Raw genomic sequence first — 112,199 nt, 5'->3', positions numbered from 1 at the left:
CCGTTCGGGCCGATCAGCCCGGTGAGCGAGCCTTCGGCGACGGCGAGCGACACTTCGTCGACGGCGACGAGGCCGGAGAATTTCTTGGTGAGGCCTTCGGCGACCAGCATGTCAGGCCTCCACCGCGGGCCGGCGGCCGCGCGCGATGGTGCGCAGGCGGCCGGCGAGCCGCGCGAGGCCGCCCATCAGGCCGCCGGGCAGGAAGGCGATGACGAGGATCAGCACCACGCCGAAGACGACGAGATCGATGCCCGGCACGCTGCCGGCGATGCCCTTGGTCGCCTCGCCGAGCCCGTGCAGCGCCAGCGCCCCGATCAGCGGCCCGAACACCGTGCCGGCGCCGCCGACCAGCGGCGCCAGCAGCGCCTCGACCGAGATCCAGGGGCCGTAGGCGATGGTCGCGTCGATGAACAGGAAGTACTGCGCGTAGAGGCAGCCGGCGAGCGCCGTGAGGGCGGCCGACAGCGCGATGGCGCCGAGCTTCACCCGCATGGGATCGACGCCGAGCGCCTCGGCGGCCTGCTCGTTCTCGCGCACCGCGATCAGATGCGCGCCGAAGCGCGAGCGGGTCAGCCAGGTGGAGATGACGAGACCGAGGCCGACGAAGCCGAGCACCAGCATGCAGGTGATGCGGCGATCGGCGAACTGCAGGGTCGCGACGCCGGGCTCGAGCCTGATCAGCAGGCCGGCCGCGCCGCCCGTGAACCCGGCTGCGTTGGCGACGACGCGAAACACCTCGGCGAAAGCGAGCGTCACCAGCGCGAAGTACGAGCCGCGCAGCCCGGACCGGAACGACAGGAACCCGACGAACAGCCCGACCGCGACGCCGGCGGCGACGCCGCAGACGAGGCCGACCCAGGCGTTGACCCCGAGCTGCACCTGCAGGATCGCGGTCGCGTAGGCGCCGGTGCCGAAGAACGCGGCGTGGCCGAACGAGTACTGGCCGCCGAAGCCGCCGAGAATGTTCCAGCCCTGCGCGGCGAGCGCGACGATCAGCATGTAGACGAGGAAGTTCAGCGTCGCGTTGGAGACGCCGAGCCACGGCACCACGGCGAACACCGCGACGACGAGGAGCGGGCGCAGAAGGTCGGTCGCGGTCATACGCGCGCTCCGAACAGGCCGGTGGGCCGCACGAGCAGGACCACGATGAAGATGAGGAAGATGCCGAGTTGGCCGAGGCTGTCGCCGAGATAGAGGCTCGACAGGCTCTCGACCGCGCCGATGAGCAGCCCGCCGAGCAGGGCGCCGACCACCGAGCCCATCCCGCCCAGCACCACGATGGTGAAGGCGACCAGCACGAAGGCGCCGCCGATGCGCGGATTGACGTAGAAGGTCGGCATCAGCAGGCTCGCGGCGACCGCGAGGCAGACGCAGCCGATGCCGAACGTCACCGCGTAGACGTGGTCGACGTCGATGCCGACGAGGCGCGCACCGGTCTTCTCGCGGGCGACCGCGCGGATCGCCTTGCCGATGTCGGTGCGGTTGAGGACCAGCCACAGGAGCGCCGTCATCACGATCGTCACGGCGAATCCGACCAGGCGCGGCTGCGACAGCAGCAGCGGTCCGATCGACACCACCTCGAGGGCGTAGTCGGTGGCGACCGTGCGGGTGTCGGACTTGAAGCCGGCGAGCAACGCGTTCTCCAGCACGATGGCGAGGCCGAGCGTCACCAGGAGGATGTTGCCGTCGTCGTGCCGGCTCGCCGGGCCGATCACGAGCCGCTGCATGCCGTAGCCGAGGCCGAACATCAGCGGGCCGACGACCAGCACGGCCGCGTAGGGGTCGATGCCGAGCCACGCCCACGCCGCCCACACCATGAACATGGCGCAGGTGAGCAGCGCGCCGTGCGCGAAGTTGATGATGTGCAGCACGCCGTAGACGAGCGTGAGGCCGAGCGCGACGAGCGCGTAGACGCCGCCGGTCAGCAGGCCGTTCAGCACGGCCTCGAGCACGATCTCGGTCGAGTACATCGGCCTCCGCCGTCGCGCGGGGTGGGGCGGCGGAGCGAGGCTCCGCCGCGGGGCATGTCGGGGCGGCGAGGTCGCCGCGCGCGGGATCAGGCCTTCAGCGGGAAGACCGGCTTCACCTGGGCGAAGGCGTCCGGATAGATCACCTTCACGTCGTTGTCCTGGATCTGGGTGTTTAGCGGCAGCGCGCTGACGTTCTGGCCCTCGACGAACTTCGAGCGGCCGTAGGGCATCACGCCGCTGCCGAAATCGCGGCTCGACAGGACCTCGAGGATCTTGGCCGACTCGACGCTGCCCGCCGCCTCGATCGCCTCCGCCATCAACGTCACGGCCGAGTAGTTGAGCGGCACATTGTAGACGTAGGACTTGCCGGCCGCCTCGGTGCGCCTGCGGATCTCCGCGGAGCGCGGGTTCTTCGGATCGTGCCAGTGGTTGCAGTCGATGATGCCGTCGGCGGCCTGCGGAAACTCCTTGACGAAGCGCAGGCTCGAGGCGGCGCCGCCGAAGATCGCGTAGATCGCCTTCGGCCGGATGCGCTGCTGCTGCATGGTGCGCGCGAGCAGCACGAACTCGCCGTAGTAGTTCGACGGGATGACGAGGTCGGGCTTGAGCGAGCGGATGCGCAGCGCGATGTTCGACATGTCGCGCGCCGGTGTCGGGTGCGAGATCGTCTCCAGCACCTCGAAGCCGAGCTTGGGCAGCTCGGTGCCGAGCAGCTTGGCGAGGCCGGAGCCGAACAGGCCGTCCTCGTGCACGATCACCACGGTCTTGGCGGGCTTGCCGGCCGCGTCGTTGAGGGTGACGAGGTTCTTCAGCGCGACCGAGGTCGCCATGCTGAAGCTCGGCGCCATGCGGAAGGTGTTCTTGAGGCCGCGCGTGGTGATCGAGTCGGCGACGCCGACATCGACCAGATACGGCAGGTCGTAGCGGGCCGCCGCCTGGGTCGCGGTCATGCACAGGCCGCTGCCGAAGCCGCCGACGATCGCCGCGACCTTCTCGCCCTGCAGCCGCTCGACCTCCTGGGCCGCGGCCTCGGGGTTCGACCGGTTGTCGGCGAACACCATCTCGATCCTGGCGCCGCCGAGCGCCTTCAGGCCGCCGGCCGCGTTGATGTCGGCGATCGCCAGCTCGGCGCCGAGGCGGCCGAGCTCGCCGGCCTCGGCGAGCGCGCCGGTCACCGGCTGTATGATGCCGAGCTTCACGGCCGGGGCCTGGGCCCGCAGCACCGCCGGTGCCGCGATCAGGGCCGCGCCGGCGGCGCCGGCCTGCAGGAGTGCGCGACGCGAGAGCGAGGCATCGCGCCGGTGGTCGGACGATGTCATGGGCGGGTCCCTTTCTGGCTGGCGGTCCGCTTCGGACGGGAAGGACGAGGCGAGGAGGCAGTCCGGCTCGCCTGCACCACGGTCGGCGTCCACCGGCGGGCGCCGGCGACGTCGGTGCGGACGAAGTCCATCTGGAAGGCGTAGCGGTCGGGCCGGTAGAGCGCGTGCAGGTGCTCGACGCCGCGGCCCGACGGCTCGTAGACGACACGGGTCAGCGAGATCACGGGCGAGCCCGGCGCGAGGTCGAGCGCCGCCGCCGTCTCGGGGCCGACCAGCGTGGCGCTGATCGACTGGGTGGCCCGCTCGGCGACGATGCCGGAGCGCTCCATCAGCTCGAGCAGCGGAATGGTGGCGAGATCGCGCTCCGAATAGGTGAGCCCGATGCGCTCGGGGACGTGGGTGGTCAGATAGGAGAACGGCTGCCCGTCGATCAGCCGCACCCGCACCGAGCGCTGCACCCGCTCGCCCGGCTCCAGGCCGAGCGGCTCGGCGATCGAGGCCGGCGGCGCCACATAGGCGAAGGACAGCAGCTTGACGGCGGTGGCGCGCCCCATCTCGATCAGATTGGAGAGCACGTTGGAGAAGTCGGCGACGATCGGCCGCGACGCCGGCGGATCCTCGACGAAGGTGCCGGAGCCGACCCGGCGCCGCACCAGCCCTTCCTCGGCGAGGAGATCGAGGGCACGGCGCACCGTGACGCGGGAGACGCCGTGCTCCTGCGCCAGCGCCGGCTCGCTCGGCAGCCGGCTGCCCGGCCCCACCGCGCCGGTGACGATGCGGTCGCGCAGCAGCAGATAGAGCCGGCGTGTCTTGAGAAGCTCGACCGCGGCCGTCAAGGCGATGCTCCGGGTTCGGCCGCGCGACCAGCGGCGTTCGGCGGCCGCCGTAGGGGCGCCACCACGGCCTAATTGTATCAAAAAGCAGACAGCTTCTGTCAACGCGGCGACTGCCGATATGACGGGCACGGTCGCCCGGTGCCTGGCCATTTCCTGCGATTATGTGCGCCATCGTGCTCAAAGCTGCGGCGCCTCGCCGCGCCTCGCCAAACAGGATCTGTCCTATCTGTCCGCTCGGATCGGCGCCGGCGCGATGCCCGGGGCCACGCCCCGGGACGCGGCCCGACGTCCCGGGGCCGCCGTGCCAGGACGGTAGGCAGGTCCGGCGGCCTTCGGAATCATCCGAAGGCCCGGCTGCGGACGAACGATGCTAGCCTGTCGAACGAGGGTGTTTCGGGGGGAAGCCGATGCCGCGCGGACCGGGTGGACGTCGCTATTCGTTTCGTCTGCTGGTCAACGATCGGCGGCTCGAGAACGAGCTCGACGGGCGGTTCGCGTCCGACGCCGACGCGGTGCAGGAAGCGCAGTCGATCGCCTTCGAGCTGGTCCGGGCCGACGCCTGGTGGCTGACCGTGAAGGCGACCATCATCGTCTCGGACGATGCCGACAACGAGCTCGCCGTCCCGGTGCGGGAAGGCGCGGAGCATCACCGGCTGAGCGTGTCGACCCGGTCGGACGGCCCGCTGCGACTGTCCTGATCACGCCGTCGGACAGGAACCGGCTCGCGCGCGGGCGAGCGCGCGGAGATGAAGCCTCAAATTCTGTCCCGTCGAGAAGCCTCCGAGGACGCGCGGATCGGCCGGTCGCGCGGGCATTCGCCCCGGCAGCCGGTCAGACGGCCGCAGGTCCGGCAGAAGGCCGGCAGGCGCTCCGACGTGGCGGAACCGAACACGACCTGGGCCGGCGATGCACGATGCCGCGACGCGCTCGAGGGTCGCGGCGTCGATCACGCCGCGACCCAGTCCGCCGCGCTCCGTCCCGTCGGGACGGCCTCCTTCGTGAGGTGAAAGCAAGTAGAAGCGATGCGTGCAGTCGAAACCGCAGTGCGCGCCTGCGGTTTCGCCAACGCATGGACGTCGGGCTCGCCCTGCGCGGCGAGCTTCCATGGCGCGTCGTACGTGTCGGTCACGAGGCGCATGCCGCGACGACCCCCGGCCGGGTCGGCCTTCGCCGCCCGAACGCACATCTCCGTTCGAACGCTAACGCCCCGGATCGCCGCGCAATATGCAGGACCGGACAAACCTGTGGCGCAGGCTGCTCGATGCCGGGCTTGTGATCGGAGCGCGCACCGGAAACGGCTATGCCGATCACCGAGGAATTGTGGTGGAGCGGGCGGCCGTGACGCCGGTTCGGACGATGCCCGGCGGCTCTGCGGCCCACCGCATGATGCATTAGTCAGCTCGGCCTAAACGGATCGCGTCGCCGTGTCCTCGTCGTCGGCCTTCATCGATTTCGCCCGCGCGGTCCGCGAGGCGGAGGTTCGCTTCCTGCTGACCGGGCGCGGCCAGCCCGAATGGTCGGTGCGCAACGGTCTGTGCGGCGACCTCGTGATCCAGCACGGGCGCTGCGGTGCCGGCATGGTGGCCGACGGGCTCGTCGCGCAGCCCGGTGTCGTGATCTTCGTGATGCAGAGCTCGCTCGACCGCCACGCCGTCTCGCTGAACGGCATGCCGGTCGCGCGCCACGGCATCGCGGTGCTGCCGCCGGGCAGTGCGTTCATCTTCAGCAACGCCGTGCCGCACAGCTGGATCTCGGTCACGCTGCCGCTCACCACCGTGACGCCGTCAGAGGCCGACCGGCTCGGTGGCCACACCGAGCAGGCGCGGGCGTCGCTGGTCGCGGCGGACGCCGCCGCGTTCGGGCGGATCCTGAACGCCGTCGCGGCGGCCCCGCTCGGGCCCGGCGCGCAGACGCGACCGGAGCACGCTCACCTCGCCGCCGCGGCGGTGCGTGAGGCGCTGGTCGAAGCGATCGTGACGAGCCTCGGCGGCCCGCGCGAGGCCGCGCCGCACCACCATGGAATCGTCCAGCGGGCCCTGGCGGGCGGCGGCCAGGACGACGCCGCGCCGATGCCGGCGCTCGTCGATCTCTGCGCCGCGGCCGGGGTGTGCGAGCGCACCCTGCGGCGCGCCTTCCGGGCCGTGTACGGCATGCCGCCGGCCCGCTATCTCAAGGTCCGCCAGCTCAACCGCGTGCATGCCGCGCTGCTCGATCCGTTGGCGCGCGGCCGCCTGGTGACCGACGTGCTCACCAGCCACGGCGTCACCGAGTTCGGCCGCTTCGCCATGACCTACCGGACGCTGTTCGGCGAGCTGCCGTCGCAGACGATGCGGCGCCTCGACGGCGCCCTGCGCTGAGGCGGCCGTCGCAGCGCCCGCCGGCGCCACCCCCGCGACTGTTGTCGGTCGGCCACAACCCTGCCGAAACGCCCGCTGCGCGGCGCCCTGGCCGGATCTGCATAGTCGTCGGCGGCGGCCCCGCTACGGTCGACGTTCACGGGGTATGGCCGATCGGGGAGGACGACATGTCCGGAACAGCGCGCCGTCGAGGCATCGCACACCTCGCAGCAGCCGTCGCGGCCGCACTTCTCGCGCTGCCGTCGGGACCGGCCCGGGCCGACGAGGGCGGCATCAGCTTCTGGCTGCCCGGCATCTTCGGCAGCCTCGCGGCGGCACCGCTGCAGCCCGGCTTCTCGCTCACCTCGATCTACTATCACACGACCGTCACGGCCGGCGGCGGCGTCGCCCGCGCCCGCGAGATCGGCGCCGGCCGACTGCCCGTCACGGTCGCGGCCAATGTCGAGGCGAGCCTGACCGGCAAGGCCGACCTCGCCATCGTCATCCCGTCCTACACGTTCGCCTCACCGGTGCTCGGCGGTCAGGCCACCATCGGCCTGATGACGGTGACGGGACGCAACGCCACCTCGATCGACGCATTCCTGAACGCGACCGCGCTCGTCGGCCCGTTCGCGATCTCGGGCTCGCGCTTCTACGGCATCGGCGAGGCCGACACCGGGGTCGGCGACCTCTATCCGCAGTTCACGCTGCGCTGGAACGCCGGCGTCCACAACACCATGGCCTATGTCACGGGCGACATCCCAGTCGGCAGCTACGACCCGAGGAGCATCGCCAATCTCGGCATCGGCCACGGCGCGATCGACGGCGGCTTCGGCTACACCTATTTCAATCCGGCCACCGGGCACGAGTTCTCGGCCGTCGCCGGCCTGACCTACAACTTCGAGAATCCCGACACGCAATACCGGAACGGCGTCGACTTCCATCTCGACTGGGGTGCCTCGCAGTTCGTCACCAGGCAGCTCCAGCTCGGACTCGTCGGCTATCTGTATCAGCAGCTCTCCTGCGACAGCGGCGCCGGCGACCGGGTCGGCTGCTTCGAGTCGCGGGTCATGAGCGTCGGCGCCCAGATCGGCTATGTCGTCCCGATGGGCGAGATCCAGGGCTATCTGAACCTGAAGGCCTACAGGGAGTTCGAGGCCGAGCACCGACCCGAGGGCTGGAACGTGTGGCTCACCCTGGCCCTCACCCCGGCCGCCGCGCCGCCGCCGGCCACCGCGCCGGGCCGACGCCTCGCCCTCAAGTGAGGCCGGGGCGCTACGAGGCGCGGCGCCGAGGGCGGGCCGGCGCCGCCGCCGCGCGGGGCCTCGGATGCGGCGCGGCGCCGGCCGCCGGCATGGCGGTGGCGGCGCGCAGGCGCTCCAGCGCCCAGTCGGTGAACAGCTTCACCTTGGCGAGCTTGGCGCGCTCGGCGCCGGTAACGACGTAGTAGCCGAGCGACGACGGCAGGCGGATGGCGAACGGCTCGACCAGGCGGCCGCGCTCGATGTCGCCCTTGACGACCGAGCTGCGCCCCATCGCGACCCCCAGCCCCTCGATGGCGGTCTGGTAGGACGGATAGAGAAGGTCGCAGGTGATCTCGGCGGCGAAGCTCATGCCGGAGACGCCGGCCTTTTCCAGCCACAGCGGCCAGTCGTCGCGCAGGATCAGCGGCGAGGCGGTGCGGATGACGGTGCAGCGCGCCAGATCCTTGGGCGACGACAGGCCGCGGCCGGCGGCGAGCAGCGACGGCGCACACACCGGGAACAGCTCCTCGGCGCCGATCTTGTGCGCCACCATGCCGGGCCAGTCGGCGCCGGTGCCGTACTGGATCGAGACGTCGTAGTCCTGCGGGTCCATCTCGATCAGCGGCACCAGCGTGCGGACGCGCAGCCCGATGCTCGGATGCCGGTCGATGAAGTCGGCGAGGTTCGGGATCAGGCTCTTGATCGCGAAAGTGCCGAGGCAGGCGACGGTGAGCACGTCGCCGCGCTGGCGGTCGATGGCGCGGTCGGTCGCCACCATCAGCTCGGTGATGACGGCGCGCGCCGAGGTGAGATACTCCTGCCCCGCCTCGGTCAGCCGGATGGCGTTGCCGTCGCGCACGAACAGCTTCAGCCCCAGCATGTCCTCCAGGTTCTTGATCTGGTGGCTCACCGCGCCCTGGGTGAGGTTCAGCTCGGTGGCCGCCTGGGTGAAGCTCAGGTGCCGGGCCGTCGCCTCGAAGGCGCGCAGCCCGGACATCGACGGAAGACGCCGCAACATCGTGACACTCCGCGACGAAGATGGCGGGCCCCTCGGCCGCGCGCGAGCCTTGCATGCATACCGGGGTGTGCACGCGCGGCCCTTCGGACCGGCCGACCCTCCGGTCCGTCGGACCTTCAGATTAGAAAAATTAATGGCCCGCTGAAAAGCTTTCGTTTGTCGGGTCCGGGTCGCGGCGGTCTACTCCCCTCGACACCGCCGTCGCGCATCGCCGCGCCGGCGGCCCGTTCCGCGGCCCGCGCCTCGCCGCTCGGGCCGCGAACCGCGCCGACAAGAGCGCGGATCACAGGGGAGAGAAAACGTGCAGGCCTGCACCGCAGGTCGCGCCGCCGTGCGCGACGGAACCGAGCTGTTCTACCGGATCGACGGAACCGGCCCCGGCCGGGTCGCGCTCGTTCATTCGCTGGCGGCCGATCATGCCTTCTGGGAGCCGGTGGTCGCCCGGCTCGGCGACGCCGCCACCCTCCTCACCTTCGACTGCCGCGGCCACGGCGCCTCCGGCAAGCCGGCCGGCCCCTACACGGTCGAGCAGTTCGGCGACGACCTCGCCGACCTGATGGACCGCGCCGGCTGGCCTTCGGCCGTGGTGGCGGGCGCCTCGATGGGCGGCTGCGTCGCGCTCGCCTTCGCGGCGCGGCACCCGCAGCGGACGAAGGGGCTCGGCCTGATCGACACCACCGCCTGGTACGGCGCCGAGGCGCCGCAGCAATGGGCCGAGCGGGCCGGCAAGGCGAAATCCGACGGTCTCGCCGCGCTGGTCGGCTTCCAGACCACGCGCTGGTTCGGCGACGCCTTCCGGGCCGGTCACCCCGACGTGGTGCAGCACACCGTCGACACCTTCCTGAAGAACGACATCGCCGCCTATGCCGAGACCTGCCGCATGCTCGGCGCCGCCGACCTGCGCGCCGCCCTGCCCGGCATCGCGGTGCCGACCCGCATCGTCGTCGGCGAGGAGGACTACGCGACGCCGCCCGCCATGGCGGAGGCGCTGCACGCCGGCATCGCCGGCTCGACCCTGACGGTCATCGCCGGCGGCCGCCATCTCACCCCGCTCGACAACCCGGACCGCATCGCGGCGGAGCTGCGCATGCTGATCGAGGCCGCCCGATGAAATTCTCCGGTGCGTTCACGGTGCCGGCGCCGCGCGCGGTCGTCTACGACCGGCTCAACGACGCGCAGTTCTTCGCCTCCTGCGTCGACGGCGTGCGCGACCTGGTCGCCGTCGACGACGGGCGCTACACGGCGACGCTGGAGACCCGGATCGCCTACATCAAGTTCAAGTTCGCGGTCGAGGTGAGCTTCGTCGAAAAGGTGGCGCCCGAGCGCATCGTCGCCAGGGCGGAGGGCACGCCGATCGGCGTCGTCGGCCGCCTCACCTCGACGGCCGCGGCGACCCTCTCCGACGCCGCCGACGGCACCGCCGTCGCCTACGAGATCGACGTGGCGCTCGCCGGCAAGCTCGGCAGCATCGGCCAGCCGGTCCTCAAGGCCAAGGCGAAGGACATGGAGAAGTCCTTCGTGAAGAACCTCAACGACAAGTTCGCGGCCGGCGACGCCGGCCAGGGAGGCGACGGCGGCCCGGGCGGCGGTGCCGGCGCCGCGGGATCTGCGACGGAGGCGCGCGCGTGAGAGGATTCGAGCTCGTCCATCCGGGGTCGCTCGCCGAGGCGATCGCGCTCCTCGACACCGACGACGACAGGGTGCGGCCGTTCTCCGGCGGCACCGCCCTGATGCTGATGATGAAGACCGGTGTGTTCCGGCCGAGCCGACTCGTCCATCTCGGCCGCATCGGCGCCGCCCACGCGGCGATCGCGGCGGGCCCGAACGGCGGCCTGCGCATCGGCGCCATGGCGACCCTCACCGCGGTCGAGCACTCGGCGGATGTGATCCGGGTCGCCCCGGTGATCGCCGGCGCGATGAAGCGCCTCGCCAACGTGCGGGTGCGCAACGTCGCCTGCGTCGGCGGCAACCTCGCCCATGGCGACCCCCACATGGACCTGCCGCCCGTGCTGGCGGCGCTCGGCGGCCGCGTCGCGATCGCCGGCCCGCAGGGCACGCGCGAGGTCGCGGTGGAGCACCTGTTCTCCGGCTATTACGAGACCGTGCTCGGGCGCGGCGAGCTGATCACCGAGGTCGAGCTGCCGAGCCAGCGCGGCTGGACCTCGGCCTATCTCAAATGCACGACCCGCTCGGCCGACGACTGGCCGGCGCTCGGCGTCGCGGTGTCGCTGCGCCGCGCCGGCGGCGTGATCGCCGAGGCGCGCCTCGTCGTCTCCGCCGCGACCGAAAAGCTCACTCGCCTCGCCGGCGCCGAGGCCGCCCTCGTCGGCGCCGCCGCCGACGGAACGGCCTTCGCCCGCGCCGCCGACGCCGCCGTGGCGGAGGTCGAGCTGGTCGAGGACGCGCGCGGCTCGGCCGACTACAAGGCCCAGCTCCTGCGCGTCCACCTGAAGCGCGCCCTCGCCCAGGCGGTCAACGACGGAGCCGTGTCATGACCATCCATCGCCCCCTGCCGGCCGGTCAGGTCGGCCGCTCGGTGCCGCGGCTCGAGGCGCGCCGCAAGGTCACGGGCCGCGCCGAGTATGTCCACAATCTGGTCGTCCCCGGCATGCTGCACACCAAGGTCGTGCGCTCGACCGTGCCGCACGGCCGCATTCTGTCGATCGACACCGCGGCCGCCGAGGCGCTGGAGGGCGTCTATCGGGTGGTGACGGCAGACGACATCCGCACCGTCGTGCCGGATCCCTGGTACGGCCCGGCCTTTCACGACCAGCCGGTGCTGGCGATCGACAAGGTCCGCCACGTCGGCGAGCCGGTCGTCGCGGTGCTGGCCGAGGATCCGTATGTCGCGGCCGAGGCGGCCCAACTCGTCGTCGTCGAGTACGAGCCGATGGAGCCGGTGTTCGACGAGATCGAGGCGATGACCTCGACGGCTGTCGTCCACGAGGTGCTGAAGCCGGCCGGCACGTTCCCGGACCTCAAGCACCTGGTCGGCCGGCGCGACACCAACGTCGCGCTCGACTACCGGCTGCGCCGCGGCGACGTCGACGCCGCCTTCGCGGCCGCCGACCGGGTGTTCGAGCACGAGTTCAAGACCCAGCAGGTGATGCACACGCCGCTCGAGCCGATGGTGTCGCTCGCCGAGCCGGGCGACGACGCGCTGACCATTCACACGGCGTCGCAGAGCCCGAGCTTCGTGCGCATCGAGATCGCCCGCCTGCTCGGCTGGCCGGAGAACCGGGTGCGCGTCAAGGTGCCGTATCTGGGCGGCGGCTTCGGCGCCAAGCTCTACATCAAGCTCGAGGCGCTGGTGGCGTGCCTCGCCCTGCTCACGAGGCGGCCGGTGAAGTGGTCGCTCACCATGGAGGAGCAGTTCTACACCATCACCAAGCACGCCAGCACGTTCCGCATCGCAAGCGCGGTCAAGGACGGCCACGTCACCGGGCGGCGCTGCGAGGTGTTCTGGAACGGCGGCGCCTATGCCGACATCGGCCCGCGCGTCACCCAGAAGTCGGGCTTCACGGCGCCGGGCCCCTACGACATCGACAACGTCGCGATCGATTCCTACGCGCTCTACACCAACCGGCCGCCGGCCGGCGCGCTGCGCGGCTTCGGCATCCCGCAGCTCGTCTGGGCCTACGAGAGCCACACCGACCTGATCGCCCGCGGGCTGGGCGTCGATCCGGTCGCGTTCCGCCGCCGCAACATCCTGCGCGAGGGCCGGCCGCAGGCGACCGGCACGGTGCTGCGCGACGCCGCCATCGAAGGCGTGCTGGACGACATCGCCAGACGCATGGACTGGGACAAGCCGTTCGACCGCGGCAGCGGCACGACGCAGCGCGGACGCGGCATCGCGGTCGGTTTCAAGGCGTCGATCGCGCCGACCACCTCGGTCGCCATCGTCAACGTCGCCGCCGACGGCAGCGCCAACCTCTATCTCTCGACCGTCGACATGGGCCAGGGCTCCGACACGGCGATGGCCCAGATCGTCGCCGAGACGCTGGCGCTGCGCACCGAGGACGTGAAGGTCGTCCATCCCGACACCGACGTGACGCCCTACGACATGGCGACGCTCGGCTCGCGCTCGACCTTCCACGCCGGCAACGCCGTCAAGCTCGCCGCCGAGCACGCCCGCGACCAGATCGAGGCGCTGGCCAAGAGCCTCGGCCTGCCGCCCGGCAGCAACTACGGCCCGGCCGACCTGTTCAAGAAGAAGTACGGCATGCAGGCCGGCAACATCATCGGGGTCGGCACCTACATCCCGGACTACAAGTCCCCGGCCCCCGAGACCGGCCTCTCCGACAACGTGACGCCGTTCTGGATGGTCGGAGGCACCGGGGTCGAGATCGAGGTCGACACCGAGACCGGGCACGTGCGGATCCTGCGCATGGTCAACGCCTGCGACGTCGGCCGGCCGCTCAACCCGAAGATCGTCGAGACCCAGATCTCCGGCGCGGCGCTGATGCAGCTCGGCTTCACCATGTTCGAAAACATGGATCTCGACGGCGGCCAGGTCACCAACGCCTCGCTCGCCGACTACAAGATCCCCGGCATGCACGACGTGCCGGACGAGATCGAGAGCCTGATCACCGAGGCCGAGCAGCACAGCGGCCCCTATGGCGCCAAGGGAGTCGGCGAGAGCGCCACGTTCGGCGTGTCGCCGGCGATCGCCAACGCCATCCACGATGCCGTCGGCATCCGCCTCACCGCCCTGCCCCTGTCGCCCGAGGCGGTGTTCCGGGCGCTGCGCGAGGCGGAGGGCAACACGGGCACGGACGCCAAATGAGAGCATCCGTCATTCCGGGTTCGCGCCTTCGGCGCGCCCCGGAATGACGGCCCAGGATGTAACGCCCTTTCAGGAGTCCCGATCACCATGGACGCGTCCGAGACCGCCAGGACAATCAGGTTCACGCTCAACGGCCGGCCCGTGACGACGACGGTGGAGAGCCATCTCGATCTCGTCGACCTGCTGCGCCGGCTCGATCATTTCGGGGCGCGCGAAAGCTGCGGCCAGGGCCTGTGCGGCTGCTGCACCGTGCTGGTCGACGGCGTCGCGATGTCGGGCTGCCTGACGCTGGCCCAGCTCGTCGACGGCAGGCGCGTCGACGCCGTCGAGGGTCTCGACCGAGGCGGCGCGCTCAGCCCGGTGCAGCAGGCCTTCATCGACGAGGGCGCCTTCCAGTGCGGCTTCTGCACGCCGGGCTTCGTGCTGATGACGCACCAGCTGCTGGAGCGCAACCCGAACCCGAGCGAGGGCGAGATCCGCGACTTCCTGGCCGGCAATCTGTGCCGCTGCGCCGCCTATCCCGAGATCATACGCGCCGTGAAGAGCGCGGCCTCCCGCATGCGCGCCTCCGCGGCGGCATGATGCGATCCCCACAATCAAAAAAGGCGAGGAGACGACCGTGACGGTGCAACCGACGACGCTCGGCACTTCCGGCGAAGGCCCCTGGTACAGGAGCCTCGATCGCCGCCAGTGGAACACGCTGCTGGCCGCCAATCTGGGCTGGCTGTTCGACGGCTTCGAGAACTACGCGCTGATTCTCACGGCCGGGCCGGCGATGCGCCAGCTCCTCGATCCGTCGCTGCACGCGCAAATTCCGTTCTACATCGGCACCGTCATCGCCATCAATCTGCTCGGCTGGGGCATCGGCGGCATGCTGGGCGGCATCGCGGCCGACTACATCGGCCGCAAGCGGATGATGGTCCTCGCCATCCTGGCCTATTCGGTGATGACCGGCCTGTCGGCGGTCGCCTGGGACTGGTGGTCCTTCGCGATCCTGCGCTTCCTGGTCGGCATCGCGGTCGGCTCGGAGTGGGCGACCGGCTCCTCCATGATGGCCGAGATGTGGCCCGATCGCGCCCGCGGCAAGGGCGCCGGGCTGATGCAGTGCGGGCTCGGCATCGGCTTCTTCATCGCCTCGCTGGTGTGGCTGTTCGTCGCCCCGCTCGGCCCCGACTCGTGGCGCTGGATGTACCTGATCGGCGTCCTGCCGGCACTGGTGACGCTGTGGATCCGCCGCTCGATTCCGGAATCGGAGCGGTGGGAGGCGGCGAACAGCCGCCGCGCCGCCGCCAAGGCGAGCCGCCGCGCCGGCGCCCGCCTGTCGGCCGGCGAGGAGCAGCTCACCAAGTTCACGCTGCACGACCTGTTCACCGACCGCGAGACGCGCGGTCGCACCGTGATCGTGTTCCTGATGTCGCTCACCACCACGGTCGGCTTCTGGAGCATCTCGACCTGGGTGCCGCCCTTCGTCGGGTCGACGGCCCAGCAGGCCGGCCTGCAGGCGGCCCAGTGGGCGAGCTACGCCGGCATGGCCTACACGGCCGGCTCGATCACCGGATACGTGGCGTTCGGCTTCCTGGCCGACGCGCTCGGCCGCAAGGTCGTCACCATGGCGTTCTTCGCCATCGCGCTGGCGCTGACGCCGCTACTGTTCTTCGGCACCACCGACCTGAAGCTGCTGCTCCTGTTCGCCTACCTGAACGCGATCTTCTCCAACGGCCAGTACACCTGGATGCCGGTGTGGCTGCCCGAGCTCTACCCGACCCGCATGCGGGCGACGGCGCTCGCCTTCGCGTTCAACGCGCCCCGCTTCATCGCCTTCCTGGGGCCGCTGCTCGCCGGCAGCATGATCGTCGCGTTCGGCGGCTTCGGAAAGGCCGCCATGGTGCTGGCCTCGATCTACCTGCTCGGCCTCGCGGTGGCGCCGTTCCTGCCAGAGACCAGGGGCAAGCCGCTGCCGGAGTGAGAACGAGTGCGTTAACATCGGCCTCGGTCATTCCGGGGCGCTGCGAAGCGGCGAGCCCGGAATCCATGCACACGGACAGGGGCTATGGATTCCGGACAGCCGACCTGCGGTCGGCTTCCGGAACGACGGCGGGAGGAGATTCCTCCGGCCGAGATGCGAGGTGAAGGAATGACAGTCGAGCGTACGCCGGTCGCCTATGGCGACATGAGGGGATGGATCGCGGCACTGGAGGCGGCCGGCGAGCTGCATCGCGTGACGACCGAGGTCGACTGGAACATCGAGCTCGGCACCGTGCTGCGGCTCGCGCAGGGACCCGGCACCGGCCCGGCGCTGCTGTTCGAGCGCATCAAGGACTACGACGGCGCCGGCGCCCGCTGCGGGACGATCTTCGGCGGCGGCCTCGCCAGCTACCGGCGCGTCGCCATGATGCTCGGGCTGTCGCCCGACACCCATCCGCGCGAGCTCGTCAAGATCGGCCGCAGCATCCTGACCGGCAGCATCCCGCCCCGCATCGTCGACACCGGCCCGGTGAAGCGGAACATCGTGACGGGCGACGCGATCGACCTGTGGGACTTCCCGTCGCCGTTCTGGAACAAGGTCGACGGCGGCCGCTATCTGCTCACCTACGGCGGCGTCGTCACCAAGGACCCGAACACGAACGTGATGAATGTCGGCATCTATCGCGGCATGGTGGCGAGCCGCGACCAGATCCCGGTCCTGCTGTGGCGGGCCCAGAACATCGGCCAGCACATGACCGCCTGGGAGCAGGCCGGCCACACCCGCATGCCGGTCGCCGTGGCGATCGGCTGGGAGCCGACGCTCGGCTTCTGCGGCGGCGCGCCGATCGCCAAGGGCACCTGCGAGTACGACGTGATGGGCGCCATCCGGGGCGCGCCGGTCGATCTCGTCAAGTGCGAGAGCGTCGATCTCTACGTGCCGGCGACGGCCGAGATCGTCATCGAGGGTTACATCGACTTCGATCCGGCGACCTACGTGATGGAGGGGCCGTTCGCCGAGTTCACCGGCTACGTCGCCGGCGACCGCTCGCCCAAGCCGACCATCAAAGTGACGGCGATCACCCATCGCGACGATCCGATCCTGCGCGGCACCATCGAGGGCTCGCTGCCCGGCAGCTTCTCCGAGAACGCCGTCTGCAGCTCGATCATGCGGGCCGCCACCGCCTGGAACGTGCTCGACCGCGCCGGCGTGCCCGGCATCACCGACGTGTGGTGCCCGCCCGTGCACGCCGGCATCAATCTGCTGATCCAGATGAAGCAGAGCTATCGCGGCCAGGCCAAGCAGGCCGCCAATGCCATCTGGGGCTCGTCGGCCGCGCATGTGCGCTACAAGCACATCACGGTGGTCGACGACGACATCGACATCCACGACTACGCGGCCGTCGACTGGGCGATCGCCTACCGGGTCAACGCCGGCGAGGACGACGTGGTGATCATGCCGTCGACCTTCGGGGCCGGCCTCGACCCGTCGACCCGGCGGCGCGACCGCAACGCCGCGCTGTTCGGCACCGGCAAGTGGAACCGGCTGCTGATCGACGCCACCATCAACCTCGACTACGACCCCGATCCCGATCTCGGCGGCGCCCGGTTCCCGCCGACCGTGTGGCCGGCCAGGGACGAGCTCGAGGCCGTCGGCCGGCGCTGGGCGGACTACGGCCTGCCGGGGACGGTGAAGAAGCCGTGATCGCGAGGAGCATCGGCCGGCGCACGGCGATTCGTCATGGCGGTCGTCGCACGCTCAGACTCGTCATGCGCGGGCTCGACCCGCGCATCCATCCCTTCGGACAAAGAGCATCTTTCACAGCGTGATGGATTGCCGGGTCGAGCCCGGCAATGACGGAGAAGCAGGGACCTTTGTTGGATCTCACACGCCGGACGGGGCCCAAGACTCCGCCGGCTCGGTTTCAGGGAGAAGCGACCATGACGAGGACACTTGTTGCCGCGGTTGCGGCCTTCACGATCACGGCTACGACGGCATTTGCCGCCGATCCCTACCCGACCCGGCCGATCACCGTGATCGTACCGTTCGCCGGCGGCAGCGCCAGCGACGTGCTGGCCCGCGTCGTGCTCGAGCGGATGAGCAACACGATCGGCCAGCGCTTCGTCGTCGACAACCGCCCGGGCGCCGGCGGCAACATCGGCAGCCAGGTGGTCGCCAACGCGGCGCCCGACGGCTACACGCTGCTCTACGCCGGCTCCGGCCCGCTCGCCGTCAACAAGACGCTGATGCCCAATCTCGGCTACGACCCGGAGAAGGACTTCGCCCCGGTCACGCTCAGCGTGGTGCTGCCCAACGTCATCGTGGTCAACCCGAAGGTGCCGGCGAACTCGCTGAAGGAGCTCGTCGCCTACGCCAAGGCGAACCCCAAGTCGCTCTACTACGGCTCGGTCGGCATCGGCAGCTCGCAGCATCTCGCCGGGGTGAGCTTCGAGCAGATCACCGGCGCCCAGATCGTCCACGTGCCGTACCGGGCGGGACCGCAGATGTCGGCCGACCTGATCTCGGGCGAGACCCAGCTCGGCTTCCAGCTCCTGCCCAACGTGCTCGCCGGCGTCCGCGCCGGCCAGATCAAGCCCCTCGCCGTGACCGGCGACAAGCGGATGCCCGCCCTGCCCGACGTTCCGACGGTCGCCGAGTCCGGCCTGCCGGACTACAAGGCCGGCAGCTGGTTCGCCCTGATGGCGCCGCGCGGCACGCCGCCCGAGATCGTCGCCAGGCTCCAGAAGGAGCACGACGCCGCCATGAAGGACCCGGAGCTACGCGCCCGCTACGTCGAGCTCGGCGCCGAGCCGGTGATGCTAGGCCCGGACGAGGCGGCCAGGTTCATCTCGTCGGAGGTCGCCACCTGGCGCGACATCATCCGCAAGGGCGGCATCACGATCGGCCAGTGAGGAGCGCCGGGATCAGGCCGGGAGCGGAGCGGTCGCGCCCGCCTCGGCCGTCTGGCGGATGCGGACCAGCAGCTGGCGCAGCAGCGTGAGGTCGACGGGCTTCGGCAGCGCCTCGCGCACGTCGAGCCTCATCAGCGCTGCCATCGACGCAGTCTCGCTGCGCATCGCCGCGTTGGACCCGCTGACGATGACGATCGGGGTGCGGCACCCCATCTCCACGAGGGCGTGCATCACGTCGAGCCCGTTGCGGGTCCCGAGCGAGAGATCGAGCGTGATCGCCGAATACGAGCCACGGCGCAGGCACGCCACGGCCGCCCCGAACGAGGCGGCCGGCGTCGGCACGAAGCCGGCCCGCTCGGCGGTCTTGCACAGCACCATGCGGTGGACCGGATCGTCGTCGATCACCAGCACGCCGAGGGCGGCGGCGGGAGCCGCGGCTGCGGGGGCAGCGAGGGCCGGACCGAAGGGCGGGCGGGGGCTGGGGCCGCGGGCCAGATCGAGCATGTCCGATCTCCCGGTTCTGGGTTGGACGAGGCCCGGTCTACCGCCGCCCGTGCAAACATCCGCTTAATTCGATCGGAGAAAGTCGGCCTCATTCGCGCATTTCCTGCAACGCCTTCGAAAGGAAGACCGGCGCCCCCTCCCGCCGGCTCAGCCGCCGGTTCGCGGCGCCGCGCCGCGCGGCCGCCGCGCCGGCGCCGACACCCCGTCGGACGCCAGCCCCGACAGCGCGTCGACCACGGCGCGCAGCCCGCGGTCGAGCCGCTTGTCCCGCCGCAGCACCACGGCGAGCGTCCGGCTCAGCCGCGGCGACAGCGGGCGCACCACGACGCGGCCCCGCCCTTCGGCTGCCGAGACGGCGAGCCGCGGCAGCACGGCCCAGCCGAGGCCGGCGCCGACCAGCTCCTTGATCGCCTCGACGCTGCCGAGCTCCATCACCGGCTTCGGCGTGCGGCCGGCACGGGCGAACCAGCGGTCGATCACCCGGCGGGTGCTGCCGCCGGCCTCGTAGAGCACCAGCGGCTTGTCGGCGAGCAGCGCGGCGCCGACGCGCGGCGGCAGCGCCGTGCCGGGCGGCGCCACCGCGACCAGCTCGTCCTCGTAGACGGGCCCCAAGTGGAAGCTGCGGCCGCTGATCGGCAGCGTGGCGAGGGCGACGTCGAGCGCGTTGGCGGCGAGCCGGTCGAGGATGACGTCGGTGTTGCCGGTCTCGACCGTGATCTCGAGGCCCGGCAGGCGCCGCCGCAGCGCCCGCAGGAGCGACGGCAGGAGATAGATGCAGGCGGTCGCGCCGGTGCCGATCCGCACGCGGCCCACCGTTCCGGCCCGGTGCGGCGCCAGCGCCGCGAGAGCCTCGGCGAACTCGTCGCCGATGCGGCCGGCATGGAGGAGCAGGTCGCGCCCCGCCGGCGTCGGCTGGGCGCGGCGGCCGAGCCGCTCGATCAGCCGCACCCCGAGCCGCCGCTCCAGCATGCGGATCTGCAAGCTCACCGCCGGCTGGGTCAGGCCGGCGCGCTCCGCCGCGGCCGAGAAGCTGCCGAGCGCGGCGACGTCGCAGAAGGTGCGGAGCTGGTCGAGCGTGACACCCTTCATCCCGAGCATTCCTTATCGGATGCATAAGCTGCATAAGCTTCCATTGGAGACGCCGCGGATGCAAGATCGCCTTCGCCCCGCCGCGGGGCCTGCGAGGAATCCGTGTCCGCTCCGCTTCCGTCCGTGTCGTCGTCCGCGTCGCTGCGGCTGCGCGACTGCGCCGCCGCCGACCTTCCCGCCGTCACCGCCATCTACGCCGCCGCGGTCCGCCACGGCCGTGCCAGCTTCGAGCTCGAGCCGCCCGACCTCGCCGAGATGACGCGGCGGCGCGACGTGCTGGTCGGCGGCGGCTTTCCCTACCTGGTCGCCGAGAGCGCCGGCGCGATCGTCGGCTACGCCTATGCGGGCCCGTACCGGTCTCGTCCCGCCTATGCCGGCACGGTGGAGAACTCGGTCTATGTCACGCCAGACCAGCAGGGCCGCGGCGTCGGCCGCGCCCTGCTGGCGCGGCTGATCGACGAGGCGGCGGCCCGCGGCTTCCGCCAGATGGTCGCGGTGATCGGCGATTCGGAGAACCGCGCCTCGATCCGGCTGCACGAGCACGCCGGCTTCCGTCTCGTCGGCGTGCTGCGGGCGGTGGGCTTCAAGCACGGCGTCTGGCTCGACACCGTGCTGATGCAGCGCCCGCTCGGCGACGGCGACCGAACGCCCCCGGCGGCGCACGCGCCGTGATCACGCGAAACCTCGTCGCGGCGCTCGGCGCCGCGCAGCTCGTGCTGTGGGGCGTCACCTACTACCTGGTCGGCGTGCTCGGCGACGCGATGGCGGCCGATCTCGGCTGGTCGCGGACCGCCGTGCACGGCGGCTTCGCCCTCGCCCTGGTGGTGATGGGCCTCGCCTCCGCCCCGGTCGGCCGCGCCGTCGACCGGCTGGGCGGCGCCCGCATCATGACGGCCGGCTCGCTCCTCGCGGCGCTCGGCTGCGCCGGGCTCGCCGCCACGGCCGGTCCGATCTCCTATCTCGCCGCCTGGGCCTGCCTCGGCCTCGCCATGCGGATGACGCTCTACGAGGCGGCCTTCGCGGCCCTGGTGCGGATCGGCGGCGGCGCGGCGCGACCGGCGATCTCGCAGATCACCCTGCTCGGCGGCCTCGCCTCGACGGTGTTCTGGCCGATCGGCGCCACGCTCGCCGACGTCTTCGGCTGGCGTGGCGCCGCGCTCGGCTACGCGCTGTTCGCGCTCGCCACCGTGCCGATCCACCGCGCGATCCCGGACACGCGGGCGATCGACCGGCCGGCCGAAGGCGCGGCCGCCCCTGCCCCGCGCGCCGCCACGCCGCGCGACTTCCGGATCGCGGCCCTGCTGTACGGCACCGGCGTCACGGTGACGTCCTTCCTGGCCGCCGGCCTGTCGGCCCATATGATCGGCATGATAGCGGGGCTCGGCCTCGCCGCCGGCCTCGCCGTGTGGCTGTCGACGCTGCGCGGCATCGGCCAGTCGGCGGCGCGGCTCGCCGAGGTGCTGCTCGGCGCCCGCACCGATCCGCTTCGGCTCGGCACGCTGGCCGCCGCGCTGCTGCCGCTCGGGTTCATGGTGGGTCTTCTCGGCGGCGTGGCGCCGCTCGCGGCGGCCGTGTTCGCGCTGGCCTACGGGGCCGGCAACGGCCTGCTCACCATCGTGCGCGGGACGCAGCCGCTGGTGCTGTTCGATCCCCGCACCTACGGGGCCCTGGTCGGCCGCCTGATGACCGCCAGCTTCTTCGTCTCGGCGGTGGCGCCGGTCGCCTATGCGGCCGTGATCGACGCCTATGGCGCCGCTGCCGCGCTGATCGCATCGGCGGTGCTGGGCTGCATCGGGCTCGCCTGCTCGGCCGCGATGCTGGTGCGGTTCGGCCGGACCGACTGACCGATCGGCGAGGTGCACCGCGTCGCGCGCGCGGCGCCGCTGTGCTAGGGTCGCGACCGCGTCGCGCGCGGCCGTCTCGGCCCGGCGGCGCGAGACCATCGCCCGGATCCCGACCCCGCCATGCGCATCCTGATCATCGACGACGAGGAGCTGGCGCGCGCCGAGCTCGGCATGCTGCTCGCGCGCGAGGCCGACGTGGAGATCGTCGGCGAGTGCTCCAACGCCGTCGAGGGCATCGCCGCCATCCACCGGCTGCAGCCGGACGCCGTGTTCCTCGACATCCAGATGCCGCGCATCTCCGGGCTCGAGATGCTCGGCATGATCGACCCCGAGCGCATGCCCCGCATCGTCTTCCTCACCGCCTACGAGGAATACGCGCTGCGCGCCTTCGACGCGAACGCCTTCGACTACCTGCTCAAGCCGGTGCAGGAGGGCCGCATCGCCAAGACGCTAGACCGGCTGCGCCGGCCGGCCGCCGGCGCACCGCCGCTGCCGGCCGAGGCCGCGCAGGCGCTGCGTCACATCCCCTGCACCGGGCTCAACCGCATCCGCCTGATGAAGATCGACGAGGTGGAGGCGATCGTGTCGCGGACCAGCGGCGTCTACGTCCTCGGCACCGACGGCGAGGAGCACTTCACCGAGCTGACGCTGCGGACCCTGGAGGAACGCACCCCGTTGATGCGCTGCCATCGCCAGTACATGGTCAATGCCGACCGCATCCGCGACATCGCGTTCGGCGAAGGCGGGCTCGCCAGCATCGTCACGGTGGGCGGCCGCACCATCCCGGTGAGCCGCCGCTTCCTCGGCGTCCTGAAGGAGCGGCTGGGAATCGGGTAGGACGAGCTTCTCCATCTGCACCGTCGCCCCCGTTCTCCGACTCCCTCGTCCCGGGGCGTCGCGTCAGCGACGAGCCCGGGACCCGTAACCCCTGTCTTTCGTGAGCCACCGCGACCGGGCGTATGGATTCCGGGCTCGCGAACCTGCGGTCCGCGCCCCGGAATGACGGCAGGAACAAAGCCGGCTCTCCCGCCCTGTCCCCCACAAGAAAACGGCCGGCCCGCGGAGCGGACCGGCCGGAGACTCACGACGTCGCCCGGCTCATTCGGCCGGCACCTTGTATTCGGCGGGCACGTCGCCGAGGTCGTAGCCGTCGGTCCGGTGCTGGGTCCGATACATGGCGATCCAGCGCTTCACCGAGGCGACCAGGATGACGACGCCGAGCGCCATCATGATGGCCGAGATGCCGGCATTGACCGGGTTGTAGCCCTTCGCGGCCGGGTTCAGGTAGACGTTGGCGATCATCCACCAGCCGGCGTAGTTGACGGTGACGAACAGGTAGGCGAGCGGCAGCAGGCAGGTGAGCGCGTAGATCCGCTTCGCCGAGAGCCGCAGGATGATGGTCGCGCCGATCATCAGGCCGAGCGAGGCCATCATCTGGTTCGACACGCCGAACAGCGCCCACACCGAGTTGATGTCGCCGGAGTTGAGCAGGTAACCCCACAGGACGCAGGCCAGCACCGAGGCGCCGATCGAGCCCGGCACCCAGTCGAGCCGCTTCATCGGGGCCCACAGGTCGCCGACGATGTCCTGGATCAGGTAGCGCGACACGCGGGTGCCGCTGTCGATGGCCGTGAGGATGAACACCGCCTCGAACATGATGACGAACTGGAAGAAGTAGGACGCCAGCGTCGAGAACCACGGCACCTTGGTGAAGATCTCGGTCATGCCGACCGCGAGCGTCACGGCGCCGCCGGTGCGGCCGGCCAGATCCATGCCGATCTCCTGTTGCAGCCGCGGGAGCTCGACGACCTGCATGCCGAGCTTGGCGAACACCTCGGGCGCGGCGTTGATGGCGAAGTAGTCGGCCATCGGCAGCGCCGTGGCGGCGATCAGGGCCAGCACCGCGACCATGCACTCGACCAGCATCATGCCGAAGGCGACCGGCAGGATGTCGCTCCACTTGTCGACCAGCTTCGGCGTGGTGCCGGAGCCGATGAAGGCGTGGAACCCCGAGATGGCGCCGCACGCGATGGTGATCGAGATGAAGGGCCACACCGGGCCGGACAGCACCGGGCCGCCGCCGTGGATGAAGTCCGTGAAGGCCGGGAAGCGGATCTCCGGGTTGATGAAGACGACGCCGACGACCAGCGCGCCGAACACGCCGATCTTCATGAAGCTCGACAGGTAGCCGCGCGGCGTGAGCAGCAGCCACACCGGCAGGGCCGAGGCGAGGAAGGCGTAGGCCGGCAGCGCGATCGCGACGGTGTCGTGGTTGTAGCTGAACCAGGCGCCGAGCGCGCTCTCCTGCACGTAGGGTCCGGCCAGCACCGAGGCCAGGATGGCGGCGAGTCCGAACCAGGTGGCGATCTTGTGGTTGCCGCCCAGCCGCTCGAACAGGCCGACGGCGATCGCGATTGGTATGGTCATGAACACCGCGAAGGTGCCCCACGGGTTCCGCTCGAGCGCGTGCACGACCACCATCGAGAGGCCCGCCATCGTGATGGTGATGATGAACAGCATGGCGAGCGCCGTGCACCACCCGGCGACGGTGCCGAGCTCGGCCTTGGCGACCTCGGACAGCGACGTGCCCTTGTGCTTCATCGAGGCGAAGAGCACGACGGTGTCGTGCACGGCGCCGCCGAGCACGCAGCCGGCGAGCAGCCAGACGAAGCCCGGCATGTAGCCGAACTGCGCGGCGAGCACCGGGCCGACCAGCGGGCCGGCCGCCGCGATGGCCGCGAAGTGCTGGCCGGCATTGACCCACGTCTTGGTGGGCACGTAGTTGCGCCCGTCCTCGAGCGCATGGGACGGGGTCACCTCGCTGTCGTCGGCGCCGAGCACCTTGCGGACGAAGAAGACCCCGTAGAATCGATAGCAGATCACCAGCACGCAGAGTGTGGCGAAGACGAAGGAGAGTGCGTTGTCCACGGTCGAGATCCTTGCATCTGGATGCTCGACCCTAGGGCCGCGCGCCCGCCCGCGGGGGCGCCTTCCGGCGAACGGCGGAATCCGGCGGGTGAGAGGCGGCGGCGCGGCCCCGAGCGGCGGCGCGCCGCCGCGGGCACCGCGGTCAGGCGGCCGTCGCGGCGTCTACGGGAGACTCCGGAACCGTCGCGGTCGCGCAGGGAAGCCGCAGCGAGACCCGCGTCGCCACGTCCGGCTGGCAGGCGACGGAGACGCCATAGGCCTCGCCGTAGCGGGCCCGCAGGCGGCGATCGACCAGCGTCATGCCGAGGCCGCCGCTGCGCGGCGCCTTCGCCTCGTAGAGGCCGGCATTGTCCTCCACCTCGACGACGAGGTCCTCGCCGTCGCGGCGGGCGCCGAGGCGGATACGGCCGGTGCCGAGCACCTGCGAGGTGCCGTGCTTGATGGCGTTCTCGACCAGCGGCTGCAGCGAGAAGGCCGGCAGATGGACGGCGGCGAGGTCCGGCGGAATCGCCAGCGTCACGTCGAGCCTGTCCCGGAACCGGGCCTTCTCGATCTCCAGATAGGCGCGGACGTGCTCGATCTCGTCCTCGAGCGTCACCTCCTCGCTGGCCCGCTTGAGGTTCTTGCGGAAGAAGGTCGAGAGGTTCTGCACCAGCCGCCGCGCCTCGGCCGGATCGATGCGGATGATGGCGGACAGCGTGTTGAGCGCGTTGAACAGGAAGTGCGGGTTAACCTGGGCGTGCAGGAGCTTGATCTCCGACTGGGCGAGGAGCTGCTTCTGCCGCTCGTAGCGTCCGGCCAGGATCTGGGCCGACAGGAGGCGCGCGACGCCCTCGCCCAGCGCCCGGTTGAAGGTGGAGAACAGCTTCGACTTCGGCTCGTAGAGCTTGATGGCGCCGAGCACCTCGCCGTCCTCGCCCTGCAGCGGGATGACCAGCGCGGCGCCGAGCGGACAGTTCGGGTCGATCGAGCAGGTGTAGGCGACCTCGTTGCCGTCGGCGTACATGACCTTGTTGTCGCGGATCGCCTCCTTGGTCTGGGCCGAGGTGATGGGCCGCCCCGGCACGTGGTGGTCGGCCCCGATGCCGATGAAGGCGAGAATCTTCTCGCGGTCGGTGATCGCCACCGCGCCGACGCCGGCCTCCTCGTAGAGGATGCGGGCCACCGTGGTGCTGTTCTCGGCGTCGAAGCCGCTGCGCAGCACGCCCTCGGCGCGCGCCGCGATCTTCAGCGCCTTGGCCGAGAACACCGCCGAGTGGGTCTCGAACAGCTTGCGCCGGTCGAGCAGGATGCTCATGAACATCGCCGCCCCGATGGTGTTCGCCACCGTCATCGGCAGGACGATCTCGGCGACGAGCTGGACGGCGTCGCCGAACGGGCGCGCCACCGCGACGATGATCGCCATCTGGGTGAGCTGGGCGAACAGCGTGACGGCGGCGACCAGCGGCGGCGACAGCAGCAGCCCGATCTTGTGCCGGCGCAGCAGATAGGAGTGGACGAGGCCGCCGATCAGCCCGTCCGACATGGTGGAGATGGCGCAGGCGAGCGCCGTGAAGCCGCCCATCGAGTAGCGGTGCAAGCCGCCCGTGATGCCGACCGCGAGCCCGACCAGCGGCCCGCCCAGGATGCCGCCCAGCACCGCGCCGATCGCACGGGTGTTGGCGATCGATTCGCCGATGTGGAGGCCGAAATAGGTCCCCATGATGCAGAACATCGAGAAGACGGCCCAGCAGGCGACCTTGCGCCACGGCTGCACGGTCACCTGGATCAGCGGCAGGAACAGCGGCGTCTTCGAGAACAGATAGGCGATGACCAGATACACGCAGGTCTGCTGCAGCAGCATGAGGACGAGGTCGGCCCAGGCGAACATCGGCGCAGCGCTCCGCGGGTGAACACGTGACTCTACGTCCCGCCGGCGATCGTCACCATCAGGAGGAGTGCGGTGACGCGACCACCAGGCAGCGCCTCGTCGCGCAGGATTCGCCTGAACCGTCGTGCCGGACCGCGAACCGCAGGCGCGCGGCCTGCGGCCGCGCCCCGGGACGACCGAAAACCGACCGCCTCACCGCACCTTCAGGCCGCGCGTGCGGAAGATCGCGATCGCCGCGTCGAGCGCCTCGCGCGAGGGCGGCTCGGTGCCGTCGAGCGGATAGGCGCGGCCGAGCTCGGCCCACTTGTGCACGCCGAGCCGGTGATAGGGCAGCACGTCGACCTGCTGGACCAGCGGGCCGAGACCGGCGAGGAGATCGGCGAGCCGCGCGATCTCGGCCTCCCCGTCGGTCAGGCCGGGCACCAGCACGTAACGGATCCACATCGGCTTGCCGAGCCGCACCATGCGGCGGGCGAAGTCGAGGGTCGGCGCGAGATCGCGGCCGGTGATCCGCTTGTAGACGGCCGGATCGGAATGCTTGACGTCGAGCAGCACGAGGTCGACCGGGTCGAACCAGTCGTCGTCGACGCTGCGGCCGAGGAACCCGGTGGTGTCGAGCGCGGTGTGCAGGCGCAGGTCGTCGTGGAGGCGGGTCAGCAGCGCGCCGACGAAGCGGGCCTGCGTCATCGGCTCGCCGCCCGACACGGTGACGCCGCCGGCCAGCCGCAGGAAGCCGCGATACGGCGCGATCTCGGCCAGCGCCTCGTCCAGGTCGATGCGGCGCCCGGCCTTCAGCTTCCAGGTGTCCGGGTTGTGGCAGTACAGGCAACGCAGCGGACAGCCGGCCATGAAGAACACGAACCGCATGCCCGGGCCGTCGCCGGCCGCGCCCGATTCGACCGAATGCAGGAAGCCGACCGGCGCCTCGCCGGCGACCCCTGCGGCCGGCGGCACGACGATGCACGCGGGTGCGTCGCCGTGTCCGCGGGCCAGGGAGGATGTGAAGGTCATCGGGGGTCTCTCCTCCGGTTCGTCGTCGGCGCCCGGCCCGTGATCAGGAGTGTCGGACCGGGCGCCCTCGCGACGAACTCTTCGCGGCGCTGCCGCCGCCGCGGCGCCGCCGCCGGAGCGGCGGCGCCGGCCGTGTCACATGCAGCCGTGGAACGTCCGGCTGATCACGTCGAGCTGCTGCTCGCGGCTCAGCTTGACGAAGTTCACGGCGTAGCCGGAGACCCGGATGGTGAGCTGCGGGTAGATCTCCGGGTGCTCCATCGCGTCGAGCAGCGTCTCGCGGTTCAGCACGTTGACGTTGACGTGGTGGCCCATGGCGCCCGCGAAGGCGTCGAGGCAGGCCGCGAGGTTCTTCTGCCGCTCCTCCGGCACCCGGCCGAGCGCCGTCGGCGTGGCCGAAGCGGTCCAGGAGATGCCGTCGAGCGCGCAGGCGTACGGGATCTTCGACACCGACGCACCGGCCGCGATGAAGCCCTTCTTGTCGCGGCCGTTCATCGGGTTCGCCCCGGGCGCGAACGGCTCGCCGGCGCGGCGGCCGTCCGGCGTATTGCCGGTCTTCTTGCCGTACACCACGTTGGACGTGATGGTCAGCACCGACTGGGTCGGCATCGCGTTCCGGTAGAAGTGCGGCTGCGCCTTGATCTTCTCGATGAAGGTCTCGGCCAGCCACACGGCGATCGAGTCGGCGCGGTCGTCGTTGTTGCCGTAGGCCGGGTAGTCGCCTTCGATCACGTAGTCGACCGCGAGGCCGGCCTTGTTGCGCACCACCTTCACCTTGGCGTGCTTGATGGCCGACAGGCTGTCGGCGGCGACCGACAGGCCGGCGATGCCGCACGCCATGGTGCGCAGCACGTCGCGATCGTGCAGCGCCATCTCGATGCGCTCGTAGGCGTACTTGTCGTGCATGTAGTGGATGACGTTCAGCGCCTTGATGTAGGTCTTGGCGAGCCACGACATCATCGGGTCGAGCTTGGCGACCACGGTGTCGTAGTCGAGCACGTCGCCCTCGATCGGCGTGAAGCCCTCGGCCACCACCATGCCGGACTTCTCGTCGACGCCGCCGTTGATCGCGTAGAGCAGCGCCTTGGCGAGGTTGGCGCGGGCGCCGAAGAACTGCATCTGCTTGCCGATCCGCATCGGCGAGACGCAGCAGGCGATGCCGTAGTCGTCGCCCCAGTGCGGCCGCATCACGTCGTCGTTCTCGTACTGGATCGACGAGGTCTCGATCGACACCTTGGCGCAGTAGTCCTTGAAGCCCTCGGGCAACTGCGTCGACCACAGCACCGTCAGGTTCGGCTCCGGCGCCGGGCCGAGGTTGAACAGCGTCTGCAGGAAGCGGAAGCTCGTCCTGGTGACGAGCGGACGGCCGTCCTCGCCGATGCCGCCGATCGACTCGGTGACCCAGGTCGGATCGCCGGAGAACAGCGTGTCGTATTCGGGCGTGCGCAGGAAGCGGACGATGCGCAGCTTGATGACGAGGTCGTCGATCAGCTCCTGGGCGCTCTCTTCCGTCAGGAGTCCGCGCTCGATGTCGCGGTCGAGATAGATGTCCAGGAAGGTCGAGACGCGGCCGAGCGACATCGCCGCGCCGTTCTGCTCCTTCACGGCGGCCAGGTAGCCGAAATAGGTCCACTGCACCGCCTCGCGGCCGGTGCGCGCCGGCTGCGTCACGTCGCAGCCGTAGCTCGCCGCCATCTCGGCGAGCTCGTCGAGGGCGCGGATCTGCTCGTTGAGCTCCTCGCGCTGCCGCATCGTCGCCTCGTCGAACACGGCGTCGTCGATCTCGTGCAGCTCGCGGCGCTTGTCGGCCTTCAGCCGGTCGGTGCCGTAGAGCGCGACGCGCCGGTAGTCGCCGATGATGCGGCCGCGGCCGTAGGCGTCCGGCAGGCCGGTGACGATACCCGACTTGCGGGCCGCCAGAATCTCCGGCGAGTAGGCGTCGAAGACGCCCTGATTGTGGCTCTTGCGGTGCCTGGTCCAGGTCTCCTTCACGGCCGGATCGATCTCGTAGCCGTAGGCCTCGAGCCCCATCTCGACCATGCGCAGGCCGCCGTTCGGCATGATGGCGCGCTTGAGCGGCGCGTCGGTCTGCAGGCCGACGATCAGCTCGGCGTCACGATCGATGAAGCCGGGCGCGTGCGCCGTGATGGCGGCGGGACGATCGACCGAGACGTCGAGCACGCCCTTCTTGCGCTCCTCGGCGAGGAGCTCGGTGAGCTTCGCCCAGACGCCGAGGGTGCGCGAGGTCGGACCGGAGAGGAAACGCGAGTCGCCGAGATACGGGCGGTAGTTCGCCTGGATGAAACCGCGTACGTCGATCTGGCTCTGCCACGGCCCGGCGGCGAAGCCGGCCCACGGCTCCTGTGCGGTGGCGTTCTCGGTGATTGCGTTCATGACGACCTCGTAGGAACATGTCCGACAGAGGCACGAGCACGGGAGCGCTTCGGTCGTCTGATACCGGGGGCGTGTCAGGCGAGATGGGTCGTCACGGAGACGTCGGAATCTTGCGGTTCCGGCGAGACCGCCCGGCCCGGTCAGGTCGCGCAGCGGTTCGAACCTCGATGGCCAGTGATATATCACTACGTATTTCGGTGCCGTAGGGGGCGCGGACGAATGCCCGCCATCCGCCGAAACGACGGCTCGGGGCGAATACGACATCTTGTGATATTTCACCGGCCCGGACGCGCAGTTTCGTTCCGGATCGGGCCGCGTTTTTGTTTACGGGATCCCGCGGTCCGGGAAAACGCGTAGCCCGCCGGCGGCGCGTGGCCACTCCGGTCGGGGACGACGCGGCGGCCGGCTCCCGGAGGACCGCCCGTGCCGGACTACAGATGCCGCATGCCGAGCGTCTCGAGCAGCGGCAGCAGCTCGTCGCGGGCGTGCTCGCGATGGGCCCGGGCGAGCGCGCCGGCGCGCGGCGCGTCGCCCTTGCGGATCGCCGCCGTGACGGCGAGATGTTCCTTGAGCGAGCGGATCGGCTTGACGCGCAGCCGCAGCGTCACCATGCGGGCGCGGTGCGACTGGTCCATCACGGTGCCGACCGCGCGGGCGAGACGGCGGTTGCCGCAGCGCTCGACGAGGGCGCGGTGGAAGCGGTCGTCGGCCTGCGCCCAGGCGTCGAGGTCGTCACGGTCGAGGGCGGCGCGCATGTCGGCATTGATCGCGTCGAGCGCATCGAGCGCCCGCGTCCGCAGCGCCGCGTCGCCGGCCGCGATCGCCTCGGCGGCGCGCCCCTCCAGGGTGGCGACGAGATCGTAGATCTCGCGCATGTCGTCGGGCGAGAGCGCACAGACCTGGATGCCGCGCTTCGGCAGCACCCGCACCAGGCCCTCCTCCTGCAGGCGGATCAGCGCCTCGTGCACGGGGGTGCGGCTCATCCCGAGGCGCAGCGCGATCTCCTGCTCGGAGCCCTGGTAGCCGGGCGGGAACACGTTGTCGCGCACCGCCGTCTTCAGGGCCCGGTAGGCGTTCTCGACCAGGGACGCGCCGCTCTCGGCCGGCGCGGCCGGTGCGACGCCGCCTGCCCCGCTCCTGCCCGGAGTCGTCACGGCCGTCCCCTCCGGCTCGCGATCCCGCTCTCCTGTTGCATGGAAGCTCCTATGGAAGATTGACAGCCCGACGCCGCGGCAGTATAGCGGATTCGCCAACTTGCATGGAAGTCGGCATGCATCCGGCCCCATGGCGACGCACGGCGCGGCGCCCGGCCGGCGACGGACGAGAGGGCGGACGGACGATGCGGGACTATCGGATCGCGGCGATCCCGGGCGACGGAATCGGGACGGAAGTGATCGCGGCCGGCCTGCAGGCGCTCGCCGTCTGCGCCGAGCGCGACGGCGGCTTCCGGCTCGCCGTCGACCATTTCGACTGGGGCTCCGCCTACTACAAGAAGCATGGCGTGATGATGCCGGCGGACGGCCGCGACCGCATCCGCGGGCACGACGCGATCTTCTTCGGCGCGGTCGGCGCGCCCGACGTGCCGGACCACGTCACCCTGTGGGGGCTGCGGCTCGCCATCTGCCAGCCGTTCGACCAGTACGCCAATGTGCGGCCGACCCGGATTCTGCCCGGCATCACGAGCCCGCTGCGCGCCGTCTCGGGGCCCGAGCTCGACTGGGTGATCGTGCGCGAGAACTCCGAGGGCGAGTATGCCGGGGTGGGCGGGCGCGTCCACCAGGGCTTCCCCTACGAGACGGCGACCGACGTCGCCATGTTCACGCGGGTCGGCGTCACCCGCATCATGCGCTACGCCTTCCGGCTGGCGCAGTCGCGTCCGCGAAAGCTGCTCACCGTCGTCACCAAGTCGAACGCGCAGCGCCACGCCATGGTGATGTGGGACGAGATCGCCGCCGAGGTGGCGGCCGAGTTCCCCGACGTGACCTGGGACAAGATGCTGGTCGACGCCATGACCATGCGCATGGTCACGAAGCCGGAGAGCATCGACACCATCGTGGCGACCAACCTGCACGCCGACATCCTCTCGGATCTGGCGGCGGCGCTCGCCGGCTCGCTCGGCATCGCGCCGACCGGCAACATCAATCCGGAGCGCGCGTTTCCGTCGATGTTCGAGCCGATCCACGGCTCGGCCTTCGACATCACCGGCAAGGGCATCGCCAACCCGATCGCCACCTTCTGGTCGGGCTCGATGATGCTGGAGCACCTCGGCGAGACCGCCGCCGCCGCGCGCCTGATGCGCGCCGTCGAGCGCGTCACCGCCGATCCGCGGCTGCACACGCCGGATCTCGGTGGCAGCGCGACCACGGCAATGGTCACCGACGCGGTTTGCGAGGCGCTCGTCGGCGACAATTCGTAACGGCCGGCAAGGCCACCGCCCTCGCGCACGAGGGAGCCCATGCTTTGTTCGTCGATGCGTCACGGCCCGCGACGGGCCGTGCGAACGATCCTTCACGCCGCCTTGGCCGGCCTCGCCCTGTTGGGGCTCGGTGCAGGGGCGCAGGCGGAGAGCGGCTGGCCGACGAAGCCGATCACCATCCTGGTCCCGGCCGCCGCCGGCGGGCCGACCGACACGGTCGCCCGGCTGATCGCCGAATCGATGACCAGGACGCTCGGCCAGACCGTCCTCGTCGAGAACCAGGGCGGGGCCGGAGGCACCCTCGGCATGGGCCGCATCGCCCGCACGCCGGCCGACGGCTACACGCTCGCCATCTGGCACATCGCCCACGCGACCGCGCCGGCCCTCTACGACACGCTGAAATACGATCCGGTCGCCGACTTCGACCATGTCGGCCGCATCACCGACGTGCCGATGACGATCGTCTCCAAGGCCGCCCTGCCCCCGACGTCGATCGGCGCGCTGATCGAGTGGATGAAGGCGAACAAGGCGACCGCGAGCTTCGGCCATGCCGGCGTCGGCTCGGCCGCGCATCTCTGCTCGCTGCTGTTCATGAGCGAAGTGGGCGTCCAGCTCGCGCCCGTCGCCTATCGCGGCACCGGCCCCGCCATGAACGACCTGCTCGGCGGCCAGATCGACCTGCTGTGCGACCAGACGACCAACACGACGAACCACATCAGGGAAGGCCGCATCAAGGGCTACGCGGTGACGACGAAGGCCCGCGTCTCCTCGCTGCCCGACCTGCCGACCCTCGACGAGACGGCCCTGAGGGGCTTCGAGGTGTCGGCCTGGCACGCCATGTGGGCGCCCCGCGGCCTGCCCAAGGAGGCGATCGACAAGCTGGTGCCGGCCCTGCAGACGGCGCTGCGGGACCCCAAGGTGATCGAGCGCTTCGCCAGCCTCGGCACCGAGCCGGTGCCGCTCGACCAGGCGACACCCGCGGCGCTGAAGGCCCAGCTCGTCGCCGAGGTCGAGAAGTGGGGCAAGGTGATCCGGGCCGCCGGCGTGAAGGGCAACTGAGGTCGAGGCTCCGCAGGACTTGCCCCGACCTCCGCTCATCCCCGCGCAAGCGGGGATCCAGGGCCCTGGGTCCGAAGCCTCTCGCCGTGTCGCCCTGGGTCCCCGCCTTCGCGGGGACGAGCGGAGGGTCGGGCCCGCTTTCACGGGACGAGCGGACGTCGGGGATGCCCCCGCTACGCCACGCTGCGCAGCGGCACGGCGATGCGGTGGCGCTGGATCATCGCCTCGTCGACCTCGATCCCGAGGCCGGGGCGATCCATCACCTCGGCATGGCCGCGCGCGATCGCGACGGGATGCGCCGTCACGTCGCTGCCGAGCGCCTGGCAGGTGAGCGTCAGGCCCCAGGCGAGGCCGGGCAGCACGGCCGCGGCATGCAGGGCCGCGGCGCAGGCGATGCTCGACTCGCCCGTCTTGCACGAGAGATTGACGCCCATGCCGAGCCGGTCGGCGAGCCGGCCGGCCTCGACGACGGCACGCAGGCCGCCGAGCTTGATCGCCTTCAGGCTGACGCCGTGTGCCGCCCGGCGCTCGTGGTGGCGGCGGATGTCGTCGATGCCGTGGATGCCCTCGTCGGCGCCGAGCGCGATCGGCGTCGCCGCGGCGATCTCGGCCATGCCGGCGAGATCGTGCGCCACGACCGGCTGCTCGACGAAGTCCAGCCCGGCGTCCGCGACGGCACGCACGAAGGTCAGCGCCTGCTCGACCGAGAATCCCTGGTTGGCGTCGGCCGAGACCAGCGCCTCCCCGTCGAGCAGCGCGCAGATGGCGCGGGTGCGCTCGGCGTCGCGCTCCGGCGTGTCCACGCCGACCTTGATCTTGAACGCCGTGTAGCCGTCGGTCGCCTTGCGGGCCGCGTCGGCGAGGTCGCCGGCGCGGTCGCCGCCGCCGACGACGCCGAGTAGCGCCGCGCGGTCGCGCCTCCGCTCGCCCAGCAGCGCGTGAACCGGCCGCCCGGTGGCGCGCCCGACGAGGTCGTGCAGGGCGATCTCGAGCGCCGCCTTGGCGCCGTGATTGCCGTACATGCGCGCGTCCATGGCGGCCAGCGCGCCGTCGATGTCGGCGGGATCGCGCCCGTCCAGCACCGGCGCGAGATGGCGGATCGCCGCCGTCATGCTCTCGATGGTCTCGCCCGTCATGGTCGGGGCGGAGGCCGCCTCGCCCCAGCCGACCGTGCCGTCGGCGGCGACGACGCGCACCAGCACGTTGTCGGCGCGCCGCACCTCCTCGCCCGCCATGATCACCGGTTTCTTCATCGGCAGGCCGACGGCGATCGGCTCGACGCTCGCGATGTTCACGTTGGATGCTCCGAGACACACAGGCGACGAACGCCTTCGTTTCCCCTCGTGGTGCGGGCACTCCGCAGAGCGCGTCTCGAACCACGCGGCCAACGGGCAAGCCGAATTCGACCGGCCTGCCCACCATCGATGTCCAGATCGGCCGTAGCCGGTCCGGATGCGCCGGGGCCGCATCCTTCGAGGCCCGGCTGCGCCGGACCTCAGGACGAGGCGGCGAGGCTCGAGTCGCCGCGCCCTCAGCTCTTCGCCTTGATGCCGGCCTTGGTGATGACGTCGCGGAACATCGCGACTTCGCGTGCGACGCGCTCCATGTGCTGCCTGCCGGTCTTGGCCTGCACCTCGAAGCCCGAGCGGGTGAGCTTCTCCCGCATCTCCGGCTTGGCCAGCAGCGCGAGCGTCTCCTGCTCCATCCGCCGCACGAAGTCCGGCGCGGTGCCGGCCGGCGCCAGCAGGGCCGTGTAGGTCTCGAACACGAATCCCGGCCAGCCGGCCTCCACCATGGTCGGCACCTCCGGCAGGTCGTGCCAGCGCCGCTCGCCGGTGACGGCGAGCGCCCGGATGGTGCCGCTCTTGATGTAGGGATGCGCCGGCGCGAGCACGCCGGAGGAGAGCTGCACGGTGCCGCCGAGCAGCGCCTTGAGGGCCTCGCCGCCGCCCGAGAACGGCACCGTCGCCATGCCCTGCAGCCCCTCGATCGACTTCAGCACCTCGGCCTCGAGCTGCGGCGTGGTGCCGACCGGCGGGACCGAGACGTTGAACTTCTCCGGGCTCTTCTTCGCCAGCGCGACGAACTCCTTCATGGTGGAGACGCCGAGGCTGGGCATCACGGCGAACACGTTCGGCGAGGTCGCGAGCTCGCAGATCGCCGAGAAGTCCTTGAAGGGATCGTAGGGCAGCGTGTCGTAGAGGCTCGGATTGACCACGAAGGCGCTGGTCGCGAGCAGGATCGTGGTGCCGTCCGGCTCGGCGCGGGCGACGTGGCCCATGCCGATATTGCTGCCGCCGCCGCCCTTGTTCTCGACATAGACGGTGCCGCCCATCTGGTCCTGCAGCGCCGCCGCGACGATGCGGGCGATGATGTCGGACGGCCCGCCGGGCGAGTTGGCGACGACGATGCGGAGCGGCCGGTCCGGATAGGCCGCGAAGGCGGGACCGCTGCGCAGGATGGCGGGGGCGGCGAGGCCGAGCGCGGCCCCGCCGAGCACGAAGCGACGTGAAACGATCGCACGGGGCCGCGATGCGGCGCCCGCGCCGTTCGAGCTGGTCATGACTCCTCCCTGACGACTTTTTTGTCTCGCCGTTCTTCGAACGACGCTTGTTCGCCGCACGGCGTTCGCCGTGTCGACGCGGGTCAGGTTACGGAGCGATGCCGTGGCGCGCAACCGCGCGCTTCGCCGCGCGAAGCCGCGTTCCGGCATGCGATACGCCGGCCCGCCGCCGGAGCGGCGCGCCGGCGGCCGTCGGAACTACTTGGTCCTGGCGCAGACGAGTCGTGCCTCGGCCGGCACCGTCTCGCCCGCCCAGGTCGCGGCGACGAGGGTGCGCTCGCCGGGATTCGGCACCGCGGTCAGCAGCACCTCGTCGGCCTCGCAGCTCGCCTGGCACGGCGCCTGGCCCTGGCAGGACTTGGTGACGACGCGGATCGGCGCCGCGGCAGGCGCGGCCTCGCCGCGGTCTCCCTTGGGCCCGACCGGGCCCTGCTGGCCGGTGGGACCGGCCGGTCCCTGCGGCCCGGCGGCGCCGGCCACGCCCGGCGCACCGGCAGCTCCCGGCGCTCCCGCCTCGCCACGGTCGCCCTTGTCGCCCTTCGGGCCGGCCTGACCGCAATTGGCGACGACGATGTCGCGGGTGTCGGGCTCGGACTTCACCGTCACGGTGCAGTCGCCCGGATGATAGGCGGCCCGCCAGGTGAAGCGGCGGTCCTTGCCGGAAACGACCTCGAAGCGGTCGTCGAAGGTGACCTTTTCGTTCGGGCGCGTCACCCGCCCGATGACGACGATCTCGCCGGCCTCGATGCGGGCGGCCGAGATCTCGATCGCCGCCTCGGCCGTCCCGACGGCGAGCAGGCTCGCCATCACCCCCATGGTGATCGTTCGCATGTGCTTGTCGTGACCTTCTGCTGACGGACGGGCCGGAACCGGCCCCCGCGCATACAAGCACATGTCGCCGGGGGTCGCGACAGGCGCGTGCCCGACCCGGCGGGCAGGCTTTCCGTCGCAGCGTCAAGCCCGGCGGCAGACCCGCCGGGCGCCGGAGACGCCGGCTCACGCCGCACCGGCGGTCCGGCGGTCCGGCGGTCCGGCGTCGGTGTCGAACGGGTGGCGTCGCGGCCGCCGGCAGCCCGGCGGCCGGACCGGGCGTCAGGACGGCGAACCGCCCGGCTTGCCCATCTTCGTCGTCGTGTCGGCGACCGCCTTGATGGCGGTCTCGCTGAGGTCCTTCACCTGCTCGGTCATGACCTGCATCTGGGTCTGCAGGAACTCCGTCTGCATCTTCAGGACTTCCTGGACGTCCTTGGCGGCCATCAGGCTCTGGGCGAAGTCGAACGCGCTCGCGACGTTGCGTTCGGCATAGCTCAGAACCTTGTTGCTCAGCTCGGTTCCGCCCAGCATCGGCATGCCCGGCACGCCGCGCTGGAAGAACTGGAGATAGCTGTTAATCGCAGAGCGAACCTGCTCCATGCTCTGCTCGGTCATCTTGCGGAGGTCAGCGGGCATTTCAAAGGGCGTCCCGGTCTTCATGACGATCTCCTGGGAACACACCGGCCGGCGGAGCCGGCGGGCGCGATGCCGATGAACAATTGTGAGCGAACGCCCGCATGATAGGCACGGCGGACGCGCCCGGTCAAAAGATATTGCAGTGCGTCAAAACGGCCGTATGACGATGCCGCCGCACGACGGCGGGCCGGTTCAGCCCCAGTGCTCGGCCGGCTGCTCCAGGAGCGCCACCACGAGGGCCAGGGCCGCGTCGAAATCCCCCATGTCCATCGCCTCGTCCGGATTGTGGCTGCCGTTCCGGTTCCGGATGAACAGCATGCCGGTCGGCACGCCGGCGTTGGCGAAGGTCGCGGCGTCGTGGCCCGCGCCGCTCGCCATCTCAATCGGCGCGATCCCGGCGGTCGCCGCGGCCGCCCGCATCTGCGCCAGCAGCCGCGGCGCCATCACGGCGGGCGTGCTGCCGCCGAGCGGGCCCAGCTCCAGCCGGACGTCCCGGCGGGCGGCGACGTCGAGGCCGGTCTCGACCAGCCGCCGGCGCACCTCCTCCAGGGTCGCCTCGCTCTGGCTGCGCACGTCGATGCACAGCCGGGCCTCGCCGGCGACCTTCGAGAAGGAGTGCTGGGCCGGGTCGGTGCCGATCATGCCGAACGTCACGGCGAGGTCGTGCCCGTCGCGCTCCATGCGCTCCCACAGAGCCTGCATGGCCATGACGAACTCGGACGCCGCGACCACGGCGTCGCGCCGCAGCGTCCGCGGCGTCGCGCCGGAATGCGCGTAGGCGCCGTGGAAGGCCGCTTCGCGGAACCGGAAGCTGCCGCGGATGCCGGTGACGAGCCCGAGCGGCCGGCCCTCGGCGACCAGCACGGGTCCCTGCTCGATATGCGGCTCGAGATAGGCGACCGTCCGGGCGCGATCGATCCGGCTCGCGCCTCGGCGCACCGCCTCGGGATCGAAGCCGAGGTCGCGCATGTGCCCGGCGAGCGAACGGCCAGTGTCGCTGCGCACCACCGCGTCGAGCACGTCCGGCGGCAGGCAGCCCAGCGCCGTCTTGCTGCCGATGTAGCTGTGCGGAAACCAGCAGCTCTCCTCGGCCCGCAGGCAGAGCACGCAGAGATCGAACGCCGGGACGGTGCCGAGCCGGGTCAGCGCCGCGGCCGCGGCGAGCCCGAGGATCACGCCGGCGGCGCCGTCGAAATTGCCGCCGTGCGGAACCGAGTCGAGGTGCGATCCGACATAGACGGTGCGGCCGCGGTCGGCGCCCCGGAAGGTCAGGAACTGATTGCCGGCGGGGTCGAAGACCGGATCGCCGCCGAGATCCCCGGCCGCCTCCGCCATCAGGGCGAAGGCGGCGCATTCGCCCGCGCCATACGCCGCGCGGGTGACGCCCGGGGGATCCGCGGTGCCGCCGGCGAGCGCATCGAACAGGCGGGCCGCTAGGCGCGAGCCGTCGGCGAGCGCCTCGGCGCGGCGATCGTCGGCGGCTCCGTGCATCGCCGTCCTCCCGGCCGCGCTCACGCGCGGCCGCCGGCCTTCATCAGCTTCGGCACCACGGCGCGGGCGGCGTTGAGCACCATGGCGGCGTCGTTCTGGTACGGGATCCAGGTGCAGCCCTTGGCGACCCAGCTCTCCGCCATCTCGGGCGACTGCGCCGACAGGCCGTAGGGCACGCCGTTCGCCTTGCAGATCGCGAAGACCTTCTCGTACGCCTCGTGCAGGATCGGGTTCTGCATCTCGGCCGGGATGCCGAGATCCTGCGACAGGTCGTCGGGGCCGATCATCACGCAGTCGACCGCGCCGGTCTTCAGGATCGCGTCGAGATTGGCGATCGCCTTCTGCGTCTCGACCATCACGATCAGCATGGTCTCGCTGTTGAGATGGGCGAGCATCTGCTTCGGGTCGCCGGCGAAGTAATCGGTGTGCGGTCCGCGCAGGTTCATCGGCCGGCTGCCGATCGGATAGTAGCGCGTGCCCCTGACGATCTCCATGAACTGCTCGGCCGTCTCGACCGACGGCAGCAGCAGCCCCTGCGCACCGGCGTCGAGCGGCCGGGTGAGGTCGTGCGGCTTCAGCGTGCCGGGCGGCCGCACGATCGGGGTGAGGCCGCACTCGCGGGCGTACATCGACAGCATGCCCACCGTCTCCATGTTGAAGTCGGTGTGCTCCATCTCGATGATGACGAAATCGAAGCCCGAGGTCGCGAGGATCTTCACGACGCGCGGATGCGGGCACAGCGTGATCCAGGTGCCGAAGGCGGGCTTGCCCTCGCGCTGCAGGGCCTTGACCTTGTTGCTCTTGATCATGACGTGACTTTCCAAGGAGTCCGGGAACGATGGGGTCGGTCAGGCCGGTGCGGCGACGCGGCGGCGCGCCCACACGTCGGGATCGACCAGGTATTCGGGCCGGCGGCCGGCCAGGACGTCGACGACCTGCCGGGCCGTCTCGACGGCGGTGCGCTCCAGCGCCTCCTCGGTCGCGCCGCCGGTGTGCGGCGACAGGAGGATGCCGTCACAGGCCGTGTAGGGATGGCCGGCGGGCAGCGGCTCCGTCTCGAAGACGTCCATGGCGGCACCGCGCAGGTGGCCGCCGTCGACCGCCTCGATCAGCGCCTCCGGCACCACCAGGGCGCCGCGCGCGGTGTTGACCAGCACGGCGCCCTTCTTCATCGCGCGCAGCCGCTCGCGGTCGAACATGCCGCGGGTCTGCGGCGTGAGCCGCTGGTGCAGCGAGACGATGTCGGCCTCGGCGAGGGCCCGCCCGAGATCGCCGACCGGGACGCAGCCGGCCGCGCGGATATCGCCGTCGTCGGCGCTCGGGCTGTAGACCTCCACCCGCATGCCGAAGGCGAGACGGGCGATCTCCGCCGTGCGCCGGCCGATCTTGCCGAAGCCGAAGATCAGCAGCCGCTTGCCGGCGAGTTCGTGGAAATCGCGGGCATAGCGGTAGTCGAAGTCGCCGGCCCGAACCGCACGGTCGCACTCGCGCACGCGCTTGATGATCGCGATCATCTGCGCGATCGCGTGCTCGGCGACCGACTGCACGTTGGCGGTCGGCGTATAGACGATCGGCAGGCCGATCTCGCGGGCGTAGCCGACGTCGACCGGATCGTAGCCGGTGCCGTGATTGCCGAGCACGGCGAGCCGCGGCGCCGCCTCCATGGCGGCCCGGTTGAACCCGGCGTTGCGGGTGATCGCGGCGACCGCGTCCTTCGCCTCGCGCGCCACCACGTCCATGGTCGCGGCGCTCGCCTGCCGGACCTCGAGCCCGGCCTCCTCCAGGATCCTGATCCCGCCCGGATGAATCGGCTGGACCAGCAGGCACAGACCGCTCACGCCGCCCTCTCCTTCGCGCGCGCGTCGAACGCCGCCTTGGCCTCCACGGTCGTGACGAACCTCGCCCCGTTGTTCGGCACCCAGGCGAGGAACTGCTTGAATCGCTCGATCCACGCCGGCTCGCCGACCGAGCCGGTGTGGAACAGCGAGTGCACGATCTGCTGCTCGCCGGTGCGCTGCGCCCGCTCGCGGATCACGTTGAAGACGCGCTGCAGGTTGGACAATTCCGACTGCTCGACATGCAGGAGGTTCTTGTAGGCGGCGCCGTCGCCGTCGGCCCCGATCGGGATCTCGAACACCTGCGAGCGCGCCTGGCCGGCGGCCGGCAGACGCGGATTCATCGGGAGATACCAGCCGGTCGTCTCGGCATGCACCCAGATCGCCTCGCGGTCCGGGTGGTTGCCGCCGGGCGAGCACGAGCAGTCGATGAACACGCCGGTCTGCGGCAGGAGCTCGTTCATGAACGGCGTGTAGGCGTAGTGTCCGCCCCGGTACGCCACCGGCCTGATGCCGGCGTTCTCGAGCCGGCGCTTGCAGTCGAGATAGACCGTGGTCATGTGGTCGCGCTCCATGTAGCGCGTGCCCTGGCCCTTGATCTCCTCGTGCAGATGGATCGACAGCTCGGCGCCGCCCTCCACCGCCTCGCGGTACACGTCGAGCATCTCGCCGTCGTAATAGCCGGTGCGGCAATAGGTGCCGGAGTGCGGCGACAGGATGAACTTGCCGCCCGTCATGTCCTTCAGCATGCGGCACAGGCCGCGGGTCTCGCCGACGCTCTGCTCGACCTTGGGCGGATCGACCCGGAAATCGCGACCGGGATCGAACGGCGCGTAGACCAGCCAGTTCACGTCGATGAGGGGGACGAGGAGAACGTCGGGTCGCGCACTTTCCGCCATGTCGAACTTTCCCGAGACCGCATTGACACCAGGTGCGGCCGCCGGGACGTCCGTCGTCCGCGCGAAATATATGCGACGGTTCCGATTGCGTCTTCCAATCGAATGATCTAAACGATTATTCGATGAACCGAAATAATGTCACCATCCGGCAACTGCGCGCCTTCGTCCTGGTGGCCGACAAGGGCAGCTTCGTTGCGGCTGCCGACACCCTCGCTCTTTCGCAGCCCGCTCTCAGCCATTCGATTCAGCAGCTCGAGGAGCAGATCGGCAGCGCGTTGTTCCACAGGACGACACGCAGCGTGAAGCTCACCGGCCTCGGCATGGGCTTCCTGCCGACCGCCCGCCACCTGCTCCGCCAGATCGACACCTCGATCGCCGACATCCAGGAGGCCGCCGCCCGCAAGCGCGGCCGTGTCGTCGTCGCCTGCCTGCCCTCGATCGCCTTCCGGCTGATGCCGGCCGTGATCGCCGGCGAGGCCTCGCGGCTCGGCCTGCGCGTCGTGGTGCGCGACGTCAATCTGACGGCGATCACCACGGCCGTCCTGGACGGCCAGGCGGATCTCGGCATCGGCAGCTTCGAGACCGCGGCACCGTCGCTCGACGGCGTGGTGATCGGCCGCGACCGGTTCTACGGCGCGTTCCCGAAGTCGCATCCGCTGGCCCAGAAGGCCGAGGTGACCTGGGCCGAGCTGCAGGGCCATCCGTTCATCGCGATGACGCTCGAGCACGGCATCCGCAACCTGATCGACAATGCGATCGCGCCCCACAATGTGCGGCTGTCGATCGCGTCCGAAGTGTCGAACCTCGTGACGATCTACGGCCTGCTCGAGCAGGGCGTCGGCATCACGGCGCTGCCCGGGCTGGCGCTGCCGCCCGGCGAGCATCCCCTGCTCGCCTACCGGCCGTTGAAGGACCCGGTGCTGGAGCGGACCATCCGGGTCGTGTGGCGGCACGGCATCGGCCTGTCGCCGGCGGCCCGGACCATCGTCAAGGCGATCACCGGCGTGATCTCGGACGGCAAGGTGCTCAATCAGGACGACGGCATGACGCTCTCGGCCGCCGCCCTGTCCTTCGCCAACGACCCGCCGCCGACCAGGACGCGCGCCACCGCCGGACGGCAACCGGCGGCCCGCCCGACGCTGCGCGCCGAGGCATGATTTTCGCATAGATGGTCTTCGCCTATCGGCTTCTGCACGGGTGCGTCGGTACGAATCGGTCGGTCGCGTCATCTGCGCGCCTCGATCGGCACAGATCGTCGCTCCCCATGTCGTGATCGGCGGGCCGCGATCCGGTCCCGGCGGCCCGACGTATAACAAGCGTCAACGTGGCTACGGAGAACCCCCGCTCCATGCTTCCCCTTTTCGATTCGCTCCACCGATGCGCGGGCGGCCGGTCGATCGCCGCGCACGACGACGACGCGACCGGCGACGTGCGGCAGCCCATCGTCATGGGGACCGGCGAACGCCCGTACAGCATCGCGGCCGGCCTCGCCCCGGTGCTGCGCCGAACCGTCGCCGGGCGCTGCACGGCGAACCCGAACTGCGTCGTCGCCGACCGCTGCCCGGCCACCCCGTCGATGCAGCGCGCCTGCACGGCGGCGTTCCAGACCTGGGTCCGGCGCACCATGGCCGCCGCCGAAGCGCCGGCCGTATCCGTGGAAAAGTGGCGCTGACCTTCCCTTTCCGGATCACGGGGTCGGGCCCCGTGCGCTGCGTCGCCCGCGCAATCGCGGATGTCCCGATCACCGGGCGTTAAACCTCGCGGTGCACGATCGCGCCTGAACAGCAGGCGATCATGGGCGACGCTGAGCTCGACGACAGCGGCCGGTCCCCGACCCGGTAGCGTTCGCGACGCCGGGAGCGGACGCTCCTGCTCGGGGCCCTGGCCCTGGCCCTGGCCTTGGTCGCCGGCGCCGTCATCCGCGTGGTGGCCGGCAGCGACGCGCCGTTGTGGATGGACGAGGCCGTGACCGGCGTCGTCGCGTCGCAATCGAGCGTCCGCGACATGGCCCTGGCGGCCCTCGGTGACCCGAACGCGCCTCTCTTCTACGTCCTGATCCACGCCTGGACCGGCATCGCCGGCCTGGGCAATGCCGCGTTGCGGTTCCCCAGCCTCGTCTGCGGCCTCCTCACGCCGCTGATCGTGCTCGTCCCGACGTCTTCGATCAGCCGCGACGTCCGTCTGCTGTGGTGCGCCCTGCTGGCCCTGTGGTGGCCCGGCCTGATGTTCGCCCAGGAGGCGCGCTGCTACACGTTGCTGCTCGCGCTCGCGACCGGCACCACGGTCGCCTATGCGCGACTGCTGACGGCGCCGACCATCCGCCGTGCTCTGGCCTGGACGGGCCTCGGGGCGCTGACGATCCTGACGCACTATCAGGCCGGGGCGCTGATCGGCGTCCAGGGGCTGACCTATCTGATCGTCCACCGCCGGGGCGCGATCCGGACCTGGCCGGCCCTGCTCGCCTTCGTGCCGGTCGCCGCCTGGATGGCGCTGCACGCCGAGACCTTGATCCGCTTCGCCGATCCGCGATTCGCCTGGTACCCGATCGTCGATCGTCGCCACATTCCGGTGGTCGCCGGATTCCTGTTCGGGATTCCGGCCCTGGCGGCCTGCACCGTTCTGGCCGGCATCGTGCTGCTGGCGCGGCGCCTCGCGAGCGGACCAGCGGATCGCGCGCCTCTGCCGCCGCCCCTCGTCGTCGTCGCCACCTCGGCCGGCGCCCTCGCCGTCATGCTGGCGATCGGGGCGGTCCGGCCGGCCTTCACGATCCGCTATCTGGTCCCGTGCGCGCCCGGCATTCTTCTGGGCGCCGTCCTGGTGGCGGAGCAGATGAGCCGGCGGATCGCGGCGAGCGGGCTCGCTTACGTCCTCCTGTTCGGGATCGTCGCCGCGACCTGGGCCGCCGACGGCGCCGTGCCGCCCTACAAGCGCGAGCTCGAGATCCAGACGGCCTCCGAGGCGATGATGGCGGCGGGCACCGAGCGCGTCGTCTTCGTCTGGGACAATCCGCTGGTCGACGCGATGGACCCGCGTTTCGTGCAGGAGCTGGGTGGCTTCTTCTTCCGCCGGGCGGACATGCCGGTCGCAGTCCAGGCCGTCCAGAGCAAGGACGTCCGGCGGCTCGCGGCGACATGGTCCGCCGCGCCCGCCCGCACCGGGCTCTTATGGGTCCACGAGCCCGAGTTGCACGGCCCCGCCGCCGCCCATTTCCGCCCGGCCCCGCTCTCCGACCCGGCCTGGACCTGCAGCAGGACCGGCCAGGGCGCCGTCGGCGTGACGGCCTGCCTGCGGATGTGAAAGCGGACAGCCCCCGGCCAGGACGGAACGCAAGCGAAACCCGTGTGTCTCGCCCGGAGACTCCCGCCGAGCCCCGAAGCTCCGCCGCGACCGGCCGCAGCTACGATCGGCTTCCCATGGCCAGCTCGGCGATGCGCGCGTCGGCGCGGCGGAGCCGCCGGCAGAGCTCGCGATTGATGTTCTGCATCACCATCGCGTAGGCGCGGAGGTCGGCCCTGTAGTACGTGTAGAGGTTCCGGGCCGTGAGCTCGTACAGCACGGTCGCACTCTCCGCGACGACGGTCGCCGATCTGTTCTGGACTTCGATCAGCGTCATCTCGCCGAAGAAATCTCCGGGCCCGAGCCGCGCGATGGAAAGCGGGCGCCCCGCGTGGCCGCGCTTGCACACCGCCAGCTCGCCGGACTGCACGACATACATCGAATGGCCCGGCTCTCCTTCCGACACCACCGTGGCGCCGGCCTCGAAGCGGCATTCGGCCAGCATCGAGATCAGGAGATCGAGGCTCGCCGCCTGGAGCCCACCGAAGAACGGCGTCGCGACCAGGAACGCCTTCAGCTCGGGGGAACTGGCGGCCATCCGCCCACTATACGGCGCCGGCCTCCGATGCACACGCCCGGCGGCCGCGATCGTGCGGCCTTCCGCCCTTCCCGCCCGGCCCTCATTGATCCCTGCCTTGCGCGGTCGTAGGGTCCGCGGGCCGTCGCCCGACGGCGACCGCATGCGCCCCGCACGCCGGGCGCACCCTGCAACGATCACGAGAGACATCATGGCGTCGATCACGCTCCGGCGTCCGGACGACTGGCACGTTCATTTCCGCGACGGCGCGGTGCTGCGCACCGTCGTTCCCTTCACGGCGCGCCGCTTCGGCCGCGCCATCGTGATGCCGAACCTGACCCCGCCCGTCACCACGGCCGCGATGGCGTCCGCCTATCGCGAGCGCGTGGTCGCGGCGATCCCGGCGGGCGTAAGGTTCACGCCGCTGATGACCTGCTACCTGACCGACGGCACCGACCCGGCCGACCTGATCGCCGGCTTCCGCGACGGAGTCTTCACCGCGGCGAAGCTCTATCCGGCGCACGCGACCACCAATTCGAGCCACGGCGTCACCGACGTCGCCAACATCGCGTCGGTGCTGGCGGCGATGGAGGCGGCCGGCATGCCGCTGCTGGTGCACGGCGAGGTCAACGACCAGACGGTCGACATCTTCGACCGCGAGGCCGTGTTCATCGAGCGCGTGCTGGACCCGACCCGCAGGCGCTTCCCCGGCCTGAAGGTCGTGATGGAGCACGTCACCACCAGGGAGGCGGTGGATTACGTGCGCGCCGGCGGCCCGCTGATCGGCGCCACGGTGACGCCGCAGCACCTGATGATCAACCGCAACGCCATCTTCCGCGGCGGCATCCGGCCGCACTACTACTGCCTGCCGGTCGCCAAGCGCGAGGTGCACCGCCTCGCGGTGCGGGCGGCGGCGACGAGCGGCGATCCCTCGTTCTTCCTCGGCACCGACACGGCGCCGCATCTCAGGCACCTGAAGGAGGCCGAGTGCGGCTGCGCCGGCCTGTTCAACGCGCCGGCGGCGCTCGAATGCTACGCCACCGTGTTCGCCCAGGAGAACGCGCTGGACAGGCTCGAGGCCTTCGCCTCGCTCAACGGTCCGGCCTTCTACGGCCTGCCGCCCAACGAGGAGCGCGTGACCCTCGTCGACACGCCGCCGACGCCCGCCGCCGAGATCCCGGTGCCCGGAGAGGGCAGCCTGCGCGCCTTCGGCTCCGACGAGGGCCTCGGCTGGAGCGTCGTCGACGCGGCCGCGTGACCCTCGGTCCGCGTCCCGCCGATCGCCTCGGATTCACCCCTCTCCCCTCGCGGGAGAGGGAAGACGAGGCGAGCCACCGTCAACGCGGACGCCGCGCCGGCTCTCGCCGCGGCTCGGATTTCGACTCCACCGGCGGCTTGCCGTCCGGTGACGCGGCGGCCGGGACGACCTCCCAGGTGCCGGCGCCGATCCGGTCGTTGACCTCGATCCGGCCGTCGTCGCGGATGCAACGGTAGCTCGCCGAGAAGGTCAGGGTGCCGTTCGGCGCGAAGCTGCGGCGGTCGGTGGCGACGCAGTTGCGGCCCGGGATCGAGCCCTCGGTCTCGACCATGTTGCCGCGGCGGACCCCGTTGGCGCGGCCCTGGTCGATCTCGATGCGCACCTGCTCCTTGTCGAACCGCCAGGTGCTGACGAAGCGGGTCTTGGGATCGTCGCGGAACCAGGCCGTCACCCTGACGGTGCCGACGGCCGGCGGCACCGCGACGGCCCATTGCGACTCGAGGGTGAGCGCGTGGCGATCGAGGAGCGCGTCGAGCGACCGCAGCGCTGCCGTGCCGGCGGCCCCCTGCCCGACCAGCGCCTTGCGGACCTGGTCGACCGCGGCGAGCGTCGACTGGCGATAGGCGGCGTCGTAGACGTAGCGGGCGCGCAGCCGCCAGGGCTCGTCGAGCGCGGCCCGCATCGACGCGGCGTCGGGAGCAGCGGCGAACGCCTGCGCCGCCGGCCCCTCACCGGTCGCGGCGGCGCGCAGCCATGCCGCGAGCGCGTCGACGGTCGCCCGGCGGGCGGTGATCTGCGGATGGATGCCGGCCAGATACTTCAGCTGGCCCGGCGTCGGCCGCTTGCCGGCGGCGATGAACACGTCGCGGAAGATCTCCTCGACCGGAACGTCGCCCGGCAGCCGGAACCACTCGTCCTCCGCCTCGTCCCACAGCAGCGCGACGTCGAACACCTTCTCGGCCGGCGCGGTCCTGGGCCGGTGCAGCTCCGGCGGCGCGGACGGGACATAGACCGACGCGTCGGCGAGCGTCTCGCCGTACTGCGCGACGAGCTGGCGATAGCGTGGATCGTCCTGGCCGCCGCGCGCCTCGCCGGCGAGGCGGTCGCGGTCGCGCGCGGCCGCCAGCCGCTCGCGCAGCGGCGCCGCCGCCGCGGCGAGAACTCCGACCGCCTGCCGATAGGCGGCGAGCGCCGTCCCGACATCGTGCCCCGCGGTGCCGCCGACGGCCGCGGCGAGCGCATCGACATCGTCGGGCTTCACCGTGGCGAGCAGCAGACCCGCCTCGTGACCGAGATCGTGCCAGGACGGGACGAGGGCCGCGAAGACGGCGAAGCGCGCCAGCGCCTCCCGGTGGGACCCGAGGCTGTCGCGGGCGCGTGAGAACCCGAGATCGCCGGCTTCGGCGCGGCGGCGGGCCGCGAGCGCGTCGAGGGCGTGCTCCAGTGGCTGCAGGGTGCCGCGGGTCGTCGCGGCCGCCGCCGTGAGGCTGGCGAAGTCGGTCGCGATCGTGGCGTCGGCCGACGGCCCGGGCGCAGGGCGCACGGATGATTCGGACGGCTGACCGGACGCGGACCCGGCGGCGATCGGGAGCAGCCCGACCGCGGCCGCCACCGCGACCCCGCCCACGAGCGATCGAAGCATCGACCGACCGTGACGCCTCACACTCAGTCTCTCCTGTCCTCGCCGTCCTATCGCGCGGCTGCCGCTCCGCCGGCGGCCGGGGTGCTGGCGGCCGCGGCGCGGACAGCCGGACCGCGGGCGGCCGGGCCGAAGCCGGGCAGCGCGCCGAGCGCCTCGCGTCCGAGATCGAGCCAGACTCCCATCATGTCGTGCTGCAGGTCGAGCGCCTGGTTCACCAGCTCCGACCAGGCGCGCTCCGCGAGCAGGAAGCCGTTGTCGGCGGGCGGCGAGGCCGGCGCGCCGGCGAGGCCGATCAGCGGCACCAGGGGCGCGACCAGCGGGTTGGTGTTGCGCACCGCCCGCTGCACGGCGACCAGCGCGTAGTCGCGCGCCTCGAGCGACATCACGCCGGGCCCGAACGTGTAGGCACAGATGCGGTCGCCGACATGGCCGAGTGTGCGGAGCTGGCCCTGCAGCCGCAGGCCGTGGTCCCAGCCGAAGCGCTCGGCCGCCTGGGCCACCCGCTGCATCATGCGCTCGCCCTGGCGGGCGAGCTCGCCGGCATCGACCATGGTGCGCGAGAACAGCCGGTCGGTACTCAGGGACGGTGCGGCCGGCGCAGCCACGGTCCCTCGCGCGACGCTCTCCATGGACGCCCCCTGACGGCTCGTCGTTTCCACCCTCGCGACCGGCTCCGCCGACCGCGACCCGACAGCGCCGGCGGCAGCCGGCGCCCCGGATGCGTTCACTCGGCGGCCTTCACGAAGCCGGGCATCGAGCAGGCGGACCGGCCGGTCCGGCACCAGTGGATATAGAGCTGGGCGAGCGCACAGGAGACCAGCCTGGCGCGGTCGTTGTCGGCCCGGCTGGTGAGGATGATCGGCACCCGCGCCCCGATCACCAGGCCGGCCGACTCGGCGCGCGCCACGAAGGTGAGCTCCTTGGCCAGCATGTTGCCGGCCTCGAGATTGGGGACGATCAGCACCTCGGCCCGGCCGGCCACCAGCGAGGTGATGCCCTTGGTCTTGGCCGCCCCGACGTCCATGGCGTTGTCCATGGCGAGCGGGCCGTCGACGATGCCGCCCTTGATCTGGCCGCGCTCCGCCATCTTGGAGAGCGCTGCGGCGTCGAGGGTCGAGGGGATGTTGGGGTTGACGGTCTCGACCGCCGACAGGACGCCGACCCGCGGCGTCTCGATGCCGCAGGCGCGGGCGAGGTCGATGCCGTTCTGCACGATGTCGACCTTGGTCGCCAGGTCGGGCGAGATGTTGACGGCGCAGTCGGTGATGAACAGCAGGTGGTCGAGAGTCGGGACGTCGAGCACGAAGGCGTGGCTGAGCTTGCGGACGCCGCGCAGGCCGCCGTCGCGCTTGATCACCGCGTTGAGCAGCGCCTCGGCCTTGACGTTGCCCTTCATGATGGCCGCGGCCTTGCCGGTGTTGATCAGGCCGACGGCGCGCTTCGACGCCTCGCGGTCGTCCGCCACGTCGATCAGCTCGAAACGGCCGATGTCGACGCCGAGATCCTTGGCGGCGGCGCGGATGCGGCCGCCGTCGCCGACCAGGATCGGCACGATCAGCCCCTCGTCGGCCGACAGCACGGCGCCGCCGAGCGCGTGGCGGTCGTCCGGCCCGACCACGACGGTCGGCAGCGGCGGCAGCCGCTTGGCCACCGCGATCAGCGGGGCGAAATGCTCGTGGTCGTCGAGGATGAGCTGCGGCAGCTCGCCCGCCTCGGTGACCATCGTCTCGGTCGGCACCTCGACCTCGGCGACGCCCTGCACCACCAGGCGGCCGTCCGCCTCGCGGATCGTGGTCTCGAACAGGGCGAGCGGCTTCTCGCGCTTCTCGATACACTTGACCTCGATCCGGAGGCGCGAGCCGACCCGAACCCGCTCGACGAAGTTGAAGCTCTGGGCCCGGTACAGCGTGCCGGCGCCGGGCAGCAGGGTGCCGAGCACGGCCGACACCAACGACCCCACCCACAGCGAGGGGGCGACCGGCTCGCCGCCCGTGGTGACCTCCATGGCGGCCGGGACCGGGAGCGGATTGAGGTTTCCCGAAACGTGCGCGAACAGCGTCAGGTCCTTCGCCGTGCAGGTCCGGTCGAGCGCCGCCACGGCGCCCACCTCCAGCTCGTCCCACGTCGTATTGCGCACGCTCGTTCCTTTCATGGCCGCTCTCCCTAGAATGGTTGACCGGCGGTCTTGAAGCGCGGCCCGGAAAGGCACGACGCTCGCCGCCTGCGGACATGCTACCGGGCCGGCCCGCAAAAATCTTGCTCCAAGTCAATCTTGCTCCAGGTCAAAGTCATCGCACCGGGCTTGGGTCCCAATTGGGAACCGAGCCGCCCGCCGGCCCCGCGCCCGCCCAGATCGACAGGACCCGAACCCGTGAAAGCCGCCGATGTGATGACCCGGACCGTGATCACGGTCGCCCCCCACGCGCCCGCCCGCGCCGTCGCCAAGATCCTGCACAAGAACGGAATCAGCGCCGTGCCCGTGGTCGACGAGGCGGGCGCGCTGCTCGGCATGGTGAGCGAGGGCGACCTCATCCCGCGCGACCAGCGCGACCGCGAGGCCCGCCGCGACTGGTGGCTGCGCGTCCTGGCCGAGGGCGAGGAGCTCAGCCCCGAATTCGTCGCCCACCTGGAGAAGGACCAGCGCACCGCCGGCGAGGTCATGACCGCCCCGGTCGTCACCGTGCCGGAGGACGCCGACATCGTCGAAGTGGCGGCCGTGCTGGCGCAGAACCGGATCAAGCGCGCCCCGGTGGTCGCGGCCGGCCGCATGGTCGGCATCGTCAGCCGGGCCGACCTTGTGCGGGCGATCGCCGGCAACGGCCATGCGGCCGAGCCGCCGCCGTCCGAGCGCAGCCCCGACCCTCTCACCGCCGCCGAAGAACACCTCACCGCCTTGCAGGCCCGCATGCACCAGAAGACGCCCGGGGCCGCCGCGCCCGCCACCACCCCGACCACCCCGAAGCCGGACGAGGAGCTCTCCGCCGCCGGCTTCCGCGGCCTCGTCGAGAGCCACGAGAAGGACGAGGACGCGCTGCGCGCCGACGCGCATCGGCAGGCGCAGGAGAAGCGCCATCACGAGGCGAACGAGATGCTCGCCGCCGAGCTCACCGAGGCGATGTGGAGCCGCATGCTGCACGAGGCCAGGATCGCCGCCGAGAAGGGCGAGGCCGAGCATATGCTGCTGCGCTTCCCCTGCGAGCTGTGCACCGACCACGGCCGCGCCGTGAACGTGCCCGACCCCGAATGGCCCGCGACGCTGCGCGGCCTGCCGGCCCGCGTCTTCCTGCGCTGGAAGGACGAGCTGCGCCCCAAGGGCTTCGGCCTCACCGCCCGCATCGTCGACTTCCCCGGCGGCGTCCCGGGCGACGTCGGGCTGTTCCTGCACTGGGGGAAGTAGCACGGGCGCCAGGCGAACTGGCCGTCGTTCCGGGGCGCCACGCCGCGGCGACCCCGGACCGCGTCCTCACCTCCGCCCGTCGTGAACCACCGACCCCGTCGCTGTGGATTCCGGGCCCGCGGCCCCTGCCGGTCCGGACCGTAGGACGACGGGCGCGTTCCACCCGACCGGATCTGAAACAGAGCGGATGTGAAACGGAAACGGGCGCCGCAGGGGCGCCCGTTCCGGTTCGATCCGTGGAAAGACCCCGCCCGCTCAGGCGGCCCGCACGGCGCCGAGGAACTTGTCGACCTGCTGGCGCAGGGCGGCGCCGTCCTTGGACAGCTCGCGGGCGGAGAGGAGGACCTGGCCGGAGGCCGCGCCGGTCTCGGTGGCGCCCCGGTTGACGTCGGTGATGTGGCGGGCGACCTCGTCGGTGCCTTTGGCCGCCTGCTGGACGTTGCGGGCGATCTCGGCGGTCGCCGCGCCCTGCTCCTCCACGGCGGCCGCGATGGCCGCGGCGATCTCGGCGATCTGGCCGATGGTGCCGCCGATCTCCTTGATGGCGACGACCGAATCCTGGGTCGCCCCCTGCATCTCGGCGATCTGGGCCGAGATGTCGCCGGTCGCCTTGCCGGTCTGGGCGGCGAGCGCCTTGACCTCCTGGGCGACCACGGCGAAGCCCTTGCCGGCCTCGCCGGCCCGGGCCGCCTCGATCGTCGCGTTGAGGGCGAGCAGGTTGGTCTGCTCGGCGATCGCCGTGATCAGCTTGACGACGTCGCCGATGCGTCCGGCCGACTGCGACAGCGCCGTGATCCGCTGGTCGGTGGTGCGGGCCTGGGCGACGGCGTGCGCGGCGATGCGGCTCGAGTCCTGCACCTGCCGGCCGATCTCGCCGACCGACGACGTCATCTCCTGGGTGGCGGACGCCACCGCGGCGACGTTGGCCGAGGCCTCCTCGGAGGCCGCCGCGACGTTGCCGGCGAGCGTCTCGGTCTTCTCGGCCGTGGCCGTCATGGCGCCGGCCGCCGCCTCGAGGGCGCCGGAGGCCTGCGAGACGCGCTGGACGATCTGACCGATCGCCGCCTCGAACTCGCCGGCGAGCCGGTGCATGGCGGCGCGCCGCTCCTCGGCGGTCTGCGCCTCGATCGCCTTGCGGTCGGCCTCGAGCTGCTCCACCCGGGCGAGATTGTCGCGGAAGGCGAGCGCCGCACGGGCCGCCTCGCCGATCTCGTCGTGGCGGGCCGTGTAGGGGATCTCGACGGCGCGATTGCCGTCGCCGAGGCTGCGCAGCACCTCGCCGATGCGGCGGACCGGCTTGCCGATCGACAGGCCGCCGAACACCGCCGAGCCGATCTGCACGGCGACGACGAGGAGGCCCAGCACGACCGAAATGGTGGTCGCCCGGCTCACGCCGGAGATCAGGTCGGAGGCCTCGGCCTTCACGGTCTGGGTGGTGGAGGCGACCGTGTCGTCGATCAGCTTGTCGATCTCGCCGACGATCGGACGCAGGCGCTTGTCGAGGACCTCGCCCTGGGCGGCGCGTGCCGCGACGGTATTGTCGATCACCTCGGAGAAGCGGGCGAGGTTCTTGTCCAGGCCGTCGAGCTCGGCGACCAGGGTCGGGTCGGTCAGCTTGGCCCGCCCCTGACGCAGAATCTCCTGCGCCTTCTTCTGCAGCGGCGGGATGCGGGCGGCCTGGGCCGGAAGCTCGGTCGCATCGTAGCGCCAGGACACGATGCGGGCCGTCTTCGACACAGAATCCGCCTGCCGGACCAGCGCCTCGACATCGGCCCCGTTCGGCTGGGCTTCGAGCACCTTCGACCCGACGAACGCATCGAACGACTTGTTCCAGACGCCGAGCACCTGGTCCCGGGCGACCCAGAGCTCGAAGATCTTCTCCTGCAGCCGGCCGATCTCCTCGACCGCCTTGTCGTAGGCCGAGATCAGGCTGGCGGCGCGGTCGATCCGGTCGAGATTCTCCTTGAGGAGCACGGCGCCGCGCATGTCGCCGAGATACCGGGCGGCCTCGGCCGCGGTCTCGCGGAAGCTCTTGAGGGCGGTGTCCACCTCCCCCTTGGACCGCGCCATCTTGATCTCCCGGTAGGAGACCCGCATCTGCTCGAACGCGACCTGGGCCCGACCGGCGTCCTGGATGAGCTTCTGCCGCGTCAGTGCCGTCTCGGTCGCCGCGATCGTGTCGCGACCGCTGAAGAAGACGTTTCCGACGAGCACCGAGACGAGGGCGATGCCCACCATGGCCGACAGCGTCAGCTTGGCGCCGACGCGCAAACGAAGACCCCGCATGTCATTCCTCCGAGCACGGGCGCCGACTGTTTTTCGGTCTCGGTGGCGCTCGTCTCCGCGCATTAGTAAGGGGGGTAGAACCTTGCAGAGCGGTAAAGAAGCTCTGCGAGCAGCGCATAGGGGCAGGTGCCGTCCGCACGAATTCGCCGGACCCTGCTTCGCTCAGCGACTGTCGACCGTCGTCTTCGACATCCGGCGCCATCCCGGGCGGCCCCGGCGCTTTGGTCGCAGGGAACGATACGACCAAAGAGTCGCGGCGGACGGTGCCTGCACCTTGCGGCGCCCGCCGCAATCGCCCAAACTCGCCTGACTGTCATAATCGCAATTGCATTGCCGGTGCACGCCGTATCGACCCCCGACGGCGCGCGCCCAATCGTCCGGACACCGGCGCGAGAAGCGCCGAGGCACGGAGCGAAACGCCGAAGACACGCCTCGGCCCGCCTCGGCGGGCCGGCGGACGAACAGAGGCAGAGACGTCCCGGTCGTCGATCCGGGGGACGAGGGTCGCCGCATTCAACAAGGAGGAATTCGGACCATGCGCGTTGCAGTCATCACGGGCGGTATGGGGGGCTTGGGCGAGTCGATCAGCGTGAAGATGCACGCTGCCGGATACCGCGTCGCCGTCACCTGCTCGCCGGGCAACAAGCACGTCGACGAGTGGCTGGAGAACCAGAAGAAGGAAGGACGCGAGTTCAAGGCGTATCAGGTCGACGTCGCCGACTACGAGTCTTGCAAGGAATGCGTCGCCCGCGTCGCGAGCGAGGTCGGTCCGGTGGACGTGCTGGTCAACAACGCCGGCATCACGCGCGACTCCATGTTCCGCAAGATGACGTTCGAGCAGTGGGACGCCGTGCTGCGCACCAACCTCTACTCGGTGTTCAACATGTCGAAGCAGGTGATCGACGGCATGCTGGAGCGCGGGTGGGGCCGGATCATCAACATCTCGTCGATGAACGGCGCCAAGGGCCAGTTCGGCCAGTCCAACTACGCCGCGACCAAGGCCGGCATGTACGGCTTCACCAAGTCGCTGGCGCTCGAGGTGGGCCGCAAGGGCGTCACCGTGAACACCATCTCGCCCGGCTATCTCGGCACCAAGATGGTGCTGTCGGTGCCGAAGGAGGTGATGGACACGAAGATCCTGCCGCTGATCCCGGTCGGCCGCCTCGGCGCACCGGACGAGATCGCCGACATCGTCGTCTTCCTCTCGTCCGACAGCGCCGGCTACATCACCGGCACCGACATCGCGGCGAACGGCGGACAGTACATGTGATGCGGAGGCCGTGATCCGGACGATGTGATCCGGGCCACGTGACGAGCAGCGCCCCCGCGGCCGAGGCGGCGGGGGCGGACGACCGGCCGGCGGCCGCGGCGTCACGCCCCGGACCGTTTGTCGTGGCCGGCCGCGAGCCTCAGCCGCAGCCGCCGCGCACCATTCCGATCATCAGGTCGACGATCTCCGGACTGGCAGTGCCCTGCCGGCGCGAGGCGCGCCACGCGAAGAAATCGACCGCGTGGGCGATGGCGGCGTCGCGCTGCGCCTGCCGCTCCGGCGGCACCTCGAACGGAGCCGCCAGGATCTCCCGCATGCGCACCCAGTGCCCGGCATGGTCGGCGCAGAAGCGGCGCAGGTCCGGCGCGTCCTCGACGTCCCGCATGATGTTCCATAAGGCCGGAGCGAGCCGCTCGAAGAAGACATAGAGCTCGCCGAGACCGTGCCGCAGCCGCTCCTCGGGATCCGCGATCGCCGTCCACGCCTCCGGGTCCGGCGGCGGGTTGTCGCTCCAGAACCGTTCCGCGCAGGCATCGTACAGCGTCTCGAGCGTCGGAAAGTGCCGGTAGACGGTCGGACGCTCGACCCCGGCACGTTCCGCTATGGCCAGAATACTGGTGCGGGTCGGACCGATGCTGCAGTGCAGATCGACAGCGGCCGAGACGATCTTTTGACGCGTCGCATCCTGGCGGATCGCGCGCCTTTTAAGCTCGTACTTGCGAGCCATTGCTGTATTCCGAAATGTACTGTCGAATGGTTGCCGTCTTCGACGACTTTAGAATGGAGCTAGTACATTAATATCTTCTGTTGGAGAAGAAACCCTCTTTAACGACCCGCCCTTTCCCGATCCGGGACAAGTTGACGCGGGGCGACGTCCGGCGCCGTACGGGTTTCCGCCGGGTCCGCGGCCGCGGCCGCGCGGCGTTATCTCGGCCTTCAGGCTTCCGTGCGAGAACGGCCCATGCGGGTGCGGCCGGTCGGCGCCGGGCGCCGCCGTTGCGGTCGAAGGCCAGTTCCGAGCGAAAGGACCAGAAGATGTCGCGTACCGGGATCATCCTCGCGGCGGGGCTCGCCGCCACCGTCGGGTTCGCCGCCGACGCCTCCGCGCAGGCGCCGCACGCACCTCCGGGCGCGTATCACCCGGCGCATCATCCATACGCCAAGGTTCGACACGGCAAGGCCTGGCACCGGCACGCGCGGCCGGCCCCCGTGCATGCCTACGGCTATTCGTGGCAGCCCGGGCAGGGATGGTACGTGTCGTGGCGGCCGCGGCTGCCGCCGGCCCGGTACGGCGTCGTGCCCGTGGCGGGTCCGGTGCCGTACGGCGCCTACGGCCCGGTCGGCTGGGCGACGCCGGCCCAGGACGGCACCATCTACGCGACCGACGCGCGCCGCATCTACGCCTATCCGACCTATGTGGTTCCAGCCGCGACGGCGGCGACCTACGGCACCGGCTGCGTCGGCATGTCGGGCTGCGCCTGGACGCTCGGCGGCTGGCGCTGAGCGCGGGGCTGCGTCTCAGCCCTGCGGCGCGGGATCGAACTCGGCGGCGCGCAGCCGCCGGGCGATCTCGTCCAGCACGGCGTTGACCATTCCGGTCTCGTCGCGGTCGACGAAGGCGTTGGCCACGTCGACATACTCCGACACGACCACCCGGGCCGGGATGTCGCGGCGCTTGTCGAGCTCCCAGGCGCCCGCCCGCAGCACCGAGCGAAGGATCGCCTCGACCCGCTTCAGCGGCCAGCTCGCTTCCAGCGCCTGGTCGACCAGCGGGTCGAGCTTGCGCTGGCCCTCGACGACGCCGTTGACGATGTCGCGGAAGAAGCCCGCCTCGGCCGGCAGGTACTGGTCGCCTTCGACCTCGCGGCCGATCCAGTGGCTCTCGAACTCGGCCAGGATCTCGTGCAGCGGCGTCGCCGCGATGTCCATCTGGTAGAGCGCCTGCACGGCGGCGAGCCGCGCGGCGCCGCGGCGGTTCGCCTTGCGCACCGGCTTGGGCTCGCGGCTCACCGGTCGCCCCGCGGGCTCTGGAGGTGGCGTTTCACCCGGATCAGCGACGTCACGGCGGCGGCGGCGACGCCGCCCTTGTCGCCTTCGTCCGGGTTGGCGCGGGTCATCGCCTGGGCGTGGGTGTCGGTCGTCACGATGCCGTTGCCGATCGGCACCCGGTGGCGAATCGCCAGATCCATGAGCGCACGGGCGGATTCGCCGGCGACGATGTCGTAGTGGCTGGTCTCGCCGCGGATGACGCAGCCGAGCGCCACGATGCCGTCGAACGGCAGCCGGCGGGTGTGCACCGGCGCCTCCAGCGCGATCGCCACCGCCTGCGGGACCTCGAGCGATCCCGGGACGCTGACGATGTCCCATTCCACCTGCGCGGCGTCGAGCACCCGGCGGGCCCCCTCCAGCAGCGCATCCGCGATGGCGCCGTAGTAGCGCGCCTCGACGATGAGGATGCGCGCGCCCGGCAGGGGCTCTTCGATGGTGCGTGTCGCTGTGCTCGGTCCGGCCATGGGTTCCTCGGTCGCGCCGTCAGTAGCAAGCCGGCGGGACCGCTCGCAACCCCGACGACGTCAGACCGCCTCTGCGGGGCTCGCGGTCTCGGCCAGCCGGGCCGCGTACCGCGCCATCAGGTCGACCTCGAGATTCACCGGATCGCCCGGCGCGAGGTCGCCCAGCGTCGTCACCTGCAGCGTGTGCGGGATGAGCAGCACCGAGAAGGCGTCGCCGTCGACCTCGTTGACGGTCAGCGACACGCCGGCGAGCGTCACCGAGCCCTTGGTGGCGACGAAGCGGGCGAGCGGCGTCGGCGCCCGGAACGTCATCTTCGCCATCTCGCCGAGGTCTTCGCGGGCGATCAGGTCGGCGAGGCCGTCGACATGGCCGGTGACCAGGTGGCCGCCGAGCTCGTCGCCGATCTTCAGGGCGCGCTCGAGATTGACCCGGCTGCCGGCCGTCCAGCGGCCGACCGTGGTGAGCCGCAGCGTCTCGGCCGCGGCGTCGACCGAAAACCAGGTGCGCCCCTGCTCCACCCCGGCGGCGACCACGGTCAGGCAGGTGCCGCTGCAGGCGATCGAGGCGCCGTCCACGATGGACGCGCGGTCGTAGCTGCACGCGATGGTGAGGCGGCGAAGGTCGTCGGCACGCGGCGCGACGGCGAGGACGGTGCCGATATCGGTGACGATGCCTGTGAACATGCGCCCTGGATTAGGGCCACGGGCGGAGGAATGCAACGGCGACGCATCGTGTCCCGGGCGCGGCGCAACGCGCCGCGAACCGGGACCCAGGCGACTGGTGGAGGCGCCTGCCGTGCCGCCCTGGGCCCCGGCTCTGCGGCGCATCAGGCTTCCGGCCCGACGCGCCTTGTCCGGGACACGCCGTCGGAAACCGCCGTCCCCCGCCCGGCTCAGCCCTTCCGGCCGGCCTCGTGCCACAGCAGGGCGAGGCCGGAGGCCACCACCACGGCGGAGCCGAGCAGCAGGTGGACGGTCGGGATGTCGCCCCACACCAGGAAGCCGATCACCATCGCCCACACCAGCGACAGGTAGTAGAACGGCCCGACCGCACCGGCCGGCGCGAGATGCAGCGCCTTGGTCCACCAGTACTGGCCGATGGCGTTGGAGACGCCGTTCACCAGCATCAGCACGCCGTCCCAGAAGCTCGGCACCACGAAGCCGAACGGCAGCGCCGCGGTGAAGATGCCGGTCAGCATCACCATCTGCCACATGGTGAGGGTGCCGGCGGACTCGGTGCGTGTCATGCTGCGGACGCCGGCCGTGACCAGGCCGTACAGCACGGCGTTGCCGATCGCGAACAGGAATCCGATCTGGAACGTGTCGGCGCCCGGATTGGTGACGATGAGGACGCCGGCGAAGCCGGCCACCAGGGCGGCCCAGCGGGCCCGGCCGGCCGTCTCCTTGAAGATCAGGGCCGAGAACAGGGTGGCGAACAGCGGTGCCGAGAAGTTGACCGCGATGACGCTGGCGAGCGGCATCAGGCTGAGCGCCACCATGATGCAGGTCTGCGCCGCCGCCTGGGTGACCGAGCGGCTGGTGTGGTCGCGCAGCCGGGTGGTGCGGAACACCGCCAGCCCGGTGTGCGGCAGGATGATGATCGACACCGTGACGAGCGACACCAGGGCGCGCACGAACAGGATCTCGCCGACCGGATAGTCGGCGAGCTGCCATTTCGAGACGGCGCTGCCGATGGCGAACATGATCGTGCAGCCGATCATGAACAGGATGCCGGGAACGACGGAACGCTGGGCCATGAAGTCCGTGCGGGGGTGATCGGGGCGGGACCGGCGGGAGACCACAGCACTCCTCTGCCCGCAAGGCGGCGTCAAGCCTGCCTGGAAGGATTTGCATTTTCGGACAATTCCAAAATCGCTCGGTACTTTCTCGTATGCCGGCCGTCCCGGCGACCGACTATCCAGCCCTGCGCCTCCGGCCGTGACGGAGCCGGCGGCGCGCGATCGTTTCGTCGCAGAGGAGAGCACGGCATGGCGTTTCCGACCCGACGCGACGCACTGACGGGCCTCGCCGCGGCCGGCGCCGCGACGCTCCTGCCCGGCCTCTTCGCCGGCCGCGCCGAGGCCGCCGCGAAGCTCGCGAGCCTCACCATCAACGGCATGCCGGCGACCCCGTCGGTGGTGATGGCCCGGCTGGTCGAGACCGGAACCCTGTCGCAGTTCGCCGACAAGGTGCAGCTCAAGGTGTGGCGCACCCCGGACCAGATGCGGGCCGGCGTCGTGTCGGGCGACATGGCGGTGTTCGGCACGCCGTCCTACTCGTGCGCCAACATGCTGAACCGCGGCGTCCCGGTGCGGCTGATGAACATCGTCACCTGGGGCCTTCTCTATCTGATGAGCCGCGACGACGCGGTGCAGAAGATCGAGGACATCGCCGGCAAGCCGGTGCTGATGGCGTTTCGCGGCGACGCGCCCGACCTGATCTTCCGGATGACGCTGCGCAAGCTCGGCATGAATCCCGACACCGACGTGAAGCTGCAGTATGTCGGCACGCCGACCGAGGCCGTGCAGCTCCTGCTCGCCGGCCGCGCCGCACTCGCCGTGATCTCCGAGCCGGCCGCGACGGCGTCGCAGATCCGCGGCGCCCAGGCCGGCATCGAGGTGCGGCGGGCGGCCGACCTCACCGCCGTCTGGGGCCGCCTCACCGGGCGGCCGCCGCGCATCTCCCAGGCCGGCCTCGGCGTGCGCGAGGACTTCGTCCAGGCGCATCCCGAGATCGTCCGCGCGATTCACGACGGCTGCCGGACCGCGGCCCGCTGGGTGCTCGACAATCCGGCCGAGGCCGGCCGACTCGGCGCCGCCACGCTCGACCTCGGCGCCCCGGTGGTCGAGCGGTCGATCCCGCATTTCCGCCTCGACGTGGTCGCGGCCGCCGACGCGCGGCCCGACCTCGAGCACTACTTCACGGCCCTGATGGAGATGTCGCCCGACATCCTGGGCGGCCGGCTGCCCGACGACAGGTTCTACTGGGGCCCGGGCGCATGAGCTCCTGCGCGGGCGCGCACGGCACCGGCGCGGTCTCCCGCCGCGCCGCGGTGACGGGCCTCGCCGCGGTCGCATCGATGCTCGCGGTCGGCCGCAGCGGCGCGTCCGACCCGGCCGCGCCGGCGGCGGCGCGGCTCGACCGGCTGGTGATCGCCGGCATGCCGGCGACCCCGACCGTGCTGCTCGCCCGGGGGATCGCGGCGGGCACGCTCGCGCCGCATGTCGCTGCGCCCGCCCTGAAGGTCTGGCGCACCCTCGACGAGCTGCGCGCCGGCGTGCGCACCGGCGCCTACGACCTCGTCGCGCTGCCGACCGACGCCGCCGCATCGCTGTTCAACGCCGGCGCCCCGATCCGCCTGGTCGGCGTGCTGGCCTGGGGGCTGCTGTTCCTGATCGGCCGCGATCCCGCCGTCACGGGGGTCGAGGCGCTCGCCGGCCGGCGCGTCACCGTGGCGTTCCGGGGCGAGGCGCCGGACCTGATCCTGCGCCTGGTGCTGCGCCGGCTCGGCCTCGATCCGGACCGCGACGTGGTGCTCGACTACGTCGCCACGCCCGCCGAGACCGCGCGAAAGCTCCTCGCCGGCGAGACCGACCTCGCCGCGGTGCCGGAGCCGGTCGCCACCGCGGTGCTGATGCGGGCCGCGCAGTCCGACCGTCCGATGCGGCGCATCGCCGATCTCACCGCGGTGTACGGCGCGCTGACCGGCCGCACGCGCGGCCTGCCCAAGGCCGGGCTCGCCGCGAGCGAGGCGCTGCTGCAGGCGCGGCCCGAGCTGGTCGCGGCCGTGCACGCGGCCTGCGGTGCGGCGGTCGACTGGGTGCGGGCCGACCCGGCAGCGGCCGGCCGGCTCGGCAGCGAGCCGCTGGCGCTGCCCGCCGCCGTGGTCGAGGCGTCGCTGCCGCACTTCCGGCTCGACGTCGTCACCGCCGCCGCGGCCCGCGACGACATCGAGCGCTATTATGCGGATCTCGTCGGCGTCGCCCCGAACGTGCTCGGCGGCGCACCGCCGCCCGCCCGGTTCTACTGGGGAGGCACCGGATGATCACGCTGCGGGCGCGGCTCGCCCAGGCGCTCGACTACGTGTGGGGCGGCTGGGGTGCCGCCGCCAGCCTGCTGCTGCTCGTCGCGCTGTGGGAGGCGGGCCACGCCGCCTACGGCACGCTGGTGCTGCCGTCGCCGCGCGAGACCTTCGCGGCGCTGTGGCGGATGACGCTCGACGGCCGGGTGTGGCCGGCCGTGGTCGAGACCAGCCGCAACGCGCTGGTCGGGTTTCTGGGCGGCGTGGTGGTGGGCGGCGCGCTGGGTGCGCTCGCCGGCCTCTCCGACATGATGCGGCGGCTCCTGGCGCCGATCGCCACCCTGATGCTCGGCATCCCGGCGATCGCCTGGGTGGTGCTGTCGCTGCTGTGGTTCGGCGGCTCGGGGCTCGCGGTCGTGTTCACGGTGCTGGTGACGAGCGCACCGATCGTGTTCGCCAGCGCCGCCGAGGGCGTGCGCAGCCTCGACGGCGCGCTGCGCCGGATGGCGCGCGCCTTCCGGGTGCCGCGCCGCGTGCTGGTGTGGGACGTCTACCTGCCGCACATGCTGTCCTACCTGTTCCCGGCGGTCGCCACCGCGCTCGCCCTGTCGTGGAAGATCGCCGTGATGACCGAGCTCCTGAGCGGCGCCGGCGGCATCGGCGACGGGCTCGCCACGGCGCGCGTGCAGGTCGACACCGTCAAGGCGATGGCCTGGATCCTGGTCGTCGTCGCGCTGCTGCTCGCGATCGAGTACCTGCTGCTCGAGCCGCTGCGCCGCCGCCTGCTCACCTGGCGGCGCGAGCTGCCGGGCGCCGAGGCGCGCGACATGCCGGGGATCTGACGCGCATGACGCCGGCACCCGACAGCACCGCCGCGACATCGTCCCCCGGCCTCGTCGTCGAGGCCGTGTCGCACGCCTTCGGGCCCGAGCCGGTGCTGACCGAGGTCTCCTTCGCCCTGCCGGCCGGCAAGGTCGGCTGCCTGATCGGCCCGTCCGGCTGCGGCAAGAGCACGCTGCTCGCGATGATCGGCGGCCTGTCGCGACCCGACCAGGGCCGCATCGTCCACGCCTTCGTGCGGCCCGCCTTCGCGTTCCAGGACCCCTGCCTGCTGCCCTGGCGCGACGCGCGCCAGAACATCGCCTTCGGCCTCAAGGCGCTGCCGATGGGCCGGACCGAGCGCGACGCGCGCGCCGAGAGGCTGCTCGGCATCGTCGGCCTGTCGGAGGACGACGGCGACAAGTTTCCGCACGAGCTCTCCGGCGGCATGCGTCAGCGCGTGGCGCTGGCCCGCGCGCTCGCCATCGACCCCGACCTCGTCCTGCTCGACGAGCCGTTCAGCGCGCTCGACGTCGGCCTGCGCCGCCAGATGCAGGCGCTGGTGCAGCGGCTGATCGACGCCCGCGGCCTCACCACGGTGCTGGTGACCCACGATCTCGCCGAGGCGGTGCGGATGGCCGACCGCATCGTCGTGCTGTCGCCGCGGCCGGCCCGGGTCGCCGCCCTGCACGACATCGCGGTGCCGCACGCGGCGCGCGACGACGGTTTCGTCCATGCCGAGGTCGGCCGCCTGCTCGCCGATCCGGCGACCGCCAGGGCGCTCGCCGTCGAGCCGGAGGCGTCGCGATGAGACCGCCGGGGGAGCAGAGCCGGGCCGGCGGGGTCGTGCTCGCCTATGCGTTCCGGCCGTTCTTCCTGCTGGTGCCGGTCGCCGCGGTCGCCGCCGTGCTGCCGCTGCCCGTGATCTGGACCGGGCTGGTCGGTGCCGGCACGGTCGGCAGTGCGGCATGGCACGCCCACGAGCAGGTGTTCGGCTGCCTCGCCGCCGCGATGGCGGGCTTCGCCCTGACCGCCTTCCCGAGCTGGACCGGCACGCCGCCGGTGACGGGCCGGCGGCTCGCCGCCCTGGTGCTCGTCTGGCTCGCCGGCCGCATCGCCTTCTGGCTCGACGGCATCCTGCCGGCCTCGCTCGTCGCGCTGGCCGACCTCGCCTTCCTGCCGGCCGTGTTCGGCAGCGCGCTGCCGGCGCTCGCCACGGCGACCCGCCGGCCGGTCGATCTCGGCCTGGTGATGATCGGGGTGCTGGCCGCGAACGTCTGGTTCCACATGACGCGGCTCGGCGCGATGCCGGGCACGCCGGACGCCGCCGTGGTGCTCGGCCTCGACCTGATGCTGGTGGCGATCGCGCTGGCGCTCGGCCGCATCCTGCCGGTGACGCTCGGCGCCGCGCTTCACGAGACCGGGCAGAAGGGGCCGCCGCGCCTGTCGCCCGGACGCCGCCACTTCGCCGCCGCGACCCTCGTCCTGTTCGCGATCGCCGACACGGTGGCGCCGCGCGACCCGGTGACCGGCTGGATCGCGCTCGCCGCCGCCTGCGCCCAGCTCGACCGCATGGTCGAGCTGCACCGCGGCGCTGCGCTATGGCGGCCGCAGGTGCTGCTGTTCTACCTGGCGCAGGGCTTCATGGCGGCCGGCCTCGCCGGGCTCGGCGCCGCGGGGCTGGGCGCGCCCTTCGATCCGACCGGCCTGCGCCACCTGCTCGGCATGGGCGCCGCCTCGCTCACCGTCGTGACGGTGATGTCGGTCGTGTCGCTGCGCCACACCGGCCGCGGCTTCCCGCTGCCGCGCGCCGTGTGGATCGCCCCCGCCCTGATCGTCGCCGCGACGGTCGCCCGCGTCGCGGTGCCCGAGATCGCCCCCGAGGCGATGCCGATGCTCGGCGTGGTGCTGCCGAGCGCCCTGTGGGCCGGCGGCTTTCTCGCCTGGCTCGCGGTGTTCGGCCCCTGGCTCCTGGCGCCCCGCGTGGACGGCAAGCCGGGATGAGACGAGACGCTCCGATTGTCACGACAGCTTCGATTTTCTCGAAAGGAGAGACGATGACGCAGCACGTTCTCGAGATGCGCGGTCTGAAGCAGAACCGCGTCGCCATCAGTTACGAGCAGATGCTGAGGTTTCACGGCGGCCCCCATCCGGGCGGCGTCGCGGTCGCCTACAAGGTGCTGGAGACGGCCTTCCCGCTGGTGTCGCCCGGCGAGCCGCCGGAGCGCAGCCGCATCCAGGTGGTGGTCGGCGTCGACGGCCCGGGCGTCGTCGACGGCCTCGAATGCGCCACCCGCGCCTTCAGCCGGCAGCGCGCCATCATCGACCGCGGCGCCAAGAAGGGCCAGCCGGTGTGCGGCGAGCACTTCTATTTCGAGGTCCACTACAAGGGGACGTCGGTGAGCCTGTGGCTCAAGGACGGCACGCTGACCGGTGAGTTCCTGGCGCTCGCCTCCAAGACGTCGGGCGGGCTCGCCAGCGAGGCCGAGGTGGCCCGCTTCGACGCGCTGCGCCACGAGATGGCGGAGCGCGTGATGACCTCGCCCGCCTGCGATCTGTTCGAGATCGGCCCCGTGGTGCACGGCTGAGCCGGAAAGGACCTGTCATGACCCTGTCCATCAAGCTGCGCGACTACGCCGGCGAGCTCGACATCACGCTCGACGACCTCGAGTCCTTCCACGACAAGGACCATTTCGGTGGCGTCGTCCTCTCGATGAAGGTGCTGCAGCGCGCCTTCGACGCCTTTCCGGGCACCGGCGTCCCGCATCGCGACGAGATCGCCATCGTGGCCGGCCTCAACCCGCCGGGCCTGATCGACTCGTTCGAGTTCATGACCCGGGCGCTGTCGCGCCGGCGCCTCGTCGTCGACCAGACGCTGGCGCACGGCCCGGCCTCGCCGTTCGGCCGCTTCGCCTTCGAGGTCCACCGCCCGTGCGGCGCGGTCGCGCTGTGGGTGCGCGAAGGACTGCTGCCGGGCGACTTCGCCACCGTCGGCAAGAAGGTCGAGGCCGGCTTCGGCACCGAGGCCGAGACCGCCCGCTGGAACGGCTACAAGCGCGACGTCGGGGTCGCCCTGATCCCGATGAAGCCCGAGGACGTCCTCGACATGCGGCTGATCGAAGGCCGCCGGCTGGTCGCCTGAGCGCGGCTCGTCACCGGACGACAGCGGCGCCGCCGGAGCGATCCGGCGGCGTCATGCGTTCTGCGACACCGCGCGCAGCCGGTCCAGGAACTCCGCCTGCACGGCGGTGGGCAGCCAGTCGGCCCGGGTGGTGAGGCCGACCACCCGGCGCGGATGCGGAATCGGCAGGTCGAGCGAGGCGAGCCCGCCCGGCCCGTCCTCGCTGGCGACGCCGGCCCGCGGCAGCAGGCTGAGCCGGTCGCTCTCCGCCAGCACGGCGACGATGCCGCCGAGCGAGTCCGCCTCGATGGCGCCGCGCCGCGGCAGCTCCCACTCGGCCGCCATGCGGTCGATGACGGCGCGCCGCGGCAGGCTGGCGGTCGGCACCACCCAGCCGTAGGGCCGCAGATCGGCGGGGGTGAGCCCCGGCCGGCCGGCGAGCGGGTGGCCGCGCCGGCAGGCGATCCGGTACGGATCCTCGAACAGCGGCTCCTCGACCAGATCGTCGAACGGCGGCGGCGCCCGCAGCGCCCCGAACACCAGATCGAGATCGCCGCCGCGCAGGCTGGCGGCGAGCGCCGCGTACGGCGCCTCGCGGATCGTCACCCGGACGCCGGGACGCCGGTGCAGCACCGCCTCGCCGGCGCGCGCCACCAGGCGGGCCGGCGCCAGCGCCAGCACCCCGATCGCGACGGTGGCGGCGGCGCTGCCGCGCCGCAGATCGAGCTCCTCGCGCGCCGCCCGGATCTCGGCGGCGGCGAGCGCGAGCCGGCGGGCGAGCTCCGAGCCGGCGGGCGACAGGCCGATCCCGTCCCGCGTCCGGCGATAGAGCGCGACGCCGAGCAGATGCTCGAGATCGCGCGCCGCCCGGTGCAGGGTCGGCTCGGCGACGCCGAGCGACGCTGCCGCGCGGCGAAACGTCTGCGCCGTACGGATCGCCGCGAGGCTGCGCAGATGCGCGTCGCCGAGCGACCGGACGATCCGCACCACTGCGTCGCCGGCCGGATCCCGCCCCGTCGCCTGGCCGATCGCCGCCGCGATCTGGGCGAAGAAGCGCGCCGTCCGCACCGCCAGCACCCGTCCCTCGGCGGTCGGCACCGCCCCGTCGCCCCGCCGCTCCAGCAGCGCGGTGCCGAGGGTCGCCTCCAGGGCCCGCACGGCACGGCTGACCGCCGGCTGGGTCAGGTGCAGGGCCCCGGCCGCCGCCGTCATGCCGCCCGCCGTCGCCACCTGGTGGAAGGCGCGCAGGCGGCCGAGCCTCGTGTCCTCCACGCGATCGTCCCCGCTGTTGCACTGCGAGAAACGAACTTAGCAGAAACTCATGGATGCGGTCAGCGTTGGAATGCGCATCGGGCGCAAGAAAATGCTGACATGGCGGCATCGAGGAGCCGCGCATGACCGACATTATCGATATCCATACGCATGTGATCTCGCCCGATACGGCGCGCTACCCGCTGGCGCCGCTCGGCGGCAAGCAGTCGGACTGGTCGCATGCCCGGCCGACCACGGCCGCCGACCTGATCGCCGCGATGGACGAGGCCGGCGTCGCCAAGGCCGCCGTCGTGCAGGCCTCGACCGCCTACGGTTTCGACAATTCCTATCTGGCCGACTCGGTCGCGGCGCACCCGAACCGCTTCACCGGCGTGTTCTCGATGGATCTGTTCGCGCCCGACGCGCCGGCCGTGTTCGACCGCTGGGTGGCGAAGGGGCTCACCGGACTGCGCCTGTTCACCACCGGCACCACCCAGCCCGGCCAGGCCGGCTGGCTCGCCGATCCGCGCAGCTTCCCGATCTGGGAACGGGCCGAGGCGGCCAACCTGCCGGTCTGCGTGCAGATGCGGCCGGAGGGCGTCGACCAGCTCGCCCTCCTGCTCGACCGCTTCCGCCGGGTGCCCGTGGTGCTCGACCATCTCGCCCGGGTCGACCTCTCGGACGGCGCCCCCTACGAGAAGGCCGACTGGCTGTGGCGCCTCGCCGACCGGCCGAACGTCGTCCTCAAGCTGACCAGCCGCACGGTGCGCGAAGCCGCCGCCGGCGCGTCGCGGCCGGAGGCGTTCTTCCCCCGGCTCGTCGCCGCCTTCGGGGCGGAGCGCATCGCCTGGGGCTCCAACTTTCCGGCCGAGGCCGGCCCGATGAGCCGCATCCTGGACGCCGCCCGCGCCGCCCTCTCCTGCCTCTCCGCGGCCGACCGCGCCAGCATCTTCGCCGGCACGGCCCGGCGCCTCTATCCCGCCCTCGCGGCGGAGCCCGTCACCGCCTGACCGACGCTCACGGGCGCCGGCGGCGCCCCGGCCGACAACGATCTCCGGAGGAAGACATGACCCCAGGCCCCGTCTCCAGCCCGCTCCGCCCGGACCGGCGCCGCCTGATGCTCGGCGGCCTCGCCGCGGCGCTCGCCGGGGCCGTGCCGACGACGGCACGCGCCCAGGCCGGCTACCCCAACCGGCCGGTGCGCATCATCGTCCCGTACGGGGCCGGCGGCATCGCCGACGTCACCATGCGGATGGTGGCCCAGAAGCTGTCCGAGAAGCTCGGCCAGCAGTTCATCATCGACAACCGCCCCGGCGCCGCCGGCGTGATCGGCATCAACTCGGTGGTCGCCTCGACTCCGGACGGCTACACGCTGGCGATGATCGGCGGCGGGCTGACGGCGGCGAAGTCGCTGTTCAAGTCGCTGCCCTACGATCTCGAGCGCGACCTGGTGCCGATCTCCACCACGGCCGCCTACGGCCTGGTGATCGCCACCAAGGCGGGATCGCCGCTGAAGACCGTACAGGACGTCATCACCACGGCCAAGGCGTCGCCCGGCAAGCTGAACTTCGGCTCGATCAATCCGGGCAGCAACCAGCACCTGGCCGGCGAGCTGTTCAAGTCGATGGCCGGCATCACGGTGACGGCGATCCCGTTCAAGACGACGCCGCAGCTCGTCACCGCGATGATCCAGGGCGACGTCGACGTGCTGTTCGAGTACCAGGCCGCCCTGCAGGGACCGCTGGAGGAGCGCCAGATCGTCGCGCTGGCGACGACCGCGACGACGCGCGCGCCGTCGCTGCCCGACGTGCCGACGGTCGCCGAGAGCGGCCTGCCGGGCTACGAGGTGACGAGCTGGAACGGCCTCGCCGCACCGGCCGCGACGCCGCCCGAAATCGTCGCCCTGCTCAACCGCGCCGTCAACGAGGTGGTCGCCCTGCCCGACATCCAGGCCGCCAGCACCAAGTACGGCATGGCGGCGCAGGGCTGCTCGGTCGACGACTTCCGGGCCCGCATCGCCCGCGAGGTCGCCAAGTGGGCCAAGGTGGTCGCGGCGGCCGGCATCGAGAAGAAGTAGGCGCCTCCGCCTGCGGCACGCCTCACGGCGACGGGCCGACCGCCCGCCGCCGTTTTTTCATGGGCGGCTCGTCGGTGGCCGCATGCGCAGCGTCCGACGGAGGACGGTCCCGGCGGCCGAGACGGCCGTGACGCCGGGACCTGACGAGACGCGACGATCACGTCGCGTGCGGCGGCGGCTGCGGGATCCGCGTTCGGCGCGACCGGCCGATAGCGGTCCGGCCGCTGCGGCCACGTCCTGGATGTAGGAAAATTCCGATGTCCGGCTGGCGGGAGCGACGGGGCTCGAACCCGCGACCTCCGGCGTGACAGGCCGGCGCTCTAACCAACTGAGCTACGCCCCCGAACTTCGGAGCCGTTCTCCTAGGGCCCCTCCCGAACGAAGTCAAGCGGGCATCGCAGGGGCGCGATCAGGGCTGGAATTCGCCACCGAAGGGGCGCGAAAACGCCTGCGGCGCGGGGCGAATCGCTATCAGACCCCGTGAAAACCCCTAAAACATGGGCGTTTCTCCCATTTGGCGCTGGCCAAGGCGCGAGAATCGTCTATGTGACGGGCAGTTCTGGCGTCCATCGGTCCAAAGAGGAGGGATTAAAGATGGCCAAGGCAGCGACGACGACGGCCCCGACCGTCACGCTCAAGCACATCGCCGCGACGATCGCCGGCGAGCACGAGATCGCCAAGAAGCAGTCCGAGGCGATTCTCAGCGATTTCGTCGGGCTGGTGGTGAAGCACCTCAAGAAGGGCGACCGCCTGCGCATCGGCGGCCTCGGCATTCTCCAGGTCAAGAAGCGCGCCGCCCGCATGGGCCGCAACCCGGCCACCGGCGAGGCCATCAAGATCAAGGCGAGCAAGAAGGTGGCGTTCCGGGCCGCCAAGGAGCTCAAGGACGCGATCTGATCGGCGTCCGCTGCCGGGCCGGGGCGGGCCGCTGGCTCGTCCCGGCAGGCGCTCTCAGAACCGGCCCTTCGCCTGCACCAGCACGCCGTAGCGCTGCTGTTCGAACTTGGTCAGATCGAAGGTCGCGTTGTTCGGGCCGAACGTCACGGTGCCGGAATCGGCGTTGAGGCCCCACCAGCGACCGCCGACACCGAGCTCGAGGAACGGCGTGACGGCGTAGTTCAGGAACAGCTCCGCCTCGACGCCCCAGCCGCGCGACGAGCGCGAGATCACGTTGGGGGCCGGCCCGAGATCGCTCATGCTCTGGCGCAGCAGGTGGCTGTCCTTGTTCTCCAGCCGGGCGATCGGGACCCATGCGACCTCGCCCGCCACCGACCAGCCCGGCAGGAACTCCCAGCGGCCGTCGACCCCGAGCCGCAGCGCGTGCCAGGTCGGCTCGTAGACGAACACCGCGGTCGAATCGGACACCAGCCTGGTGCCGGGCGGGACGCCCCAGTAGGCGCCGCCGAAATCGTCCGGATTGGTGACGAGACCCGACGCGCCGAGCTTCTCGTTCCAGTAGTGATAGCCGACGAAGCCGCCGACCCGCCAGCCGGCGCGCGGCACGTCGAACGACCAGCCGACATCGACGATGCCGTAGCGCAGGCTGTCGCCGGTGACGTCGCTGGTCGTGTCGGAGAACTTCAGCTGGCCGGCGAAGAAGTCGCGGTCGACGATGGTGCCGCCGTCGAGCGTTCCGCCGCCGATCACGCCCTTCACGAAGAGACGGGTGGGCTGGTGGGCGATGCGGCCGAACACCTCGCCGGCATGGCCCTTCACGTTGCGCCAGTCGAGCGTCGAGGTCGGATCGCCGTAATAGGGTGAGCCGTTGCGGAAGCCGAAGTCGACCTTGCCGCTCGAGTACCAGTAGCGGCCGCCGACCTCGATCGCGAACGGCCGCACCGTGACGGCGGGCACCACATAGGCGGGCCGCAGCGCCGCGGCCGGCGCCTTGACGGGCATCGGGGCGATCGCGCCGGTCGTCGCGGGATCCGGTGTCGCGACGGCGGCGCGCGGCGCGCCGGACAGGTCCGGCCAAGCCGGGCCCCAGTGATCGGTCGGCGGGGACGGCGGGGACGAGGCGACCTCCAGGGCCGGGATCGTCGCGGGTGCGCGGATCACGGGCGGGCGAATCGCAGGGGCGCGGATCGAGGCGGTGATGTCGCGGTCGGCCGCAGGAGACGACGGCTGTGCCCGCCTCTCCTGCGCGGCCGAAGCGTCCGGAACGGCAGCCCCCTCGCCCGCCAGTCCCGGCCATTGCGGGTCGGGATCACCGTCGGCCGCCTGCGGCAGCGAGACGGCGCGGGTGCGCGGCCGTGCCGGCCCGGTCGGGCCTGTGGCGGTCGGCGACGGCTGTGCCCGTCGCGGTTCCGCCTCGGCCCCGGCCGGCATCGCCTCCGCCCGATCGGACGAAAGGCTCGGCCAGCGCGGACCGGGATCCCAGACCGTGGCTTCGCCCGAGGGCTCGGACGGAAGCCGCGGCCATTCGGCGGCGTCGGCGGGAAGAACGACGAGGGTCAGGGCCGCGACCGCGGTCGCGGCACGAAGCGGTCGGCTCCTGTCCCTCTTCACCCGGCCCCCCCTGCGCCACCGTGAATGGAGACAATTTGAACCGACTTGTTATCGATTCATTGCCGAACGCGGGCGCCCGGCCGCACGAGTTCGCCGGAGGGGTTAACGCGGCGTGAAGGGGGCGAGGCGAGCGGGCCAATGTCGCGCGCACGCCGACCGCCTCGCCCCGCTCGTCCCCGCGAAAGCGGGGACCAAGGAGCGGCACGGCAGATCCCCTGGAGTCCCGCTTGCGCGGGAACGAGCGGAGTGTGTGGCTCCGCTCGCAAATCAGACCGTCACAGGCTCGCGGCGGCCGGCATCGGCACCTGGCGGGCGAGCCGCTCCTTCTTGAGGAGCTCGGCGAGCAGGAAGGCGAGGTCGATCGACTGCTCGGCGTTCAGCCGCGGATCGCAGAAGGTGTGATAGCGGCTGTTGAGGTCCTCGTCCGAGATGGCGCGGGCGCCGCCCGTGCACTCGGTGACGTTCTGGCCGGTCATCTCCAGGTGGACGCCGCCGGCGATCGTGCCCTCGGCCGCGTGCACGGCGAAGAAGCCCTTCACCTCCTGGAGGATGCGGTCGAACGGCCGGGTCTTGTAGCCGGACGCCGACGAGATCGTGTTGGCGTGCATCGGATCGCACGACCAGATCACGTTGCGCTTCTCGCGCGCCACGGCGCGGACCAGGGGAGTCAGCAGCTCGCCGACCCGGTCGGCGCCCATGCGGCAGATCAGCGTGAGCCGGCCCGGCTCGTTCTCCGGATCGAGCACCTCGATCAGCCGCATCAGGTCGTCGGCCTTCATCGACGGCCCGCACTTGAGCCCGATCGGGTTCCTGATGCCGCGGCAGTACTCGACATGCGCATGGTCGAGCTGGCGGGTGCGGTCGCCGATCCACAGCATGTGGCCGGACGTGCAGTACCAGTCGCCGCTCGTGGAATCGACGCGGGTCAGCGCCTCCTCGTAGCCGAGGAGGAGCGCCTCGTGGCTGGTGTAGAGCTCGGTGCCGCGCAGCTCCGGATGCCGCTCGAGGTCGAGGCCGCAGGCCTGCATGAAGCCGAGCGCCTCGGAGATGCGGTCGGCCAGCTCCATGTAGCGGCGCGACTGCGGCGAGTCCTTGACGAAGCCGAGCATCCACTGGTGCACGCTGCCCAGATTGGCGTAACCGCCCTGGGCGAAGGCGCGCAGCAGGTTGAGGGTCGCGGCCGATTGCCGGTACGCCTCGATCTGCCGGCGCGGATCGGGAATCCGCCCTTCGGCCGTGAACTCGTTGTCGTTGACGATGTCGCCCCGGTAGCTCGGCAGCGCGACGCCGCCCCGCGTCTCGGTCGGCGAGGAGCGCGGCTTGGCGAACTGGCCGGCGATGCGCCCGACCTTCACGACGGGAGACGCCGCCGCGTAGGTGAGGACGACCGCCATCTGAAGGAACACGCGGAAGAAGTCGCGGATGTTGTTGGCGCCGTGCTCGGCGAAGCTCTCCGCACAGTCGCCGCCCTGCAGCAGGAAACATTCGCCCGCCGCGACCCGCGCCAGCTGCCGCTTCAGGCTGCGGGCCTCGCCTGCAAAAACCAGCGGCGGAAAGGTCGACAGCTGCTTCTCCACGGCGCCGAGGGCGTCCATGTCCGGGAAGTCCGGCACCTGCTGGATCGGCTTCCGGCGCCAGCTGTCGGGGGTCCACCGCTCGGGCATGGTCTCGTCCTCGTCCTGCGCGGGCCGGGTGTCCTCCCGGGGGGCTGTTCCGCCGCGCGGAGCGCCTTATACACGACCGATGCGCCGCGAGGCCAGCCCGACGGGCGAGAGCCGCGGCGCGCCCGCGGAACGGGGCGTGGCCCGCTCAGCCCGCCGGCGGGAGGGCCGGCGCGACGTCGGTGCGGCCGAAGTCGTCGCCCTTGAACAGCGGCGGCTCGCCGGCCGCCTTCGCCAGCGCGTAGCTGAAGCAGTCGCCGAAGGTGAGCCGCGCCGGATGGCCGCTGCCCCGGCCGAGGTCCCGGTAGGCCTGCCGGGCGAGGCCGGCCTGCGCCTCGGTGACCGGCTCGATGATCACGGCGGCTTCTTCCAGCAGCTCGTCCAGATTCCCGCTGAGTCCCGGATCGTTGTTGCGGTCCACGACGAGGCCCGCTTCGAAATAGGTCGCCGCCGACACGCGAAGCACCTCGGCATTTCCGATCGCGAAGAGGAACTCCTCTTCTTCCGGCTCTTTCTTCAAAACCGCGATCAAGGCCGAGGTGTCGATGATCATTTGGGCAATCCATTCTCGTCGTAGAGAAGATCCCCATGCTCCATCGATCGCCAAGGCTCCTTCCAACGCGGCGCGCTGTCCGCCGCACCCGCGCCAGCCGCTCGCGCAGCGCCGTCGTGACGGCGGCCGGGATGCTCTCGCCGGTCGCCCGGGACAGCGCCTCCGCCAGACGGAGCGCCTCCTCGGTCTCGATGTTCAGGCCCATGGCGGCCCTCCGGTGCTCGGTCCCCCGCCAATTTAGGCCGCGAGGCTTCCGGCATCAACGGTTGAGCCCATCCGGACCCGCACGCCCCGGCGGGTCCGCGCCCCGTGTCCCGGTCGGCCCGCCCCCTACTCGGCCGCCTTCCTTCGGTGCCGCAGCGTCGGCTGGCGCATCGTCACCAGCTCCTCGGAGGCGGTCGGATGCACGGCCATGGTGGCGTCGAAGTCGGCCTTGGTGGCGCCCATGCGGACCGCGATGCCGACGAGCTGGATCATCTCGCCCGCGCCCTCGCCGACGATGTGGCAGCCGACCACCCGGCCGGTCGCGGCGTCGACCAGGAGCTTGAGCAGCACCGTGGTGTCGCGCCCCGACAGCGTCGCCTTCATGGGCCGGAAGCTCGTCTTGTAGACGTCGACGTCGCCGATCTCGGCGATCGCCTGCGCCTCGCTCAGCCCCACCGTGCCGACCTCCGGCTCGGAGAACACCGCGGTGGGAACGCAGCGATGATCCACCCGGGTCGGCTTGCCGCCGAACACCGTGTCGGCGAAGGCGTGGCCCTCGCGGATCGCCACGGGCGTGAGGTTGATGCGGTTGGTGACGTCGCCGACGGCCCAGATGCCGGGCACCGAGGTCTGCGAGTACTCGTCGACCGCGATGCCGCCGTTCGGCGCCAGCCGGACACCGACGCTCTCGAGCCCGAGGCCGCGCACCGCGGGCGGGCGGCCGATCGCGAACATCACGGCGTCGGCGGCGACCTGCATGCTGCCGGAGAGATGCGCCGTGAAATGCCTGCCGCAAGGCTCGACGGCGGCCACCGTGTTGCCGGTGATAACGTGGATGCCGCGCTTCTCGAGCTCGACGCGCAGATGCTGACGGACGTCGTCGTCGAAGCCGCGCAGGATGTTGTCGCCGCGATAGACGAGCGTCACCTGCGAGCCGAGCCCGGCGAAGATCGAGGCGAACTCCACCGCGATGTAGCTGCCGCCCTGCACCAGCACGCGCGCCGGCAGGGTGTCGAGATGCAGCGCCTCGTTGGACGAGATCACGTGCTCGATGCCCGGAATGGCGGGGCCGAGATGCGGCGTGGCCCCGGTGGCGATCAGGATGTGCTCGGCGCGGATCCGCTCGCCGGTCGCCTCCAGCCGGACGGTCTTCGCGTCCTCCAGCACGGCGCGGCTCTTGACGATCTCGACCCCGGCCTTGCCGAGGGTCGTCATGTAGGCCGCCTCGAGCCGGGCGATCTCGCGGTCCTTGTTGGCGATCAGGTCCGCCCATTCGAAGGTCGGCGCGGTCGCGCTCCAGCCGAACCCGACCGCGTCCTCGAACGCCTCGCGGAAGCGCGCCGCGTAGACCAGGAGCTTCTTGGGCACGCAGCCGCGGATCACGCAGGTACCGCCGACCCGGTATTCCTCGGCGACCACGACGCGGGCGCCGTAGCCGGCGGCGATCCGGGCGGCGCGCACGCCACCCGAGCCGGCGCCGATCACGAACAGGTCGACCTGCCGCTCCGGTGCGGTCACAGGTCGTGGCCCTTCTTCTTCATCTCCTCGCGGAACTTGCTCATCACCTCGCCCGAGAAGGAGTCGGCCCACACCTGCGCGTTCTTGAGGCTCTGGTCGATCGCCACCGGCTCCTCGGTGGACATCTTCTTGCCGAGCGGCGACTTGTAGAAGGCGACGAGCTCCTTGAGCTCGGCCTCGGTGAACTTCTCGGCGTAGACCTTGGCGACCTCGCCGAGCAGCTCGGCGCGCTTGCCGTCGTAGTCCTTGCGCAGCTTGGCGGCGACCTCGTTGAGCGGCCCGGCGAGCTGCGGGTTGGTCGGCACGTAGGAGTTCTTCACGAACTCGATCACGCCGGCGACGATCGGGTCGAACATCGCGTTGCCGCCCTTGAGGATGATCAGCTCGCGCGCGGCGGCGACGGCGGAGGGCGCCGGCTGCTGGGCCTGCGCCGGCCCGAGCCCGAGGGCGCCGGAGGCGAGCACCGCCACGGCGGCGGCACGGAGAAGCGGGACGAGCTGCATGGGAACCCCCTGTTGACGACGTGCCGAGCGTGCTCGGTTCAAGCGTTTTCGATGCGGATGCCGGCGGCGCCCGCGATGATCGCGGTGCGCACCAGCCCGATGAACAGGCCGTGCTCGACGACCCCCGGAACGGCGGCGAGCCGCTCGGCCAGCGCCAGCGGGTCCGGGATGCGGCCGAGCGCGAGATCGAGGATGAAGTGCCCGCCGTCCGTGACGAAAGCGTGGCCCTCGCGGGTGCGGCGCAGCTCCGCCCTGCCGGGGCAGCCGGCCGCGGCGGCGGCCGCCTCGACCGCGATGCGGGTCGGCGCCACCCCGAACGGCACCACCTCGACGGGCAGCGGGAAGCGGCCCAGCGTCGCCACCCACTTGGTCTCGTCGGCGATGACGATCATCCGGGCCGAGGCCGCCGCGACGATCTTCTCGCGCAGCAGCGCCCCGCCGCCGCCCTTGATGGCGGACAGGCCGGGGGCGATCTCGTCGGCCCCGTCGACCGTGAGGTCGAGCGCCGGCGTCTCGTCGAGGGTCGACAGCCGGACGCCGGCCGCCTCGGCGTCGGCCCGGGTGGCCTCCGAGGTCGGCACGCCGACCACGTCGAGGCCGGCCCGCACCCGCTCGCCGAGGAGCGCGACGAAGTGCTTGGCGGTCGAGCCGGTGCCGAGGCCGAGCCGCATGCCGGGCTCGACGAAATCGAGGGCGCGGGCGGCGGCCTCGCGCTTGAGGGAATCGGGATTCATGGCGGTGCGCGGGACTGGGTCCGTGAGAGAGGCGGTTGCCCGCTATGTAGCCCCGATCCGGCGATCCGCCTAGGGCCGCGCGCGAATTCGCCCCGGCTCCGGCCGGATCGGAGGGCCGATCCCGCCCCGCACGGCCGGCGCGCTTGCGCCGCCGGCCCGGGCCGGCTTAGAGACCGGGAGGCCCGGGCGCCGGGCCAGCCGAGGCCGTCCATGCACCAGCCCGCCCCGTCCCCTCTCGTGGTCTTCGATCTCGACGGCACGCTGGTCGACACCGCGCCCGACCTGATCGACACGCTCAACGGCCTGCTGGTGCGCGAGGGCATGGCGAGCGTGCCGTTCGACGAGGCACGGCGCTTCATCGGCGGCGGCGCCCGGCTGCTGATCGAGCGCGGCCTCAGCGCCCATGGCCGCGCCAGCGGCCCGGCCGACATCGACCGCCTCTACGCCGTCTATGTCGACGACTACGCCGCCCGCATCGCCGCGCTGTCGCGGCCCTTCCCGGGGCTCGAGGACGCCCTCGATTCGCTCGCCGGGCTCGGCTGCCGCTTCGCCGTGTGCACCAACAAGCTGGAGCGGCTGTCGGTGAAGCTCCTGGAGGCGCTCGGCCTCGCCGGGCGGTTTCCGGTGATCTGCGGCCAGGACACCTTCGCGGTCATGAAGCCGCATCCCGAGGCGCTGCTCGGCACCATCGCGGCGGCCGCCGGCTCGCCGGCCGCCACCGTGATGGTCGGGGATTCGGCCACCGACATCGCCACCGCCAAGGCGGCGGGCGTACCCGTGGTGGCGGTCGACTTCGGCTACACCGAGGTGCCGGTGGCGCGCTTCGATCCGGACCGGGTGATCAGCCGCTATGCCGACCTGCCCGCCGCCGTGGCCGAGCTCCTGGGCCTGCGGGCGGGCTGATCCGGCCGGGGGCCCCCCGCGGCACCTCCCGGCCGCCGACGGTTGCGCCGCTCCGCCCGCGTGCCTAATGTCGCGGCTGGGCGTTGGGGGACGCCGAACCATGACCACCGTTTCGAACCGAGTTCTGGCGGTCGCGGCCGCGGGCCTCCTGCTCGCCGGGTGCGAATCTCTGTCGAACTTCCAGGTGCCGAGCTTCGGGCTCGGCGGCCCGGCCACCGTGGTCCTGAACCTGGAGAGCGACCCGCCCGGCGCCGAGGCCACGCTCTCGACCGGCGGCAGCTGCCGCACCCCGTGCACCCTGCCGGCGCCGCTCACCGGCGAGATGACGGTCGCCTTCGCGCTGCCCGGCTACCAGTCGACCACGGTGCCGGTCCAGGTGGTCCGCTCGGAGGCGAGCGGCAGCGAGCGCGAGTTCGCCGGCACCACCGTGACGCTCGATCCGAACCCGGTCTATGTCGAGCTGCAGGCGGTGGCGCCGCCCGCGCCGCCGCGGCGTCGGCCGAGCGCCCAGCGTCCGCGCACCTCGCAGCCTTCGGCCGCCCGCCCGCCGCGGCCGAGCGCGCCGGAGCCCGAGCCGGAGGCCCCGCCGCCGCCCACCGCCGTCACCCCGGCCACCCCGCTGCCGCCGCAGTGACGCCGGCGCAGGCCGGACCCGCGTCGCGCAGGCCTGCGCCGCGGCCGCGCGATGGACGGCCCGCCATGCGCGGCCGCCGCGCCGACCCGGCGCTTGACAGGGCGGGCCCCGCCCTTTACTTCGCCACCCTCGGTACGGGCGCTTAGCTCAGCGGGAGAGCGTTCCCTTCACACGGGAGAGGTCGTAGGTTCAATCCCTACAGCGCCCACCATTCTCCCCAACTCGCCTCTCCCCAACTCGCCTCTCGCGACCACGACACGATCCGTCTCGTTCACGGACGCACGCTGCGGCCGCGGCAGTCCTTTTCGGCTGTAAAGGCTGCTCAGGTCGCGGCGGGGGCCGGCAGCACGCGGCCGACCGCGGCCTCGACCTCGGCGAGGCCGCAGCGGGCGCCGTCGCCGCCGAGCGTGACGATCGGCCCGGTGCCGGTCGGCCCGGTGAGCGACGGCTCGCTGCCGACGAAGATCGAGACCAGCGGCACGCCGAGCGCCGCGGCGAGATGCAGGAGCCCGGTGTCGACGCCGACCACCACGGTCGCTCCGGCGACCAGCCGGGCGACCTGATCGAGCGGCTTGCGGTCGGGCACGCGGGCGCGCGGCATCGCGGCCGCGAGCCGGCGGGCGCGCGCCTCCTCGGCCGGCGTGCCCCAGGGCAGGACGACGTCGAGACCGCGGGCCGCGAGCGACCGGCCGAGCGCCACCCAGTCGGCCTCCGGCCACTCCTTCTCGGTGCGGGCGGTGGCGTGCAGCATCACGGCGTAGGGCCGCTCCGACGGCGGCGACAGCGCGGCCCGGTCGAGCCCGTAGTCGGCCGCGCCGGCGGGTGCATAGCCGAGCGCGAGGCCGGTGAGCAGCCGGTTGCGGGTGACGGCATGGAGGTGGCGCGCCACGCCGTGGCGGATGTCGTAGCAGGTGGTGGCGAGCGATTCGCGGACGCTCCGGCGGTCGTAGCCATGCCGCACGCCCCGCGCCATGCGGGTGATGACGGCGGTGCGGACCAGCCCCTGGGTGTCGATCACGGCGTCGTAGGCATGGTCGCGCAGGCTCGCGACGAAGCGCCGGATCTCCGCCCACGTTCCCCGCCGGTGCAGCGCCCGCCGCCAGCGCCGCCAGGCGACCGGCACCACCTCGTCGACCCCGGGATGCAGGCGCGCCAGCGGCGCGAAGGCCTCCTCGACGACCCAGACGAGCCGCGCCGCCGGCCGCTCGCGGCGGGCGTCGGTGACGGCGGGCATGTTGTGGACAACGTCGCCGAGCGACGAGGTCTTGATGAACAGGACGTCGACCATGAAACCGCGCTGGGTCACCGCGAGCGCGGTTCTCATATACAGAGGCGGGCCGGTTGTCACCGGGGCCGCCCCGGCCGGGCACCCGGGCCCGCGGCGCGGGACCGGCGGCGCTGGCCGAGCGCCGGCTGCGCCGCTATGGATACGGCGACCGCGGCGGGGACGGAGGAACACCATGAGCATACTCGTGACCGGCGGCGCCGGGTACATCGGCAGCCACATGGTGCACGCCCTGGTGGATGCCGGGGAGCGGGTGGTGGTTCTCGACGACCTGTCGACCGGGTTCCGCTTCGCGGTGCCGCCGGAGGCCGCCCTGGTGGTGGGCGACACCGGCGACGCGGCGCTGGTGTCGCGGCTGATCGCCGAGCACGGGGTCGAGGCGATCGTCCACTTCGCCGCCTCGATCGTGGTGCCGGAGTCGGTCGCCGACCCGCTGCGCTACTACCGCAACAACACGGCCAACTCGCGCAGCATGATCGACTGCGCCGTGACGGGCGGGGTGAAGCACTTCGTGTTCTCCTCGACGGCGGCCGTCTACGGCAACCCGGCCCGGGTGCCGGTCGCCGAGGGCGATCCGCTGGCGCCGATGTCGCCCTACGGCTCGTCCAAGCTGATGACCGAGATCATGCTGCGCGACGCCACGGCGGCGCACGGGCTCGGCCACGTGATCCTGCGCTACTTCAACGTGGCGGGGGCGGACCCGCTGATGCGCACCGGCCAGTCGACCCGGAACGCCACCCACCTGATCAAGGTGGCCGTGGAGGCGGCGCTCGGCCTGCGCGGGAAGATCGACGTGTTCGGCACCGACTATCCGACCCCGGACGGAACCTGCGTGCGCGACTACATCCACGTCTCGGACCTGGTGGCGGCGCATGCCGACGCGCTGCGCCATCTGCGCTCCGGCGGCGCGCCGGCGACGCTGAACTGCGGCTACGGGCGCGGCTTCTCGGTGCTGGAGGTGATCGAGACGGTGAAGCGGGTCTCCGGGGTCGACTTCCGGGTCGATCTGGCGCCGCGCCGCCCGGGCGATCCGGCCGCCATCGTCGCCGCCTGCGACCGCGCCCGCGAGATCCTCGGCTGGCAGCCCCGCTGGGACGACCTCGACACCATCGTCCGCCACGCCCTCGACTGGCAGCGCAAGCTCGGCACCATGAACCTGTGATGTGAGGGCACGGCGGCGAGAGGTGCGGCACCCGCTTGGCGCGTGCCGCGGCAGGCGACTACCATGGCGTCCGGAAACGTCCCGAAACGCCCGGAGAGGCCCCGATGATCCGTCCCCTGCTCGCTGCCCTGCTCGTCTCCAGCCTGCCTGCCGGGCCGCTCGCGCTCGGACCCGCTCATGCCCAGGGCGCCGTCGTGACCACCAAGACCATGAGCCCGGAGACGGCGCTCGACCTCGCCCGCGCCGCCCTGGAGGCCTGCCGGCAGCGCGGCTTCCAGGTCGCGGTCGCGGTGGTCGACCGCTCGGGCCTGACCCAGGTCGTGCTGCGCGACCGCTTCGCCGGGCCGCACACGCCGCAGACGGCGATCGGGAAGGCGTGGACCGCGGTCAGCTTCCGCACCGACACGACCGAGCTCGTCGGGGCGACGCAGCCGGGCACGCCGCAGGCCGGCGTCCGCGCCCTGCCCGGCGCCGTCGTGCTCGGTGGGGGCCTGATGGTCGAGGGCGGCGGCGCACTGCTGGGGGCGGTCGGCGTCTCCGGGGCCCCGGGCGGCGAGGCCGACGACGCCTGCGCCAGGGCCGGCATCGAGGCGGTGCGGGACCGGCTCGACTTCTGACCGGCCCGGCCGGCGCCCCTGCGAGCCCCCCGGGGCGCCGGCCTCGCGACCGCTGCCGCCGGCGCGGGCCTGCCCTGCGCCTGCCCGGGGCGCTCCTGCCATGGTCACGAATGTCATATTAGTGTCATATCTGAGCTGACTCGCACGCCCGTCCGGTCCATAGCTGCGGCTCCGTCCGCGACTCGCCGCCCGGCGAGGCCTCCGGACGGATCGTTCCCCTGCGGGCCGCCCCCGACGCTCCGGTCGCGGCGCCCGGCACCGATCGCTGGAAGGACGGAATGCTCGGCTGGTTCCAGGCGCTCATGCCCAAGGAGGAGCGCTTCTTCGATCTGTTTGCCCGCCACGCCGAGACCGTGGTGGCCGGCGCCGAGGCGCTACGCGGGGTGCTACGCGGCGGTGCCGAGATTCCCCACTACTGCCGGGTGATCGTCGAGCGCGAGACCGAGGCGGACGAGATCACCCGGGCGGTGCTGATGGCGGTGCGGCGCAGCTTCATCACGCCGTTCGATCGCGGCGACATCCAGGGCCTGATCTCGTCGATGGACGATTCCATCGATCAGATGCACCAGACCGCCAAGGTGATCACGCTCTACGAGGCAGACCGCTTCGATCCCTGCATGACCGAGATGGGCGAGATCATCCTGCAGGCGGCCGAGCTGGTCCGCCGGGTGGTCCCCCTGCTCCGCGCGATCGGCAGGAACGTCGCCCAGATCAACGCCCTCACCGAGGAGATCACCCGCATCGAGGAGCGCGCCGACCAGCTCCACGACAAGGGCCGCAAGCAGCTCTTCCTGCAGCACCGCCACGGCGACGCCATGGCGTTCATGGTCGGCATCGAGATCTACGGCCACCTCGAGAAGGTGGTCGACCGGTTCGAGGACGTCGCCAACAAGATCAGCGACATCGTCGTCGAGCAGGTGTGAGGCGGCCGGCATGGATGCGACGCTCGCGCTGCCGCTGCTGATCGGCCTGATCGGCGTGGCGCTGCTGTTCGACTTCCTCAACGGCCTGCACGACGCCGCCAACTCGATCGCCACCATCGTGTCGACCCGGGTGCTGCGGCCGCATTACGCGGTTGCCTGGGCCGCCTTCTTCAACTTCGTCGCCTTCCTGTTCTTCGGCCTGCACGTCGCCCAGACGATCGGCACCGGCATCGTCGACGCCAGCGTGGTGGACGCCCGGGTGGTGTTCGGGGCCCTGATGGGCGCGATCTCCTGGAACGTGATCACCTGGGTGTTCGGCATCCCGTCGAGCTCGTCGCATGCGCTGATCGGCGGACTGGTCGGGGCCGGCATCACCAAGGCCGGCGCCGGCGCGGTCGTGTTCTCCGGCCTCGGCAAGACCGCCGCGGCGATCGTCCTGTCGCCACTCGTCGGCTTCTCGCTGGCCCTGCTCCTGGTGCTGATCGTCTCCTGGATGCTGGTGCGGCAGACCCCGTTCGCGGTCGACACCGCCTTCCGCTCGCTGCAGTTCGTCTCGGCCTCGCTCTACTCGCTCGGCCACGGCGGCAACGACGCGCAGAAGACGATGGGCATCATCGCCGTCCTGCTGTATTCACAGGGGCACCTCGAGGGCGGCTTCCACGTCCCGTTCTGGGTCGTCATCACGTGCCAGGCCGCCATGGGCCTCGGCACCCTGTTCGGCGGCTGGCGCATCGTCCGAACCATGGGGTCGAAGATCACCCGGCTGACGCCGCTGCAGGGGTTCTGTGCCGAGACCGGCGGCGCCATCACGCTGTTCATGGCGACCGGGCTCGGCATTCCGGTGTCGACGACCCACACCATCACGGGCGCGATCGTCGGAGTCGGGGCGGCGCGACGGGTGTCGGCGGTGCGCTGGAACATCGCGGGCAGCATCGTCGTTGCATGGATCGTCACCATGCCGGCGGCTGGCGTGATCGGCGCCTCGTTCTATCTTCTCTGTGGTCTCTTCGGCTGAGGACGTGCGGTGGCCCGACGACAGACACGGGATCCCTCCAAGGAGAAAGCCAAGCGGCCCCTCCAGTACGCCGCCGTGCCCTATCGGCGGACCGAAGGCGGCGTCACCGAGGTGATGCTGATGACGTCGCGCGAGACCCGCCGCTGGGTGATCCCGAAGGGCTGGCCGATCCGCGGTGCCAAGCCGCACGCCTCGGCGGCCCGCGAGGCGCTGGAGGAGGCCGGGCTGATCGGCCGCGCCGGGCCGGAGGCGATCGGCTCCTACCGTTACGACAAGCGCCTGAAGAGCGGCGTCGCGACCCGCTGCAAGGTCGACGTGTTTCCGCTGGCCGTGACGGGACAGCGCAAGCGCTGGCGCGAGAAGGGCCAGCGCAAGCTGCGCTGGTTCACGCTGGCGGAGGCCGCCAAGGCCGTGCAGGAGCCCGGCCTGCGCAAGCTCCTGCGCCAGCTCGACGCCCTGGTGCCGGACGCCCCCGGCGCGGAGGCGTGACGGCCTGCCGCGTCGCCTCCGCGCCGGCTCCTGCAACCGCGCCCCGGGTGGGGCGGAACGAACCGGTGAATGCCGGGAAGATTGCGCAATTGCGCCCTACATCCGTACCCGATCCGTGGGAGACCTCGGCCCGGACGCGCGCCGCCTGCCGCCCTGCACCGGCGCGCGCACCGGAGTTCGTCATGTCCCGTACCCGTTTCCGCCCGCTCCACACCGGTGCCGCCGTCCTGTCGGCGGTCGCCTGCGCGGCCGTGCTCGCCTCCACCACCGCGCCGGCCGTCGCGGCGCCCGACTGCCTCGCCGCCCCCGACGACACGCCGACCGAAGGGCGACGCTGGTACTACCGGCTCGACCACGCCAACAACCGCAAGTGCTGGTATCTCAGGGCGCCGGGCGAAGCCCGCGCGGCATCGCCCGCGGGCGGCGAGGCGAGCGACAGCGGCCCGGCGTCCGTTTCGGCCACCCCGGTGCCGGCGACCCCGCTGCCGCCCGGCGCCGCAGCGACGCCGGCCGAGCCGCTCGCCGGGGCGCCCGTCGCGGCCGCGACCGGCCGCGGCGTCGACGGCCGGGGCGCCCCCGAGCACCCGTCGCATCCGCTGACCGACGCCGAGCGCGAGGCCCTGTTTCGCGAGTTCCTCGCCTGGCGACTGCAGCAGCCCGCCGATTAGGCAGCCGTCCGGCCCTGCCCGCGTTGACGGCCGGGGCGCATGTGATATGGGGCGGCCGTGCCCCGTCCGGCCGCCGGCCGGCGCCCCCGCCACCCTCACCGAGACGTCTCAATGAGCGCGAGCTACGTGATCGATCCTGCCCCGCAGGCGACCCTGTCCGTCGCCGGGTCGGACCAGCTCTTCCCGGTCCGCCGCATCTGGTGCGTCGGCCGCAACTATGTCGAGCACATCCGCGAGATGGGGAACGACGAGCGCGAGCCGCCCTTCTTCTTCGCCAAGCCGGCCGACGCCGTGGTGCCGGACGGCGCCACCGTGCCCTACCCGCCGCTCACCAAGGACATGCACCACGAGGTCGAGCTCGTCGTCGCGCTGAAGGGCGGTGGCCGCAACATCCGGACCGAGGACGCGCTCGATCTCGTCTGGGGCTACGGGGTCGGCATCGACCTCACCCGCCGCGACCTGCAGATCGCCTCCCGCAAGATCCAGCGGCCGTGGGAGATCGGCAAGGCGTTCGACGCCTCGGCGCCGTGCGGCGCGCTGAAGCCCGCGTCGGAGATCGGCCACCCGTCGAAGGGCCGCATCACGCTGTCCTGCAACGGCACGCTGCGCCAGGACGGCGACCTCGAGCAGATGATCTGGAACGTGCCCGAGGTGATCTCGAAGCTGTCCGAGATGGTCGCGCTGGCGCCGGGCGACATCATCATGACCGGCACGCCGGCCGGCGTCGCCGCCACGGTCCCGGGCGACACGCTCGACTGCGCGGTCGAAGGCGTCGGCACCCTCACGGTGAAGATCGGCGCGCCGCTGGCGTGAGGGCGGCGGCACGGGGGCGGCGTCCGACCGCCTCGCGCCTCATGGTGAGGAGCGCCCCGCAGGAGCGCCTCTCGAACCATTCGGCCCGGCTGTTTCGAGGAGGCCGCCCTCGCCCTTCGAGACGCCCGCTTCGCGGGCTCCTCGGGGTGAGGGCGGAGGAGAGGTCCGGGAACGTGGCGCTCCCCCTCACATCCCGAGATAGGCCTGGCGCACCCGGTCGTCGGCGAGCAGGTCCTCGCCGGTGCCGGTGAGCGTGATGCGGCCGTTCTCCAGGACGTAGGCGCGGTCGGCGAGCTTCAGCGACATCGCGACGTTCTGCTCGACCAGCACGCAGGTGAGGCCGGCGGCGTTGAGGTCGCGGATGGTGCGCAGCACCTCGTGCACGATCGCCGGCGCGAGGCCGAGCGACGGCTCGTCGAACATCACGAGGTCGGGCTGGCCCATCAGGCAGCGCCCGATGGCCAGCATCTGCTGCTCGCCGCCGGACAGCGTGCCGGCGGTCTGCTTCAGCCGCTCCTCGAGGATCGGGAACATCTCGAAGACCCGCGCGAGCTGGCCGTCGCGCTTGTCGCGGGCGCGCGGCAGCAGCGCGCCCATCTCCAGGTTCTCGCCGACCGTCAGGCTGGGAAAGATCTGGCGGCCCTCGGCCACCTGGCCGATGCCGAGATTGCAGACCCGGTGGCTGGGCAGGCCGGCGATCTCCTCGCCGCGGAACGTGATGCGGCCGTGCGCCGGGCGGATCATGCCGGCGATGGTGCGGATCAGCGACGTCTTGCCGGCGCCGTTGGCGCCGACGATGGCGACGATGCTGCCCTCGGCCACCTCGAAGGAGACGCGGTCGAGCGCCTGGGCGTCGCCGTAGAACACGTCGAGATCGCGGACCTGGAGCATCAGATCGACTCCTGGCCCAGATAGGAGGTGATCACCTTCTGGTCGCGCACCACGTCTTCCGGCTTGCCCTTGGCGATCGGCGCCCCGTGATGCAGCACCAGCATGTGGCCGGCGAGCGCCATCACGGCCCGCATCACGTGCTCGATCAGCAGGATGGTGACGCCCATGTCGCGGTTCACGCCGCGCAGGATCTCGACCATCCGGTCGGTCTCGGTCGGCCGCAGGCCCGCCATCACCTCGTCGAGCAGCAGGAGCTTGGGGTCGGTGGCGAGCGCCCGGGCGAGCTCCAGGCGCTTGCGGTCCGGCAGGGTGAGCGCCGAGGCGCGGAAATCGCGCTTGTCGAACAGGTCGAGGGTGGCCAGCACGTCGCGGGCGTGGCGGCGCGCCGCCGCCATCTCGGTGCGGTGCAGCAGCGCGCCGATCACCACGTTGTCCTCGACCGTCAGGGCCGGGAACGGGCGGACGATCTGGAACGTGCGGGCGACGCCGAGCCGGCAGACGGCGTCGGGCGTGCGGCCCGAGATGCGCTCGCCGCGGAACGTGATGGTGCCCTCGTTGGGGGCCAGCACGCCGGCGATCATGTTGAACAGGGTCGTCTTGCCGGCGCCGTTCGGGCCGATGACGGCGAAGATCTCGCCGGCCTCGACCGTGAACGACACCCGGTCGACGGCGATCAGGCCGCGGAACCGCTTGCCGACGTCGACGACCGAGAGGAGCGCGCTCACGAGCGGCGCCTCGCGAAGCCGAGCCGCTGCGACAGCCACGGCCACACCCCGGTGGGCACCAGATAGATGATCGCCATCAGGATGAGGCCGAAGAAGATCGCCTTGGCGCCGGGCGCGTTGATGCCGGCCTTCTCGGTGACGGCGATGAGGATCTCGCCCAGCGGGGTGAGCACGAAGGCGCCGATCACCGGGCCGAACACGGTGCCGGTGCCGCCGACGATGGGCCCGAGGATCAGCTCGATCGAGCGGCTCATGTCGAACAGCTGCGCCGGGAACAGACTGTTGTAGTAGAAGGCGTAGAACACGCCGCCGACCGCCGTCATCGACGAGGAGATCAGCACGGCCTTCATCTTGGCCCGGAACACGTCGATGCCGAGGGCGCGCGCCGCGGTCTCGTCCTCGCGGATGGCGAGCCACTGGTAGCCGAGCCGCGAGCGCGCCAGGAGCGCCGTCAGCAGCACGGCCAGCACCGCCATCCCGAAGGCGAGATAGTAGAAGAAGACCTGGCTGCCGCGCAGATTCCACCACTCGCCGAGCCGGCTCTCCTCGTAGGGGATGAACAGGCCGCCGGCGCCGCCGACGAAGCCGATGTGGTCGAAGCCGATGCGGGTGAACTCGGCGAACGCGATGGTGAGCAGCGAGAAGTAGACGCCCTCGATGCCGAACCGGAAGCCGAGCCAGCCGATCGCCGCGCCGAAGGCGGCGGCGATCGCCACCGAGGGCACCACGCCGAGCCACGGCCCGATGCCGAAATGCACCCACAGCGCCGCCGAGATGTAGCCGCCGAGCCCGACATAGAGGGCGTGGCCGAGCGACAGCTGCCCGGCATAGCCCATCATCAGGTTCCAGGCCTGCCCCACATAGACGAAATAGAGGATCAGGGTGAGGACCGAGAGCAGATAGCGGGTCGCCGCCACGGGAGCGAACAGCAGCACCAGGAAGGCGAGCGCGACCGCCACCTGCCCGCGCCCGTTCATGTCGCGCCACAGCGAGATCATGCCGGCTTCTTTCCGAGCAGGCCCTGCGGCCGCAGCACCAGCACGGCGACCAGGAGGGCGAAGGAAAACATGCTCTTCATCGACGGGGCGATGAGGAAGCCGGCGAGCGCCTCGGAGACGCCGATCAGCAGCCCGGCGACCAGCGCGCCCGCCATCGAGCCGAGGCCCCCGATGATGACGATCGTGAAGGCGAGCAGCGTGTAGGCCGGGCCGAGGCTCGGCACCGCGTCGGCGATGGTGATCATCAGCGAGCCGGCGGCGCCGACGCAGGCGAGCCCGATCCCGAACGTGATGGCGTAGAGCTTGCGCACGTCGAGGCCGACGACGGCGGCGCCGACCAGGTTGTCGGCGCAGGCGCGGATCGCCGTTCCGGTGCGGGTGAAGCGGAAGAAGCCGAACAGCGCCGCGCACACCGCGAGCGCCGCCACGGCGGCGTAGACCCGCACCTTGTCGACGAGCAGCGGGCCGATCATGTAGCTGTCGAACGCATAGGGCAGGTTCGCCGGCTGGGCGTCGGGCCCGAACACGATCAGCACGGCGTTGACCAGCACGATCGCGACGCCGACCAGCAGGATGAACTGCTCGTGCTCGGGCCGCCCGACGAAGGCGTTGATCAGGGTGCGCTGCAGGGCGAAGCCGACGACGAAGAAGGCGAGCGCGATCGGCAGCATCGCGATCAGCGGGTCGAGCCCGAAGGCCCGGAACAGCACGAAAGCCGCGTACATCGCCACCACGGCGAATTCGCCGTGGGCGAAATTGACGAGCCGCACCACCCCGAAGATGACCGACAGGCCGAGCGCCATCAGGCCGTAGAGCAGGCCGGTCAGGATTCCCTGGACGACGACGTTGAGCCAGATCGAGAGCATCGGGATGAACTGACGTGAACGCACCCACCCGGGCGGCGGCCCCGAAAGGCCCCGCCACGGACAGGTGCCGGAAGTGTGACGGAGGAGTTACCCCAGGTCGGCGACCGGGCGCAACCTCCGTTCTCGGCCGGCGCGGATGCGCATCGCGCGGGACGCGGCGGGCCGGAGCGGTCCGGCCCGCCGAAGGACGATCAGGAGCGGCCCTGCCAGGGCGGCATCGGCAGCACCGGGGCGGCGACCGCCACCTCGGGCGGCAGCACCACGGTCGGGGTGCGGTTGCGGTTCTGCACCACCGAGGCCTGGATGTCGTTGTTCTGGCCCTTCTCGTCGAAGCGGATCGGGCCGCCCGTCATCACGTGTTCGGCGATGTCGGTCGCCTTCACGGCCTTCATCAGCGTCGGCCCATCGGCCGTGCCGGCGCGCTTGAAGGCGTCCGCCGCGATCATGATCGCCTCGAACGTGAAGCCGGCGTTGAAGCAATCGACCTCGAAGCGGTTCGAGGGATGCGCGGTCTTGTAGGCGGCGGCGAGCGCCTGGGTGACCGGCGACTTGGCGTTCGCCCAGGGCAGATTGAAGATGTGGAAGTCGGCGAGCGGGCCGAGCGCCTGGTAGAACTCCTCGTCGTAGAGGCCGGGCGAGCCGGGCGAGATGATCGCCTTCGGCTCGTAGCGCTGCCGCACCATGTCACGCACCAGCTTGATCGCGTCGGACGAGCGGGTGGTGACGAGCACGAGCTCCGGCGCGACGGCGCGGATCTTGGTCACCTCGACGGCGAGGTCCTGCGCCTTCGGGTCGTAGGCGATCGATTCGACCAGCGGGAACGGCATCTGGGCGGCCGGGAACAGCTTGTCCATGGCGGCCCGCTGGGCGGTGCCGAAGGTGTCGTTGGCGTGCACGAACACGGCGTTCTTGAACTGGACGTTGGTCGCCGCCATCAGGTCCTTGACCAGCTTGAGGCCGTTGCCGACCAGCTGGGCATTGGTGAGGAAGTTGCGGACCAGATACTGATAGCCCTGCTCGGTGAGCTGCGGCACCGAGGCGATGTTGATGACGAGCGGCACCTTGCGCTGCTCGCACACCTGCGCCATCGCCAGCGTCGCGCCGGACTCGAAGGCGCCGACCACGGCCTGGGCGCCCTCGGCGATCGCCCGCTCGGTCTGGGTGCGCGCCACGTCGACATTGGACTCGAAGTCGATGTTGATCAGCTCGACCGCGTAGCCGAGATCGGCCAGCACCTTCGGGGCCACCACGGCGCCGCGATGGCAGGACTGCCCGGCCGCCGCGAACAGGCCCGACCGTGGCAGCACGACCGCCACCTTCAGGGCCTTGGCCTGCGCCCGCACGATCGCGGGCGCCGCCAGCACCGCGCCGGCGGCCGTGGCGCCGGCCAACACATCACGCCGGCTGGGCCGGGAACGGGTCTCGCAACGCATGGGCACTGTCCTCCTGGAAAAGCTTTCCGCCCGTTGAAAATTGGCGCGGATCGTAGGGGGACGGCCGGGAGCGGGCAAGCGCCTCTTCGGCGGGGCCGGACTGCCCCGCACGGCGCCGGACGCGGCCTCAGCCGGACACCGGGAGGCGGCGTGGCGGGCGGAAATCGGCGATCTCGGCGAGCGCCCGGGGCTCGATCAGCCGCACCGAGGCGGCCCGGGTCTCGATCAGCCGCTCACGCTTGAGCTGCTGGAGCGTGCGATTGACGTGGACCACACTCAACCCGAGCGCGTCCGCCATCACCTCCTGGGTGAGCGGCATCGGCACGAAGGAGCCGAGCGGGAAACCGATCTCGTCGAGCCGGTGGCCGAGCTCGACCAGCAGATGGGCGATGCGCTCGTAGGCGGTCTGGCGGCCGAGCCGGACCACGTGGTCGAGCAGGCAGGCCTCCTGGCGGGCCTGGGCGACCGCCCAGGCGCAGGCCAGGCCCGGGAAGCGGTCGGGCTCGCGCGCCATCTCCCACAGGCAGCCGGTGCCGGCGATCGACACCGGGGTCAGGGTCACGGCCGAGGTGGTGGCGACCGGCGCCGCCCCGAGCGGATGGCCGAACAGGTCCCCCGGGAGCAGGAAGTCGAAGATCTGGCGACGGCCGTCGGAGAGCATCCGCAACCGGCAGGCCCAGCCGGCCAGCAGTGCGCCGGGCTTGGCCAGCGGCTCGCCCTCGACATAGAGCTCGACCCCGGCCCTCACCTCGCCGGGCGCCGCGCAGCTCTGTCGCACCATCGAGCGCTCCTGGTCGGACAGGGCCGCGAAGCCCGACAGGCGCCGCCACAGGAACTCGTGCGGCCTGCGGTCGACCGCGCGAAGACTGCCCGCACCGATGGCCATGTCGCTCTGCTTCATCGTCGCTCTGCTTCATCCCTCCTCGCGCCGAAGCGCCCGGTCCGGCCGGGGCATCACCTCCCGGCGGAGCGACCCTGGTGGAACGGGCGGTCGGCGGCGGCGTTCCGCGGCGCGGCGACGAGGCTCGGTGCGGTCCGCCCGGCGTCCCACCCAGGGTTTCGCCCAAAGACGAGCAAATCATGTCGGCGCCGCGCCGCCCACCGATCGAGACGCGTGTTCACCGAGTTGTGTCGGCATATCGACCAAGTCTCCCTACCGAGGAACCGGAGCCGGGGCCCCGCGATTTCTAGAAAGACTCGAACAACGCGATCACGAACACGCGATCGGCTCGCCGAGTACGTTGTCCGAGAAAGTAAAACGCTCTTTCATTAACCCATGGCAAGCTTGAGATATTTTTTTGCGTCGGGAACGCCGGTGCACGCCCCCGCTTTCGTTTGCAGGAGGCTGTACCGGTTTGATCCGGACAGCCGGCCGGCCGCGCCGATCGACGGCCGCCATCGATGCCGAAGCATCCTGGTCCGTCGGATCGGACCCCCGCGCGGGCGAGCGCCGCAAGGCCGCCCGCAAGCCTCGAAGGAGTGACCATCGATGTGCGACTACAGCCTGCAACACGTCGCGACGCGTGCCGCGAAGGTCGGCGATCAGCTGGTGACCACCAAGTTCAACAACTCGATCACCCGCGGGTTCTCCGAGGTCGGGGTGCCGAACGTGGCGGTCTGCATCCTGCCCGGCACCGAGCTCGCCTTCGACCGCGAGGTCGAATGCGATCACGCTCTCGGCTTCTTCCCGAGCCGGAAGCTGAAGGAGCGGGTCGCCCGGTTCCGCCAGATCAACATGGACAACCCCTACGAGCACCATGACGCCCTCGAGTTCCCGAGCGGACAGGTCGTCCTGCTGACCCGCCTGTGCGAAGGCCAGATCGCGACCGTGCTCCAGCTCCCGGCCGGCGTCGGCGGATCGGAGCACGAGCACCATCACGAGCATGCGGGGCCGACAATCGAGGCCACGGCCGAGACGCCCGCCGAGCCTGCTGCGACGCCGTCCGACCGCGCCGTGGTCTGACGCCCGCAGGCGTCCTGGCCCATTCGCGTTTCACGAGACAGGTCGCCGGGATACACCCGGCGACCCCGTATTGTTGCGCCGCACCCCGAACGATTCCACGCCTCGAACGTTGATGCATGGAGAGCACCGAACAACGGTGCCGCAGTCCTTTCCGTGCGCGATTGCCTTCCGCTTCGGCATCACGCCTCTGGCACAAGATGGAAAAAAATTCGCGGGTGCGAAAATGACTTTGCGCGTCTGCGAAACTGTGGTGTGCTGATGATGGATCACGGCACGATGTTGGCGAGCGAGCCCTCCATGTTCGTACAAGAGCAGCAGCTTCACGGACACGACGAGATCGTCCGCTTCCTCGAGACGATCAAGAAAAAGGGCCTGATTTCCGAGTATCTCGTGAGCTGGAACGGCCGCGACGGCCGGCTCACGCCGAAGGTCACCGTGTGGCGCACGGACGGCACCCTGCCCGTCCACCGGGTGAAGGGCACCATCGCGCGGAAGCTCTTCGGCCTCATTCCGGCCGAGCGCATCAACATCATCGCCGAGCAGGCGCACGGCTGAGCCGCAGGCGGCGGTCCTTTCCACGGCGCCGTCTTTCCACAGCGACATCGTCCAAAGCACCATCGTCCAAAGCACCATCGTCCACGGCGCCATCGCACAGCGCGACGCCGTCCACAGGACCGCCGTCCAGAGGGACGCGGTCGACAGGAATACGTTCGACAGCGATACGGCGGCAGCGGTCGAGGTCGGGCCGATCCGGCCGCAACCTCACGTCACCATGCCGGCCAGCACCTGGGCGACCAGCTGCTCGCGCCGGGTCGCGGTGCGGCACTGCCTCACGGTCGCCGAAAAGCCCTCCAGCACGCCGGTCTCGAAGGCGGTGACCACCGTCTCGTGCACGTAGCTCCTACGGCAGATCGCCGGGGTGTTGGTGAGGCTGTCCGCCGCCTGGCGCACCGCCTCCAGGACCTGCCGGCGGCGGCCGCGGGGGGTCGGCGCCGGCACGGTGCGGGCCAGCGTCTCCAGCACCATGGCGGAGGCGCACAGGGTGCGGAAGTCCTTCAGCGAGATGCGGTCGCCGGCGATGTCCTGCAGGAACACGTTGATGTCCTGCCGCCGCACGATCCGGATCGCGCCCTCGTCGTCGCGGTACTGGAACAGCCGGCGGCCGGGCACCGCGAGCAGCTTGGTCACCGCCGCCGTCAGGCGCGGCGCGGCGACCGCCTTGCGCACCTCCTTGCCGCCCTTGGCCCGGAACGACAGCACCACGGTGTCGCCTTCGACCCGCACGTTGGACTTCAGGAGCGTCGCCGCGCCGCGGGTGCCGCGCTGGCGCGCATAGGCCTCGTCACCGGCCCGGATCGCCGTGCAGGCGATCAGCTCGATGGCGCAGGCGAGCGTAAAGGACCGGTCCGGCGTCTCAGTCGCGAGGTGCCGGGTCACGGCGCGGCGCACCACCGGCAGCCGCTCGACGAGGCGCAGCAGGCGCTGTGCCTTGCGGCGCTCGCGCACCTGCACCCAGTCGGGATGATAGCGGTACTGCGTCCGCCCGGCCTCGTCGCGGCCGATCGCCTGGATGTGGGCGCGCGGATCGGCGGCGAAGCGCACGTCGGTATAGGCCGGCGGCACCGCCAGCGCGGCGAAGCGGGCGAGCGCGTCCGGATCCCGGATCGGATCGCCGTTTTCCGATATGTAGGAAAAGCCCCGGCCGCGGCGAACGCGGCGGATCGACAGGCTGTCGGCCTCCACGCGCACGAGCTTCAGCTTGCCGGCCAGACGATCGGTGCGAGGACGGGAGCCGGCGGCGGCACGGGATGCCGGCGCGGCCGCGGACGCGGCGGAGGAGTGGAGCATGGGGGAGGTTCCGGTTCTTGTTCTTAGCGAAAAATCAATCCCGGCCGCGCCATCCTGGTTCCGGGCCGCGTCCCGCCCGACCCGCCGCGTCCGGCCCGCGGCGGGCGGCGCCGGCCCGCCCGTCCTGGAATTCCCGCGCCGGAATGCCTACATTCAGGCATTGTGACTCGCCCTTCCGTTCATCCTCACCGCGCTGTCAGGTGACCAATGCAAGTTCCTGTCGAGATCGCTTTCCACAACATCGACTCGGCCGACTGGGCGGAGACGATGATCCGCAACCGCATCTCGGAGCTGGAGCGCCTGTTCGACCGGATCACGTCCTGCCGGGTCCGGGTCGATCAGCGGGCCAAGTCGAACGGCACCTCGATCCCCCCGGTCGTGCGCATCGAGATCGGGATTCCGGGCCGCGCCGACCTCGTCGTGAGTCACGAGCCCGAGCATCTGCAGCGCAAGTACCAGCGCCCCGACCTGCAGAAGGCGATCAACGAGGCGTTCCGGATCGCGGAACGCCAGCTCGTCGGCCTCAAGGAGCAGCGCCAGGGCAAGACCAAGGCGATCTACAGCGACGCCCAGAACCAGCGCCTCGGCCAGGTCGCCGAGGTGCAGCCCGACCAGGACTTCGGCTATCTGGTCACGTCGGAAGGCAGCCTGCTCTACTTCCACCGCAACAGCGTGCTGGCCGGCGACTTCGACGCGCTCGGACGCGGCGACGAACTTTATTATGTCGAGGGCGTTGGCGACACGGGCCCGGTCGCCACCAAGGTGCGGGTGAAGGCGGCCGAGTGAGGCCGCGCGACAGTGGCGGCGACGAGCCCCGGCGCGCGAGCGCGCGCCGAACCGCAGCCGACACTGTCGAGGACGCCTGCCCGTGACGAACCGACCCGACGGCCCCGCTGGGAACGATCCCGAGAAAGACTCCAAGAAGCGCGACAAGCACGGCCAGCAGGGCACGAACGAGCCGTGGAAGGAGCCGGGCCAGCGATCGCAGCAGACCGGGCACCAGGACCAGGTGGCGCCGACCGGCCGCCGCCCGGCCGGCGGTCAGAACGACTGACGGCGGCGCCGCTCCGGCTCCGCCGCCACCGACGGCACGCCCCGGCCGACCGTGCATGCCGGGGCGGCGACGTCGCGGCATGCGCTGACAAATCCTGCCGAGCGTGATATCTGAATCGATGGTTGCGCTGCAGAAACCGCGGCGGCCGGCGTCTTCGATGCATGGTCGCAACGGGGGACGACTTCGAAACGACGACCTCGTCGAAACGACGACTTCGGCCGGCGGCTCGCCACGGACCTCCGAAACAAGGTCATCCGAGACAGGACCGCCCATGAACCTTCAGACCCCCGTCGGCCGCCGGACGCGCAGCGCCTCCAGCACCGCGGTCGACTTCGGCACCATGCGGGCCAACGCCCGCGAGGCCAGTGAATTCCTGAAAGCGCTGTCGCACGAGGCCCGGCTGGTCATTCTCTGCATGCTGACCGAGGGCGAGAAGTCGGTGAGCGAGATCGAGCAGACCGTCAAGCTGCGCCAGCCCGCCGTGTCGCAGCAGCTCGCGCGGCTGCGCGCCGACGATCTGGTCGAGACCCGCCGCGACGGCAAGAACGTCTACTATTCGCTCGCCCGCCCCGAGGTCCGCGAGATCATCGCGGCCCTGCACAAGTCCTTCTGCAAGCCGCCGCGCCGCGGCCGCTGATCCGCTTCGCCCGACGGCTTCGCGAAACGCCGACCGATGGCTTTCGCCCGGCTCTCGCCCCACGCGCGGGAGCATGCTTCGCTGCGCTGTTTCTCGATCCCGGGGGGACGACGTGACGAAACCGATCATCGCCGTCGTAGGCGGCGGCCTCATGGGCCACGGCATCGCCTGGCTGTTCGCGGCGTCCGGCCATCCGGTCCGCATCTTCGAGCCGACCGAGGCGGTGCGCGCCGGTCTGCCGGACCGGCTCGGCTGCATCGCCGACCTCGTCGGTCGCGATCACGGCGTCCTCGATGCGATCGCGATCCACGATCGTCTCGCACCGGCCGCCGCCGGCAGCGCCGTGGTGTTCGAGGCGGCGCCCGAGAAGCTCGATCTCAAGCGTGCCCTGTTCGCCGAGCTGGAAGCCGTGGTCGCGCCCGAGACCATCCTGGCCAGCAACTCCTCGGCCATCCCGAGCACCGAGATCGGCCGGCACCTGCGGCATCGCGACCGCGTCGTCGGCACCCACTTCTGGAACCCGCCGCATCTCGTGCCGCTGGTCGAGGTGATCCAGACCGAATGGACCAGCGACGCGACGGTCGCGACCACCATGGCGGTGCTGCGCGACGTCGGAAAGCAGCCCGTGCACGTGCGCCGCGACATTCCGGGCTTCATCGGCAACCGCCTGCAGCACGCCCTCAAGCGCGAGGCGATCGCCCTCCTGGCCGCTGGCGTCGCCGATGCGGCGACCATCGACATGGTGGTGAAGAGCGGCTTCGGCGCCCGGCTCGCCGTGCTCGGTCCGCTGGAGCAGAGCGACCTGGTCGGGCTGGACCTGACGCTCGACATCCAGGAGACGCTCGTGCCGCATCTCGACCGCTCCGCCGCGGCGAGCGACTTCCTCCGCCGGAAGGTCGCCGAGGGCAAGCTCGGCATGAAGACCGGCGAGGGCTTCCGGCGGTGGACGCCGGAGGAGGCCGAGGCGGTGCGCGAACGGCTGAACCGGACGCTGGTCGGCCCGCGCGAGCGCTGACGCGGCGCCGCGCCGCAGCCCATCGGACGACGCTCCGGTCCGGGCGACGCCGGCTTGACACCGGTCAAGCGTGGCGCACACTCGCGCTGTTACCATGCGTGTACGATGCGGGAGACGGCCCGCCGAAGTGCCGCGGCCATGCTCGGCCGCGTGCGCACCGTCGCCGATCCGTGGTCAGGCCGAACGGAGGGCGTTCGCATGGACGTGATCTTCGCATGGACGTGATCGAGGACTATCTGCGCGATCAGGCGGTGAAGTACCGCGAGCTCGCCGAGAAGGCCGGCGACGACTTCGTCCGCAAGGAGCTGATCGAGCTGGCGGCGGTCTGCGAGGAGGTCGCCAACGACATCGAGGACCGCCTGACCAGCGGCTGAGGGCGCGCCGCACGCCGCGTCCGCCGGTCCGTGCCCGGCCCGGCGCGACGGCGGTTCAGCGTCGCCGTCTTCAGGCGCGCGCGTTCAGGCGCCCGCATGCACGGGCGGGCGCGGTGCCCCGCGCCGTCCGCCGGCCTCGATCGTTCCGCCGGCTTCGACCGTCATGTCATTCGGCGAGCTCGTCCCGGCCGTTCTCGAGCGGGCCCGGCCGGGGCGACCGCCGGGGCGCCGCCCGGCGCAGCTCCGCGCCCTCGAGCGGCGCCGCGTCCGGCGCGTCGGTGGACGCCGGCACCGGCGCCGCGCCGAGCAGCTGCTTGCGCATCGTGCGGATGTGGCGCCGCGCCGCCTCCTCGGCCGCGTCCGGATCGCGCGCCACGATCGCAGCGAGGATCGCCGCGTGCTCATCGGCCGCCCGGGCCTTGCGGGCGTGATGATCGGCCGGCCGCATCCGCACCATGCGGAACAGGTTCAGCGAGCCGCGCAGCATCGTCTGCAGGGCGGGGTTCTTGGCGGCCTGCGCCAGCGCGTCGTGAAACTCGACCAGCGCCAGCGTGGGCTCGGCGTCGGTGACGGCCGGATCGGCCGCGCAGGATTCCAGCCGCGCGATGTCCTCGGGCTCGGCACGCTCCGCCGCGAGCCGGGCCGCCATGCCCTCGAGCGCCTCGCGGATCGCCAGCATGTCGGCGATGTCCCGCTCGTTCGGCGCCTTCACCGAGGCACCGCGGCGCGGCTCGATCACCACGAGGCCGACCTGCTCCAGCCGCCGCAGCGCTTCCCGCACCGGCGAGCGGCTGGTGTGGAAGCGCTTGGCGATGTCGGGCTCCGACAGGCGCTGGCCGCTTTTCAGCGTGCCCTGCACGATGAGGCGCTCGAGATGCTGCTCGATCTGGCGCGACAGCGAAACGAGCGCCGGAACGTCGAAGGACAATTCGGAATCGGTCATGGCACGACCTGACAGGCTCGACCGACGTGACGGAAGCTCGCCCGACGCATGCACGGCATGTCCGGGCGCCGGCCTCGGCCGCGCGGTTCTCATCGCTACATCGCCCGGACGCGTCCTCGATCTTGCCGACGGACGGCAGCTGCCGCGACCGGGACCAGCTGCAGGCGCGAGAGCGCGCCTGCTCGGCAAACGACTTAGACACCTAATTCCCGGGGCGCGCCATTAGTCCTATCACGGGGGTAGTAAAAGACCGTGGTCGACCATCGAGAAAGCGGCTTTTCCGGGCGTTCCGCTGGGCGTTCCGCCACCGTTCCGCCGCCCGGCGGCCGCCCCGGCCGGTGGCGCGGCGGCGGTTCGGCCTCCGCCGATTCGTGCTACAAGCCTCGTTCCGCTTTCAGAACCGAGCAGCGCCGCGCCGGGCGGCAGATCGCAGATCCAGGACAGCCTTCCGACATGACTTCGCCGATCGATTCTGTCGTGAGTTCCGCCCTCCCCGCGTCCCCGTCGCCCGCCGCCGACCCGCTCCACTTGGCGCACGGGCTCGGCTTCGCCGACCTCTACGCGCGCGACGGCTTGGTGCGCCTGGACGCCGCCTTCGTGGCCTGGCTGGCCGCGGCCGACGCTGCGCTGCACGACCGGCTGATGGTGGCACGGGCGGCGGCCGACACGCTCGCCGCCAAGGAGGAGTCCGAGCTGCTCGTCGCCCTCGCCCCGCATGTCGAGGACTTCCTGGCCGACCTGTTCGGCATCGGCGCCGAGGTGCGGGACCTGCAGGCGCGCCACCACGCCCTCGCCCCGCTCTACACCGTGAAGCGCCTGTTCGTGCAGCGCCGCGCCGCCAAGAAGTACGGACCGGCGGCGGCCGCCGCGTTCGACGGCGACGCCCTCGCCCGCGCCCTCGAGGAGGTGATGGGCGGACCGTTCGACGAGCTGCGTTTCGCCACCCTGGTGGCGCCGATCTTCGAGACCGAGGCCGAGCACGCCGAGGTGCTGGACCTCGCCGCCCGCTACGCCGCCTGGGCGCTGCACACCGAGGCAGGACAGCACCGCCATCGGGGCGGCGTGCTGTTCAAGGCGCCCGGCAAGATCGACCCGATGCGGCTCGTGCCGGTGGAGACCGAGGTGGTCGACGGCGTGACCATGTTCAAGCTCTCCGACGACCACCGCCGCTTCCGCGAGGGATTCGCCCTCACCGACTGCGGCACCGATCTCACCGGCGCGCTCGATCACGCCAATTACTGCATCTGGTGCCACAACCAGGGCAAGGACAGCTGCTCCCGCGGCCTCAAGGAGAAGGCCGGCGGCTTCCGCCGCAACGAGTTCGGCGTGCCGCTCGCCGGCTGTCCGCTGGAAGAGAAGATCTCCGAGATGAATCTGGTGAAGGCCGGCGGCCACACGATCGGCGCGCTGGCGATCGTCACCATCGACAACCCGATGTGCGCGGCGACCGGCCACCGTATCTGCAACGACTGCATGAAGTCCTGCATCTACCAGAAGCAGGATCCGGTCGACATCCCGCAGGTCGAGACCCGCGCCCTCAAGGACGTGCTGGCGCTGCCGTGGGGCTTCGAGATCTACTCGCTGCTGACCCGCTGGAACCCGCTGAACCTGCGCCGCCCGCTGCCCAAGCCCGACAGCGGCCGCAGCGTGCTGGTGGTCGGCCTCGGCCCGGCCGGCTTCACCCTCGCCCACCACCTGATGAACGACGGCCACGGCGTCGTCGCGGTGGACGGGCTGAAGATCGAGCCGCTCGATCCCGCCCTCTCAGGCGTCGAGATGTCGGGCGCGCGCGTGCCGTTCCGGCCGGTCCGCGACCTCGCCGAGCTGGAGGAGAATCTCGGCACCCGCGTGATGGCCGGCTTCGGCGGCGTCGCCGAGTACGGTATCACGGTACGCTGGAACAAGAACTACCTGAAGCTGATCCGCCTGCTGCTGGAGCGGCGCCGCCAGTTCAAGATGTTCGGCGGCATCCGGTTCGGCGGCACGCTGACGATCGACGACGCCTTCGCCCGCGGCTTCGATCACGTCGCCCTGTGCACCGGCGCCGGCAAGCCGACCGTGGTCGACATGAAGAACGGCCTCGCCACCGGCGTGCGCCAGGCCTCCGACTTCCTGATGGCGCTGCAGCTCACCGGCGCGGCGAAACCCGACAGCATCGCCAACCTGCAGATCCGCCTGCCCGTGGTCGTCATCGGCGGCGGCCTCACGGCGATCGACACGGCGACCGAGGCGCTCGCCTACTACCCGCTGCAGGTGGAGAAGTTCCTGGCCCGCTACGAGGCGCTCGCGGCGGAGCGCAGCGAGGCGCAGGTGCGCGCCCTGTGGAGCGAGGCCGAGACCATCGTCGCCGACGAGTTCATCGCGCATGCCCGCGCGATCAGGACGGAGCGCGAGGCGGCGGCGCGCGACGGGCGGCCGCCGCGGCTCGCCGACCTGGTGCGATCGTGGGGCGGCGTCACCGTCGCCTATCGACGCCGCATGGTCGAGGCGCCGAGCTACACGCTCAATCACGAGGAGATCGCCAAGGCGATGGAGGAAGGCATCGGGTTCGCCGAGCGCCTCTCCCCGACCGAGGTGCTGCTCGACAATTACGGCCACGCCCGCGCGCTCAAGCTCCAGCGGCAGGGCGACGTGCCCGGCGAGGCGGAGGTGACGCTGCCGGCCCGCACCATCGTGGTCGCGGCCGGCACCCAGCCGAACACCACGCTGGCCCGCGAGGACGCCGCCATGGCGCTCGACGGCAAGTATTTTCGCGCGCGCGACGAAGGCGGCGGGACCGTCAGCCCCGAGCGCATCGCCAAGCCGTCCGTCGCCCATGTGCTGACCGACATCCGGGCCGACGGCCGCGCCGTCAGCTTCTTCGGCGACCTGCACCCCTCCTTCGCCGGCAATGTCGTGAAGGCGATGGCGAGCGCCAAGCAGGGCTTTCCCGTGGTGGCGCGCCTGCTGGCGAAGCTCGACACCGTGCCGGCCGACCGCGCCGCGCTGTACCAGGGGCTCGACCGCGAGCTGCGGGCGACCATCCATGCCGTCAACCGCCTCACCCCGACCATCGTCGAGGTGGTGGTCGAGGCGCCGGCGGCGGCCCGCGCCTTCGAGCCCGGCCAGTTCTATCGCCTGCAGAACTACGAGACCTTCGCGACCCGGGTGGACGGCACCGCGCTCGCGATGGAGGGTCTCGCCCTCACCGGCGCCTGGGTCGACCGCGACCAGGGCCTGCTGGCCACCATCGTGCTGGAGATGGGCGGCTCGTCGGATCTCTGCGCGACGCTGCGCCCCGGCGAGCCGGTGATCCTGATGGGCCCGACCGGCGCCCCCACCGAGATCGAGCCGGGCGAGACCGTGCTGCTGATCGGCGGCGGCCTCGGCAACGCCGTCTTGTTCTCGATCGGCGAGGCGGCGCGGGCCCGCGGCGGCAGGGTCCTCTACTTCGCCGGCTACAAGCAGATCCGCGACCGCTACAAGGTGGCCGAGATCGAGCGCGCCGCCGACGCCATCGTCTGGTGCTGCGACGAGGCGCCCGGCTTCTCGCCCGAGCGGCCGCAGGACAAGGCCTTCGTCGGCAACATGGTGGCGGCGCTGGAGGCCTACGCGACCGGCGCCCTCGGCGACCAGCCGATCGATCTCGGCGATGTCGACCGGGTCGTCGCCATCGGCTCCGACGGCATGATGGCGGCGGTCGCCCGCGCCCGCCACGGCATGCTGGCCGCGCATCTCAAGCCCGGCCACAAGGCGATCGGCTCGATCAACTCGCCGATGCAGTGCATGATGAAGGAGATCTGCGCCCAGTGCCTGCAGGTCCACCGGGACCCGGCGACCGGCACCGAGACCGTGGTGTTCTCCTGCGCCAACCAGGACCAGGAGCTCGACCGCGTCGACTTCGCCAACCTGCGCGGCCGCCTGTCCCAGAACGGCACGCAGGAGAAGCTGACCAGGCAGTGGATCGACCGCGCCCTGCGCCGCCTCGACCTTCGCGGGCCCATCGCGGGGTGACGACACCGTTGCTTCCCCCGTGGCACGGAGCCGGTTCTCCCTCTCCCCGCGCGCGGGGAGAGGAGCAGAGCGCAGGCAGATGCGCCTGGTGAATCGAGAACAGCGATCATGGACTGGACCGACATCGCCCTGCGGCTCGCCGCCGCCACCGTCATCGGGATGGTGCTGGGGCTCAACCGCGACCTGCACGGCAAGCCGACCGGCATGCGCACCCTCGGCCTCGTCGGGCTCGGCGCGGCGCTCGCCGTGATGGCCGTGATCGACCCGACGGTCGGCCGCGGCGACGGCCTCAACGCGGTCAGCCGCGTCGTCCAGGGCATCCTGACCGGCATCGGCTTTCTCGGCGCCGGCGTGATCGTGCGCGGCTCCGGCGACGCCCGGGTGCGCGGCCTCACCACGGCCGCCTGCATCTGGGTGACGGCGAGCCTCGGCGCCGCCTGCGCGGTCGCCGCCTGGCCGGTCATCGCCATCGCGGTGCCGCTGTTCTTCTTCGTGCTGGTCGCCGGCGGCCCGATCGAGAAGGCGCTGCGGGCGCGGTTCGGCCGGCCGGTCGAGAACGGGACCGACAGCTCCGAACGGCCCCCCGCCTGACCGGCACGTCCGGGTCGGTCCGCCGCCCCGGACGGGCGCTCCGCGGCCCCGGCGTTTTCCCTACGCGAAGGCCCGTAAGCGAAGGATTATCCTCTGGGTGGTATGATGCTTCGCCGAGGGGAAACTGACCGATGCGTACCGTCACCGACATGACCGGCACGGTCCACTCCGCGACCCTTCTCGGGATGGGCATCGTGCTGGCGGACACCGCCCGGCGGGGACATCACGACCTCGCCCGGGAGATCGCCGCCCACCTGGAGCTCCGGCTCGACGAGCTCGCCCCCGTGGTCGACGAGGTCGACCTGCGCGAGCTCCGGGCCGTGCTCGACGGATGAGGCGAGCGGCCTCCCGACCCTGCTCGTCGCCCGCATGAAGCGCCAGCGGGATGCGGGGATCCGCGCGGGTAGCCAGGACGCGATGCCGTTCCCGCATTCCGCCCTGCGGGCTGCCTGCGGGCTACGATCAGCATGCGGGCTCCGAACCGACGGCGCACGCGTCCCGCTCACCCGGTCTTGAACGCCTCCCGCTCCTTCAGCGCCTTCACCACCTCGGGCCGGCTCAGCACCGACCAGATCTCGCGCACCGCCTCCTCGGTCGACTCCGCGCTGGCATCGCGGAACCGCTCCATCACGCCGCGCAGATCGAGGATCGCGCGGTCGACCGAGGGCGGCAGCGACAGCGTCATGGTCGGGGTGTTGAACGGCCCCTTGGGATCGAGCAGCCGGCCGACCGCGTCCATGACGCGGTCGAAGTCCGGCCTGTCGTCGCGCAGCGCGGCGGCGATCAGATTGTAGGCGCGGGCGAGCAGGTCGTGCAGCGCCGCCTCGTTCATTGCTGCGACCGGCTGACGAACTTGTGGAAGCGCGACACCTTGCCGTCGGCGGTCTTGTCCTGGTGCAGGAAGGCGAGATCGGCCTCCTCGAACTTCTCGAAGAACTCGTCCCAGCTCAGCGTGTCGAGCTTCTCCTCCTTGGGATCGAAGTCGACCCGAAGGATGCCGGCGTGCTCGCCGCCCGTCTCGGTGCCCTTGACGGTGGCCGGATGCCCGCCGCGCTCCTCCACCCATTTGCGGATGGCCTCGTGATCGGTGGTCGTCTTGCCCTGCGACATCGGCTCCTCCTGGGTCCTGCCGGTTCCGGCGGCACTCGGCCGCCGCATCCGTTCGGAAACCGCCGGGCGCCCTCGCGTGTTCCACGCCCATCCGGATCACGGCGATACCGGCGAAAGGAGCCGAATGGACGGGCTGTGGAGCGGCGATGCGTGGATGGCGGCGATGCGGCGCGGCGACTTCTCCGCCGCCTGGTCGATCAGCGACGGCGTGCTCGCCGAGCGTCGCGCGCGCGGCGACACCTGCTGGCACTGGCCGCGGCACCGCCAGTTCGTCTGGAGCGGGGCGCCGCTGGCGCGACGCCGCGTGCTGGTGCGCTGCTATCACGGCCTCGGCGACACGCTGCAGTTCATCCGCTTCGCCGCGCCGCTGCGCAGGATCGCCGCGCATGTCGCCGTGTGGGTGCAGCCCGCGCTGCTGCCGCTCGTCGCGACCGCCTCCGGCGTCGATGTCGTGCTGCCGCTGCACGACGGCACCCCGGACGTCGGCTACGACGTCGACATCGAGATCATGGAGCTCGCCCATGCGCTGCGGGTGACGCCCGCGACGCTCGGGCCGGTGCCCTACCTGTTTCCGCAGCGGACGACTGCGTGCCTGCGCAGCGCCCGCTCCGCCGAAGCGCGTGCGCCGCGGCCGAGGCGCATCGGCTTCGTCTGGAAGGCGGGCGGCTGGGATCCGGAGCGCTCGATCGCGACCGACGCGATGGCGGCCCTGTTCGCGCGCCTCGCCCGCCGCGGCATCGAGCCCCTCGTCCTGCAGCGCGGCCTCGCGGCCGACGATCTCGCCGCCCTGCCGGCGCGCGACATCGGCAGCGACGACGTCGTCGTCACGGCGAACCGCATGCGCGCACTCGACCTGATCGTCTCGGTCGACACCATGCCGGCGCATCTCGCCGGCGCGCTCGGGCTTCCCTGCGTGACGCTGCTCCGCGACGACTGCGACTGGCGCTGGATGCGCGGGCGCGACGACACACCGTGGTACCCGACCATGCGGCTCGTGCGGATGCCGCCGGACGGCGGCTGGGCGGACGTGCTCGCCCGGCTCGAGACGCTGCTGGACGACCCCGACGAGCGCTCCGGGAACCATCGTTCCGAGCAGACGTTGGCGAAACGTACTTAGGTTCGTGCGCACCGCCGACAGGGCGCGGCGGACACAGAACCGAGTGGAAGACACACGAAGTGGAAGACACAATGAGCCGGACGAACCGATGACGAGTGCCGCATCACCGAGCGTCCGCGTCGGCATCGTCGGTGTCGGAAACTGCGCCTCCGCCCTCGTCCAGGGCCTCACCCATTACCGCGACGCGCACGAGAACGAGCCGGTACCGGGGCTGATGCATCCGGATCTCGGCGGCTACCGGGTACGCGACGTGGAGATCTCCGCCGCCTTCGACGTCAACGCCCACAAGGTCGGCCGCGACGTCGCCGAGGCGATCTTCGCCTCGCCCAACAACACCATTCGGTTCGCGACCCCGGCGCCGCTCGGCGTCACGGTGGCGCGCGGCCGCACCCTCGACGGCATCGGCCGCTGGCTGACCGAGGACGTGCCGGAATCGCCGGAGCCCGAGGCCGACATCGGGCGGATCCTGCGGGAGACCCGCACCGACGTGCTGGTGTCCTACCTGCCCGTCGGGTCCCAGAAGGCGACCGAGTACTACGCCGAGCACGCCCTCGACGCCGGCTGTGCCTTCGTCAACTGCATTCCGGTGTTCATCGCCTCGGACGAGGCGTGGCGCCGCCGCTTCGCCGCCCGCGGCGTGCCGCTGATCGGCGACGACATCAAGAGCCAGGTCGGGGCGACAATCGTGCACCGCGTGCTCGCCAACCTGTTCGGTGAGCGCGGCGTCCGCCTCGCCCGCACCTATCAGCTCAATTTCGGCGGCAACTCCGACTTCAAGACCATGCTGGAGCGCGAGCGGCTCGACTCCAAGAAGATCTCCAAGACCCGTGCGGTGTCGAGCCAGCTCGACATGCCGCTGGCGCCCGGCGACATCCATATCGGTCCGAGCGATCACGTGCCATGGCTCGAGGACCGAAAATGGGCGCATATCCGGATGGAGGGCATGGGGTTCGGCGGCGCCCCGCTCAATCTCGAGCTCAAGCTCGAGGTGTGGGATTCGCCGAACTCCGCCGGCGTCGTGATCGACGCGGTGCGCTGCGCCCGGCTGGCGCTCGACCGCGGCATCGGCGGCGCGCTGGAGGGGCCGTCCAGCTGGTTCATGAAGTCGCCGCCCGTCCAGTTCACCGACCACGAGGCGCACGCCCGCCTCGAACGCTTCATCGCCGGTGAGGCCTGACCACCGGACGGTGCTGCGATGACAACGACCTTCTTCCTGGTCCGCCACGCCGCGCACGGCCTTCTCGATCGCGTCCTCGTCGGGCGCACGCCCCGCATCGGGCTTTCCGACGACGGCAGGCGGCAGGCGCGGACGCTCGCGGCGCGCCTCGCCCGCGAGGAGCTCACCGCCGTCCATTCCAGCCCGCGCGAGCGGGCCCAGGAGACGGCGAATCCGATCGCCGCGGCGGCCCGCACCGTCGTCACCCTCGCGCCCGACCTCGACGAGATCGACGTCGGCGAGTGGACCGGCCGCAGCTTCGAGGAGATCGGCCGCGACCCGCGCTGGCGGGTGTGGAACGAGCAGCGCGCGCGGGCCCGCACGCCCGGCGGCGAGAGCATGCGCGAGGTGCAGGAGCGCGCCGTCCGCGTGCTCGATCACCTGGCCCGGGCCCATCCGGAGGGCCGCATCGCCGCGGTCAGCCACGGCGACGTGATCAGGGCCGCGCTGCTGCACTATCTCGGCCTGGAGCTCGATGCCTACGACCGTATCGAGGTGAGCCCGGCCGGCATCAGCACGCTGGTGGTGGGCGCGTGGGGCGCCAGGATCCTGGCCCTCAACGAGCGGGTGGCGGCATGAAGATCGTGGTGTTCGGCCTCACCGTCTCGTCGTCGTGGGGAAACGGGCACGCGACGCTGTGGCGCGGGCTGATCGCGGCGCTCGCGGCACGCGGGCACCAGGTCGTGTTCTTCGAGCGCGACGTGCCGTGGTACGCCACCAACCGCGACCTGACCGCGCTGCCGGACGGCGAGCTGGTGCTCTATCGCGACCTCGCCGAGGAGGCCGCCCGGGTCGACCGGGCGCTGATCGACGCCGACGTCGCCATCGTCACCTCGTACTGCCCGGACGGGCCGGACGCGGCGGCGCTGGTGCTCGACGCGGCGCGGCCCGTGAAGGTCTTCTACGATCTCGACACCCCCGTCACGCTCGCCACCCTGCGCGAGGGCGAGCACGTGCCCTATCTGCCGGCCGACGGCCTCGCCGGCTTCGACCTGGTGCTGAGCTACACGGGCGGGCGGGCGCTCGATGAGCTGATCACCCGGCTGGGGGCGCGGCGCACCGCGCCGCTCTACGGCCACGTCGATCCGCGCGTGCACCACCGGGTGCCGCCGGTGTCGCACTATGTCGCCGACCTCTCCTATCTCGGGACCTATGCGCAGGACCGGCAGGCCGCCCTGGACGCGTTCCTGGTGCAGCCGGCAGCGCGGCGGCGCAACAAGCGCTTTCTCATCGGTGGGGCGCAGTATCCGCAGGAGTTCCCCTGGGGCGACAACATCTGGTTCGTGCGCCACCTGCCCCCGTCCGAGCATCCGGCCTTCTTCTCGTCGTCGCGCCTCACCCTCAACATCACCCGCAGGGCGATGGCGACGATGGGCTGGTGTCCCTCGGGCCGGCTGTTCGAGGCCGCCGCCTGCGGCACCGCCCTGGTGACGGACGACTGGGACGGGCTCGAGAGCTTCTTCACGCCGGGCGCCGAGGTGCTGGTCGCCCGCAACTCGCCCGACATCGACGCCGCGCTCGATCTCTCCGACGCCGAAATCGCCGGGATCGGCCGCGCCGCGCGCGAGCGCGTGCTCTCCGCCCACACCTCGATGCACCGCGCCATCGCCTTCGAGCACCTGATCGAGACCACGGCCGCGCCGGGCGTCGCGACGGCCCCGAGACCGGACGACACCGTCCCGTCGCGCGCCTGGGAGACCTGACCATGTGGGGCATCGTGCCGGCCGCCGGCCGCGGCAGCCGAATTCAGCCGCTCGCCTTTTCCAAGGAGCTGCTGCCGGTCGGCAGCCGCCCGCACGAGACCGGCGAGCGGCCCTGCGCCGTCAGCGAGTACCTGGTCGAGCGGATGATCCTAGGCGGCGCGACCAAGATCTGCTTCGTCATCTCGCCGGGCAAGTCGGACATCATGGAATACTACGGCGCGGCGTACGGGCCGGCCGACATCGCCTACATGGTGCAGCCGCGGCCGGTCGGCCTGTGCGACGCGATCTTCCGGCCCGCCCCGCTGATCGCCGCCGACGAGCCCGTCGTGGTGGGCCTTCCCGACACCGTCTGGTTCCCGGCCGATGCGCTCGCCACGCTGCCCGACGACCAGCTCTCGTTCCTGCTGTTCCCGGTCGAGCGGCCGGAGCTGTTCGACGCCGTCGAGCTCGACGGCGCCGATCGGGTGAAGGAGATCCGCGTCAAGCAGAGCGAGGTGCGCTCGCGCTGGATCTGGGGCGCCTTCAAGATGCCGGGCCGGGTGTTCCACGAGCTCGCCGCCCTGTGGCGCCGGCCGGGCCGCGGCGACGAGTATGTCGGCACGCTGGTCAACGCCTGGCTCGCCGCCGGCGGCCGCGCCGTGGGGATCAAGGCCGGCACCGCCTATGTCGACGTCGGCACGGTCCATGGCTACCGGGCCGCGGTCGGCATGCTGAGCGACGGCATCTCGCCGGAGCACATGGCCCCCCCGCTCGGCTTGCGGATCGCGGGCGACCGCAGCAGCGAGGCGCGCCTCCCATGACCCCACCCGCATCGACGACGGCGATCCGCGCCCGGACCCGGCTGACCCCGGAGGCGATCGCGGCCCGGGTCCGCGCGCTCGGGCCCTGGTTCCACAATCTCGATCTCGGCGGGGTGAGGACCGCGCCCGACCATTTCCTCGGCGACTATCCGGCCGTGAAGTGGAAGGGCTTCGCGCATGCCGTGCCGGCCGACCTCGCCGGCAAGAGCGTGCTCGACATCGGCTGCAACGGCGGCTTCTATTCCATCGAGATGAAGCGTCGCGGCGCCGCGCGGGTGCTCGGCATCGACTCCGACGAGGACTACCTGGCGCAGGCCCGCTTCGCCGCCGAGGTGTGCGACGCCGACGTCGAGTTCCGCCGGCTGTCGGTCTACGAGGTCGGCGCCATCGGCGAGACCTTCGACCTCGTGATCTTCATGGGCGTGCTCTATCACCTGCGCCACCCGCTGCTGGCGCTCGACCTGATCCGCACCCACGTCGCCCGCGACCTCCTGCTCTTCCAGTCGATGCAGCGCGGCAGCACCGCCGTGCACGAGGCGGCCGACGACTACGACTTCTGGCAGACGGACCTGTTCGACCGGCCCGACTGGCCGAAGCTGCATTTCGTCGAGAAGCGCTACGCCGGCGACCCGACCAACTGGTGGATCCCCAACCGCGCCTGCGTCGAGGCGATGCTGCGCAGCGCCGGCTTCGCCGTCGCGGCCCACCCCGAGCCCGAGGTCTATCTGTGCCGCTGCGCGACGCCGGACGCGGGCGCGGCGTCGGAGCGCCTGACCGTCACCGCACCGGAGCCGTCATGATCGAAGCCGCGATGATCTGGAACGAGCCCAACAACAAGTCGCACTGGGATCCGGAGATCGACCCCGACTGGAGCAGATTCGCCGAGATGGCGATCCTGGCCGGGAAGGCCGTCGCGGCCGTCGATCCGACGCTGCCGCGCGTGCTCGGCGGCATCTCGCCGATCGACCCGAGCTTCATCGAGAACCTCACCGAGCGCGGCGTGATGGATCACGTCGACGTCCTCGCCGTGCACGGCTTCCCGCTCGACTGGAACCTGTGGACCATTAACGAATGGCCGCGCAAGATCGACGAGATCCGCGCCGTCACGTCGAAGCCGATCTGGGTATCGGAGGTCGGCGTCTCCACCTTCGGAGCCGAGGAGGTGCAGGTCTTCGGGGTCGACCGCACCGCCGAGCTGCTGATCGGCAAGGCCCCGCGCATCCACTGGTACAGCCTCTACGACCTGCCGCGCGCCTGGCCGGCGACGACGCGCCACAAGGAGGCGGAGGGCTCGTCCTACTACCGGCATTTCGACATGGGCCTGCTGCGCGAGGACGGCACGCCCAAGCTCGCGGTCGAGCGCTTCGCCCGCCACACGCCGGCGCTCGGCCTGTGCCAGTGGTTCCACTATCAGGACCACCGCCTCGACGACGCCGTCGCCTGGATGAAGCGGCTCGGCGTCACCTATCTGCGCACCGGCCTGTCCTGGGCCGACAGCTTCCGCCCCGACGCGCTCGCCTGGTTCGACCGCCAGATGGAGGCGCTCGCCGACTTCGACGTGACCGTCACGTTCTGCTTCACGCCCGAGCATCTCGGCCTCGCCCCGCACCACACCAGCGCGCCGCGCGACCCGCGCGCCTTCGCCGACTTCTGCGCCGCCATGATCGCGCGCTACGCCGCCCATCGCAGCCCGTCGCGCCCGGCCCTCGTCGCCTGCCCGGCCGGCTGAGCGGCCGGTCTCCGGCGGCGGCCCGGACGGACCGCCCGACCCCGCCGGGCGGCGCCGGCCCTTCCGCGGCACCGAGGCCTTCCGCCGGCCGGGTCGGTGTATGCTGATCCGACGGACGCACGCGGCGAGCCTGCCGGCCGCGTCCGCCTGCCCGAGGAGCCCATGCCCCGCGCCTTCGTCCTGGTCCTGGATTCGGTCGGCATCGGCGGCGCACCGGACGCCGCCCGCTACGGCGACGCCGGCGCCGACACGGTCGGCCACATCGCCGAGGCCTGCGCGCGCGGCGCCGCGGATCGCCCCGGCCTGCGGACCGGGCCGCTGGCGCTGCCGAACCTGGCGCGGCTCGGCCTCGGCGAAGCCTGCCGGCTCGCCACCGGCCGGGTGCCGCCCGGACTGGCGGACGGCGGTACGCCGGCCGGCGGATTCGGCTGCGCCGCCGAGACCTCGCGCGGCAAGGACACGCCGTCCGGCCACTGGGAGATCGCCGGCTGCCCGGTGACGTTCGACTGGGGCTACTTCCCGAAGACCATGCCGAGCTTCCCGCCGGACCTCGTCGCCGCCCTGTGTCGCGAGGCGGATCTTCCCGGCATCCTGGGCGACTGCCATGCGTCGGGCACCGAGATCATCGCGGCGCTCGGCGAGGAGCACGTCCGCACCGGCAGGCCGATCTGCTACACCTCGGCCGACAGCGTCTTCCAGATCGCCGCGCACGAGGAGGCGTTCGGGCTCGACCGTCTCTACGCGGTGTGCCGCGTCGCCCGCCGCCTCGTCGACCCGCTGACCGTCGGCCGGGTGATCGCACGGCCCTTCACCGGGGCGACGCGGGACGGCTTCGTGCGCACCGGCAACCGCAAGGACCTCGCGGTGCCGCCGCCCGCCGCGACCATGCTCGACGCGGCCGAGGCCGCCGGCCGCGACGTGATCACGGTCGGCAAGATCGGCGACATCTTCGCGCACCGGAGCACCGGCCGCGAATGGCCGGCGAGCGGCAACGCGGCGCTGCTCGACCGCACGCTCGACGGCGCCGACGCCCTCGCCGACGGCGGCCTGCTGTTCGCCAACTTCATCGACTTCGACAGCCTCTACGGCCACCGCCGCGACGTCGCCGGCTACGCCGCCGCGCTCGAGGCCTTCGACCGCCGCCTTCCGGAGCTCTTCGCACGGCTGCGCACCGGCGACCTCGTCGTGATCACGGCCGACCACGGCTGCGACCCGACCTGGCCCGGCACCGATCACACCCGCGAGCAGGTTCCGGTGCTGACATACGGCGCCGGCACGGCGCCGCTCGGCCGGATGCCGTCCTACGCCGCCATCGCCGCGATGGTGACGCGGCATCTCGCGATCGGCTGGCGACCTGCGATCTGATCAGGTCGTCCACACCGTGGTGGGGTTCTCCACCGTGCCGGGGTGCCGCCGCACCTTCGTGCAGGAACAAAGCTGACGACCTCGCGTTCGCCCAGGGACAGGTGCGACGAAAGGGAGCAGCGATGGCGCAGCGTGTACTGGTTACCGGCGGAGCGGGATTCATCGGGTCCCACCTGACGAATCTCCTGCTCGAGCGGGGCTATCAGGTTCGCGTCCTCGACAATCTCGATCCGCAGGTTCACGGCGGCGACACCAGCCCGCGTCATCTGTCGCGCGAGGCGGAGCTGATCGTCGGCGACGTTCGCGATCGTGACACCGTCGCCCGTCTGCTGGTCGGCACCCACGCGGTGATCCATCTCGCCGCCGCCGTCGGCGTCGGCCAGAGCATGTACGA

Annotated in this window: 110 protein-coding genes, 2 tRNA genes and 1 pseudogene (2 of these 113 cut by a window edge); 62 read left to right on the top strand and 51 right to left on the bottom strand. The window is 71.5% G+C overall.

Annotated elements, in window-relative coordinates; translation table 11 throughout:
* The 5 genes from J2S22_RS01825 to J2S22_RS01805 form a co-directional block, all read right to left on the bottom strand.
* Positions 1-110, bottom strand: partial view of an ABC transporter ATP-binding protein gene (locus J2S22_RS01825; RefSeq protein ID WP_272776044.1) — the start only. 640 nt of this gene lie to the left of the window's left edge; 110 of the gene's 750 nt are visible here — the first part of the coding sequence; it begins with the start codon at positions 108-110; its stop codon lies off the left edge, out of view.
* Position 111: 1 nt separating this feature from the next.
* Positions 112-1,101, bottom strand: coding sequence for a branched-chain amino acid ABC transporter permease (locus tag J2S22_RS01820; protein WP_272776043.1), 990 nt, complete (start codon positions 1,099-1,101; stop codon positions 112-114).
* Positions 1,098-1,970 carry a branched-chain amino acid ABC transporter permease gene (locus tag J2S22_RS01815; RefSeq protein WP_272776042.1) on the bottom strand — a complete coding sequence of 291 codons (873 nt, stop codon included), beginning with the start codon at positions 1,968-1,970 and terminating at the stop codon, positions 1,098-1,100. Before J2S22_RS01815 ends, J2S22_RS01820 begins: the two co-directional genes overlap by 4 nt.
* An 86-nt stretch (positions 1,971-2,056) precedes the next feature.
* Positions 2,057-3,289: an ABC transporter substrate-binding protein gene (locus tag J2S22_RS01810; RefSeq protein ID WP_272776041.1), complete on the bottom strand. Its 1,233-nt coding sequence runs from the start codon at positions 3,287-3,289 to the stop codon at positions 2,057-2,059.
* Positions 3,286-4,125, bottom strand: a complete 840-nt coding sequence (locus tag J2S22_RS01805; protein WP_272776040.1) for a GntR family transcriptional regulator — start codon at positions 4,123-4,125, stop codon at positions 3,286-3,288. The genes J2S22_RS01810 and J2S22_RS01805 overlap by 4 nt, the downstream gene beginning before the upstream one ends.
* Before the next feature lie 407 nt (positions 4,126-4,532).
* On the opposite strand from J2S22_RS01805, the gene J2S22_RS01800 reads away from it, so the two are divergent.
* The 3 genes from J2S22_RS01800 to J2S22_RS01790 all read left to right on the top strand — a co-directional run bounded on the left by J2S22_RS01800 (position 4,533) and on the right by J2S22_RS01790 (position 7,726).
* Entirely contained in the window at positions 4,533-4,823 is a 291-nt protein-coding gene (locus J2S22_RS01800; RefSeq protein ID WP_272776039.1) for a hypothetical protein, read from the top strand.
* A 726-nt stretch (positions 4,824-5,549) separates the two neighbouring features.
* Positions 5,550-6,482: an AraC family transcriptional regulator gene (locus J2S22_RS01795; protein ID WP_272776038.1), complete on the top strand. Its 933-nt coding sequence runs from the start codon at positions 5,550-5,552 to the stop codon at positions 6,480-6,482.
* Between the two features lie 167 nt (positions 6,483-6,649).
* The gene (locus J2S22_RS01790; RefSeq protein WP_272776037.1) at positions 6,650-7,726 is read left to right on the top strand and encodes a SphA family protein; all 1,077 of its coding nucleotides are present in this window, start codon (positions 6,650-6,652) and stop codon (positions 7,724-7,726) included.
* Positions 7,727-7,736: 10 nt separating this feature from the next.
* On the opposite strand, the gene gcvA is transcribed toward J2S22_RS01790, so the two are convergent.
* Positions 7,737-8,723 (bottom strand): transcriptional regulator GcvA, encoded by a 987-nt coding sequence (gene gcvA, locus J2S22_RS01785; protein WP_272776036.1) that lies wholly within the window; start codon positions 8,721-8,723, stop codon positions 7,737-7,739.
* Between the two features lie 301 nt (positions 8,724-9,024).
* Here gcvA and J2S22_RS01780 point away from each other — a divergent pair, with 301 nt between their 5' ends.
* The 8 genes from J2S22_RS01780 to J2S22_RS01745 all read left to right on the top strand — a co-directional run bounded on the left by J2S22_RS01780 (position 9,025) and on the right by J2S22_RS01745 (position 18,384).
* The gene (locus tag J2S22_RS01780; RefSeq protein ID WP_272776035.1) at positions 9,025-9,834 is read left to right on the top strand and encodes an alpha/beta fold hydrolase; all 810 of its coding nucleotides are present in this window, start codon (positions 9,025-9,027) and stop codon (positions 9,832-9,834) included.
* On the top strand, positions 9,831-10,352 hold the full coding sequence (locus J2S22_RS01775; RefSeq protein WP_272776034.1) for an SRPBCC family protein: 522 nt from the start codon (positions 9,831-9,833) through the stop codon (positions 10,350-10,352). Before J2S22_RS01780 ends, J2S22_RS01775 begins: the two co-directional genes overlap by 4 nt.
* Positions 10,349-11,218, top strand: a complete 870-nt coding sequence (locus tag J2S22_RS01770) for an FAD binding domain-containing protein (RefSeq protein ID WP_272776033.1) — start codon at positions 10,349-10,351, stop codon at positions 11,216-11,218. Before J2S22_RS01775 ends, J2S22_RS01770 begins: the two co-directional genes overlap by 4 nt.
* Positions 11,215-13,509 carry a xanthine dehydrogenase family protein molybdopterin-binding subunit gene (locus tag J2S22_RS01765; RefSeq protein WP_272776032.1) on the top strand — a complete coding sequence of 765 codons (2,295 nt, stop codon included), beginning with the start codon at positions 11,215-11,217 and terminating at the stop codon, positions 13,507-13,509. Before J2S22_RS01770 ends, J2S22_RS01765 begins: the two co-directional genes overlap by 4 nt.
* 87 nt (positions 13,510-13,596) lie before the next feature.
* Positions 13,597-14,091: a (2Fe-2S)-binding protein gene (locus J2S22_RS01760; RefSeq protein WP_272776031.1), complete on the top strand. Its 495-nt coding sequence runs from the start codon at positions 13,597-13,599 to the stop codon at positions 14,089-14,091.
* Between the two features lie 37 nt (positions 14,092-14,128).
* Complete coding sequence (locus J2S22_RS01755) at positions 14,129-15,475, top strand: MFS transporter (RefSeq protein WP_272776030.1); 1,347 nt, start codon at positions 14,129-14,131, stop codon at positions 15,473-15,475.
* A 168-nt stretch (positions 15,476-15,643) separates the two neighbouring features.
* The gene (locus J2S22_RS01750) at positions 15,644-17,176 is read left to right on the top strand and encodes a UbiD family decarboxylase (protein ID WP_272776029.1); all 1,533 of its coding nucleotides are present in this window, start codon (positions 15,644-15,646) and stop codon (positions 17,174-17,176) included.
* Between the two features lie 236 nt (positions 17,177-17,412).
* A complete protein-coding gene (locus J2S22_RS01745; protein WP_272776028.1) occupies positions 17,413-18,384 on the top strand; it encodes a Bug family tripartite tricarboxylate transporter substrate binding protein in 972 nt (323 codons plus the stop codon).
* Positions 18,385-18,396: 12 nt separating this feature from the next.
* Here the strand turns inward: J2S22_RS01745 and J2S22_RS01740 are convergent, their stop codons facing one another.
* Positions 18,397-18,888, bottom strand: coding sequence for a response regulator (locus tag J2S22_RS01740; RefSeq protein ID WP_272776027.1), 492 nt, complete (start codon positions 18,886-18,888; stop codon positions 18,397-18,399).
* 147 nt (positions 18,889-19,035) lie between these two features.
* Positions 19,036-19,977 carry a LysR family transcriptional regulator gene (locus J2S22_RS01735; RefSeq protein ID WP_272776026.1) on the bottom strand — a complete coding sequence of 314 codons (942 nt, stop codon included), beginning with the start codon at positions 19,975-19,977 and terminating at the stop codon, positions 19,036-19,038.
* Positions 19,978-20,079: 102 nt separating this feature from the next.
* Here J2S22_RS01735 and J2S22_RS01730 point away from each other — a divergent pair, with 102 nt between their 5' ends.
* The 3 genes from J2S22_RS01730 to btsR all read left to right on the top strand — a co-directional run bounded on the left by J2S22_RS01730 (position 20,080) and on the right by btsR (position 22,658).
* The gene (locus J2S22_RS01730; protein ID WP_370878160.1) at positions 20,080-20,649 is read left to right on the top strand and encodes a GNAT family N-acetyltransferase; all 570 of its coding nucleotides are present in this window, start codon (positions 20,080-20,082) and stop codon (positions 20,647-20,649) included.
* On the top strand, positions 20,646-21,821 hold the full coding sequence (locus tag J2S22_RS01725) for an MFS transporter (RefSeq protein WP_272776025.1): 1,176 nt from the start codon (positions 20,646-20,648) through the stop codon (positions 21,819-21,821). Before J2S22_RS01730 ends, J2S22_RS01725 begins: the two co-directional genes overlap by 4 nt.
* 120 nt (positions 21,822-21,941) lie before the next feature.
* Positions 21,942-22,658, top strand: a complete 717-nt coding sequence (gene btsR, locus J2S22_RS01720) for a two-component system response regulator BtsR (protein WP_272776024.1) — start codon at positions 21,942-21,944, stop codon at positions 22,656-22,658.
* Between the two features lie 261 nt (positions 22,659-22,919).
* On the opposite strand, the gene J2S22_RS01715 is transcribed toward btsR, so the two are convergent.
* The 5 genes from J2S22_RS01715 to J2S22_RS01695 form a co-directional block, all read right to left on the bottom strand.
* Complete coding sequence (locus J2S22_RS01715) at positions 22,920-24,749, bottom strand: carbon starvation CstA family protein (protein ID WP_272776023.1); 1,830 nt, start codon at positions 24,747-24,749, stop codon at positions 22,920-22,922.
* A 142-nt stretch (positions 24,750-24,891) separates the two neighbouring features.
* Positions 24,892-26,619: a sensor histidine kinase gene (locus J2S22_RS01710; RefSeq protein ID WP_272776022.1), complete on the bottom strand. Its 1,728-nt coding sequence runs from the start codon at positions 26,617-26,619 to the stop codon at positions 24,892-24,894.
* A gap of 192 nt (positions 26,620-26,811) precedes the next feature.
* Positions 26,812-27,630 (bottom strand): pyruvate formate-lyase-activating protein, encoded by an 819-nt coding sequence (gene pflA, locus J2S22_RS01705; protein WP_272776021.1) that lies wholly within the window; start codon positions 27,628-27,630, stop codon positions 26,812-26,814.
* A gap of 135 nt (positions 27,631-27,765) precedes the next feature.
* On the bottom strand, positions 27,766-30,024 hold the full coding sequence (pflB, locus tag J2S22_RS01700) for a formate C-acetyltransferase (protein ID WP_272779349.1): 2,259 nt from the start codon (positions 30,022-30,024) through the stop codon (positions 27,766-27,768).
* A gap of 431 nt (positions 30,025-30,455) precedes the next feature.
* Positions 30,456-31,178 carry a GntR family transcriptional regulator gene (locus tag J2S22_RS01695; protein ID WP_307155782.1) on the bottom strand — a complete coding sequence of 241 codons (723 nt, stop codon included), beginning with the start codon at positions 31,176-31,178 and terminating at the stop codon, positions 30,456-30,458.
* 185 nt (positions 31,179-31,363) lie between these two features.
* Here J2S22_RS01695 and J2S22_RS01690 point away from each other — a divergent pair, with 185 nt between their 5' ends.
* Positions 31,364-32,440: a tartrate dehydrogenase gene (locus J2S22_RS01690; protein WP_272779350.1), complete on the top strand. Its 1,077-nt coding sequence runs from the start codon at positions 31,364-31,366 to the stop codon at positions 32,438-32,440.
* 78 nt (positions 32,441-32,518) lie between these two features.
* On the top strand, positions 32,519-33,499 hold the full coding sequence (locus J2S22_RS01685; RefSeq protein ID WP_272779351.1) for a tripartite tricarboxylate transporter substrate-binding protein: 981 nt from the start codon (positions 32,519-32,521) through the stop codon (positions 33,497-33,499).
* Between the two features lie 173 nt (positions 33,500-33,672).
* Here J2S22_RS01685 and J2S22_RS01680 read toward each other — a convergent pair whose 3' ends face one another.
* The 8 genes from J2S22_RS01680 to J2S22_RS01645 all read right to left on the bottom strand — a co-directional run bounded on the left by J2S22_RS01680 (position 33,673) and on the right by J2S22_RS01645 (position 41,736).
* Positions 33,673-34,794 (bottom strand): mandelate racemase/muconate lactonizing enzyme family protein, encoded by a 1,122-nt coding sequence (locus tag J2S22_RS01680; RefSeq protein WP_272779352.1) that lies wholly within the window; start codon positions 34,792-34,794, stop codon positions 33,673-33,675.
* A gap of 236 nt (positions 34,795-35,030) precedes the next feature.
* Complete coding sequence (locus J2S22_RS01675) at positions 35,031-36,062, bottom strand: Bug family tripartite tricarboxylate transporter substrate binding protein (protein WP_272779353.1); 1,032 nt, start codon at positions 36,060-36,062, stop codon at positions 35,031-35,033.
* 198 nt (positions 36,063-36,260) lie between these two features.
* Positions 36,261-36,893: a collagen-like protein gene (locus J2S22_RS01670; protein WP_272779354.1), complete on the bottom strand. Its 633-nt coding sequence runs from the start codon at positions 36,891-36,893 to the stop codon at positions 36,261-36,263.
* 261 nt (positions 36,894-37,154) lie between these two features.
* Positions 37,155-37,535 carry a phasin family protein gene (locus tag J2S22_RS01665; RefSeq protein ID WP_272779355.1) on the bottom strand — a complete coding sequence of 127 codons (381 nt, stop codon included), beginning with the start codon at positions 37,533-37,535 and terminating at the stop codon, positions 37,155-37,157.
* 168 nt (positions 37,536-37,703) lie between these two features.
* Positions 37,704-39,002 (bottom strand): hydantoinase/carbamoylase family amidase, encoded by a 1,299-nt coding sequence (locus J2S22_RS01660; protein WP_272779356.1) that lies wholly within the window; start codon positions 39,000-39,002, stop codon positions 37,704-37,706.
* Positions 39,003-39,022: 20 nt separating this feature from the next.
* Positions 39,023-39,811, bottom strand: a complete 789-nt coding sequence (locus tag J2S22_RS01655) for an HpcH/HpaI aldolase family protein (protein WP_272779357.1) — start codon at positions 39,809-39,811, stop codon at positions 39,023-39,025.
* 39 nt (positions 39,812-39,850) lie between these two features.
* Positions 39,851-40,840: a hydroxyacid dehydrogenase gene (locus J2S22_RS01650; protein ID WP_272779358.1), complete on the bottom strand. Its 990-nt coding sequence runs from the start codon at positions 40,838-40,840 to the stop codon at positions 39,851-39,853.
* Positions 40,837-41,736 (bottom strand): hypothetical protein, encoded by a 900-nt coding sequence (locus J2S22_RS01645; RefSeq protein ID WP_272779359.1) that lies wholly within the window; start codon positions 41,734-41,736, stop codon positions 40,837-40,839. The genes J2S22_RS01650 and J2S22_RS01645 overlap by 4 nt, the downstream gene beginning before the upstream one ends.
* Before the next feature lie 122 nt (positions 41,737-41,858).
* On the opposite strand from J2S22_RS01645, the gene J2S22_RS01640 reads away from it, so the two are divergent.
* The 3 genes from J2S22_RS01640 (at position 41,859) to J2S22_RS01630 (ending at position 45,033) form a co-directional block, all read left to right on the top strand.
* On the top strand, positions 41,859-42,893 hold the full coding sequence (locus J2S22_RS01640; RefSeq protein WP_272779360.1) for a LysR family transcriptional regulator: 1,035 nt from the start codon (positions 41,859-41,861) through the stop codon (positions 42,891-42,893).
* Between the two features lie 191 nt (positions 42,894-43,084).
* Positions 43,085-43,408, top strand: a complete 324-nt coding sequence (locus tag J2S22_RS01635) for a hypothetical protein (protein ID WP_272779361.1) — start codon at positions 43,085-43,087, stop codon at positions 43,406-43,408.
* Positions 43,409-43,635: 227 nt separating this feature from the next.
* A complete protein-coding gene (locus J2S22_RS01630; RefSeq protein ID WP_272779362.1) occupies positions 43,636-45,033 on the top strand; it encodes a glycosyltransferase family protein in 1,398 nt (465 codons plus the stop codon).
* A gap of 100 nt (positions 45,034-45,133) precedes the next feature.
* On the opposite strand, the gene J2S22_RS01625 is transcribed toward J2S22_RS01630, so the two are convergent.
* Positions 45,134-45,610, bottom strand: coding sequence for a Crp/Fnr family transcriptional regulator (locus J2S22_RS01625; RefSeq protein WP_272779363.1), 477 nt, complete (start codon positions 45,608-45,610; stop codon positions 45,134-45,136).
* A 190-nt stretch (positions 45,611-45,800) separates the two neighbouring features.
* Between J2S22_RS01625 and pyrC the strand changes: the two genes are divergently transcribed.
* Entirely contained in the window at positions 45,801-46,847 is a 1,047-nt protein-coding gene (gene pyrC, locus J2S22_RS01620) for a dihydroorotase (protein WP_272779364.1), read from the top strand.
* 79 nt (positions 46,848-46,926) lie between these two features.
* Here the strand turns inward: pyrC and J2S22_RS01615 are convergent, their stop codons facing one another.
* From J2S22_RS01615 to J2S22_RS01605, 3 genes are all read right to left on the bottom strand, one after another.
* Positions 46,927-48,390, bottom strand: coding sequence for a hypothetical protein (locus tag J2S22_RS01615; protein WP_272779365.1), 1,464 nt, complete (start codon positions 48,388-48,390; stop codon positions 46,927-46,929).
* A gap of 146 nt (positions 48,391-48,536) precedes the next feature.
* Positions 48,537-49,094, bottom strand: a complete 558-nt coding sequence (locus tag J2S22_RS01610; protein ID WP_272779366.1) for a hypothetical protein — start codon at positions 49,092-49,094, stop codon at positions 48,537-48,539.
* Between the two features lie 119 nt (positions 49,095-49,213).
* A complete protein-coding gene (locus tag J2S22_RS01605) occupies positions 49,214-50,641 on the bottom strand; it encodes a bifunctional enoyl-CoA hydratase/phosphate acetyltransferase (RefSeq protein WP_272779367.1) in 1,428 nt (475 codons plus the stop codon).
* Positions 50,642-50,860: 219 nt separating this feature from the next.
* Between J2S22_RS01605 and J2S22_RS01600 the strand changes: the two genes are divergently transcribed.
* The gene (locus J2S22_RS01600; RefSeq protein WP_272779368.1) at positions 50,861-51,886 is read left to right on the top strand and encodes a CBS domain-containing protein; all 1,026 of its coding nucleotides are present in this window, start codon (positions 50,861-50,863) and stop codon (positions 51,884-51,886) included.
* Between the two features lie 255 nt (positions 51,887-52,141).
* On the opposite strand, the gene J2S22_RS01595 is transcribed toward J2S22_RS01600, so the two are convergent.
* On the bottom strand, positions 52,142-54,172 hold the full coding sequence (locus J2S22_RS01595; RefSeq protein WP_272779369.1) for a methyl-accepting chemotaxis protein: 2,031 nt from the start codon (positions 54,170-54,172) through the stop codon (positions 52,142-52,144).
* A gap of 535 nt (positions 54,173-54,707) precedes the next feature.
* On the opposite strand from J2S22_RS01595, the gene phbB reads away from it, so the two are divergent.
* Positions 54,708-55,442: an acetoacetyl-CoA reductase gene (gene phbB / locus J2S22_RS01590; protein WP_272779370.1), complete on the top strand. Its 735-nt coding sequence runs from the start codon at positions 54,708-54,710 to the stop codon at positions 55,440-55,442.
* A 139-nt stretch (positions 55,443-55,581) separates the two neighbouring features.
* Here the strand turns inward: phbB and J2S22_RS01585 are convergent, their stop codons facing one another.
* Positions 55,582-56,169: a TetR/AcrR family transcriptional regulator gene (locus J2S22_RS01585; protein ID WP_272779371.1), complete on the bottom strand. Its 588-nt coding sequence runs from the start codon at positions 56,167-56,169 to the stop codon at positions 55,582-55,584.
* 308 nt (positions 56,170-56,477) lie between these two features.
* Between J2S22_RS01585 and J2S22_RS01580 the strand changes: the two genes are divergently transcribed.
* Positions 56,478-56,945: a hypothetical protein gene (locus tag J2S22_RS01580; RefSeq protein ID WP_272779372.1), complete on the top strand. Its 468-nt coding sequence runs from the start codon at positions 56,478-56,480 to the stop codon at positions 56,943-56,945.
* Positions 56,946-56,960: 15 nt separating this feature from the next.
* Here the strand turns inward: J2S22_RS01580 and nusB are convergent, their stop codons facing one another.
* From nusB to J2S22_RS01560, 4 genes are all read right to left on the bottom strand, one after another.
* Positions 56,961-57,452, bottom strand: coding sequence for a transcription antitermination factor NusB (gene nusB / locus J2S22_RS01575; RefSeq protein ID WP_272779373.1), 492 nt, complete (start codon positions 57,450-57,452; stop codon positions 56,961-56,963).
* Positions 57,449-57,955, bottom strand: coding sequence for a 6,7-dimethyl-8-ribityllumazine synthase (gene ribH, locus J2S22_RS01570; protein ID WP_272779374.1), 507 nt, complete (start codon positions 57,953-57,955; stop codon positions 57,449-57,451). The genes nusB and ribH overlap by 4 nt, the downstream gene beginning before the upstream one ends.
* Before the next feature lie 60 nt (positions 57,956-58,015).
* Positions 58,016-58,639 carry a riboflavin synthase gene (locus tag J2S22_RS01565; RefSeq protein WP_272779375.1) on the bottom strand — a complete coding sequence of 208 codons (624 nt, stop codon included), beginning with the start codon at positions 58,637-58,639 and terminating at the stop codon, positions 58,016-58,018.
* Positions 58,640-58,848: 209 nt separating this feature from the next.
* Positions 58,849-59,712, bottom strand: coding sequence for a DMT family transporter (locus tag J2S22_RS01560; protein ID WP_272779376.1), 864 nt, complete (start codon positions 59,710-59,712; stop codon positions 58,849-58,851).
* Positions 59,713-59,943: 231 nt separating this feature from the next.
* Here J2S22_RS01560 and J2S22_RS01555 point away from each other — a divergent pair, with 231 nt between their 5' ends.
* From J2S22_RS01555 to J2S22_RS01525, 7 genes are read left to right on the top strand one after another with little or no spacing between them, the layout of a single operon-like run.
* Positions 59,944-60,957: an ABC transporter substrate-binding protein gene (locus tag J2S22_RS01555; RefSeq protein WP_272779377.1), complete on the top strand. Its 1,014-nt coding sequence runs from the start codon at positions 59,944-59,946 to the stop codon at positions 60,955-60,957.
* A complete protein-coding gene (locus J2S22_RS01550) occupies positions 60,954-62,000 on the top strand; it encodes an ABC transporter substrate-binding protein (RefSeq protein ID WP_272779378.1) in 1,047 nt (348 codons plus the stop codon). The genes J2S22_RS01555 and J2S22_RS01550 overlap by 4 nt, the downstream gene beginning before the upstream one ends.
* The gene (locus J2S22_RS01545; RefSeq protein ID WP_272779379.1) at positions 61,997-62,818 is read left to right on the top strand and encodes an ABC transporter permease; all 822 of its coding nucleotides are present in this window, start codon (positions 61,997-61,999) and stop codon (positions 62,816-62,818) included. Before J2S22_RS01550 ends, J2S22_RS01545 begins: the two co-directional genes overlap by 4 nt.
* 5 nt (positions 62,819-62,823) lie before the next feature.
* Positions 62,824-63,606 carry an ABC transporter ATP-binding protein gene (locus J2S22_RS01540; protein WP_272779380.1) on the top strand — a complete coding sequence of 261 codons (783 nt, stop codon included), beginning with the start codon at positions 62,824-62,826 and terminating at the stop codon, positions 63,604-63,606.
* Positions 63,603-64,799 carry an NnrS family protein gene (locus J2S22_RS01535; protein ID WP_272779381.1) on the top strand — a complete coding sequence of 399 codons (1,197 nt, stop codon included), beginning with the start codon at positions 63,603-63,605 and terminating at the stop codon, positions 64,797-64,799. Before J2S22_RS01540 ends, J2S22_RS01535 begins: the two co-directional genes overlap by 4 nt.
* A 53-nt stretch (positions 64,800-64,852) precedes the next feature.
* Positions 64,853-65,383: a hypothetical protein gene (locus J2S22_RS01530; protein WP_272779382.1), complete on the top strand. Its 531-nt coding sequence runs from the start codon at positions 64,853-64,855 to the stop codon at positions 65,381-65,383.
* A gap of 17 nt (positions 65,384-65,400) precedes the next feature.
* A complete protein-coding gene (locus J2S22_RS01525) occupies positions 65,401-65,937 on the top strand; it encodes a hypothetical protein (RefSeq protein ID WP_272779383.1) in 537 nt (178 codons plus the stop codon).
* 51 nt (positions 65,938-65,988) lie between these two features.
* Here J2S22_RS01525 and J2S22_RS01520 read toward each other — a convergent pair whose 3' ends face one another.
* Positions 65,989-67,188 (bottom strand): LysR family transcriptional regulator, encoded by a 1,200-nt coding sequence (locus J2S22_RS01520; RefSeq protein ID WP_272779384.1) that lies wholly within the window; start codon positions 67,186-67,188, stop codon positions 65,989-65,991.
* 122 nt (positions 67,189-67,310) lie between these two features.
* On the opposite strand from J2S22_RS01520, the gene J2S22_RS01515 reads away from it, so the two are divergent.
* Positions 67,311-68,177, top strand: coding sequence for an amidohydrolase family protein (locus J2S22_RS01515; RefSeq protein ID WP_272779385.1), 867 nt, complete (start codon positions 67,311-67,313; stop codon positions 68,175-68,177).
* A 56-nt stretch (positions 68,178-68,233) separates the two neighbouring features.
* Entirely contained in the window at positions 68,234-69,244 is a 1,011-nt protein-coding gene (locus J2S22_RS01510; RefSeq protein ID WP_272779386.1) for a Bug family tripartite tricarboxylate transporter substrate binding protein, read from the top strand.
* Between the two features lie 266 nt (positions 69,245-69,510).
* Here J2S22_RS01510 and J2S22_RS01505 read toward each other — a convergent pair.
* A tRNA-Asp gene (locus J2S22_RS01505) sits at positions 69,511-69,587 on the bottom strand.
* A 251-nt stretch (positions 69,588-69,838) separates the two neighbouring features.
* Between J2S22_RS01505 and J2S22_RS01500 the strand changes: the two genes are divergently transcribed.
* Positions 69,839-70,141, top strand: a complete 303-nt coding sequence (locus J2S22_RS01500; RefSeq protein ID WP_272779387.1) for an HU family DNA-binding protein — start codon at positions 69,839-69,841, stop codon at positions 70,139-70,141.
* A 54-nt stretch (positions 70,142-70,195) separates the two neighbouring features.
* Here the strand turns inward: J2S22_RS01500 and J2S22_RS01495 are convergent, their stop codons facing one another.
* From J2S22_RS01495 to rpiA, 7 genes and pseudogenes are all read right to left on the bottom strand, one after another.
* Complete coding sequence (locus J2S22_RS01495) at positions 70,196-71,302, bottom strand: hypothetical protein (protein ID WP_272779388.1); 1,107 nt, start codon at positions 71,300-71,302, stop codon at positions 70,196-70,198.
* 725 nt (positions 71,303-72,027) lie between these two features.
* A complete protein-coding gene (locus J2S22_RS01490; RefSeq protein WP_272779389.1) occupies positions 72,028-73,416 on the bottom strand; it encodes a class II 3-deoxy-7-phosphoheptulonate synthase in 1,389 nt (462 codons plus the stop codon).
* Between the two features lie 145 nt (positions 73,417-73,561).
* Positions 73,562-73,966, bottom strand: a complete 405-nt coding sequence (locus J2S22_RS01485) for a type II toxin-antitoxin system VapC family toxin (protein WP_272779390.1) — start codon at positions 73,964-73,966, stop codon at positions 73,562-73,564.
* 82 nt (positions 73,967-74,048) lie between these two features.
* Positions 74,049-74,171: pseudogene (locus J2S22_RS30860) on the bottom strand (type II toxin-antitoxin system VapB family antitoxin); the annotation flags it as partial.
* Positions 74,172-74,296: 125 nt separating this feature from the next.
* Positions 74,297-75,688 (bottom strand): glutathione-disulfide reductase, encoded by a 1,392-nt coding sequence (gene gor, locus J2S22_RS01475; protein WP_272779391.1) that lies wholly within the window; start codon positions 75,686-75,688, stop codon positions 74,297-74,299.
* Positions 75,685-76,191, bottom strand: coding sequence for a DUF2059 domain-containing protein (locus J2S22_RS01470; RefSeq protein ID WP_272779392.1), 507 nt, complete (start codon positions 76,189-76,191; stop codon positions 75,685-75,687). Before J2S22_RS01470 ends, gor begins: the two co-directional genes overlap by 4 nt.
* A 38-nt stretch (positions 76,192-76,229) precedes the next feature.
* Positions 76,230-76,925 carry a ribose-5-phosphate isomerase RpiA gene (gene rpiA, locus J2S22_RS01465; protein WP_272779393.1) on the bottom strand — a complete coding sequence of 232 codons (696 nt, stop codon included), beginning with the start codon at positions 76,923-76,925 and terminating at the stop codon, positions 76,230-76,232.
* A 210-nt stretch (positions 76,926-77,135) separates the two neighbouring features.
* Here rpiA and gph point away from each other — a divergent pair, with 210 nt between their 5' ends.
* From gph to J2S22_RS01450, 3 genes are all read left to right on the top strand, one after another.
* Positions 77,136-77,828 carry a phosphoglycolate phosphatase gene (gene gph, locus J2S22_RS01460; protein ID WP_272779394.1) on the top strand — a complete coding sequence of 231 codons (693 nt, stop codon included), beginning with the start codon at positions 77,136-77,138 and terminating at the stop codon, positions 77,826-77,828.
* Between the two features lie 100 nt (positions 77,829-77,928).
* Positions 77,929-78,462 carry a PEGA domain-containing protein gene (locus tag J2S22_RS01455; protein ID WP_272779395.1) on the top strand — a complete coding sequence of 178 codons (534 nt, stop codon included), beginning with the start codon at positions 77,929-77,931 and terminating at the stop codon, positions 78,460-78,462.
* 136 nt (positions 78,463-78,598) lie between these two features.
* Positions 78,599-78,673 (top strand) — tRNA-Val (locus J2S22_RS01450).
* A gap of 111 nt (positions 78,674-78,784) precedes the next feature.
* Here the strand turns inward: J2S22_RS01450 and waaC are convergent.
* Positions 78,785-79,750, bottom strand: coding sequence for a lipopolysaccharide heptosyltransferase I (gene waaC / locus J2S22_RS01445; protein WP_272779397.1), 966 nt, complete (start codon positions 79,748-79,750; stop codon positions 78,785-78,787).
* A gap of 172 nt (positions 79,751-79,922) precedes the next feature.
* On the opposite strand from waaC, the gene galE reads away from it, so the two are divergent.
* From galE to J2S22_RS01410, 7 genes are all read left to right on the top strand, one after another.
* Complete coding sequence (gene galE, locus J2S22_RS01440) at positions 79,923-80,909, top strand: UDP-glucose 4-epimerase GalE (protein ID WP_307155780.1); 987 nt, start codon at positions 79,923-79,925, stop codon at positions 80,907-80,909.
* A gap of 104 nt (positions 80,910-81,013) precedes the next feature.
* Positions 81,014-81,526, top strand: a complete 513-nt coding sequence (locus J2S22_RS01435) for a GlcG/HbpS family heme-binding protein (protein ID WP_272776300.1) — start codon at positions 81,014-81,016, stop codon at positions 81,524-81,526.
* A gap of 278 nt (positions 81,527-81,804) precedes the next feature.
* The gene (locus J2S22_RS01430; protein WP_272776301.1) at positions 81,805-82,449 is read left to right on the top strand and encodes a DUF47 domain-containing protein; all 645 of its coding nucleotides are present in this window, start codon (positions 81,805-81,807) and stop codon (positions 82,447-82,449) included.
* Between the two features lie 10 nt (positions 82,450-82,459).
* Positions 82,460-83,464, top strand: coding sequence for an inorganic phosphate transporter (locus tag J2S22_RS01425; protein ID WP_272776302.1), 1,005 nt, complete (start codon positions 82,460-82,462; stop codon positions 83,462-83,464).
* Positions 83,465-83,473: 9 nt separating this feature from the next.
* On the top strand, positions 83,474-83,953 hold the full coding sequence (locus J2S22_RS01420; protein ID WP_370878159.1) for an NUDIX hydrolase: 480 nt from the start codon (positions 83,474-83,476) through the stop codon (positions 83,951-83,953).
* 182 nt (positions 83,954-84,135) lie between these two features.
* Positions 84,136-84,621, top strand: a complete 486-nt coding sequence (locus tag J2S22_RS01415) for a hypothetical protein (RefSeq protein WP_272776303.1) — start codon at positions 84,136-84,138, stop codon at positions 84,619-84,621.
* 111 nt (positions 84,622-84,732) lie between these two features.
* A complete protein-coding gene (locus tag J2S22_RS01410; protein ID WP_272776304.1) occupies positions 84,733-85,434 on the top strand; it encodes a fumarylacetoacetate hydrolase family protein in 702 nt (233 codons plus the stop codon).
* A 186-nt stretch (positions 85,435-85,620) separates the two neighbouring features.
* On the opposite strand, the gene J2S22_RS01405 is transcribed toward J2S22_RS01410, so the two are convergent.
* The 6 genes from J2S22_RS01405 to J2S22_RS01380 form a co-directional block, all read right to left on the bottom strand.
* Positions 85,621-86,325: an ABC transporter ATP-binding protein gene (locus tag J2S22_RS01405; protein WP_272776305.1), complete on the bottom strand. Its 705-nt coding sequence runs from the start codon at positions 86,323-86,325 to the stop codon at positions 85,621-85,623.
* The gene (locus J2S22_RS01400) at positions 86,325-87,050 is read right to left on the bottom strand and encodes an ABC transporter ATP-binding protein (protein ID WP_272776306.1); all 726 of its coding nucleotides are present in this window, start codon (positions 87,048-87,050) and stop codon (positions 86,325-86,327) included. The genes J2S22_RS01405 and J2S22_RS01400 overlap by 1 nt, the downstream gene beginning before the upstream one ends.
* Positions 87,047-88,048 (bottom strand): branched-chain amino acid ABC transporter permease, encoded by a 1,002-nt coding sequence (locus J2S22_RS01395; RefSeq protein WP_272776307.1) that lies wholly within the window; start codon positions 88,046-88,048, stop codon positions 87,047-87,049. The genes J2S22_RS01400 and J2S22_RS01395 overlap by 4 nt, the downstream gene beginning before the upstream one ends.
* Complete coding sequence (locus J2S22_RS01390) at positions 88,045-88,914, bottom strand: branched-chain amino acid ABC transporter permease (protein WP_272776308.1); 870 nt, start codon at positions 88,912-88,914, stop codon at positions 88,045-88,047. Before J2S22_RS01390 ends, J2S22_RS01395 begins: the two co-directional genes overlap by 4 nt.
* Before the next feature lie 191 nt (positions 88,915-89,105).
* Entirely contained in the window at positions 89,106-90,305 is a 1,200-nt protein-coding gene (locus J2S22_RS01385; RefSeq protein ID WP_272776309.1) for an ABC transporter substrate-binding protein, read from the bottom strand.
* A gap of 169 nt (positions 90,306-90,474) precedes the next feature.
* Positions 90,475-91,248: a Crp/Fnr family transcriptional regulator gene (locus tag J2S22_RS01380; protein ID WP_272776310.1), complete on the bottom strand. Its 774-nt coding sequence runs from the start codon at positions 91,246-91,248 to the stop codon at positions 90,475-90,477.
* A gap of 588 nt (positions 91,249-91,836) precedes the next feature.
* On the opposite strand from J2S22_RS01380, the gene J2S22_RS01375 reads away from it, so the two are divergent.
* On the top strand, positions 91,837-92,310 hold the full coding sequence (locus J2S22_RS01375) for a hypothetical protein (RefSeq protein ID WP_272776311.1): 474 nt from the start codon (positions 91,837-91,839) through the stop codon (positions 92,308-92,310).
* Positions 92,311-92,562: 252 nt separating this feature from the next.
* A complete protein-coding gene (locus J2S22_RS01370; protein ID WP_272776312.1) occupies positions 92,563-92,865 on the top strand; it encodes a hypothetical protein in 303 nt (100 codons plus the stop codon).
* Positions 92,866-93,072: 207 nt separating this feature from the next.
* Here J2S22_RS01370 and J2S22_RS01365 read toward each other — a convergent pair whose 3' ends face one another.
* Positions 93,073-94,158, bottom strand: a complete 1,086-nt coding sequence (locus tag J2S22_RS01365) for a DNA topoisomerase IB (RefSeq protein ID WP_272776313.1) — start codon at positions 94,156-94,158, stop codon at positions 93,073-93,075.
* Positions 94,159-94,365: 207 nt separating this feature from the next.
* On the opposite strand from J2S22_RS01365, the gene J2S22_RS01360 reads away from it, so the two are divergent.
* The 5 genes from J2S22_RS01360 (at position 94,366) to J2S22_RS01340 (ending at position 97,238) form a co-directional block, all read left to right on the top strand.
* Positions 94,366-94,944, top strand: coding sequence for an HPF/RaiA family ribosome-associated protein (locus J2S22_RS01360; RefSeq protein ID WP_272776314.1), 579 nt, complete (start codon positions 94,366-94,368; stop codon positions 94,942-94,944).
* An 82-nt stretch (positions 94,945-95,026) separates the two neighbouring features.
* Complete coding sequence (locus J2S22_RS01355) at positions 95,027-95,212, top strand: hypothetical protein (protein ID WP_272776315.1); 186 nt, start codon at positions 95,027-95,029, stop codon at positions 95,210-95,212.
* A gap of 340 nt (positions 95,213-95,552) precedes the next feature.
* Positions 95,553-95,849 carry an ArsR/SmtB family transcription factor gene (locus J2S22_RS01350; RefSeq protein ID WP_272776436.1) on the top strand — a complete coding sequence of 99 codons (297 nt, stop codon included), beginning with the start codon at positions 95,553-95,555 and terminating at the stop codon, positions 95,847-95,849.
* 112 nt (positions 95,850-95,961) lie between these two features.
* Positions 95,962-96,864 carry a 3-hydroxyacyl-CoA dehydrogenase family protein gene (locus tag J2S22_RS01345; RefSeq protein ID WP_272776316.1) on the top strand — a complete coding sequence of 301 codons (903 nt, stop codon included), beginning with the start codon at positions 95,962-95,964 and terminating at the stop codon, positions 96,862-96,864.
* A 215-nt stretch (positions 96,865-97,079) separates the two neighbouring features.
* A complete protein-coding gene (locus J2S22_RS01340; RefSeq protein WP_272776317.1) occupies positions 97,080-97,238 on the top strand; it encodes a hypothetical protein in 159 nt (52 codons plus the stop codon).
* 166 nt (positions 97,239-97,404) lie between these two features.
* Here the strand turns inward: J2S22_RS01340 and J2S22_RS01335 are convergent, their stop codons facing one another.
* Positions 97,405-98,181, bottom strand: a complete 777-nt coding sequence (locus tag J2S22_RS01335) for a GntR family transcriptional regulator (RefSeq protein WP_272776318.1) — start codon at positions 98,179-98,181, stop codon at positions 97,405-97,407.
* 477 nt (positions 98,182-98,658) lie between these two features.
* Here J2S22_RS01335 and J2S22_RS01330 point away from each other — a divergent pair, with 477 nt between their 5' ends.
* From J2S22_RS01330 to J2S22_RS01320, 3 genes are all read left to right on the top strand, one after another.
* Positions 98,659-102,174: an FAD-dependent oxidoreductase gene (locus J2S22_RS01330; RefSeq protein WP_272776319.1), complete on the top strand. Its 3,516-nt coding sequence runs from the start codon at positions 98,659-98,661 to the stop codon at positions 102,172-102,174.
* Between the two features lie 108 nt (positions 102,175-102,282).
* Positions 102,283-102,765 (top strand): MgtC/SapB family protein, encoded by a 483-nt coding sequence (locus J2S22_RS01325; protein WP_272776320.1) that lies wholly within the window; start codon positions 102,283-102,285, stop codon positions 102,763-102,765.
* 131 nt (positions 102,766-102,896) lie between these two features.
* Complete coding sequence (locus J2S22_RS01320) at positions 102,897-103,100, top strand: hypothetical protein (RefSeq protein WP_272776321.1); 204 nt, start codon at positions 102,897-102,899, stop codon at positions 103,098-103,100.
* Between the two features lie 167 nt (positions 103,101-103,267).
* On the opposite strand, the gene J2S22_RS01315 is transcribed toward J2S22_RS01320, so the two are convergent.
* Complete coding sequence (locus tag J2S22_RS01315; RefSeq protein WP_272776322.1) at positions 103,268-103,597, bottom strand: hypothetical protein; 330 nt, start codon at positions 103,595-103,597, stop codon at positions 103,268-103,270.
* Positions 103,594-103,875 carry a hypothetical protein gene (locus J2S22_RS01310; protein ID WP_272776323.1) on the bottom strand — a complete coding sequence of 94 codons (282 nt, stop codon included), beginning with the start codon at positions 103,873-103,875 and terminating at the stop codon, positions 103,594-103,596. Before J2S22_RS01310 ends, J2S22_RS01315 begins: the two co-directional genes overlap by 4 nt.
* A gap of 124 nt (positions 103,876-103,999) precedes the next feature.
* Here J2S22_RS01310 and J2S22_RS01305 point away from each other — a divergent pair, with 124 nt between their 5' ends.
* The 9 genes from J2S22_RS01305 to J2S22_RS01265 form a co-directional block, all read left to right on the top strand.
* Positions 104,000-104,992, top strand: coding sequence for a glycosyltransferase family protein (locus J2S22_RS01305; protein ID WP_272776324.1), 993 nt, complete (start codon positions 104,000-104,002; stop codon positions 104,990-104,992).
* An 88-nt stretch (positions 104,993-105,080) separates the two neighbouring features.
* Positions 105,081-106,169 carry an inositol-3-phosphate synthase gene (locus tag J2S22_RS01300; protein ID WP_272776325.1) on the top strand — a complete coding sequence of 363 codons (1,089 nt, stop codon included), beginning with the start codon at positions 105,081-105,083 and terminating at the stop codon, positions 106,167-106,169.
* Between the two features lie 18 nt (positions 106,170-106,187).
* Positions 106,188-106,787 carry a histidine phosphatase family protein gene (locus J2S22_RS01295; protein WP_272776326.1) on the top strand — a complete coding sequence of 200 codons (600 nt, stop codon included), beginning with the start codon at positions 106,188-106,190 and terminating at the stop codon, positions 106,785-106,787.
* Positions 106,784-107,911 (top strand): CgeB family protein, encoded by a 1,128-nt coding sequence (locus J2S22_RS01290; protein WP_272776327.1) that lies wholly within the window; start codon positions 106,784-106,786, stop codon positions 107,909-107,911. Before J2S22_RS01295 ends, J2S22_RS01290 begins: the two co-directional genes overlap by 4 nt.
* A gap of 2 nt (positions 107,912-107,913) precedes the next feature.
* Positions 107,914-108,711 carry a sugar phosphate nucleotidyltransferase gene (locus J2S22_RS01285; RefSeq protein WP_272776328.1) on the top strand — a complete coding sequence of 266 codons (798 nt, stop codon included), beginning with the start codon at positions 107,914-107,916 and terminating at the stop codon, positions 108,709-108,711.
* Positions 108,708-109,511 carry a TIGR04290 family methyltransferase gene (locus J2S22_RS01280; RefSeq protein WP_272776329.1) on the top strand — a complete coding sequence of 268 codons (804 nt, stop codon included), beginning with the start codon at positions 108,708-108,710 and terminating at the stop codon, positions 109,509-109,511. Before J2S22_RS01285 ends, J2S22_RS01280 begins: the two co-directional genes overlap by 4 nt.
* The gene (locus J2S22_RS01275) at positions 109,508-110,440 is read left to right on the top strand and encodes a glycoside hydrolase 5 family protein (RefSeq protein ID WP_272776330.1); all 933 of its coding nucleotides are present in this window, start codon (positions 109,508-109,510) and stop codon (positions 110,438-110,440) included. The genes J2S22_RS01280 and J2S22_RS01275 overlap by 4 nt, the downstream gene beginning before the upstream one ends.
* A gap of 162 nt (positions 110,441-110,602) precedes the next feature.
* Entirely contained in the window at positions 110,603-111,805 is a 1,203-nt protein-coding gene (locus J2S22_RS01270; RefSeq protein ID WP_272776331.1) for a phosphopentomutase, read from the top strand.
* Positions 111,806-111,927: 122 nt separating this feature from the next.
* Positions 111,928-112,199, top strand: partial view of an NAD-dependent epimerase/dehydratase family protein gene (locus J2S22_RS01265; RefSeq protein WP_272776332.1) — the 5' portion only. It continues 844 nt past the right edge of the window; the window shows 272 of its 1,116 coding nt (coding positions 1-272); it begins with the start codon at positions 111,928-111,930; its stop codon lies beyond the right edge, outside the window.

Source organism: Rhodoplanes tepidamans (assembly GCF_030813915.1).
Lineage (GTDB): Bacteria > Pseudomonadota > Alphaproteobacteria > Rhizobiales > Xanthobacteraceae > Rhodoplanes > Rhodoplanes tepidamans.
This window is presented reverse-complemented; position numbering and strand designations above follow the sequence as displayed.

Excerpts from the sequence above, each read along its gene's own strand:
- J2S22_RS01820 (WP_272776043.1), bottom strand. The coding sequence starts at position 1,101 with ATGACCGCGACCGACCTTCTGCGCCCGCTCCTCGTCGTCGCGGTGTTC.
- J2S22_RS01815 (WP_272776042.1), bottom strand. The coding sequence starts at position 1,970 with ATGTACTCGACCGAGATCGTGCTCGAGGCCGTGCTGAACGGCCTGCTG.
- J2S22_RS01810 (WP_272776041.1), bottom strand. The coding sequence starts at position 3,289 with ATGACATCGTCCGACCACCGGCGCGATGCCTCGCTCTCGCGTCGCGCA.
- J2S22_RS01800 (WP_272776039.1), top strand. The coding sequence starts at position 4,533 with ATGCCGCGCGGACCGGGTGGACGTCGCTATTCGTTTCGTCTGCTGGTC.
- J2S22_RS01790 (WP_272776037.1), top strand. The coding sequence starts at position 6,650 with ATGTCCGGAACAGCGCGCCGTCGAGGCATCGCACACCTCGCAGCAGCC.
- gcvA (WP_272776036.1), bottom strand. The coding sequence starts at position 8,723 with ATGTTGCGGCGTCTTCCGTCGATGTCCGGGCTGCGCGCCTTCGAGGCG.
- J2S22_RS01775 (WP_272776034.1), top strand. The coding sequence starts at position 9,831 with ATGAAATTCTCCGGTGCGTTCACGGTGCCGGCGCCGCGCGCGGTCGTC.
- J2S22_RS01765 (WP_272776032.1), top strand. The coding sequence starts at position 11,215 with ATGACCATCCATCGCCCCCTGCCGGCCGGTCAGGTCGGCCGCTCGGTG.
- J2S22_RS01760 (WP_272776031.1), top strand. The coding sequence starts at position 13,597 with ATGGACGCGTCCGAGACCGCCAGGACAATCAGGTTCACGCTCAACGGC.
- J2S22_RS01750 (WP_272776029.1), top strand. The coding sequence starts at position 15,644 with ATGACAGTCGAGCGTACGCCGGTCGCCTATGGCGACATGAGGGGATGG.
- J2S22_RS01745 (WP_272776028.1), top strand. The coding sequence starts at position 17,413 with ATGACGAGGACACTTGTTGCCGCGGTTGCGGCCTTCACGATCACGGCT.
- J2S22_RS01740 (WP_272776027.1), bottom strand. The coding sequence starts at position 18,888 with ATGCTCGATCTGGCCCGCGGCCCCAGCCCCCGCCCGCCCTTCGGTCCG.
- J2S22_RS01735 (WP_272776026.1), bottom strand. The coding sequence starts at position 19,977 with ATGAAGGGTGTCACGCTCGACCAGCTCCGCACCTTCTGCGACGTCGCC.
- btsR (WP_272776024.1), top strand. The coding sequence starts at position 21,942 with ATGCGCATCCTGATCATCGACGACGAGGAGCTGGCGCGCGCCGAGCTC.
- J2S22_RS01710 (WP_272776022.1), bottom strand. The coding sequence starts at position 26,619 with ATGTTCGCCTGGGCCGACCTCGTCCTCATGCTGCTGCAGCAGACCTGC.
- pflA (WP_272776021.1), bottom strand. The coding sequence starts at position 27,630 with ATGACCTTCACATCCTCCCTGGCCCGCGGACACGGCGACGCACCCGCG.
- pflB (WP_272779349.1), bottom strand. The coding sequence starts at position 30,024 with ATGAACGCAATCACCGAGAACGCCACCGCACAGGAGCCGTGGGCCGGC.
- J2S22_RS01690 (WP_272779350.1), top strand. The coding sequence starts at position 31,364 with ATGCGGGACTATCGGATCGCGGCGATCCCGGGCGACGGAATCGGGACG.
- J2S22_RS01675 (WP_272779353.1), bottom strand. The coding sequence starts at position 36,062 with ATGACCAGCTCGAACGGCGCGGGCGCCGCATCGCGGCCCCGTGCGATC.
- J2S22_RS01670 (WP_272779354.1), bottom strand. The coding sequence starts at position 36,893 with ATGCGAACGATCACCATGGGGGTGATGGCGAGCCTGCTCGCCGTCGGG.
- J2S22_RS01665 (WP_272779355.1), bottom strand. The coding sequence starts at position 37,535 with ATGAAGACCGGGACGCCCTTTGAAATGCCCGCTGACCTCCGCAAGATG.
- J2S22_RS01660 (WP_272779356.1), bottom strand. The coding sequence starts at position 39,002 with ATGCACGGAGCCGCCGACGATCGCCGCGCCGAGGCGCTCGCCGACGGC.
- J2S22_RS01655 (WP_272779357.1), bottom strand. The coding sequence starts at position 39,811 with ATGATCAAGAGCAACAAGGTCAAGGCCCTGCAGCGCGAGGGCAAGCCC.
- J2S22_RS01645 (WP_272779359.1), bottom strand. The coding sequence starts at position 41,736 with ATGGCGGAAAGTGCGCGACCCGACGTTCTCCTCGTCCCCCTCATCGAC.
- J2S22_RS01640 (WP_272779360.1), top strand. The coding sequence starts at position 41,859 with ATGAACCGAAATAATGTCACCATCCGGCAACTGCGCGCCTTCGTCCTG.
- J2S22_RS01635 (WP_272779361.1), top strand. The coding sequence starts at position 43,085 with ATGCTTCCCCTTTTCGATTCGCTCCACCGATGCGCGGGCGGCCGGTCG.
- J2S22_RS01625 (WP_272779363.1), bottom strand. The coding sequence starts at position 45,610 with ATGGCCGCCAGTTCCCCCGAGCTGAAGGCGTTCCTGGTCGCGACGCCG.
- pyrC (WP_272779364.1), top strand. The coding sequence starts at position 45,801 with ATGGCGTCGATCACGCTCCGGCGTCCGGACGACTGGCACGTTCATTTC.
- J2S22_RS01605 (WP_272779367.1), bottom strand. The coding sequence starts at position 50,641 with ATGAAAGGAACGAGCGTGCGCAATACGACGTGGGACGAGCTGGAGGTG.
- J2S22_RS01595 (WP_272779369.1), bottom strand. The coding sequence starts at position 54,172 with ATGCGGGGTCTTCGTTTGCGCGTCGGCGCCAAGCTGACGCTGTCGGCC.
- phbB (WP_272779370.1), top strand. The coding sequence starts at position 54,708 with ATGCGCGTTGCAGTCATCACGGGCGGTATGGGGGGCTTGGGCGAGTCG.
- J2S22_RS01585 (WP_272779371.1), bottom strand. The coding sequence starts at position 56,169 with ATGGCTCGCAAGTACGAGCTTAAAAGGCGCGCGATCCGCCAGGATGCG.
- J2S22_RS01580 (WP_272779372.1), top strand. The coding sequence starts at position 56,478 with ATGTCGCGTACCGGGATCATCCTCGCGGCGGGGCTCGCCGCCACCGTC.
- ribH (WP_272779374.1), bottom strand. The coding sequence starts at position 57,955 with ATGGCCGGACCGAGCACAGCGACACGCACCATCGAAGAGCCCCTGCCG.
- J2S22_RS01565 (WP_272779375.1), bottom strand. The coding sequence starts at position 58,639 with ATGTTCACAGGCATCGTCACCGATATCGGCACCGTCCTCGCCGTCGCG.
- J2S22_RS01560 (WP_272779376.1), bottom strand. The coding sequence starts at position 59,712 with ATGGCCCAGCGTTCCGTCGTTCCCGGCATCCTGTTCATGATCGGCTGC.
- J2S22_RS01555 (WP_272779377.1), top strand. The coding sequence starts at position 59,944 with ATGGCGTTTCCGACCCGACGCGACGCACTGACGGGCCTCGCCGCGGCC.
- J2S22_RS01550 (WP_272779378.1), top strand. The coding sequence starts at position 60,954 with ATGAGCTCCTGCGCGGGCGCGCACGGCACCGGCGCGGTCTCCCGCCGC.
- J2S22_RS01545 (WP_272779379.1), top strand. The coding sequence starts at position 61,997 with ATGATCACGCTGCGGGCGCGGCTCGCCCAGGCGCTCGACTACGTGTGG.
- J2S22_RS01540 (WP_272779380.1), top strand. The coding sequence starts at position 62,824 with ATGACGCCGGCACCCGACAGCACCGCCGCGACATCGTCCCCCGGCCTC.
- J2S22_RS01535 (WP_272779381.1), top strand. The coding sequence starts at position 63,603 with ATGAGACCGCCGGGGGAGCAGAGCCGGGCCGGCGGGGTCGTGCTCGCC.
- J2S22_RS01530 (WP_272779382.1), top strand. The coding sequence starts at position 64,853 with ATGACGCAGCACGTTCTCGAGATGCGCGGTCTGAAGCAGAACCGCGTC.
- J2S22_RS01525 (WP_272779383.1), top strand. The coding sequence starts at position 65,401 with ATGACCCTGTCCATCAAGCTGCGCGACTACGCCGGCGAGCTCGACATC.
- J2S22_RS01515 (WP_272779385.1), top strand. The coding sequence starts at position 67,311 with ATGACCGACATTATCGATATCCATACGCATGTGATCTCGCCCGATACG.
- J2S22_RS01510 (WP_272779386.1), top strand. The coding sequence starts at position 68,234 with ATGACCCCAGGCCCCGTCTCCAGCCCGCTCCGCCCGGACCGGCGCCGC.
- J2S22_RS01500 (WP_272779387.1), top strand. The coding sequence starts at position 69,839 with ATGGCCAAGGCAGCGACGACGACGGCCCCGACCGTCACGCTCAAGCAC.
- J2S22_RS01490 (WP_272779389.1), bottom strand. The coding sequence starts at position 73,416 with ATGCCCGAGCGGTGGACCCCCGACAGCTGGCGCCGGAAGCCGATCCAG.
- J2S22_RS01485 (WP_272779390.1), bottom strand. The coding sequence starts at position 73,966 with ATGATCATCGACACCTCGGCCTTGATCGCGGTTTTGAAGAAAGAGCCG.
- J2S22_RS01470 (WP_272779392.1), bottom strand. The coding sequence starts at position 76,191 with ATGCAGCTCGTCCCGCTTCTCCGTGCCGCCGCCGTGGCGGTGCTCGCC.
- rpiA (WP_272779393.1), bottom strand. The coding sequence starts at position 76,925 with ATGAATCCCGATTCCCTCAAGCGCGAGGCCGCCGCCCGCGCCCTCGAT.
- gph (WP_272779394.1), top strand. The coding sequence starts at position 77,136 with ATGCACCAGCCCGCCCCGTCCCCTCTCGTGGTCTTCGATCTCGACGGC.
- J2S22_RS01455 (WP_272779395.1), top strand. The coding sequence starts at position 77,929 with ATGACCACCGTTTCGAACCGAGTTCTGGCGGTCGCGGCCGCGGGCCTC.
- waaC (WP_272779397.1), bottom strand. The coding sequence starts at position 79,750 with ATGGTCGACGTCCTGTTCATCAAGACCTCGTCGCTCGGCGACGTTGTC.
- galE (WP_307155780.1), top strand. The coding sequence starts at position 79,923 with ATGAGCATACTCGTGACCGGCGGCGCCGGGTACATCGGCAGCCACATG.
- J2S22_RS01435 (WP_272776300.1), top strand. The coding sequence starts at position 81,014 with ATGATCCGTCCCCTGCTCGCTGCCCTGCTCGTCTCCAGCCTGCCTGCC.
- J2S22_RS01430 (WP_272776301.1), top strand. The coding sequence starts at position 81,805 with ATGCTCGGCTGGTTCCAGGCGCTCATGCCCAAGGAGGAGCGCTTCTTC.
- J2S22_RS01425 (WP_272776302.1), top strand. The coding sequence starts at position 82,460 with ATGGATGCGACGCTCGCGCTGCCGCTGCTGATCGGCCTGATCGGCGTG.
- J2S22_RS01415 (WP_272776303.1), top strand. The coding sequence starts at position 84,136 with ATGTCCCGTACCCGTTTCCGCCCGCTCCACACCGGTGCCGCCGTCCTG.
- J2S22_RS01410 (WP_272776304.1), top strand. The coding sequence starts at position 84,733 with ATGAGCGCGAGCTACGTGATCGATCCTGCCCCGCAGGCGACCCTGTCC.
- J2S22_RS01405 (WP_272776305.1), bottom strand. The coding sequence starts at position 86,325 with ATGCTCCAGGTCCGCGATCTCGACGTGTTCTACGGCGACGCCCAGGCG.
- J2S22_RS01395 (WP_272776307.1), bottom strand. The coding sequence starts at position 88,048 with ATGATCTCGCTGTGGCGCGACATGAACGGGCGCGGGCAGGTGGCGGTC.
- J2S22_RS01390 (WP_272776308.1), bottom strand. The coding sequence starts at position 88,914 with ATGCTCTCGATCTGGCTCAACGTCGTCGTCCAGGGAATCCTGACCGGC.
- J2S22_RS01380 (WP_272776310.1), bottom strand. The coding sequence starts at position 91,248 with ATGAAGCAGAGCGACATGGCCATCGGTGCGGGCAGTCTTCGCGCGGTC.
- J2S22_RS01375 (WP_272776311.1), top strand. The coding sequence starts at position 91,837 with ATGTGCGACTACAGCCTGCAACACGTCGCGACGCGTGCCGCGAAGGTC.
- J2S22_RS01365 (WP_272776313.1), bottom strand. The coding sequence starts at position 94,158 with ATGCTCCACTCCTCCGCCGCGTCCGCGGCCGCGCCGGCATCCCGTGCC.
- J2S22_RS01360 (WP_272776314.1), top strand. The coding sequence starts at position 94,366 with ATGCAAGTTCCTGTCGAGATCGCTTTCCACAACATCGACTCGGCCGAC.
- J2S22_RS01350 (WP_272776436.1), top strand. The coding sequence starts at position 95,553 with ATGCGGGCCAACGCCCGCGAGGCCAGTGAATTCCTGAAAGCGCTGTCG.
- J2S22_RS01340 (WP_272776317.1), top strand. The coding sequence starts at position 97,080 with ATGGACGTGATCGAGGACTATCTGCGCGATCAGGCGGTGAAGTACCGC.
- J2S22_RS01335 (WP_272776318.1), bottom strand. The coding sequence starts at position 98,181 with ATGACCGATTCCGAATTGTCCTTCGACGTTCCGGCGCTCGTTTCGCTG.
- J2S22_RS01325 (WP_272776320.1), top strand. The coding sequence starts at position 102,283 with ATGGACTGGACCGACATCGCCCTGCGGCTCGCCGCCGCCACCGTCATC.
- J2S22_RS01320 (WP_272776321.1), top strand. The coding sequence starts at position 102,897 with ATGCGTACCGTCACCGACATGACCGGCACGGTCCACTCCGCGACCCTT.
- J2S22_RS01315 (WP_272776322.1), bottom strand. The coding sequence starts at position 103,597 with ATGAACGAGGCGGCGCTGCACGACCTGCTCGCCCGCGCCTACAATCTG.
- J2S22_RS01310 (WP_272776323.1), bottom strand. The coding sequence starts at position 103,875 with ATGTCGCAGGGCAAGACGACCACCGATCACGAGGCCATCCGCAAATGG.
- J2S22_RS01305 (WP_272776324.1), top strand. The coding sequence starts at position 104,000 with ATGGACGGGCTGTGGAGCGGCGATGCGTGGATGGCGGCGATGCGGCGC.
- J2S22_RS01300 (WP_272776325.1), top strand. The coding sequence starts at position 105,081 with ATGACGAGTGCCGCATCACCGAGCGTCCGCGTCGGCATCGTCGGTGTC.
- J2S22_RS01295 (WP_272776326.1), top strand. The coding sequence starts at position 106,188 with ATGACAACGACCTTCTTCCTGGTCCGCCACGCCGCGCACGGCCTTCTC.
- J2S22_RS01290 (WP_272776327.1), top strand. The coding sequence starts at position 106,784 with ATGAAGATCGTGGTGTTCGGCCTCACCGTCTCGTCGTCGTGGGGAAAC.
- J2S22_RS01285 (WP_272776328.1), top strand. The coding sequence starts at position 107,914 with ATGTGGGGCATCGTGCCGGCCGCCGGCCGCGGCAGCCGAATTCAGCCG.
- J2S22_RS01280 (WP_272776329.1), top strand. The coding sequence starts at position 108,708 with ATGACCCCACCCGCATCGACGACGGCGATCCGCGCCCGGACCCGGCTG.
- J2S22_RS01275 (WP_272776330.1), top strand. The coding sequence starts at position 109,508 with ATGATCGAAGCCGCGATGATCTGGAACGAGCCCAACAACAAGTCGCAC.
- J2S22_RS01270 (WP_272776331.1), top strand. The coding sequence starts at position 110,603 with ATGCCCCGCGCCTTCGTCCTGGTCCTGGATTCGGTCGGCATCGGCGGC.